Here is a 111,234-nt window from a genome sequence, read left to right as displayed (position 1 = left end):
TCAGCCATCTCCTGCACGGCAATGTCGACAAGAAGCTGTTCTTCCGCCTGCTGCTGCCCGGGATGGCCGGCGGCATACTCGGTGCCTACGTCCTGTCGTCGATCGACGCATCGCTGGTGAAGCCGTGGGTGCTACTCTATCTTTCTGCGATCGGCATCTACCTGCTGGTGCGGGGGATTCTCTATCCGCCCAAGATCAAGGAGGCCGGGTGGGTCGCGCCGCTCGGGCTCGTCGGTGGCTTCCTTGATGCCGCAGGCGGTGGCGGGTGGGGGCCTGTCGTCACGTCCAACCTGCTGATCCAGGGTGCCGATCCGCGCAAGGTGATCGGCACGGTGAATACCGTCGAGTTCTTCCTGACGCTGACGGTATCTGCGGCGTTCATCTGGCACCTCGGCGTGGCCGATGTTGCCGGTGCAACACTCGGGTTCCTGATCGGGGGGCTTGCAGCGGCGCCGTTCGGCGCTTGGGCGGCCAAGCACATTCCGGCCAAGACGATGCTGATCATGGTCGGCACCGTCCTCACCCTGACCAGCCTCTACGGCGCGTACAAGGCATTTTCCTGAGGCGTTGCGGGCTTGCGCATCTTGATGTGCGGGCCCGCCCTTGCCTGAAGATTACTCCGCATTAACCATGACATGCAATAAGGGGGGGCGGGTCGAGCGCGACTCCGCCACGGCTGGAGGGCAGGTCTTCATGGCGAACTTGGGCGCAAGCGGCATTACCATTGACGAAATAAGAGAGTTCGCCAGTTTCACTGCTGCCGAGCAGCGCTATATCCGCCGCAGTCTCGACGTCGCCCGCGGCCGTAACGAAACCGTTCGCCGCTGGGGCCGCAGTACTGATGAAACCGCGTCGATCCAGGAACAGGCGGATCTCTATCGCGAATTGCCGCTGCTGCGCCAGTTGCTCCCTCATGTTGACGGGATCGACGCGCTCGAGCCGTTCATGGGCCCGCTGGTACGGTTGACGGCTTTTGACCTGGCGCAGAACAGGATCACCGGCTTCTCAGCCTATCGCTTCCTGTACGAGCGACTGCTTGGCGCCGCGGCCCGCCCCTGGCTTCCCGGGGCCTTCTGCGGAGCGGCAGCCTTGCCGGTCATCCGTCCCGACCGCCGTCGCGCGCTGCTGCAATCGATCAGCGAGGCTGCCGCAACGGCGCACGGCTGGTCGCTGCGCGAACCGGTGTTTTATCCTGAGTTCGTCGAAGCCGAAGCCGCCTAGAGCGGTTTCTAGGGCACCAGCACGGTATCGCGCGCAACGGCGTCTGTCTGGGGATAATCCAGCGTGTAATGCAGGCCCCGGCTTTCGTGCCTCGCCCTAGCCGAGCGGACGATAAGTTCGGCGCTCTGCAACAGGTTGCGCAACTCGATAAGGTCTGTGGTCACGCGGAAGTGCCCGTAATAGTCGTTGACCTCACCGCTGAGCATCTGGATGCGATGGGCCGCGCGTTCAAGCCGCTTGTTGGTGCGCACGATGCCGACATAGTTCCACATGAACCGGCGGATTTCGGTCCAGTTCTGCTTGATAACGACTTCCTCGTCAGAATCGGTCACACGGCTTTCGTCCCACGCGCGCACTTCGGGAGGTGCGTCGAAGCTGTCGCGCCGGCGCAGGATATCGCGCGCGGCGGCATCGCCGAACACGAAGCATTCCAGCAGGGAGTTCGACGCCAGGCGATTGGCCCCATGCAAGCCGCTTTCGGTGCACTCGCCCGCAGCGTAGAGGCCGGGCAGATCCGTCCGCCCGTCAAGATCGATGAGAATGCCGCCGCAGGTGTAATGCTGGGCCGGCACGACCGGAATGGGGCTGGTTGTCATGTCGATGCCCAGCCCCATTAGCTTTTCGTAGATGTTAGGGAAGTGTTCGCGGACGAAATCAGCTGGCATGTGGCTGATATCGAGATGGACGTAATCCAGGCCGAACTTCTTGATCTCGGCGTCGATCGCGCGGGCCACGACATCGCGGGGTGCAAGTTCGAGCCGTTCGGCGTCATAGAACTCCATGAAGCGCTTGCCCGTCCGCGGGTTCACAAGGCGACCACCCTCGCCACGCACCGCTTCGGTGATGAGGAAGTTCTTGACCTCGAGGTTGTAGAGACAGGTGGGATGGAACTGCATCATTTCCATGTTGGAAACACGCGCCCCGGCCCGCCACGCCATGGCGATGCCATCGCCGGTCGCACCGCGTGGGGCTGTGCTGAACTGGTAGACGCGCCCTGCGCCACCGGTTGCCAGGATCGTTGCACTGGCCGTATGCGCCTCGACCTTCCCGCTGGCCTCATCGAGCGCATAGACGCCCCAGACCCTGCCGGAGCCCGAGTAACGGGCCGCTTCGTGCCGCCCGGTTATCAGGTCGATGCACGTCCGCCCGGGCAAGAGCGTGATATTCGAATGCGCCCGCGCAGCATCGAGCAATGCCTTCTGCACGGCGGCACCGGTCGCGTCGTCGACATGGACGATGCGGCGGTGCGAATGGCCGCCCTCGCGTGTCAAGTGCAAGGCGCCTTGTGCTGCGTTGAAAGGCACGCCGAGTTCAACAAGGCGCCGGATCGCTGCTGGTGCATTCTCGACGACGAACTCGACCGTCTCGCGACGATTGAGACCGGCTCCAGCGATCATCGTGTCGCGAATGTGGTCCTCGAACGTGTCGCCTTCATCGAGAACCGCTGCGATGCCGCCCTGCGCCCAGTTCGTGGACCCGCCGTCCAGCGATCCCTTCGCCAACACCAGCACGCGGCAAGTCTCGGCAAGAACCAGGGCGGCCGTCAAGCCCGCGGCACCTGAACCGACCACCAGCACGTCGTGAATGGTCTGGGCTGGCGCGCCGTCGTCTGCTGCTGCATTGCCGCTCAAGCGGTTAACTCCCAATCTTGCCTCGGCCTTGCCGTAACGGCTCATGCCAGGATGCGAAAGAGCGCCTGACGCTGGTTCCGGACAAGTGTAACCGGCTTTTAATGCCGTTAACCATGTTGGTCACTTGCTTCGCAGGTGCAGCATGATAGGTATTCTCACGTAAAGCCCTCGCGCAGATTGACCGCACATGCTTGAGACCAAGTTCCTTTGCATGCTCAATCGCCATCGCCCCAAGCGCTCAGCCGTGGAATGGGACGGCCGGACGTTCGTCGGCACTTGCCGGAACTGCAATGCGCCGATTCGCAGGCTGGAACGCGGAGGTTGGCGCGCCGCCAAGGATGTCGAATCGACCTAGTCGGCCCGGACAGCGCATCACGCTGTTTCTTTTGGCATGCTGGTCAAGCTGACGAACACGTCTTCCAGATCCGCTTCTCGAGTCGAAACGTCTACGATCGCGTAACCCTGCCCCTGCACAAGGGACATGACTTCGCCGGCAGTCGTGCGATCCTTGTCGTAATTGATCTCTAACTGACGCTCGCCAGACAGGTGACTCTTGAGAAACGCTGGATGCTGCGGCGCAGCATCGAGATCACGATCCAGCGTGAGCACGACAATCTTTTCCCGCGCCATGTCGACAAGTTCGCGCGTCGGCTTGTTGGCGATCAGCTTGCCATGATTAATGATCGCGATGCGATCGCAAAGCTCTTCGGCCTCCTCGAGGTAGTGAGTCGTCAGCACTACGGTCACACCGTCGCGATTGAGTTCGCCGACCAGTTCCCACAGCTGGCGACGCAGTTCGACGTCGACGCCAGCCGTTGGCTCATCGAGCACCAGCACGGGCGGCGCGTGGACCATCGCCTTGGCGATAAGCAGGCGCCGCTTCATACCGCCGGACAGCGATCGCGCATAAGCGTCCGCCTTGTCGGCCAAGTGGACCGCGCGGAGAAGTTCCATGGTGCGCCGCATCGTCTTGGGCACGCCGTAGAGTCCGGCCTGGTTGTCGAGCACTTCGGCCGGCGTGAAGAAGGGATCGAATACGATTTCCTGAGGCACGATCCCGATCGAGGCCTTGGCATTGCGCACATCGTGATCGATGTCATGCCCCCAGATCTCGACGCTGCCCGATGTCTTCATTACCAACCCGGCCAATGTATTGATCAAGGTTGACTTGCCGGCGCCGTTCGGCCCGAGGAGTCCGAAAATCTGGCCTTGCGGCACGTCGAAGCTGACCCCGTCCAGCGCCAGCTTGCCGGGCGCCTTGCCCGTCGGCGCATAGCGTTTCACCAGATCGCGAATGCGGATTGCGGGGGGAGTTTCATTGGTGCTTGCCATGGCCGCTGCCTGCACCAGCGCCAGCGAAAACGCAATTGTCTGAAGCCCGCCGATTTGCTAGCCGCAGCCCATGATTCAGGCACCCGAAACCGTTTACACCGACCATCATCGCGTAAAGTGCGACGGCGCGTCCGACATTCGCGGCGGCGTTGCCCTTGGCCATCCGCGCGTCTGGCTCGAGATCGACGAGAAGGGCTATGTCGAGTGCGGCTATTGCGACAAGCGCTTCGTCCTCAAGGGCGGCCCAGCGGATAACGCCCAAGCCGCTTAAGCAGCTTCGCTCTATGGCCTTTGTGTCTTGAGCGCCTATATCGGTCAGCATGACCGATCTCGACACCCGCTCGCTGCTCTATCGCTCTGGCCTTCTGTCGCCTGAAGAGGCGCAAAACCTCACCGCGAATGCGCTGAAATCCTGCGACGACGGCGAACTCTATCTCCAGTTCATCGCCAGTGAGAGCTTCGGTTTCGATGACGGTCGCCTGAAGACGGCAGACTATTCGCGCGATGCCGGCTTCGGCTTGCGCGGCGTCTCCGGCGAGATGACCGGTTTCGCCCACGCCAACGAAATTTCGGCGGCTGCCATTGCCCGTGCCGGCGAGACGCTGAAGCTGCTCGATCCGGCGAAGGGCCAACCTGCCCCGCCGCCCCGCAAAAACAACCGCCACCTCTACACCGAAGCCTCGCCGCTCGATGCCGTTCCGTTCGAGGCCAAGGTCAAGCTGCTGGAAACCATCGATGCGGCGGCCCGAGCTCGCGATCCTCGCGTGGCGCAGGTTTCGGCGTCGCTTTCGGGTTCGTGGTCGGTGGTGGAGATCGTCCGCGCCGATGGATTCGTCGCCCATGACGTCCGCCCGCTGGTCCGCCTGAACGTCTCGATCGTCGCGGAACAGAACGGCCGCCGTGAAACGGGTTCGTTCGGCATCGGCGGCCGTCGCCTTTACGACGACCTGTTCTCGGCCGAAACGTGGAATCGCGCGATCGACGAAGCGCTGAACCAGGCGCTGGTCAATCTCGAATCGGTGGCCGCGCCGGCGGGTGAAATGACCGTGCTGCTCGGCCCCGGCTGGCCCGGCGTGCTGCTGCACGAAGCGGTCGGCCATGGTCTCGAAGGTGATTTCAACCGCAAGGGCACCAGCGCCTTCTCTGGTCGGATCGGCGAACGCGTCGCTGCGCGAGGCGTTACCGTGATCGACGATGGCACCCTGCTCGGCGTCAATGGCCAGGGCCGTCGCGGCTCACTTTCGATTGACGACGAAGGCACGCCGACTCAGGAGAACATCCTGATCGAGGACGGCATCCTCAAGGGCTACATCCAGGACCGGCTCAACGCCCGCCTGATGGGCGTGGCCCCTACCGGCAACGGTCGCCGCGAAAGCTTCGCCCATGCCCCGATGCCGCGCATGACCAATACCTTCATGCGCGGCGGCAATGATGATCCGGCCGAACTGCTTTCCCGCGTGAAAAATGGCATCTTCGCCAAGTCCTTTGGCGGCGGACAGGTCGACATCACGAGCGGCAAGTTCGTGTTCTCGTGCACCGAGGCCTACCGTATCGAGAACGGCAAGCTCGGCGCACCGATCAAGGGTGCGACGTTGATCGGCGACGGGCCGACCTGCCTCACCAAGGTCATCGGCATCGGCAACGATCTTGCGCTCGATGAAGGTGTCGGCGTTTGCGGCAAGGGCGGACAGAGCGTTCCGGCAGGCGTTGGGCAGCCAACCTTGCTGGTCGAAGGCCTCACCGTCGGCGGCACGGCCTGATCGAAGGATTGCTGGCACTGCGGCGTTATGTGGTCAGCGCGGGTTAAGCCGTTTCACGCTAACGGTCGGGGACCGAATCGAGAGGGAAGTGCCAGATGATCAATACCGCCAGCAAATTCGCTGCGGCACTGGCCGCCGGATCGCTGCTTCTTGCCGGAGCCGCTGCCGATGCCAAGCCGCGTCTAACCCCGGAACAGGAACTCGCCAAGGCGCTCGAAGGGCGCGTGGCGGGCAAGCCGCAAGACTGCCTGTATCTGCCGCGCGTCGTCAATACGCGGATCTATGACAAGACGGCCATCGTCTACGATACTGGCAGCACCATCTGGGTGAACCGTCCCGATTCTGGCGCAAGCTCGCTGTCCGACAACGACATCATGGTTACGACACCGTTCGGAGCACAGTTGTGCAGTGTCGATATCGTGCGGATGGTCGATCGCAACGTCGGCTTCTGGCGCGGATCGGTCGGTCTCGGCAAGTTCGTGCCCTACACGAAGGTGAAGGCTGAAAAGACCGGCTGACCGGGTTGGAATTGGCAGCGCCATGGCGCTAAAGGCGGAGCATGACGCTCCGCCTTGCCAAGACCGCAGATGCGCCCGCCCTTGCCGATCTCGGCCGCCGCGCCTTCATTGCCAAGTTCGGCGACCTTTACAGCCCCGAAAACCTCTCACGCTTCCTTGAGGAATCACATTCGGAAGCGACGGTTTTGTCGCAGCTGGCAGAGCTAGAGATGAAGATTGCGGTGATCGAGGAAAAGGGCGTTCTGACCAGCTTCTGCAAGATCGTCCGCAAGAGTTCGCTTCCGCAGAAGACACCAGCAAGCTCACCGATGGAACTCAAGCAGCTCTACACCGACCCTGACCTGATCGGGCGTGGCCACGGTGCGCGGCTGATGGACTGGGCCCTGGCCGAAGCGCGGGCCTGGGGCGCGGACGAGATGCAGCTTTCGGTCTATGCTCACAATCCCGATGCCCAGCGCTTCTACCGGCGCTATGGCCTCGACAAGGTGGCCGACATCGAATTCTGGGTGGGTGACCACTGCGATCCCGAATTCATGTTTGCCGGGCCGGTTTAGACGCCTTCCGGACCGGCTCCTTAGTCCCTATAGAGGGCCCATGTCCTCGATCCGTCCCTGGCGCGATATCGCGCGTCGCAAGAGCCGCCAGATCATGGTCGGCAGTGTTCCCGTTGGCGGGGACGCTCCGATCACCGTGCAAACAATGACCAACACCCTGACGTCGGATGCCGTAGCCACGATCAACCAGATCCGCCGCTGCGAGGATGCCGGTGCCGACATCATCCGCGTCTCGTGCCCGGACGTCGAAAGCACCACGGCGCTGCGCCAGATCACCAAAGCCGCCCGCGTCCCGATCGTTGCGGATATCCACTTTCACTACAAGCGCGCGCTTGAAGCTGCCGATGCTGGCGCTGCCTGCCTGCGCATCAATCCCGGAAACATCGGCAGCAACGACCGCGTGGCGGAAGTGGTCCGGGCCGCCAAAGCCAATGGCTGCGCGATCCGTATCGGCGTCAACGCCGGCAGCCTCGAGAAGGACCTGCTGGAAAAGTACGGCGAGCCCTGCCCCGAGGCCCTCGTCGAAAGCGCGCTCGATCATATCAAGCTGCTGCAGGACCACGATTTTCACGAATACAAAGTGGCGGTGAAGGCCTCTGACGTATTCCTCGCGGTCGCTGCCTACATGGGACTTGCCGAAGCGGTCGATTGCCCGCTGCACCTTGGCATTACCGAGGCTGGCGGGTTGATCGGCGGCACGGTCAAGTCCTCGATCGGCATCGGCAACCTGCTCTGGGCGGGCATTGGCGATACCTTGCGCGTATCGCTTTCGGCGGAACCGGAAGAGGAAGTCCGCGTCGGCTTCGAGATCCTCAAGAGCCTCGGCCTGCGCACGCGCGGTGTCCGCGTGGTCTCGTGCCCATCCTGTGCGCGTCAGGGCTTTGACGTGATCCGCACGGTAGAGGCGCTGGAGAGCCGCCTTTCCCACATCAAGACGCCGATCTCGCTGTCAGTGCTCGGCTGCGTCGTGAACGGCCCCGGCGAAGCGCGCGAGACCGATATCGGCCTCACCGGCGGCGGCAACGGCAAGCACATGGTCTACCTCTCGGGCGTGACCGACCACACTATCCAGTCCGAAGAGATGCTGGACCACATTGTATCGCTGGTAGAGAAGAAAGCCGCCGAGATCGAAGCGGCGACGACCGACGCGGGGAACGTCACCGAAGCGGCTGAATGACCCGTCAGCGCCCTGCGGCGGGTTTGTAGATGTCTATGTAGTCGGTGAGTTCATCACACCATTCGAAGGTGCGCAAGCGCCAATATGGGCGATTCTGCGTCACGGCAAAGCGCCAGTCTTCACGGGTCGCCTCGCATCTGCGGCCCGCGTCGGGCGTGTCTGTAATGCGGATCGTGCCTGAAAAGACGAAGTAATCTGCGCCGATCTCCGTCACACGGCCATCGAGCCACAGGCGGCCGGGGCCATTCGACGAAGCCTGACTTGCCGTGAGCCTTATCACCCCGGCATCGTCCCGCGCATTGGCAGTGCCGCGCGTATTCCAGTTGATCCATTGCAAGGTCACGCCGGAATTACGCAGCAACTGATCCGCCGCAACCCGATCAAGGATCCGCGTAACGGCTGCCGAAGGCGTCGGAACTGGCGGCGTTGAAGCTTGCGATGCGGGAGCGGGTAGCGAAGCCGTCGGCCTCCCACCGTCGGGCGAACAGCCGGCAAGCGCCAGAAGCACTGGTACCGAGGCAAGCGCGGCGCGGATCATGGTGTTCATGCCTTTCGCAATTCTGCGGGGCTGGCAAGGTTCCTGGCGAATCGCTAGTCGTCGTTCATGACCATCTCCATCCGCGCGGCGACCCATGCCGATACACCCCTGATCGCCGAACTCATCCGCGCTCTCGCCGAGTATGAAAAGCTGGCGCACGAAGTCCGCTTCGACGAGGCGGTGCTGGCAGCCAAGCTCTTCGGCCCGCGCCCTTATGCCGAAGTCGTCATCGGAGAGCTGGATGGCGAGCCGCAAGGGTTTGCCTTGTTCTTCCACAATTTCTCGACGTTCGAAGGCAAGCCGGGGATCTACCTCGAAGACCTGTTCGTGCAACCTGAGGCCCGCGGCTCCGGCCTCGGCAAGGCGCTGCTCTCGCATCTGGCCGCCTTGGCGGTCGAGCGGGACTGTGCGCGTCTGGAATGGTCGGTGCTCGATTGGAACGAGCCGGCGATCGGTTTCTACAAGTCGCTCGGCGCCAGGTTCATGGACGAATGGACGGTCATGCGCGTGGACGGCGAAGCCCTGAGCCAGCTGGGAAGCCAGTTCGCGGCACAGCCTGGCTCAGATGCTGGAAATCCGGTCGCAAATGCATAGAATGCTCGCCGTTCACGCTTGATAAGGCGAAAGCGTGTTACGGGACCGGACATGACAGACAAAGTCGACAGGCGAACGGTACTGGCAGGCGCTGCGGCAAGCGCCGTCGCTGCCGTGTTCCCGCCGCGCGTGGCGGCAGCAACCTACTATCCCAACCAGCAGCACCGCGAAGTCCTGCGCATTGCCGCCGAGCAGGTGGAGAAGCACCGCGCGTCGCTGTGGCGGACCGATATCGTCGGCATTGCGGACTTTGCGATGCCCTCGTCCTTGCCCCGCTTCCACTTTGCCAATCTGGAACGCGGCGAAGTCAGGTCTTTCCTCGTCGCGCACGGCCGCGGTTCCGACCCTGAGCACGATGGCTTCCTGAAGACCTTTTCCAACGAAGTCGGCAGCCTTGCCACCTCGCGTGGCGCCTACGTCACCTGGGAGTGGTACAAGGGCAAGTACGGAACCTCGATTCGCCTGGGCGGCCTGGAACCGGACAACTCCAACGTGCTTGACCGCGCAATCGTGCTGCATTCCGCGTGGTACGCCAATCCCGCAATGCTCGAGAAGTGGGGCAAGCTGGGCCGCTCTGACGGCTGCTTCGCCATGAGCGAGGCGGACTTCAACGAAGCCTTGTGGCACCTTTCCGGCGGGCGCCTGCTCTACGCCGACAGGTTGGGCCTGGGCTGAATACCGGATCGGGGACGAGGGACGCGCCGCCCCTTCGTCCTGCTCGTCAAGTGCCAGCCAAAACACCGGTCGCAATGGTAGGGATGCAGGACAAGCTCGCTTGCCTGCGCAGCAACAGCCGCTTCATCCGCGCCACCGAACCGCCGCTTGCGCTGGCAGATGCTGAACCTTGTCCTCGGCACCGTCGAATTACAGCGGATTGTCGAGCTTGATCACTTCCTCGTTGCTCTTGCGCTGCGTGGTATGCTGCTGGCGCGGCTGGGCAAAACTCGCCAGCACCGGCGCGTCTCGGTTATAGATGTCGGGGAATGACCGCAGCATGCCGTTCACGTCGCGCGCGACGGTGAAATAGGTCAGATAGACCGGGAAGGTCTTGGTCATAGGCACCTTGGTGTAGACCTTCGAAGTATGGGCGGCGACCGCATCGTCCGGCGTCATGCTCGCGCCGAGGATCGCCATCGTCATGGCCAGCTCCGTCGCCCGTTCGACGCGCACGCAGCCGTGGCTCAGCGCGCGCGCTGTCAGATTGAACAGGTTCCGGTTCGGCGTATCATGCAGGAAGATCGCATGCTCGTTGGGCATATCGAGCTTCATGCGGCCCAGCGAATTGTTGTCTCCGGGCTGCTGGACGACATAGATCGTGCCATCAGCCGCCTTGGTCACCTTGTAGCCTTCGCGCTCGGCCTGCCTGGGATTGTTCACCAGACGTGCTCCCAGCCCTTCGCCGACGACGATCGACTGCGGCACGGTCCAAGTCGGGTTGAAGATGACGCCTTCGACCGTCTCGGCAAGCTGGGGCGTCGCAGTCTTGCCGGGCTTGCCGACGATGACCTTATAGGTGCTGATGATCTTGTTCTTGACCGTCAGGCGCAGCATCTGCTCGGGCACATTGGTCAGCAGGTACTGCGAACCGAGATCGCGGGCGAGCCAGCGCCAGCGGTCCATGTTCGCCCGAATCAGCGCCGCCTGCTTCTGGGTCTGCGCCTTGGGCAAAGCCGCCTTCAGCGCAGCGTAATCCGGCACCGTCGGCAGGAGGGCCATCAGCGCGCCCTTGACATCATGCTTGTCGAGCGCTTCGGCGAGGATCAACGAGGTTGGATTGACGTCCTGGTCGGGATCAACCGCGAACCACTGCACGCGCGCCGTCATCGGCGTGCGGCCATCGCGCAAATCCTCGGCCAGCCATGTGAAGAGCTTCGTCGCCGTTTCATCGAGCTCCGGACCTTCGCCCTTCACGATTGCCGCAGACAACGCTTCCGGCTGGTAGTCTTTGGGGAACAGCCCTTCTGCTCCGATCCCCTTTATTGCTGCCAGTAGGGCCTGAGCATCCGCTTGTGTCCAATGCGGCGCAGCGACGGGCGCCGACGGGGCCGCGGTTACGACCGGAGCTGCGACGGTTGGCGCGACCACTGGCGGCTTGGCTTGCTTGGTCACGTCGATCGGACCGGATGCTGGCGCCGTCTGGGCAACAAGCGGCTGTGCCGCGAACGTCAGCGCCACAAGGGCCACGCCAAACTTGCCCGAGGTCCCGATACCGAATTTCGCAAGCTTCACGTTCCGCACTTCCCTGTTCAATTGCGCCGTCGCGGGCGGCCGCACCACCGCCAATGTCCTGCCCCAAGGCCACTGGACTATCAAGCGGGGGACTATCAAGTATCGCGCCTGTCTGGAGCCTGAATCGCGCCCGGCGGCCAGATGATCGTTTCAAATCGCAACCAGTTTGCCTATGGCCTGAGCGATGAACGCTCATCGCCCGCTACTGCTCCCTGTCCTTGCCACGATGCTCGGGCTTGCGTTGTTCTCGGTGATGGACGGGGTGATGAAGGCCGCTTCACTGGCAATCGGCGCCTATGCTGCGATGTGCTGGCGAGGCCTTGCCGGATCGTTGCTGACGTTTCCGCTGTGGCTCTGGCGCGGGCAGGGCTGGCCTGCCTGGACCGTGCTCAAGGTACACCTCCTGCGCGGGTCGGTTGCCTCTGTCATGGCAACGCTGTTCTTCTATGGCATCGTGCGGCTTCCACTGGCAGAGGGCATTGCGCTGTCCTTCATCGCGCCGCTGATCGCGCTCTATCTCGCTGCAATCATGCTGGGAGAGAAGGTAAGGCCCGCAGCCATAGGCGGCTCGCTTCTGGCGCTTGCAGGGGTGGTCGTCATTGCTGGCGGCAAGTTCGATGGCCCCTCGGACGCCGAAGCCATGAAGGGGCTTGTCGCAACACTGGTGTCCGCGGTGCTCTACGCATGGAATCTGGTCCTGCAGCGTCAACAGGCGCTTCTCGCCAAGCCCGAGGAAGTGGCCTTCTTCCAGGCTCTCGTCCAGTTCGGCTTTCTGGGTATGGGAGCATGGTGGTTCGCGCCATTTCCCACTGGTGAGGTCTGGTGGCTGATCGTCGGGTCGGCGATCCTGTCTGCCGCATCGATCATGCTTTTGAGCTGGGCTTATGGCCGAGCAGAAGCGCAGTTTCTGGTGCCCCTGGAATATACGGCGTTCATCTGGGCTGCGATTGTCGGATGGATCGCCTTCTCGGAACAGGTGACAGTGCCTATGCTCGCCGGGGTCACTCTGATTGTCGCAGGGTGCCTCTATGCCACCAGAAAGCCCCCGGCCGAGGCGATCGCGCACACCTGAAGCGGGCGCAATGCTGGCCGTTCTTGCAATTGCAAATCAATAAGTGTTCCTCCAGGATAAATCGCGCTGCACATGCGAGATTTGCGCCCCTCTCGCCCTTGACGTGCCCGCGCTTTGCGCGCATCGCCCTCTCGCTTTCAGGCCGTAACTCGCCGCGCCGCCACGGGCCTTTGGTCCAAGAGCGATTCCCCGCGTGGCACCGTACAGCAACGGCCGCGACAGGAGGGAAGACGCACAGCCATGACCCAGGTCGGACAGGATACGCTCGGCACCCGCAGCACGATGAACGTGGGCGGCAAGGACTATGCCTATTACTCGCTCAAGAAGGCTTCGGAGAAGTTCGGCGACGTTTCGCGCCTGCCCTTCTCGATGAAGGTCCTTCTCGAAAACCTTCTCCGCTTCGAGGATGGCGGCTTTACCGTCTCCACCGACGACGTGAAGGCAATCGTCGACTGGCAGAAGAGCCCCACCGAATCGAACAGCGAGATCCAGTACCGCCCGGCGCGCGTGCTGCTGCAGGATTTCACCGGCGTGCCCTGCGTGGTCGACCTTGCCGCGATGCGCGATGCCATCGCCACGCTCGGCGGTGACACCAGCAAGATCAACCCGCTGGTGCCGGTCAACCTCGTCATCGACCACTCGGTCATGGTGGACGAATTCGGCCACCCCAAGGCCTTCGAAGAGAACATGGAAATCGAATACCAGCGCAACATGGAGCGCTACGATTTCCTCAAGTGGGGTTCGAAGAGCCTCAACAACTTCTACGCCGTGCCTCCCGGCACCGGGATCTGCCACCAGGTCAACCTCGAGAACATCGCCCAGACCGTGTGGACCTCGACCGACCAGAACGGCGTCACGGTTGCCTACCCTGATACCTGCGTCGGCACCGACAGCCACACCACCATGGTCAACGGCCTCGGCGTGCTCGGCTGGGGCGTGGGCGGTATCGAGGCAGAAGCCGCGATGCTCGGCCAGCCGGTCTCGATGCTCATCCCCGAAGTCGTGGGCTTCAAGTTCACCGGCGAGCTCAAGGAAGGCGTCACCGCGACCGACCTCGTACTGACCTGCACCAACATGCTGCGCAAGCATGGCGTGGTCGGCCGCTTCGTCGAATACTACGGCCCCGGCCTTGCCGCCCTGTCGCTGGCTGATCGCGCGACGCTCGCGAACATGGCTCCGGAATACGGCGCCACCTGCGGCTTCTTCGGCATTGACGACAAGACGCTCGACTACATGCGCCTGACCGGCCGCGAGGAAGCGCAGATCGCGCTCGTCGAAGCCTATGCCAAGGAGCAGGGCTTCTGGATCGATCCTGCCGTCGAGCCAATCTTCTCCTCGACCCTCGAACTCGACCTCGGCACCGTCGTGCCCTCGCTCGCCGGCCCCAAGCGTCCGCAGGACCGCGTGTCGCTTCCCGAAGTCGACGACGTGTTCAATGCCGACATGGCCAACACCTACAAAAAGACCCCGGCCCGCGTCCCCGTCGAAGGCAAGGACTTCGACATCGGCGACGGTGACGTGACCATCGCCGCGATCACTTCGTGCACCAACACCTCGAATCCGGGCGTGCTGGTGGCTGCCGGTCTCGTCGCCAAGAAGGCCAACGAACTCGGCCTCAAGCCCAAGCCCTGGGTCAAGACCTCGCTGGCACCCGGCTCGCAGGTGGTCACTGACTACCTCAACAAGGCTGGCCTGCAGGAACACCTCGACGCGGTTGGCTTCAACCTCGTCGGCTATGGCTGCACCACCTGCATAGGCAACTCGGGCCCGCTCGCCGAGCCGATCAGCAAGGCGATCAACGACAACGGCCTGGTTGCCGCTGCCGTGATCTCTGGCAACCGCAACTTCGAAGGCCGCGTGAGCCCCGACGTGCGCGCCAACTTCCTCGCCTCGCCGCCGCTGGTCGTTGCCTATGCGCTCAAGGGCACCGTGGTCGAAGACTTCACCACCACCCCGATCGGCAAGAGCAAGGACGGCGTTGATGTCTATCTCAAGGACATCTGGCCCTCGAACAGCGAAGTCGCCACGACCATGGCCGGCTGCATGGACCGCGCCATGTTCCAGGCCCGCTATGCCGACGTCTACAAGGGCGATGCGCACTGGCAGGCGATCAACGTCACCGGCTCGGAAACCTACTCGTGGCGCGCCGGGTCGACCTATGTCGCCAATCCGCCGTACTTCGAAGGCATGTCGATGACGCCGGCTCCGGTCAGCGACATCATCGAGGCCAAGCCGCTGCTGATCCTTGGCGATTCGATCACCACCGACCACATCTCGCCGGCCGGTTCGATCAAGGCTGACAGCCCCGCCGGCCAGTGGCTGATGGAGCATCAGGTCTCGAAGGCGGACTTCAACTCCTACGGCGCGCGCCGTGGCCACCACGAAGTCATGATGCGCGGCACTTTCGCCAACATCCGCATCAAGAACGAAATGGTCCCCGGCGTCGAAGGCGGCTTCTCGCGCTATGGCGACGAGGTCGGCTCGGTCTACGACGTGGCCATGAAGCACAAGGCCGCCGGAACGCCGACCGTGGTCATCGCGGGCAAGGAATACGGCACTGGCTCCAGCCGTGACTGGGCGGCCAAGGGCACCAACCTGCTCGGCGTTCGCGCCGTGATCGTCGAAAGCTTCGAGCGCATCCACCGCTCGAACCTCGTCGGCATGGGCGTGCTGCCGCTGCAGTTCAAGGAAGGCCAGAACCGCCACTCGCTGGCGCTCTCGGGCGACGACACCTTCACCATCAAGGGCGTTGCCAACCTGCAGCCGCGCCAGGACGTGGAAGTCGAAGTGACGCGCAAGGACGGCACCAAGCTGACCTTCACGGCGCTGTGCCGCATCGATACCGCCAACGAAGTCGAGTACTTCATGAACGGTGGCATCCTGCACTACGTGCTGCGCAAGCTCGCCTCGTAAGCAGCGGCTTCAGGCCAGACAGAAAGGGCGCGGGGACTTCGGTCCTCGCGCCCTTTTCTTTGCCTTCAGGAGGCGTTCAGGCAGGCACGCCGCAGCCTTTGCACTCGGGGTCCCGCGCAATGCGCATCGTGCGCAGCGAGGGCTTCAGGCCGTCCATGACGTGCAATTGCCCCCACTGGGGATCGCCGAGCGCCGATACGCCCTCGAGCAGCACCCGCATCGCCGCCATCGCGCCAAACGCACCGACCATGCCGACCATCGCGCCCAGCACGCCAAGATCGGCGCAGCTATCGCAATCCTCGGCATCGAAGGCATCGCCAACGAAACAGCGGTAGCAGGCATGGTCCTCTCGATGACCGGCAAAGTTCGCCACCTGCCCCTGGAACCGCCCGAGCGCAGCACTGGTCAGCGGCACACCCGCCTTGACGCAGGCGTCCGAAACGGCAAGCCGCGTGGCGAAGTTGTCGCAGCCGTCGAGCACCACATCCGCCCCGGTGATCAGGCTTTCAGCGTTGTCGCGATTGATGCGCAGGACATGCACCGAAACCTCCAGCGCTGGATCGAAGGCCTTGACCCACGCCGCTGCCGCCTCGGCCTTGGCCTTGCCGATGTCGGCTTCGGTATAGATGGTCTGCCGCTGCAGGTTGCTCGCCTCGACCACGTCGTCATCCACCAGCGTCAAGCGGCCAACTCCTGCTCCCGCGAGGTACTGCAGCGCAGGCGAGCCAATGCCGCCCATGCCGATCAGCACGGCATGGCTCTGCGCCAGTTTCGCCTGCCCCATCGCACCCACTTCGGGCAGGACGATATGGCGGGCGAAGCGGTCTAAGCGGTCTGGCGTCATGCGACGCAATTAGGGAAGAAGAAGGGGAAATGCGAGGGTCATCACCCTCGCATTTCCCTTTCTCTTAGTCCTCCAGCTGCCGCAGCAGCGTGCGCACGTCGCCGTCCATGTCGGCGTCGCGGGTGCGCAGTTCCTCGATCAGGCGCACGGCGTGGATCACGGTCGAGTGATCGCGTCCGCCGAACTTGCGGCCGATCTCCGGGTAGGAGCGGGGCGTCAGCACCTTGGCGAGATACATCGCAACCTGGCGCGGACGCACCACGGCACGGGCACGACGCTTCGAGGCCATTTCCGTGCGGTCGACGCGGTAGAACTGGCAGACCGTGCGCTGGATCTCGTCGATGGTGATGCGACGGCGGTTGGCCGAGAGGATGTCGGTCAGCTGCTCTTCGGCGAGCTGCAGCGAAACCGGCTGCCCGGTGAGCTGTGCATAGGCGATCAGCTTGTTGAGGCCACCAACAAGCTCGCGCACGTTGCGGTTGATGGTGCGAGCGAGGAACTCTATCACGTCCGCCGGCACTTGCGTGTTGCCGAACCGGCCCAGGCGATGCTCGAGAATCTTGCGGCGCAGTTCGATGTCGGCCGGCTGGATGTCCGCCACCAGACCCATGGACAGGCGCGAGAGCAGGCGCTGCTCGACGCCGTCCAGCGCTTGGGGCGCACGGTCAGCGGCGACGACGAGGCGCTTGCCTGCGCTCATCAGCGCATCGATCGTGTGGAGGAATTCCTCCTGCGTGCTAGCCTTACCGATGATGAACTGGATGTCGTCCACCAGCAGCATGTCGAAGCCGCGCAGACGGGCCTTGAACTCGATCATCTCGTTCGAGCGCATGGCCTGGACGAATTCGATCATGAACCGCTCTGCCGAGCAGTAGAAGATGCGCGCGCCCGGCTTGTTGGCGGCAAAGGCGTGGCCGATGGCGTGGAGCAGGTGGGTCTTGCCCTGTCCGGTCGAGCCCTTGAGGTAGAGCGGCGAGAACTGCGGGGTCTCGACCGCGGCCATGCGCTGCGCCGCGTTGACCGCCAGCACGTTGGCGGAGCCGGAGACGAACTCGGCGAAAGTCAGCGAAGGGTCGAGACCGGACAGCGCCGAATCGAGCATCGCCGGAGCAGCGTGAACCGGAGCGCGCGGCGCGATCGGCGCTTCGCCACCGACACGCAGCTCCGGCATCGAGCGGCGGCGCGGGTGGACGGTGATGCGCACCTGGCGCACTTCAGAGCGTGCGATCTTCCAGGCAAGGCTGAGGCGATCGGCGAACCGATCGGCCACCCAGTTCGCGGAGAATTCGGTCGGCAGGAACAGGTCGAGCGTGCCGGTTTCCTTGCAGAACGAACCGAGCTGGATTGGCTTGATCCACTGCGCGTGGAGTTGCGGCCCAAGGTCCTTCTTCAGACCCTGGCTGATGTCGGCCCAGTCTGCTGCCAGATCCAGCGCTTCCTGGTCCTCGATCATTGTGCTGTCACGTCCCTTCTTGCCCGTCATGCTACGCTCGCCTTCGCCCTTGGCAGTGGTCGCCATGGCGCTGACCGCGCTTCCCCCTGCGAAATCGTCTACTTTCACGCTTCGCTGCCTCGACTGAATTGGCCCGCGCGCTTCCCCGGCACGCAGACACAAAATGCCCCTGCTCTGCCGCACAAGGCGCAGCAGACCCTGTTCGATGAAATTTCAAGTGACACCAAGTGGCAGTGATTCCCGCCCCCGGTCCGCATTGTCTATTGGGGTTCGCCCCCTTCGCGCAAGCGGGCAGGGAGCAAAAAAACTGAAATAAATGCCCTTGACTCGCCCTAACCCGCAGAGATGCATCAAATAGCTGAAAACTAAGGCTTTTTACTTATGCAGTCATGCACGGTCATGCGAATCGCGTAGATTCCGTGACTTGTTGCGACTGCACAATGTAACAATGCGGAAGACTGCGGATCAGTAGGCACACAAATGAAAATGGCCGGCGAAATCATCGCCGACCATGTTCTTTATTTGTGCCGTTCTGGAAAAATGTCCGCCGCTTCGAGCAGCGAATCATCCTGCCAAAGTCAGAGCGCGGCGACGCGCTTCGACAGGCGCGACATCTTGCGCGCGACGGTGTTCTTGTGGAGCACGCCACGGGCAACGCCACGCGCCAGCTCGGGCTGGGCTTCCTTCAGCGCCGCAGCAGCAGCCGTCTTGTCGCCGCCAGCCAGTGCAGTCTCGACCTTCTTCACGAAGGTGCGGATGCGCGAAAGGCGGTTGCCGTTGATTTCGGCGCGACGTTCATTGCGACGGATACGCTTGCGGGCTTGCGGCGTGTTGGCCATGGTCTTCCTGTTTCTCGTGCCTTGGCGGGCGCCAGGAGCGACCGCGTGAATCTCATCCAGTGGCGGGATGTCCCGCCGGAAAGCGCGCCCCATAACTGTGGACACCCGAATCGTCAACAGATTCGGCGCATCTCCACCCTCAGGCCGTCACGCGGCTTCGGGATCGGCCAGGCCTGCCACAGCGGCTCGGCACCGGCGGCCATCCGCACCTCGAATCGCGTGAGGATGTGATTGGCCAGAAGCTTGACCTGCATATAGGCAAAATGCAGCCCCAGGCACATGTGCGCGCCGCCGCCGAACGGCACCCAGGCATACTTGTGCCGCGCCGCCACCTTGTCCGCGGTAAAGCGCATGGGATCGAAGATCTCGGGCGATTCCCAGTGAGCCGGATCGGCATGAACCGCTGCCGGACTGATCCCGATCGGGGTCCCGGCCGGAATGTCATAGCCGCCGAAGCGGAAGTCCCGCAGCGCCCGGCGCGGCATGTTCGGCACCGGCGGCATGAAGCGCAGCGCTTCCTTGAAGGCCATCTCGGTCAGTTCCATCCGCCCAAGGTCCTCGTAGGCCAAGGGCAGGCCATCCCCTCCCGTCACCGCGCGCGCCTCGGCCCGCAGGCGGTCCTGCCACCCGGGGTTCCTGGCCAGCTGCCAGAACAGCACCGTTGCTGAAGAGGTGATCGTGTCGTGCGCCGCCATCATCAGGAAGATCATGTGATCGACCACCACGTCCTCCGGCAGCAACGAGCCGTCGTCTCGGGTCGCGAGCGCGAACTGGCTGAACATGTCCTGCCCCGGATTGGCCCGACGCTCGCGCACCAGCCGCCCGAAGTAGTCGACCATCAGCCGTCGCCCGGCCACGCCCTTGCCCATCTTGGTGAAGGGCAGCGGCTTGCGCACCACGCCGACCGAGGCCTGCACCATGTCGACGAAGGCCTTGTTCAGCCGGTCTGCCTCAGGCCCCAGCGGCAGGCCGAGGAAGCTCGATGCCGCCGTGTCCAGCGTGAGCGCCTTGATCGCGTCGTAGAAGCGCATCGAGCCATTCCCAGTGCTCTTGGCCCACTGCTCCATCGCCGAGGCAATCCCGGTATTCAGTACCCCGCAATAGGCCCGCATCGGCTCGGGCTTGAACGCGATCGACAAGGCCCGCCGGTCAACCCGGTGTGCCTCGAAATCCATCAGCATCAGCCCGCGCGGGAACAGCAGGTTCAGCACCGGCCCCCAGCCCTGCTCGTTCGAGAACAGCTTGTCGCGATCGAACAGCACCAGTTCGTTGGCATCGGCCCCGATCAGGTTGACCCCGCGCCGACCGAAGCTGCGCGTGCGGAAAACCGGGCCGTAAGCTTCGACCATGCGCTTCTGGAAGCCCAGCGGATCGGCCAGTTGCTTCAGCGTGGTGCCGAGCACGGGCCAGCCGTCGTCGCCAGGAATATGGTCAAGCTTGTGATCGCCGCCCAGCCGTACCCAGTGCGGATTGGCGCGTTCTGTATGCAGGTTAGCAGCAGCCTCGGGTGCGATGCTGGCCATGGTGTCTCCCGGCGTTCTGGTTTAACCGGTCAATTAACACGCCTGTCAGCAGCGGCCAAGAGCCTTATTCGATCCAGCCCGCCAGCTCGCGCCGTGCCATCGTCTCCAGCAGGTCCATGCCGGCCTGCCCGGCGTTGAGGCACTCGAGCGCGGCGAAGTGCGTACCGCCCGCCGCCTCGAAGTCTTCCTTGCCGCGAATCGCCAGCTCTTCCAGCGTCTCCAGACAATCCGCCGAAAAGCCCGGCGCGGCGATGACCACGCGCTTCGTTCCCTTCTCGGCCTCAACCGCCAGCACGGCATCGGTTGCAGGCTCGAGCCACTTGGCCCGCCCGAAGCGTGATTGGAACGTCGTGACCAGCCGCAAGCCAGGATGGCTCTGCGCGAACCGCTCCGACAGCAGGCGCGAAGTCTTCTGGCAGTGGCAGTGGTAGGGGTCGCCAAGGTAGAGCGTACGCTCGGGCATGCCGTGATAGCTCAGCAGCAACAGTTCCGGCGCAAAGTCCAGCGCGGCCATCTGCCGCGTCATGTCGGCATGAAGCGCACCTATATAGGTCGGATCATCGTGATAGGGCGGTAGCGTGCGCAGCGCGGGCAGACGGCGACGCAGCTTGATCCAGTCGGCCAGGGCGTCCAGCGCCGATGCGGTCGTCGCGCCCGAATAGTGCGGATAGAGCGGGGCCACCAGAATGCGCTCGCACCCCGCTGCCACCAGCGCGTCGAGCTCCTTGGCCATCGACGGCGACTGATAGCGCATCGCATGGCGCACGATCGCCGCATCGCCCAGCCGTTCCTGCAGCGCACCGGCCTGCGCCTTGGTGATCGCAGCCAGCGGCGAGCCGTCCTCGCTCCACACCTGCGAATAGGCATGTGCCGACTTCTTCGGCCGCGTGTTGAGGATGATGCCGCGCAGGATCGGCTGCCAGATCAGCCTGGGGATCTCCACCACGCGCGGATCGGACAGGAACTCCTTGAGGTAGCGCTTGACCGAATCGACATCGGGCGCGTCGGGCGTGCCGAGGTTGACGACAAGCACGCCGACCTTGCCGGTAAGCACATTGGGGTGATCGGCAGGACGTTCCATTGCAATCCTTGGGAAGAGGCTCAAAGGCCTTCGGAAATCAGGGGCAGGCGGCGGAAGCGCACGCCCGTGGCGGAGAACAGGGCATTGGCAATGGCAGGAGCCACCGCGACCATGCCCAGCTCGCCGGGGTCGAACGGGTCTTCGTTGCTGTCGGCAAAGGCAATATCAACCTTGGGGCAATCGGCAAGCAGGGGTAGCCCCAATTGCGAGAGTCTGCCCGCCTGCGGCCGCCCCCTGGCAAAGCCGCTCGCCCCGCCGACCGCGTGGGCCAAGCCGAACATCAACCCGCCTTCAATCTGTTGCCGGGCAAGGCTCACGTTGACGATGCGCCCGATGTCGACATACGCACTCAAGCGGTCCACCCGCACGACGCCGGCTTCGCTGCGCGCGGTGGCGACGACCGCGATCAGTCCCTTGCGCACGGCCCCACCGCCCGTGGCCAGTTCCATCTGGTGGCAGGCAATCCCCTGCCCCGAGGCCTCGATGCCTCCGCCCCATTGCGCCAGGCGTCCGGCACCTTGCAGGCAGGCCACCAGCCGCGGCTCACCCTCGAGCATGCCGACGCGGAACGACAGCGGTTCCTTGCCCGCCGCATGCGCCAGCTCGTCAACGAAGCTTTCGGTGAAGAACGCGGTATAGCCGTGCGCCTGCCCGCGGAAGCGCGCCGTTGGCTGGCGCAGCGCCAGCGGCACCTGCTCCACCGCCTTTTCCGGAATGCGATAGAGTGGCATCGCGCCTTCGCACGCCATCGGATCAACCCGATCCTGCAGCTCGAGCGCTTGGCTCACCCCCCAGCCATCAAGCAGACGCGCGCCGGATTCAACTGCTGTTGCCGGCACCGCAAGCCGCGCCCGCCAGCCGAGCACCTGCGTCTTGTCCGGACTCAACGCCCCGTCGAGCTGCGCCGAAACCGGCGTGCGCGGGATGCCCGCCAACGATTCCTGCCAGCGCGAGTACGTCAGTTGCACCGGCTTGCCGATGACCGTGCAGATCGCCGCCACTTCTGCGGCAATGCGCACGTCGAGCCGTGCATCGAAACTGCCGCCGGCGTGCATCGGATGGACGATCACGTCCCGGCGCGAGAGACCTGCCGCCCGGGCCGCCGCACGTCTTGCCCGTTCCGGGGCCTGCGTCGCGATCCACAGCTCAAGCAACCCATGCCGTATCCGCGCCGTGGCGCTGGCGGTCTCCAGCGGCGCATGGAACGCCGGTTCGACATCGTAGCGCGCGGTCAGTGAAGGCTTGGCCAGCAACGCGTCCGGATCACCATCTGCAAGGAGCCGCTGCGGCTCCCCCTCGGTCAGCGCCTTGTCGAGCGCGACCAGCACCTTTTCGGCATCGGCTATCGGGCCGTCAGCCTTGAAGCGCGGCTCCATCGCCCGCACTGCCTTGTCGGCACTGAACCAGTCGGTTGCGACCGCTGCCAGCCAGCGCTTGGCATGGACCACGCCGACAAGGCCCCGAACTGCCGCCGCCGCCTGCTTGTCATAGCTCGACAGCACGCTCGCCCCTTGCGGTCCATGCGCGATCGCCGCGTAAACCATCCCGGGCAGGCGAACGTCCCCCGCGAAGGTGAAGCTGCCATCGACCTTGGCAGGCAGGTCGAGCCGCGGATGGCTGGGCGGCGATCCTTCAGGAAACTGCCCGGGCTTCTCGCGCGGGGGTTCGGCGCGCAGCACGGGCACGTCCGGGGGGTTGTAGTCCACTGCTGCATCAAGCAGTTCGGCAAACGACAGGCGCTTGTTCTGATGCGAAACGAAGCTGCCTTTCGTCTCGCACTCCTCCCAGCCGACGCCCCACTTGTCTGCCGCCGCCTGTGCCATCATCGCCCGCAGCGCCGCACCAGCCTCTCGCAAGGGCGTTTCGAAAGCCGCCAGCGCCGTGCCGTCGGCCGTGATCATCAACGGCCCGCGCTCGGCATGGAGCCGCGCCAGCATCCCGTCTGCGTCCTGTCCCAGCGAGGCAAAGGCAGGCATCCACAACGGTGCCCACTTTGCCGAAAGGACCGGATCGGCATAGGCGGGGCTGATCGGCGCGGCTTCCACCGCCACCTTGCGCCAGTCGGCTCCGGCCTCGTCCGCCACGATCTGCGCGACCAGCGTGGTGATGCCCTGCCCCATCTCGCAGAACGGCACGGCGACGGTGAGCACGCAGTCCTTTCCACCCTTGACCTTGCCAACCTTCAGGAAGGCGTCGACGACATGCTCGCCCTTGCCCGCCTGTAGCGGCACGGGATGGCGGCGCGGGATCAGCGGGAAGGCGATGAGCAGGGCGCCGCCCACTCCCGCTCCCACCAGCATCCCTCGCCGCGTCAGGCGCATGAAGTTCAGCGCTTCCCGTCGAGCCAGGCGAGGACCGAGCGCGCGATCGACAGGAATGCCTCGGCCTGCGGGCTGTCACCTGCGGCAGGGGGATTGCCTGCATCGCTCTCGCGCCGGATCGCCATGTCGAGCGGGACACGGCCGAGGAATGGCAGGCCCATGGTCTTTGCTGCCGCTTCTGCCCCGCCGACGCCGAACGGATCGCTCTCTTCGCCGCAATGGGGGCAAATGTAGCCGGCCATGTTCTCGACCATGCCGATGATCGGGACCTTGCCCTGCTCGAACAGGCCGATCGCGCGGGTCGCATCCATCAGCGCCAGGTCCTGCGGGGTAGAGACGATCACCGCACCGGCCGGCTTATGCTTCGAAAGCATGGTCAGTTGCACGTCACCAGTGCCCGGCGGCAGGTCGACGACGATGATCTCCACCTCGCCCCAGTGCGCGTCGATCAGCTGGCCCAGCGCATTGCCCGCCATCGGCCCGCGCCACGCGATTGCTTGCCCCGGCTGCACCAGATGTCCCATCGACAGCATCGGCACGCCATAGGGCGAGGGGATCGGATGGATCTTGTTGTCCTCGGCCTCCGGCTTGCGTCCCTCGGTCAGCAGCAGGCGCGGCTGCGATGGGCCATAGATATCGGCATCGACCAGACCGACCTTGCGCCCGAGCCGGTGCAAGGCGACCGCCAGATTGGCCGACAGCGTCGACTTGCCCACGCCCCCCTTGCCCGATCCCACCGCGATGATCACGCGCGACTTGCGCTCTGCCGTCATGCCAAGGCGCAAATCGCCAACGCCCGCTTTGCGCGCCGCGTCGCGCACCGCCATTTCCAGCTTGTCGCGATCGAGCCGCTCCAGCCCGCCGACTTCAAGCATGACAGTTGCAGTATCGTCCGCCACTTTCACCGTCTGCAGGCGGTCCCCTGCCACTTCCCCGAGCGCATTGCGCAGTGCCTGTTCGTCGATGCTCACGCCATTTCCCGTGTTCCGCTCCATCCCGGAGCTGTTCGTTCGGCCCTAGCAGATGAATTTTCGGGAATGGACACTGTTTTTCACGAGCAGGGTTCCTATAACCTAAGTCATGACAGACTTGGGCGGAATGATCGCGCGCTTTGGCCGGGAGACGGGCCTTTTCATGACAGGCAAGAAAAGCCCCTGGGGTTCGGGCGGCGGCAACGACGCGCCCACATCGAGCGCCGGGTCCTCCGGTGACGCTCCTGACACCACACCACCGCCGGCGGCGCCGGGTGCCGAAGGCCCGCGCAATCCCTGGCTCCCGCCGCAATCCGGCGATGGTCCGAAGGACAGCGGACGGCGTGGCCCGAACATCGAAGACATCTTCCGCAACCGCAAGGGTGGCGGCAACGGTGGCGGCGGCCGTGGCCCCAACATCCCGCGCCTGCCGCAGCGCCCCGATGGCAAGTCGTGGGCTCCGGTCGTGGTCGGCCTCATCGTGCTGGCATTCCTCGGCACCTCGATGGTCCACCTGATCGCCCCGCAGGAAAAGGGCGTGGTCACCACTTTCGGTTCCTATTCGCGCACGCTGGATTCCGGGACTGCGGTCACGCTTCCCTGGCCGATCCAGTCGGTCAAGGTCGAGGACGTGACCTCGATCCGCCGCGAATCGATCCCCGAGGGCGATGGCGAGAAGCTGATGCTCACCGCCGACCAGAACCTGGTTGACCTCACCTATCTCGTCCGCTGGAACATCAAGGACCTGAAGCTCTACATGTTCCAGCTGGCCGACCCTGACCAGACCGTGCGCGAAGTGGCCGAGGCCGCGATGCGCCAGTCCATCGCCGAGGTTAACCTCAACGACGTGATGGGCTCGGGCCGCGCGCAGATCGAACTCAACGTGCGCGAGCGCATGCAGCGCGTGCTCGATGCCTATCGCTCGGGGGTCGTCATCCAGGGCGTCGACATCAAGAAGACCGATCCGCCGGCCAAGGTCGTCGATGCCTTCAAAGAAGTGCTCGCCGCCCAGCAGGACGCGCAGAGCGAGATCAACCGGGCGCAAGCCTGGGCGCAACAGCTCACCGCCCGCGCTGGCGGTGAAGCGACCGCGTTCGACAAGGTCTACGAGCAGTACAAACTCGCCCCCGAAGTCACCCGTCGCCGCATGTACTACGAAACAATGGAGCGTGTGCTGAGCCAGACCGACAAGGTGATCGTCGAGACGCCCAATACCCAGGCCTACCTGCCTCTGCCCGAAATGAAGCGCAGCCAGAAGCCGCAGGAAGGGGGTCAGTAAGATGAGCGCGATCCAGACCTTTTGGGCCGAACGCAAGGCCGTCGTCATCGCCGCAGGCGTTGCCCTGCTGGCGGCCGCCAGCTGCCTTACCGTGGTCGATGAGAAAACGCAGGCGGTGATCATCCGCCTCGGCCAGCCCAACCGCGTGGTCAACAGGTTCGAACCCAAGACCGATTTCGGCCAGACCGGCGCGGGTATCGTCCTGCGGATTCCGTTCATGGAAAAGGTGGTCAATGTCGACAAGCGGATCCTTGATCTCGACATGGAGCGCCAGCAGGTGCTCTCGGCCGACCAGCGCCGCCTCGAAGTGGACGCGTTTGCCCGCTTCCGCATCATCGATCCGGTGCGCATGGTACAAACCGCCGGGACGACCGAACGCGTCGCCGAACAGCTCCAGCCGATCCTCAACTCCGCCTTGCGTCAGGAACTGGGCAAGCGCACGTTCGGCTCGCTGCTCACTGCCGACCGTGGCCGCGCGATGGAGCAGATCCGCGAGGGGCTCGACCGCGAGGCGCGCGAGTATGGCGCACAGGTGATCGACGTGCGCATCAAGCGGGCTGACCTTCCAGAAGGCACCCCGCTCGAATCCGCGTTCACCCGGATGGCCACCGCGCGCCAGCAGGAAGCCGCCACGATCCGCGCGCAAGGCCAGAAGCAGGCGCAGATCATACGCGCCACCGCCGAGGCAACCGCTGCCAAGACCTATGCCGATGCCTTCAACAAGGACCCGGCATTCTACGATTTCTACCGTGCAATGCAGAGCTACGACGCAACTTTCGCGCAGAAGGGATCAAGCACCTCCATCGTGCTTTCGCCCGACAACGAGTACCTGAAGCAGTTCAAGGGCAAGTGATCCCGGAATCCTGAACGATACGGAACATCGCCATTCAAAGTCCGTTCATCGCAAGGCGGGTGAATCGACTTTGGCACAAGTCAGCCGCGCCGCCCCCGGCGCATGATAGATAAAGAGGACCAGGCCACGTGCGATACGCTTATGGTGTGACTTCGGCGCTGCTACTCGCAGGCAGCGCACTGACCCTGGTGACAGGCTTCCCCGCAGGCGCGCAAGTCGCGCAGAACGACCAGTCGGAAATGCGCAGCGTCGTTCCCCGCGCTGGCGCGCCGTCGAGCTTTGCCGACCTCACGCAGCAACTCCAGCCGGCGGTGGTGAACATCTCCACTCGCCAGCGCGTGAAGGTGCAGAACAACAACCCGTTTGCCGGAACGCCCTTTGGCGACCTGTTCGGTGGCGGTCAGGGTGGCCCGCAGACGCGAGAAGCCCAGTCGCTGGGCTCGGGCTTCATCATCTCCGCCGATGGCTACGTGGTGACCAACAACCACGTCATCACCGCAGATGGGCAGGGCGAGGTCGAATCGATCACCGTGACCACGCCCGACGGTACTGAATACCCCGCCAAGCTGATCGGCAAGGATGCCGCATCGGACCTCGCCGTGCTCAAGATCAGCCGGCCGACGCCCTTTCCCTTCGTCAAGTTCGGCGATTCGCGAAAGGCGCGCGTGGGTGACTGGGTGATCGCCATCGGCAACCCCTTCGGCCTCGGCGGCACCGTCACGCAGGGCATTATCTCGGCGGTCTATCGCAACACCGGTTCGGGCTCGGCCTATGACCGCTATCTGCAGACCGATGCCTCGATCAACCGGGGCAACTCGGGTGGCCCGATGTTCGACATGGCCGGCAACGTCATCGGCATCAACAACGCCATCTTCTCGCCCACCGGCGGATCGGTCGGCATCGGCTTTGCCATTCCGGCAGAGATCGCCGCGCCCATCGTCGACAAGCTGCGCGCAGGCCAGGCAATCGATCGAGGCTATCTCGGCGTGCGTATCCAGCCACTGTCGGAAGACCTTGCCGCCTCGCTCGGTCTGCCGAAGAACCGTGGCGAGTTCATTCAGGCGGTAGAGCCAGGCCAAGCTGCTGCCAAGGCTGGCATGCAGGCCGGTGACGTGGTGGTGAAGGTCGATGGGAAGGACGTTACGCCTGACCAGACCCTGTCGTTCATTGTCGCCAACACTACCCCCGGCAAGCGTATCCCGATCGAACTGCTCCGCAATGGGCAGCGCCTGACCATCCAGACCGTGGTCGGCAAGCGCCCGACCGAGGAAGAACTCGCCCAGCAGAGCTTCGACCCCGACGCGCAGGAAGATGGCGGCTTCGGCGGCAAGCAGCAGCAGAGCGGAAGCGTCCTGCAGTCCTCGCTTGGCGTAGCGGCAATTCCGCTCACGCCGCAGATCGCCCGCCAGTTGGGCGCGGGAGAGGACGCAAAGGGCGTGGTCATCACAGCCGTCGATGCGTCATCCGATGCCGGAGCCAAGGGCCTGCAGCGCGGCGACATCGTGCTTTCGGCAAACTACGTCAACGTCGCCTCGATTGCGGATCTCGAACGTATCGTCCGCCAGGCCAAGACCGAAGGCCGCGAAGCCGTGCTCCTTCGCATCCAGCGCCGTGGCGCGCCGGCGCAATACGTGCCCGTGCGCGTGCGCTGATCGCAGTCAGAGGCAAGAATCGGAAGAGCCGCTCCAGCGATGGGGCGGCTCTTTTGTTAGGCCGGAGTTCAGGCGCTGCCGGTCTGCGCCACGAGGTGCGAAGGATCGATGCCCTCGCGCTTCCACGCCTGCTGCCAGCGCCGCCCGGTCGGCGTCTCGAACAGGATCTCCGGGCGCCCTTGCGCCGCGTACCAGCCATGGCGCCGCATCTCGCCTTCCAGCTGCCCTGCACCCCATCCGGCGTAGCCCAAGGCCACAAGATAGCGGCTCGGCCCGCGCCCTTCGGCAATCGCACGCAGCACATCCATCGAAGCCGAGAGGTCGCACAGCGAATTGACCGTGACGCTGCCCTCGCCGCCCCAGTCGTTCGAATGCAGCACGAAGCCGCGCGCCGTCTCTACCGGGCCGCCGTTGAGAATGGGCACATCGGGCGCGACGCCGGGATCGATGCCAACGTCTTCCAGCAGCCCGTGCAAGGTGATCCCGTCGCGCACGTGGCCGATGCCGATGCCCAGCGCCCCGTGCTCGTCATGCACGCACATCGCCACCACGGCATGATCGAATCGCGCATCGCCCATGCCCGGCATGGCCAGAAGCAGACGTCCGGAAAGATATTCGGCTTCACTCATCCCTGATGACATAGGGACGCGACCTGGCGATTGCGAGTGCGGTCATCGCCTCAGGCAATCACGCCGCCGCCTTGACCTTGCGATCCTCGGCCGCTTCGAGCAGTCGCTTCTCGACGGTCTTCATCCGGCTCTCGCTGTCGATCTTCTCGCCCAGCACGTCGGTAACGTAGAACGTGTCGACCGCGCGTTCGCCATAGGTGGCGATGTGTGCCGAATGGACCACCAGCCGCGCCTCGAAAAGCGCGCGGGCAAGCTGGTTGAGCAGCGCCGGGCGATCCCGCGCGCCCACCTCGATCACGGTGAAGCGGTTCGAGGCCTTGTTATCGAAGATCACGATCGGGCGCACGTCAAACGCATCCGCACGTGGCCGCGCCAGCGGACGTGCGGCCAGTTGTGGCACCAGCTTCACCCGGTTGGCCAGCGCATCGGCAATCGCATTCTTCAGCCGCGCGATCTGGCTGGCTTCGTTGAGTGGACGCCCGAGCGGGTCCTGCACGAGGAAATTGTCGACCGCAGTGCCGTTCCGGGCGGTGTGGATGCGCGCATCGATGATGTTGCCACCGGCAAGGTGGATGCCCCCGGCGATGCGGTAGAACAGGCCGGGGTGGTCCGCCGCCAGCACCGTGACGAGCGTGGCCCCGCGTGCCGGATACCAGTGCGCCTCCACCGAAAGCGGCTCACCCAGCGCGGTGTCCATCTGCTGGAGGTTGAGCGCGATGATGTCTTCCGGCTCGGCAATCCAGTATGCATCGCCAAGCTGCTTGCCGACCGTCCCGATCAGCGCATCGCGCTCGCGCAGGATCGTGGCGACGGCCTTCTTCTTGGCGGCGATGCGTTCGGCACGGCCATGGGTCTTGTGGCCCAGCCGCAGCATTTCCTCTGCCGATACGAACAGGTCGCCCAGCAACTGCCGCTTCCACGAATTCCACACGCCCGGCCCCACTGCGCGAATGTCGACCACGGTCAGGATCAGCAGCAGGCGCAGGCGTTCCTGGCTCTGCACCGTGTTCACGAAATCGGCGATGGTCTTGTAATCGGCCAGATCGCGCTTGAACGCCGTTGCGCTCATCAAGAGGTGCCAGCGCACCAGCCAGGCCACCGCTTCGGTCTCGGCAGCCGACAGGCCGAGACGTGGGCACAGCTTCATCGCCACTTCCGCGCCAAGCACCGAATGGTCACCCTGACGGCCCTTGGCGATGTCGTGCAGCAGCGTTGCGACATAGAGCACGCGGCGCGAGGCGACCTTGCTGACCACTTCGCTGGCCAGCGGGTGATCGTCCTTGACCTCACCCTTCTCGATGCGCGCCAGCAGGCCGATCGCGCGGATGGTATGCTCGTCGACCGTGTAGTGATGATACATGTCGAACTGCATCTGCGCGACGACCCGGCCGAAGTCGGGCACGAAACGGCCGAACACGCCCGCCTCGTTCATCCAGCGCAGCACTGTTTCGGGATCGTTGCGGCTGGTCAGCGTCTCCATGAACAGCGCATTGGCGCGCGGATCCTTGCGCAGCGCGGCGTCGATCAGGCCCGAATCCCGCCGGGCGATGCGCATGGTTTCCGGATGGATCTCGACCTGTTCCGATGCAGCACAGGAAAACAGCTCCAGCAGCCTGACCGGATCTTCCTGGAAGGTCGTGTCGGATGGCGCGGCCAGCTTGCCCGCCTCGATCACGAACGGCCCCACCTTCTTGCGACGGCGGCTGCGCAAGGCGGCGAGGAAGCCGCGCTTTTCCTTGGCGAACTGCCCGTCAAGCTGTGCCAGGAACACCCCGGTCAACGAGCCGACCTGTTTCGCCTGCAGGAAGAAGTACTGCATGAACCGCTCGACCGCGCTCTTGCCGGGGCGATCGGCGAAATTCATGCGGGTGGCGACTTCGCGCTGCAGGTCGAAGGTCAGCCGGTCTTCCGCACGCCTGGTGATGGTGTGCAGATGGCATCGCACCGCCCAGAAGAAGTTCTCGGCACGGCGGAAGGCGCGATATTCCTCTGCCGTGAGCAGGCCGACGTCGACCAGCTCCGAGGCGTCGCGCACCTTGTGGATGTACTTGCCGATCCAGTAGAGCGTGTGCAGGTCGCGCAGACCGCCCTTGCCCTCCTTCACGTTGGGTTCGACGACATAGCGGCTGTCGCCCAGCCGCTTGTGCCGGTCGTTCCGCTCCTGCAGTTTCTCGGCGACGAACTGCTTTTCGGTGCCATTGACGACTTCCGCCCAGAAACGGGCCGACGCGCTGTCGAAAAGGTCACGATCACCCCAGACATAGCGCCCTTCGAGCAGCGCGGTGCGGATGGTCAGGTCACTCTTGGCCATGCGCACGACCTCGTCGAGCGAGCGGCTGGAATGGCCGACCTTGAGGCCTAGGTCCCACAGGAAATAGAGCAGCGCCTCTATCACCTGCTCGCACCACGATGTCGGCTTGATCGGCGTGACGAACGCGATGTCGACGTCCGAATGCGGCGCCATTTCTCCGCGCCCGTAGCCGCCAACCGCGATCACCGCGATACGCTCGCCCATCGAGCGATTGCTCGCGCGATAGATGCGCCCGACGACATGGTCGTAGATGATGCGGACCAGCTGATCGACAAGGAAGGCCTGCGCCTGCGCGCTTTCCGTGCCCGAGGAAGGCTTGGCTTCCAGCCTGCGGGCGATCTCGGCGCGGCCGTCTTCCAGCGCGGTACGCAGCAGCTCCACCACGGCCTGCCGCGATTTCTCGCCCTTCTCGGCGAACGCCGCCGCGATGGCATCGGCAAGCTGCCGACGGTCAATGATGGCGCGCTGGTTGGCAATCCGGGGAAGCATCATAAGCAAAGCTCTATCGCGCAATTCCCCGATGCGTAAGCCGATAAACGGGGCATTCCCGGCTCAAGCTATCAAAGAAGTATGGCCAACTGGCCCAGCCAGCGTGCTGAAGGTCGGGCGTATTGTTCCAAGGCAGGGATTGTCCACTTCGGAAAAAGGTCCACACTTCTGGCCAAGGCAAGAGGGGATTGGAGCAATGGGCGAGACCAAGCGATCACTTCTGGCGAGAAGCGCAACCTTTCTCGCCTTCTTGAGGCAGCAGCGCCGCAATTCCGCCGCCCGCAGATCGACCCTGGGCGGTCCCGACCCTTCGGCCACCATCCTGCTCGATGGCTCTGAACAACGATGGACGCCAAGTGGCTACAGCTTTGTCATGGGCGAACATTTCCAGGTGATCGCCACCGGCCATCAATGGCTCTCCAAGCCGCTGGGGCTTGTGGTCGAACCGCGCTCGACGGTTTACATGCGCATCGGCGACGGCCCCGTGCGCAAGCTGATATCCCACGACGCGGTCTACGCCGCATGGAGCACCGGCGAACTGTCGTTCCTGACAAAGGGACTGTCCGAGTTCGCTGACACGAGTGGCGGGCTTTTGCCCGGGAAGCGGCCGCGCCAGGCCCCCGGCGTCGGACTGCGGGTCATCCCATCGAACGAGAAGGCGACGGCTACGGGCCAGCCCGCAGGGTGGGAGTACCTATGGCGCATCGGCGATGGGCGCATCTACATGGGCGATCCGGATGACATCACGGTCTCGACCGAGGGTGACGTGGGTATTCTTCAGAGAGAAGTCGGCATCGCCCTGACGGGCCAAACGGAACTGAGCTGGGAATGGCTTGTGGAGCAACTTCCTTCGTCCCTGCCGGAAGACCTCGCATTCACCCACGATTACCTGAGCATAGCCGTGGAGTTCGATAATGGGCGGGATCTCACGTATATGTGGAGCGCGGGCCTGCCTGAAGGGCACGTCTTCCGATGCCCGCTCGGCTGGTGGTGTGAACGAGAAACGCACTGGACCTTGCGCAGCGGGTCGCAAGGCTTGGGTCATTGGCATCGGGAACGACGGCGCGTCGCTGAAGACTATGCGGCGGCGTTGGGCGGGGCAATGCCGAAGCGGATCGTGCGTGTCTGGCTGATAGCCAACAGTGTGTTCCAGCGGAGCGCAGGGAGGGCGCGCTTCCGGCAGATAAGGCTCCGCTAGATGCGCCTGCCGATAACTACGACGTCCTGCAGCTCGTAACCCAAGGTGTCATAGAAGCCGCGCGCGGCGCTGTTATCGCCGCGCACCATGAGTTGGATCTTCGGGCTATCAAGCGCCTTTAGCCAGTCCTCTGCGGCGCCTATCAGCGCGCGGCCGATGCCTTGCCCGCGGCGGTCTGGCGCGGTGGCGAGGTAATAGACCCAGCCGCGATGACCGTCGAAGCCGACCATCACGCTGCCGCCTAATTCTGCCCCGGTTTCGGCCAGCAGTATCGTCGATGTCGGCGTCGCCATGGCAAGGTCAAAGTCGGCGCCGGGGTCGTTCCACGGCCGTGTAAGCCCCGCAACCTCCCACAGCGCGACCGTGGCTTCACGGTCCGCCGCAGTGGCTGCGCGGACGCTCACTCCCACTCGATCGTGCCCGGCGGCTTGCTGGTGTAGTCATAGACGACGCGGTTGATGCCCTTGACCTCGTTGACGATGCGGGTCGCCACGCGCGACAGGAAGCCGGCGTCGAACGGGTAAATGTCGGCGGTCATGCCATCGGTGCTGGTCACGGCGCGCAGGGCGCAGACGCTGTCGTAGGTGCGGAAATCGCCCATGACACCCACGGTCTTGACCGGGAGCAGCACGGCGAAGGCCTGCCAGATCGCATCGTAGAGCCCGGCGTTGCGGATTTCCTCGAGATAGATCGCGTCGGCCTTGCGCAGGATGTCGCAGCGTTCGCGCGTGACCTCGCCGGGAATGCGGATGGCGAGGCCCGGGCCCGGGAAGGGGTGCCGGCCGACGAAGATCTCGGGCAGGCCCAGTTCGCGTCCCAGCGCGCGCACTTCGTCCTTGAACAGTTCGCGAAGCGGCTCGACCAGCTTCATGTTCATGCGTTCTGGCAGGCCGCCGACATTGTGGTGGCTCTTGATCGTCACCGAAGGGCCGCCGGTGAAAGAGACCGATTCGATCACGTCGGGGTAAAGCGTGCCTTGCGCCAGGAAGTCGGCGCCGCCGACCTGCTTGGCCTCGGCCTCGAACACGTCGATGAAGGTCTTGCCGATGAACTTGCGCTTGGCTTCCGGATCGGTCACGCCGGCAAGGCCGCCAAGGAACAGCGCCGATACGTCCTTGTGGACCAGCGGGATGTTGTAGTGGTTGCGGAAGAGCGACACGACCTGCTCGGCCTCGCCCATGCGCATCAGGCCATGGTCAACAAAGACGCAGGTCAGCTGGTCGCCGATGGCTTCGTGGATCAGGACTGCGGCTACCGCCGAATCGACACCGCCGGAAAGGCCGCAGATCACGCGGCTGCTTCCCACCTGCTCGCGGATTTCGGCGATCTTGGTCTTGCGGAACTCCGCCATGGTCCAATCGCCGGTGCAGCCGCAGACGTGGCGCACGAAGTTGGCGATCAGCTTGCCCCCGTCGGGCGTGTGGACCACTTCGGGGTGGAACTGGGTACCGTAGTACTTCTTCTCGTCGTTGGCGATGACCGCGAAGGGCGCGCCATCGGATACTGCGACGATGCGGAAGCCCGGAGCGAACTGGGTCACCTTGTCGCCGTGGCTCATCCACACCTGGTGACGTTCGCCTTCCTTCCACAGCCCGTCGAACAGGACGCAAGGTTCGGTCACCGTCAGGAACGCACGGCCGAACTCGCCCGAATCGCCCGGCTCGACCTTGCCGCCAAGCTGATGGCTCATCACCTGCTGGCCGTAGCAGATGCCGAGGATCGGCAGGCCGCTGTCGAACAGCACTTGCGGAGCGCGAGGGGATCCATCGGCGGGTACGCTGGCCGGCGATCCCGAGAGGATGATGCCCTTGGGCTTCATCCGGTGGAACGCGGCCTCGGCCTGCGTGAACGGTGCGATTTCGGAATAGACCCCCGCTTCGCGCACGCGGCGGGCGATAAGCTGCGTTACCTGGCTGCCGAAGTCGACGATCAGGATCGATTCTGAAGGCTGGATGCTCATGGCTGGCCGATAGTGGCAGCGGGCTTTTCTGTCCAGATGGCGGGCGAAATGTGGCAGTTGCGTTACATGCAACTGCAAGTGCCCTGTTCGCACTTGCAGCATACGTCATTCGGCGTATTTGGGCCGCAGTTCCGATGCTTCCAGCCCACCCTGCCGGATGAACACGAACTGGGAGGATGTCCTGCAAGGTGATCTCAACAGGAGGAACACCATGCGCGCCATCACGGCTTTTGCATTCCCGATCATCCTCGCTGCTGGCCTCAGCAGCCTGATGTGGACTGCCACGCTCGCCTGAGCAGGCAGGGAAATGCGATAAACGACAAAAGCGGCTGCCCCGGCGGGGCAGCCGTTTTGTTTATCCAGCGCACCTTCTGCCAGCGCCCTTTCTGACAGACTTCCGGCCTCCGTCGCACCGCGCTAGGCTCGCGCCATGACAGTCACCCGCTTTGCCCCCAGTCCCAACGGACCGCTCCATCTCGGGCATGCGTTTTCCGCAATCGTCGCTCATGACCGAGCCATTCGCGATCAAGGCGAGTTCCTTTTGCGCATCGAGGACATCGACGGCGCCCGCTCGCGCCCCGAACTTGCCGCAGAGTTCCGCGAAGACCTCGACTGGTTGCGGCTGAGTTACCGGGAAGTTGCCCCTCAGTCCTCGAGAGTTGGAGATTATCGCACCGCCGCCAACGAGCTGCGCGCGATGGGCATTCTGTACCCGTGCACCTGCACTCGCGCCGAGGTTGCCGCCGCCGCCGTGGCGCATGGGCCTGACGGTCCGCTCTACCCCGGCACCTGCCTGCGCCGCGGGCCTACGCCCGGCCCGCAAGTCGCATGGCGGCTGGACATGGAGCAGGCTACGCTGCTCGCGGGCGAACTCGAGTGGACTGACGAGCGCCACGGCGTTCAGATCGCCACGCCTGAAATCTTCGGCGATGTGATCCTGTGGCGCAAGGATGCGCCGGCCAGCTACCACCTTGCCGTAACGCTTGACGATGCAACCGACGGCGTGACGCACGTGACGCGAGGCATGGACCTTTTCCGTGCGACCCACATCCACCGCCTGCTCCAGCATCTGCTCGGCCTGCCGGTGCCGGTGTGGCATCATCATCCCTTGCTGGTGGAGGCCGATGGGCGCAAGCTGGCGAAGCGCCGCGACGCCCCGGCCCTGGCGGACCGGCGGCGGGCGGGCGAGGACGGGCGCGCCGTCGCAGCCGAGGTCCGCGCTACCCTATTTGACACTGGTATTTCGCTGTCCGACGCCATAGATCAGTGTCCATGAACTACGTCCTGATCCCGCTGATCATCATCTTCGTCGCGCTGACGGTCGTCTCGCTCGTGCGCGGGATCATCGCCTTCCTGAACAGCACCAAGGAAGATCTCAACCGCGATCCCGCCTCGGGCGCGACGGCAAACCAGTTGCTGCAGAACAAGATGATGTTCAATCGCATCAAGTTTCAGGGACTCGCCGTGGTTACGGTCGCCATCCTGCTCGCCTTCTCGCGCTGAGGCGCGCACACCACAGCAATGGTCAAGCTCAACAAGATCTACACGCGCACCGGTGATGACGGCACCACCGGCCTTGTCGACGGTTCCCGCCGCGCCAAGCACGATGTCCGCATGCAGGCCATCGGCGAGGTGGACGAGGCCAACAGCCTGATCGGCCTTGCCGCAGTCGTCGCGTCGGAAACCACGGCGCGGAACCTGCAGCGCATCCAGAACGACCTGTTCGATCTGGGCGCGGATCTTGCCACGCCCGGCGATGACTTCACCCCTTCCGAGATGGTCCTGCGCGTGGTAGAGAGCCAGGTCGCGTGGCTGGAGACGGCGATCGATACGCTGAACGAAGGCTTGCCGCCGCTGACCAGCTTCCTCCTGCCCGGTGGATCGGAAGCCGCCGCGCGAATTCACGTCGCCCGCGCTACCGTGCGCCGGGCAGAGCGTAGCGCGGTCGCACTGGCCGATGCAGAGCCGGTGAACCCGCAGGCGCTCGCCTATCTCAACCGGCTTTCGGACTATCTGTTCGTGCTGGCCCGGGCGACGAATGCGGGCAGCGACCCGCTGTGGGTTCCTGGCGCCTCGCGCCAACCCTGAACGCGCCTCGCGCTAGCATCAGGTGGACTAACGTCCCGCCGCTCGCTAACCGCCATTCCCGCATTTCATTCAGAGCGGGACATCCTCATGATCAAGACGGTTGCAGTGATCGGTGCGGGCCAGATGGGTTCGGGCATCGCCCAGGTATCGGCGCAGGCGGGGCTCAAGGTCCTGCTCGGCGACGTGTCGATCGAACTGGCTGACAAGGCCAGGGACAAGATCGCCAAGGACCTCTCCAAGCTGGTCGAGAAGGGCAAGGTCGATGCCGCCCTCGCTGCAACGACCGTCGCCAACCTGCACACCTTCTCTGATCACGCCGCCCTCGCTGAAGCCGACCTGGTGATCGAAGCGGCGACCGAGCGCGAGGACATCAAGCACAAGATCTTCGAATCCGCCGGAAAGCACCTTGCTGCCCATGCAATCATGGCGTCGAACACCTCGTCGATCCCGATCACGCGCATGGCAGTATCCTCGCCGGATCCGGAGCGCTTCATCGGAATCCACTTCTTCAATCCCGTACCGCTGATGAAGCTGGTGGAGGTCATCCCTGGCCTTGCCACTTCGGTTTCCACAATCGAGGCGGTGCGTGATTACGTGGCGAACATCGGCAAGGAAATCGTGCTCTCGCAGGACGAGCCGGGCTTCATCGTCAACCGCATATTCGTGCCGTTCATCAACGAGGCGGCCTTCGTGCTGGGCAGCGGCACGGGTTCGATCGTCGACATCGACAAGGGCGTCAAGCTTGGCCTCAACCATCCGATGGGCCCGCTGGAGCTGGCGGACTTCATTGGCCTCGACACGCTGCTCGAGATCATGAAGATCTACCTCGCCTCGACCGGCGACCCGAAGTACCGCCCGGCGCCATTGCTGCAGAAGTACGTCGAGGCAGGCTGGCTCGGCCGCAAAAGCAGGCGCGGCTTCTACGACTATTCCGGCGAAGTGCCGGTCCCCACGCGCTAGAGCGTTTTCGAACCAGATGGTATCATCTGGTGACTCGGAAAACGCGGCAAAACAAGAATCCAGAGCGATCCGTACGATGCAATCGGAACGGATCGCTCTGAGGAACAGGCAGGCGATCAGGGCGTAGTCTTCGGCAAAGGAGATACGCCCATGATCGACGACAAGACGCCAGCGCCCGAAGCGGTGAATACCGAGCAGGAAGACGGCGATGCCCAGGCGCAGACCGTTGCCGACGAGGCTCTTTCACGGGCGACCAGCGTGCTGGGCGAGCAGGATCTGGGCGAGAAGGTAACCGGCCAGGGGCTTGGTGGTGACGACGCCGACGTACCCGACCTCGTTGACCACATGAAGCAGATGGTCAGCTCCGGCCGGATCGACATGAGCGCCTATCGCGGCGAGCGCAACGACGACGATGAGGCAGGGATCTACGGCGAGGGCGTGTCCGAAGACGACGAGACTCCGCGCGGAGCCTGAAGCCGAAATCAGGGCGCGGGTTCACCCCGCCCTGCCGCGACCTCGTCGGCGGGCAAGTCCTGATCTGGATGTCCAGGCTCGACACCGTCAGGAAGCTGGCGAAGTTCGACCATCTTTCCGTCCAGTTCGACCTCGCCGATCAGTCGCCCTTTCCCCTCTGCCATCTCGCCTTCATCAGCCCACTTTTCAAAAGCGGACTGTCTTTGAAGCGCTGCGGCATTCTCGGCAGTGGCGATGTCTGCCTGTGCGGGAGCGCTTGCCTTGCTGCTGAGACCGCTGGCGATCAGCGCACCCACGACCAGCACGCTTCCGCCCAGCAGAAGTACGGCATAGCGATAAGTCGATCTGGCATCGGACATCGGCTACCTCTGGCATGTGGCTACGCATTATTGCGGGCTCAACCGTTAAGATTCGCACAACTTTCGCATGCCCTTCCCATCGGCCCCCTGCCCATCGGAATCGTCCCGACCAATGACCACGATCGTCCTGCTTGTCCTGTCCAACCTGTTCATGACGATTGCCTGGTACTGGCACATCCAGGGCGGTCCCGCAGCTGTCGCCCAGCGACCGGTGCTTCTGGTCATCCTGATCAGCTGGGGCATTGCCTTGCTGGAATATTGCCTGGCCGTGCCGGCCAATCGCATCGGCGCATTGAGCGGATGGAGCGCCGGTCAGCTCAAGATCACGCAGGAGGCGATCGCGCTGATCGTGTTCGGGGTGTTCATGGTCGTGTTTCTGAAGGAGCCGCTGCACTGGCGGCACTTCGCCGCGTTCGCCTGCATCATGGCCGCCGTGGCGTTCCTGTTTGGCGGCAAATAGCGGGCGCTATTTCGCGTCCTTCGCCCAGGGATCGACGTGTGCGGGCCTTGCGCTCCCGGAAGAGTCGCGGTCCTCGGCAGCAGGCACCAGCGACCAGGTGAGAAGCAGGATCGAGCCTGCCCACCACAGCGCTTTCCAGCGGCTTGCAAATATCGTGGTGAGCCGTGGTCCGAACATGGAACGACTATGGCACGAGCCGGTTATCCAGTGGTTACCACTGAGAGAAATACCTGAGCTGGAAGCCCTGAGTCCCTCCCCTTAGCCTCATCACTGAGCGAAGGCATACGGAGGCGCGGGACGGAGCCGGACCTTCCAGAACCCGTCCATGCACAAGATCACAGTCCTCCTCGCCACGGCTCTCGGCCTCACGTCGCTTGCCGCATTGTCGCTCGCCGATAACGCCCTTGCCAGCGCGGCCCCGCCGGACACGGCGCAAGCCCGGTTCGAATTGTGCGCCCCGGGCCCGCGCGTGACCTGCGTCGTGGATGGCGACACCTTCTGGCTCAACGGCCTCAAGATCCGCATCGCGGACATCAACACGCCCGAAACTTCCCAGCCTGCATGCGTGGCGGAAGCCAGGCTCGGCATGCGGGCGACACACCGGCTGGTCGAATTACTCAATGCCGGACCGTTCGAACTGGAGGTGCAGGGGCGCGGCACTGACCGCTATGGCCGCGCGCTGCGGGTCGTCACGCGAAACGGGCGCAGCCTCGGCGCAATTCTCGAGGCCGAAGGCCTCGCCGAACTTTGGAAGGGCCGGCGCAGCAGTTGGTGCGAGGCCTGATCCAAGCTACGGCTCCGGCAAACAGCCCGATAATCGGTCACGCCTGACCCGGAGTTTCAGGCCGCACGCAGGCCCGTCAGCGCCTTTGCACCGCGATCCTGGGCGGAAAGTCCGTCGAACACCGCGTCGACGATGCGCGCCAGCTTGTCCTCGTTCAGGCGTTCCATGAACATGGTCATGGTATTCAGTGCGCAGTAGGGGGCACACATCTGGTTGACGAGGCTGATCGTCTCGTCGACTTCGAGCCCGGCAAAATGCCCGTCGCTCATCCCCTCGCCGATGATTTCGCCGAGGTAGTGATCGGCAAGGTCGATGTAGCTGCGGATCTGTTCGAAGTTCTCGTTGCCGACCTCGATATAGGTCTGCAGCTTGGCCGGGTCGGCTTCCCACTTCTTCTTCATCACCAGAAAGCGTCGGGCGAAGAATTCGTACATCTTGCGGCGCGGCGGCAGGTCGCTCGCCAGAACGTCTTCCATGATGTCGACCATCGGCTTGAACCAGTGATCGGCAATTGCCTCCATCAGCTCTTCACGGCTTTCGAAATAGCGCGAGAGGTTGGCCTGGCTGATCCCGGCGCGTGCGGCAAGTTCCGAGAGGTTGAGCCCGGCCCCGCCACGCTCCTCGACCATCGCTTGCGCCAGTTCGACAAGCCGGGCGCGCATGGCGTCTTGCTCTGCTGCGGATGGAGCCATGGTTCCCTGTGCGTCCTCAGTCTTGGGCCTCTTGCGCATTGTAGGGAGGCATGGCGCCCGAGACAATGGTTGCGCATACGAAGGCTGATCGGCCTGCCCCGCATAAACGGCCTTCAAAGCGCAACACCGATGGGCTAGGCCGTCCTCAACCGGTTGCACCCGTTACGATAAGGTCGCTTTCCCGATGCATCAGCGCGTTCGTCTTGTCCTGCCCTTTGCCCTGTCCGGACTTCTCGGCGCCTGTGCAGCGCCGATGGCCAGTGGCGGAGCCTCGGGGCCGGTCGAGGTCGGCATCGTCGGGATAAACGACTTTCACGGCAGCCTCGAACCACCGCGCCAGGCGGTGAATGTCAGCGATGGGAAGGGTGGCATCACGCCAGTCCCCGCAGGCGGCGCGGCGTGGCTGGCATCGGCAATCGATTCGATCCGGGCGAAGCATCCGCAGTCAATGACGGTTTCGGCCGGAGACATGATTTCGGCCTCGCAGCTGGCCTCCTCGCTCTATCTGGACGAGCCCACGATCGGCGTGATGAACCGCATCGGCGTGGACTTCAACGCGGTCGGCAATCACGAATTCGACCGTGGCCAGCAGGAACTGCAGCGCATGCAGAATGGAGGTTGCGAGAAGTTCACCGCAAAGGTGCCCTGCGCGCTCGAGAAGTTCACCGGGGCGACGTTCAAGTACCTTGCCGCCAGCACGAAGCGCGCAGATGGCTCGACGCTGTTTCCCGCGACCGGGCTCAAGACCTTCGGTTCGGGCAACCAGGCGGTGACCGTGGGCGTGATCGGGTTGACGCTGAAGGGCACGCCCAATCTGGTGAACCCGACCGGCATCCAGGGCCTGACCTTCGCGGACGAGGCCGACACGATCAACGCCGCCGTACCGCAACTGAAGGCGCAAGGGGCGGACGCCATCGTCGTGCTGATCCACGAAGGCGGGCGGACCAAGGGCGATCCGAACCCGCAAGGTTGCAATGATTTCGCCGGAGACATCCGCCCGATCCTCGACCGGCTGGATAGCCGCGTGGACGTGATCGTCTCGGGCCATACGCACTGGGCCTACGTCTGTGATTACGCGCAGCTCAATCCGGCCAAGCCGTTCCTGCTGACCAGCGCGGGCGTCTATGGCGAACTCGTCACCGACATCACGCTGCAGATCGATCCGGTGGCGGGGCGCGTGGTTTCGAAGCGGGCCGAAAACGTGATCGTGCAGTCGGTGCCCTACACCTCGACGCGGGGGCCGCTCGGCAACACGCCGCTGTTCCCGCAGTTCCAGCCGCGTGCCGATATCGCCGCCTATGTGGCGAAGTACGTCGAGGCGTCGAAGGCATACACCCAGCGCCTGATCGGCAAGATTGACCGCGCAGCGCCCAAGAACGAAGGCGCGGAAGGTGGCGCGGGCGGCCCCTTGGGCAACCTCATCGCCGATGCGCAACTTGGTGCGACGCGGGACAAGGGCGCGCAGATCGCCTTCATGAACCCCTTCGGCATCCGCGCCCCGCTGGTCCCGGCGGCGGACGGCACGCTGACCTTCGGCGACATCTACCTGTGTCAGCCCTTCGGCAACAACGTGGTGACCGAGAGCATGACCGGCGCGCAGATCAAGGCCGTGCTGGAAGAGGGGCTGGACGATAACGGGCCGAAGCAGACCCTCGCCCCCTCAGCAGGCTTCGTATTCCGCTACGACCCGGCGCGGCCTTCAGGGAACCGCATCGTGACGATCACGCTCGACGGCAAGCCGCTGGACATGGCGAAGACCTACCGCGTGACGGTGAATGGCTTCCTCGGGCTGGGCGGCGATGGCTTCTCCGGCTTCGTGGGCAAGCCCGACACGGTGACCGGCCCGACCGACATCGACGCGCTGGAAAGCTGGATCAAGGCCGTTCCGGTGCGCGCGGTGCCACAGGAGGTGCGGGCTGGGATGGTGAAGGAGGTAGAGAAGGTTGTTAAAAATAATAGGAATCAGAGCTGATCATAACGTCGGTTATCGATCGTAATGGATCCATATTTCAGGGCGTATGACGATATTCTCTAGCTCTGGATCTCCAAGGTCTCGCATTTTTACAAGCTCGGAAACTTTTGCCGTTTCTCGAAGAATGCATTCATAATCACTTTGCGAAAGTTTTTTCGTCGGGATTCTTATCTCATATCCATGCGAGAGGTTTTCGACCTCAAATCTCCCCAAGCAGGCCCCGACCGAGGCTATGACCTCTGTTTGCCTTTCCTTGCTCATGTCATCGGATCTTACGACTAACCATTCCGATTGCTTCCTGCTGAGTAGGGGTTGTTTTTCTCGATGCGGCGGTAGGTTAGAAAAATCGTCGCTGTCGGTGTTCCGTGGTTTATCGGGAGCCATAATGGGCTGGCGTTGGACTAGCGTTTCGAACGTGACCTGCGTTACAGCAGATAGCGTAACCCCAATGAGTACCCAAAAGAGCCTGTGAGTTCTCAGCTTCTCAAACATTTTGAACGCCAAAAAATGTCCCCCAGTTAATAAAACTGTTCGCAGGTTGAGAAATTCAGATTTCCGTTATCCCTCCCGCTTCGGCCACCAAGGCACAAACCCCGAAGTCCGCTCGACGTATTCCCTATACCCCGGTCGCCGTTCTTCCATGCCCTTTTCGAGCAGCGGCTTGCCCGACCACTTAGTCAGGGTGAAGGTCAGGAACACCGGGCCGATCAAGCTCGCCAGCGCGACCCACGGGCCGGCATCGGCGGCGGCGAGCCAGATGCCCCACCAGACGCAGGCGTCGCCGAAGTAGTTGGGGTGGCGGGTGTAGCGCCACAGGCCGGTCTGGAGCACGCGGCCCTTGTTGGCGGGATCGGCGCGGAAGGCGCGCAGTTGCGCATCGCCCACCGCCTCGAACACGATGCCGACCAGCCACAGTACGGCCCCGGCCAAGGCGAGCGCGCCCAGCGGTGCAGGCCTCGCGCTGGCGAGCACGCCGAGTTGTGCGGGCAGGCAGGTGATGAACAGCAGCAGCGCCTGCGGGGCGAAGACGAACTTCAGCGCAGCCGAGGCGAAATTGCCTTGCGCCTTGGCCTTGCCCAGCATCCTGGCATAGCGCGGGTCTTCCCCATGGCCGCGCCAGCGGGTGTAGAGGTGCCACGCCAATCGCGCCGCCCAGATCACCGCCATCGCCGCAATCAGGCTCGCCCGCACGCCGGGGCCACCGCTAACGTGCAGCCACGAGGCCATCGCCAGAACGCCCATGCCCCCGCCCCACACCGCGTCGATAAAGCTGACGTCGCCGATGCGCACCGCCACGCGCCACAGCAAGCCCATGCCGACCACGAGGATCACCACGTTCATCAACAGGGCGTGGAGCAGCGCATCAGGCATCGGTAACCTCCGGCGGTTCGGTCAGCCCACGGCCGGGATGCTTCGGTGTGACCTTGCGGTAGACGTCGAAGATCTTGCGCATGTCGGCCTCGTAATCGCCAGATGGCCAGATGGCCGGGCCAAGTCCGCCGGTCTTGGTGCCATAGTCCATCATGCCCACGACCATCGGCACCTTCGCCTTCAGGGCGATGTGATAGAAGCCACTGCGCCACTGGCCGACTGCGCTGCGCGTGCCTTCGGGCGCGATGGTCAGCATGAAGCGGTCGCGGCGCGCAAACTCGGCGACCATGGCGTCGACGACGTTCTTGCGGGCCGAACGATCAATCGAAACCCCGCCCATGTCGCGCATGAAGCCGCCCAAGGGCCAGCGGAACAGGCTGTCCTTGGCCATGAAATGGGGCTTGAGGCCCAAGTCCTCGGTCAGCCCAATGAAGTAGAGGAAGTCCCAGTTGGAGGTATGCGGTGCGGCAATGATTACGCAGCGCCCATCCTCGGGCGGCGCGCCTACGGCCTTCCACCCCTGGCTACGGTAAAACCACACCAACAGCTTTCGCACCACGCGCGACAGCAGGCTGGGCCTGCGGTCCTCGATTGCCCCGTCCATCGTCTTCTCCCCGCCGGGAGACTAGCGCGGGAGCGGTGCCCTGTCTAACGCTCCCCTGCATCAGGCCAGGCAGCCATCCGGGGCGTCGACCGGCGCAGGAACAGGCTCGGCAGTTTCACCAGCATCAGCGATTTGTGGATCCAGTAGTCGGCCCAGCGCTCCTGCCATTTCGCCTTCTCACGCCCCTGCGAGTCGAGCCATGCCGCATAAGGCATCCAGTGGTCGGGCTCGTCCTTCTCGACGACCTCGAATATGCGCTTCAACGCCTTGTCCGAACGCACATGGCGATTTTCCAGCAGAATTTCGACCTGCCGCATGCCCCGCTGTTCGGTCAGCATGATGACCCGGCACAGCTTCTCGAATGCCTCGGGGCTGGCAATCACGCCCTGCGTGTCGAGCTCGTCGATCGTGCAGCCGAACACTTTCTGAATGAAGCGATCGATGTGCCCGCAAGTGGAATCGACGGCGAGCGGCATCCGCCCCTGCAATTCGAACCAGCGCCTGAACATCACGTAATGCTTGCGCTCGTCGGCGCGGTGTTTCTCGATGGCGGCGATGAAGGCCGGGTTATCCGGACAAGGGACCCTTACCGCTTCAAGTACCCGGTCGAGCGAAGTGTAGCCCCGATGCTCGTTGTAGATGTAGATCGACGCGAGGACGTCGAGGAAACGAGCGCGGAAGCGTTGCGCCGGTTTGGGGCGCAAGAAACCGGGAGATTCAATCACGCGAGATTCGATGACCTTGGGCATCGTGACATGCTGGCGCTCTGCAAAGTGACTGTAATATGAATGAATTTGATCTTGAATGATATTTCGAACTAGTCAATCACTGTCGCGCTGAACAGGAGTGGCCATATTGCATCGATTTACTGTGTTGTTTGTCGCTATTGTGGCTTTTGCGACGAGCAGTTCCCCGGCGTTGGCGGAGCGACCTGTCGCGGATTTCGCCCATCTGCCAATGATCGAAGCGCCGAGCATCTCGCCAAACGGCAAGCTTGTCGTCGCGATGGCCTCGATCGCCGGCAAGCAGGAGCTGGTTATCATCAAGGCCGATGGCGGCGGGCTGCAGGCGCGACTGCCCGTGAAGGACGTGGATGTGCGCTACGTGCGCTGGGTCAATGACGAATGGCTGATCGCTACGGTCGGGGTGGAGATCCCGGCGACGGGCGGCATGGGCCTCGGCACCCGGCTGATCGCCTTTCGCACGGACGGATCGGACGCGCACTTCCTGATCGACCGCCGCGATGGTGGCGCGGGCTTCAGCATGGCCGACGTGCTCTGGGTTGCGCGCGACGGTTCGCCGCGCATCCTGCTCGCCTCGCAGACCTCGTTCTACCTTTCCGACGAGGGTTTCTGGCCCAACGTATCGATGGTCGACGTCGCCACCAACACGTTCAGCAAGCTGGTCTGGCCGCGCGAGGGCGTGCAGGACTGGTATGCGGACCGTGACGGCAACGTGCGTCTCGGTATCGGGATCGAGAAGGACGGCCTGCGCTATCGCGCGCTCTATCGTGCGAGCAACAAGGATAACTTCGACGAATTCGCCAATGTCCGGCGGACCGAGGAGCTGATCGTCCCTGACGTCATCCTCGCCGACGGTTCCGCGATCGCCTTCAGCACGCGCAGCGGGACCAACGCCGCCTACAAGCTCGATCTCAAGACGATGCAGGTCGGCGAAAAGCTGTTCGATGCCGGTGCCTATGACATGTCGAACCTCTACCTCGACAAGGAGCAGACCCGCGTGCTCGGCTATGGCTTCACCGACACGCGCTATCGGACCGTGTGGATCGACGAGGGACGAAAGAAGATCCAGGCGCAGCTGGAGGCAAACTTCCCCGGCAAGCTGGTGCGGATCGTCAGTCTCAGTCGGGACGAGAAGGTGCTGCTTTTCAAGGTTGAAAGTCCCTCTGCACCGGGCGCCTACTATGTCTTCGAAGCCGGCCAGCCACTCACCCGGCTTGCGCTCGAAAACCCTACGCTCGGGACGCGAGCGCTCGCACCGGTCAAGACGGTGGCTTACAAGGCCCGCGACGGAATGGACCTGACGGCGGTACTAACTCTGCCCGCAGGCGTTGACGCGAAGAACCTGCCGGTCATCGTCATGCCCCACGGTGGTCCCGCTGCGCGCGATGACGAGAGCTGGGATTGGTGGGCGCAGTTCCTCGCCGACCGGGGCTATGCCGTCATCCAGCCCAACTTCCGCGGCTCCTCCGGCTTTGGCACCGCCTTTCAGCAGGCGGGGGCTGGCCAGTGGGGCTACAGGATGCAGGACGATGTCGACGATGCCCTTGCCTATCTCGGCAAGGAAGGGATCGGCGACGTCAAGCGCGCCTGCGTTGTTGGCGGTTCCTACGGCGGCTACGTTGCCATGCGCGCGGCCGAGCGCAATCCGGACCTCTACCGCTGCGCGATCAGCTATGCCGGGGTGGCGGATCTGCCCGAGATGATCAAGTACGACCGCAACTTCGTCGGCGGCCTTGGCACCACCGAATACTGGCGCAGCCGTGCCGAGGACCTGTCCGATGTCTCGCCGATCAACCACGCCTCGCGCACTAGCATTCCCATCCTGGTGATCCACGGCAAGAAGGATCGCCGCGTCCCGTTCGCCCAGTCGAAGACCTACGTGGACCGACTGAAGAAGGCGGGCAAGGCACATGAGTTCTTCATCCAGCCCGAGGGCGACCATTTTTTCAGCCGCGAGGAAGACCGGCTGACCTTCCTGACGCAGATGGAGGCGTTCCTCGACAAGCATAATCCGGCGAACTGATTGTCGGGAAGATCGCAGGCGTTCTTGCTTTGCGGTTGCGTCGGGGGGGCCTAAGGGGGCTGCAACCGCGCAATTGCAGGGCATTCATTTCATGGCCATCTTCACCAAGAACCCGAAGTTCGACTGGATCCTTCACTGTGGGTGGAAGGGGCTGTGCCCGAAGTGCGGCAAGGGGCCGATGTTCGCAGGCTGGCTGAAGCTGCAGAAGACCTGCCCGGAATGCGGGCTCGATTACCAGTTCGCCAACGCGGACGACGGTCCGGCCTTCTTCGCACTGTGCATCACCGCTTTCCCGCTCACCTTCTTTGCGGTCTGGCTTGAAGTTGCCCATGCGCCGCCATGGTGGGTGCACGTGCTTACCTCCGTGCCGATCCTGGCAATCGGATGTCTTGCCACGCTCCGCCCGTTCAAGGGCTGGCTGGTGGCCTCGCAGTACGTGAACAAGGCGATCGAGGCAGGCACGGAGAACCTGTGGAACAAGCTCAACGCACGAGAGCGTGAGTCCGAATAGCACGGTACCTTGCCGGGCAGGCCGTGGGTTCTGCAATCTGGCGAGTTTGCCAAGCCTTTGTCACACTCCCGTAGCATTGCACTGCTTGGCATCTGACGGACCAAGTAACCGGAAGCATTTGTGAATCGCAGCCTTGCGGTTATTCCTGCTGCTTCGGAAGGGGAACGCTGGCGTGGGATTCGGGCAAAGGAGGCTGGTGATCGCCGGGTTGCGGCCCGCCTTGCCGTCCCTGCATGACATACTGTGGTGGACCCTTGCCAGCCTCATCGCCGGGCTTGCCGCAGCGCTTTTCTGGGCGATTGTCACGCCCGTCTCGCCACTCGGCGATTGGACCCCGCACAGCGTTCGCATGATGTCGCCCACTGCGCGGGCAGCGCTTTTCGCTTCGGTCGATCCTTTCAACCGCACGCCCGCCGCTGCGGCGCAGGCAGAACAGTCGGGCGCGGTAACCTCGCTCGCGCTGACCCTGTTCGCCACGCGCGCTACGCCCGGTGGCGGCGGCACGGCGATCATTGCCGGGGGCGACGGCCTGCAGCAGGTCTATCGCGTCGGCGCCGAAGTGCAGCCTGGCGTGACGCTGGCGGCGGTCGCTTTCGATCACGTCGAATTGTCGCGAAATGGCGCCAGGGAACTGCTTTATCTCGACCAGTCCGGCCCTGCACCCAGCGCACAGGGCGTGGTCGCGGCGAACCCCGTAGCGGCGCCTCCCCCTGCCGCGCCCGGAGGCGGGGTCAGCGTCGCCGCCTTGCGCAGCGGGGTCAACTTCGGTCCGCGCGCCGAGGGCGGCAAGGTCGTGGGCGTGGAAGTCCTCTCGTCGGGTGACGGAGCGGCCTTCCGTGCCGCGGGCTTCCAGCCCGGCGATGTCATCACGGCGGTCGATGGCAAGCCGATCACCAGCGCGGCGGATGCTGCCGCGCTGTCCGGCGCCATTCGCGCCGGCTCTTCAGTCGCGGTCACCGTGCGTCGCGGCGATCGCCAGCTTCCTCTTGCTATCACATTGGCCCCATGACCTTGCGCAAGCTCCTTAGCCCCCGAATGCTCCTCGGAGCCGCCGCGCTCGCCCTTGCCGTGCCGCAGGCCGCGCTGGCGCAATACACGCTCAACGTGCGCGAAGCCGACATTCGCGCCTTCGTGGCCGATGCCGCCGAAGTGACGGGCCGCACCTTCATCGTCGACAGCCGCGTGCAGGCCAAGATCAGCGTCGTTTCCGACCGGCCTCTCAGCCGCTCGGAATACTTCGAGGTCTTCCTCTCCACCTTGCGCGCCAACGGGCTGGTCGCTGTGCCGACCGGCAACGGCGCGTTCCGCATTCAGCCTGCCGAAGGGGCAGCCGCCAATCCCTCGCGCATCGGCAGCCGGGGGGCCGCGCTCAGCCAGATGGTCACAGAGGTCATCCGGCTACGCGCCATCGACGCTGCGCAAGCGGTCGAAACCCTGCGCCCGCTGATCAGCAAGGAAGGCGCGATCACCGCGAACAAGGCGGGCAATTCGTTGGTCGTCGTCGATTACGCCGACAACATGCGCCGCATCCGCGCGCTGCTCGCCGATATCGACCGCGACAACGCCGCCACGCAGACCGTGATTCTCGATCATGCCGGCGCTCGTGAAATCGCCACGGCGTTGAGCCAGCTGGTCCCGGCAGGGGGCGAAGGCGCGCGTGCGCTGGCCACGGTCGTCGCGGTGGACAGCTCCAATGCCGTGCTGATGCGCGGTGAACCGGCAACGCTGGCAAAGCTTGCGGCCATGGCCCGCCAGCTCGACGCCAGGGCCGCGACCGGGGGCGAGATCAAGGTCGTTTGGCTCGACTACGCCGATTCCGCCGCGCTCGTGCCGGTTCTCGAACGCCTGCTCGGCGGCCAGGGCGGGGGCGAAGTGGCTTCGGCCAGCGCCGCGCCCGTATCCTTGGGCGGCGTCGGCGGCAGCCAGACCTCGAGCGCGGGCACGCAAGGCTCGACCGGACAGGCCGCTGCAACCGGCGGCAGCCAGACCAGTCCGATCGGCGCAACCTCGGGCGGGCTCGGCAATGGTCCGATCAAGCTTGCCAACGGGCGCGGCACGGCCACGATCACCCGCTATCCCGGTGCCAACGCGATTATCATCGCCGCGCCTGCCGATGATCAGCGCCGCATCGGCGAGGTGATCCGGCAGCTTGACGTGCCGCAGGAGCAGGTGCTGGTCGAAGCGATCATCGTCGAGATTTCGAACAACGTGGCGAAGGAACTCGGCGTCCAGCTGCTGTTCGGCGGCAAGGACAAGCCCTTCGCCGTGACCAATTTCTCCAACTCCTCGCCCAACATCATCGACATCGCTGGCGGGCTTCTGGCCGACAATCTCAACCAGACGACCACGGTGATCAATGGCGACACCGTCACGACGACAACCAACAGCACGGCCGGCGACCTGCTGCGCGAGAACGCCGCTACAAAGGCGCTTTCCGCAAGCGGTGCCTACACCGGCTTCCTTACAGAGCTGTCCAAGGACACCTATCTCGGTGCGCTGATAAACGCTGTGCAGACCGACAAGAACTCGAACATCCTGTCCACCCCGCACATCACCACCAACAACAACGTACCCGCATCGATCCTCTTCGGGCAGGACGTGCCGATCACCACCGGCGAAGCGCTTTCGAACGGCAATTTCAACGATACCTTCCGCACCGTGCAGCGGCAGAACGTCGGCATCGAGCTGGACGTGACCCCGCAGATCAATGCCGGAAACATGGTAAGGCTCGATCTGCGCCAGGAAGTCAGCTCGATCGCAGGCACGGTCTCGAGCAAGTCGGACGAGCTCATCATCAACAAGCGCGAGATCAAGACCACCGTGACCGTGGGCGACCGCGAGATCGTCGCACTGGGCGGTTTGCTTGACGACAACGAGCAGCGCACGCTGCAGAAGGTGCCGCTGCTCGGCGACATTCCAGTGGTGGGCGAACTGTTCAAGTCGCGCGGGCGCAGCCGGGTCAAGACCAACCTGATGGTCTTCATTCGCCCGACCATCCTGCGCAATGCGGCCGACCGGGCGGCGCTTGCCGCGCGGCGCTATGGCGTGGTCCGCCAGGCGCAGATCGATTTCAACGCCAAGCAGGAGCCGACAATCGACGAATTGATCGTCGACTACATGGGCGCAACGCTGCCGGCTGCGCCGTCCGCGCAAGTCGCGGCTGTCGCTCCGGGCGACACGCTGATCCGCCCGCGCGCCACGCCGGTTCCGCTTGAACAGACCGAACTTCCGCCGAGCAGCGCGCAGAACTGAACGATGGACAGCGTCAGGCCCATCGACGACACCGAGGAACCGCTGGTCGAGGCGGTGACCGTCGTTGCGCCAGCCGAGGCTTCGCCTCCGACGCTGCCTTATGCCTTTGCCCGCGATCGGGGGGCTCTGGTTGACGCGGTTGAAGCAGGGCGCGTCATCGTGGCGCTGCGCGAAGGCGGCGATCCGCTCAGCCTGCTGGAAATCCGCAGCACCTTCGGCTTGCCGCTCGAACTGCATCGGGTCTCCCCTGCCGAATTCGAGAAGCTGCTCGCCGATGCCTATGCGATGGATGGCGCCGCCGCCGCCGTGGCCGGTGACATGGGCATTACGGGTGACGGGCTCGATCCGCTCGCGCTGGGCCTGCCCACTGCCGAGGACCTGCTTGACAGTGCCGACGATGCTCCGGCGATCCGCCTCATCAACGGTTTGATCGCCGAAAGCCTGCGCCAGGGCGTGTCCGACATCCACATCGAGCCTTACGAGACCGCGCTGGTCGTGCGCATGCGCGTCGACGGCGTGTTGACCGAGAAACTGCGCATGCCGCCGCATGTCGCGCCGGTTCTGGTCAGTCGCATCAAGGTCATGGCGCGGCTCGACATTGCCGAGCGCCGCGTGCCGCAGGACGGCCGCATCTCGCTCAGCCTTGGCGGCAAGCTGGTCGACGTGCGCGTCTCCACCCTGCCCAACCGCGCGGGCGAGCGCGTCGTCATGCGCCTGCTCGACAAGGAGAACGCGGGGATCGACCTCGCGGGGCTGGGTCTCGACGCAAAAGCCGGGGACACACTGCGCCGGGCCATTGCAGAACCTAACGGCATCGTCCTTGTCACCGGACCGACCGGCTCGGGCAAGACGACCACGCTCTACGCCGCGCTGCGCGGGCTGAACGATGGCCAGCGCAACATCCTGACTGTGGAAGACCCTGTGGAATACGCTGTGGATGGCGTGGGGCAAACGCAGGTCAACGCAAAGGTTGGCCTCACCTTCGCTGCGGGCTTGCGCGCCATTCTGCGTCAGGACCCGGATGTGGTCATGGTCGGCGAAATCCGCGACCGCGAAACCGCCGACATCGCCGTGCAGGCCTCGCTCACCGGCCACCTCGTGCTGTCGACTGTCCACACCAACGATGCCGCAGGCGCGATCACGCGCATGCGAGACATGGGCGTGGAGCCGTTCCTTCTCGCCTCAACCTTGCGCGCAGTCATCGCCCAGCGCCTTGTCCGCCGCCTCTGCCCGCATTGCCGCGAGGAGCGCGTGCTCGATCAGGGCATGGCCGAAGTGCTGGGCATGAAGGCGGGGCGGACGGTGTTCTCCGCCAAGGGGTGCGGCGAATGCAGCCAGACCGGCTATCAGGGCCGCGTCGGCGTGTTCGAAGCGCTGCGGGTGGACGACACCATCCGCCAGATGATCCACGACAATGCGGATGAAGCAGCCATCGCCCGCCATGCCTTCGCGGATTCTCCCACTCTGGCCAAGGCCGTCCGGCGCATGGTCAAGGACGGCACCACCTCGCCCGAAGAGGCAGCCCGCATCATGCGGCGGGACGGCTGATGGCGCGCTTTGCCTATCACGCGATCGACCCCCAGGGGACGGAACGCCGCGGCGCGATCGAAGCGGCCAGCGAAGCGGCAGCGCGTGACAAGCTGGTCGCGCGGGAATGGTTCGTGGTCAGCGTGCAGGCCGATGCCGCCACGTCGGCCCGTCACGCCGCAACCACCACCTCCGGCCTTGCGCTGTTCGCCATCAAGCTTTCAGCCAAGCAGCTTGCCCTGTTCACCCGCCAGCTCTCCTCGCTGATGGTCGTCAGCCCGCTCGAGGAGACGCTGCGGACAATCGCGCGGCAGACCGAAAAGCCCAAGGCACAGGCCATCCTGTCGAACGTTCACGCCGGGATCGTCGAAGGCCTGCCGCTGGCCGAAGCCATGCGCCGCGAGGAGCCGAGCTTCCCGCCGATCTATCGCGCGATGATTGCCGCCGGCGAAAACTCCGGCAGTCTTCCCGCCATCGCCGACCGGCTGGCCGACATGCTGGAACGGCAGGCACAGGTGCGCGGCAAGATCATCGCCGCGCTTGCCTATCCCATCGTGCTGTCGTTCGTCGCCATAGCGGTAGTGACCGGCCTGATGATCTCGGTCGTGCCGCGCGTGGTCGAACAGTTCGACAATGCCAGCCGCCAGTTGCCAATGCTGACCCGCGTGGTCATCGGCATCTCGCAGTTTCTCAGCACGTGGTGGTGGGCGCTGCTTGCGCTGATCGCGCTGGCGGTGGTCGGCTTCGTCCGCGCCTTGCGCAATCCCGCCTTCAAACTGCGCTTCGATGCCGCGCTCTTGCGCCTGCCCTTCGTCGGCAAGCTGATCCGCGATGTCCACGCCGCCAGCCTCGCGCGCACGCTGGCCACGATGATCGAGGCTCGCCTGCCGCTGGTCGATGGCCTGCGTCTGTCCACCCGCACGGTGTCGAACGCGGTCCAGGCGCAATCGCTCGCCCAGATCAGCGAGAAGGTCCGCGCCGGCGGCTCGCTCTCCACCGCCCTGCGCGAAGCGGGCACCTTTCCGCCGCTGCTTGTCTACCTTGCTGCCAGCGGCGAAGCGGCGGGCCAGCTCGGCACCATGCTCGAACGCGCCGCAGACTATCTCGAACGCGAGTTCGAAGCTTTCACCGCCGCCGCCATGGCCTTGCTCGAACCCGCGATCATCGTGGTGATGGGCACAGCCGTCGCGCTGATCATCCTCGCCATCCTGCTGCCGATCCTGCAGCTCCAGAACCTCACCGGACTGTGATGACCATGACCGAAGCTACGCCTGCCCAGACGCCTGAGACCGAGGAAGAGCGCCGTCGCAACGGCTTCAGCCTTGTCGAACTGATGGTTGTCATCTTCATCATCGGCCTGCTTGCCACCGTGGTGCTGATCAACGTCCTGCCCAGCCAGGACAAGGCGATGGTGGTCAAGGCGCGCAGCGATATCGCCACGCTCGAGCAGGGTATGGAGATGTACCGCCTCGACATGGCCAGCTATCCCGGCCTCGCCGAAGGACTGGGCGCCCTGAAGTCCCCCCCCGCAAATCTGGCCCAGCCGCAGAACTATCGCTCCGGCGGCTACGTGAAGGACATCCCGAACGATCCCTGGGGCCGCCCCTACCAGTACCAGAGCCCGGGTCGTGACGGCAGGCCGTTCGAGATCTTCTCCCTGGGCGCCGATGGTCAGCCCGGCGGCAGCGATCTGAACGCCGACATCTACGCCGGACAGAACTGACGCTCGCCCATGGCCTCCACCGGCTCCCCTCCTGCTGACGGTCTGATCCTGATCCTGCCGCCCACGCCGGGTGATCCCTGGCGCTGGCGCCGCGTGGACGAGGCTGGCGTCGGGCCGGAGGAATACTCGGCCGACCTGCCGATCCACGGTGCCGTCACCGTGCTTGTTCCCAGTTCCCTTGCCCCCGTCGTGGACAAGCCCCTGCCCGCAATGCCGGTGGCGCAGGCGCTTGCGGCTGAACGTCTCGCGCTCGCGCAAGGCGGCCTTGCCACGGAGCGCCACGTCGCAGTCGCCGCAGCGGAAGGCCGCCTGCTCTCCAGCCGCCTTTCCGCTTCCGACATGGATCATTGGCTGGCCACGCTGGCGCAGGCCGGAATCGATCCGCAAGCCATCGTCCCCGCAGCCCTCGTTCTTCCCCGGCAGGACGGGGCCCTGGTGCTTGGTGCCATGGGCGATCAGCTGCTCGCCCGCACCCCGGCGGCCGCCTTTGCTGCCGAAGCAGCGCTGGTTGAAGCGCTTGGCGAAGGCCTTGATCAGACCGCGCTCGACGACGACGCTTTGACAGAACGGCTTGCGCAAATTCATGCCGTACCGCCGCTGAACCTGCGGCAAGGCGCCTATGCCCCGCGCCGCGTCTCGGTGTTCCGCACCGCCAATTGGCTTGGCCTAGTCCGCATGGCTGCAGTGGCGGCCTTGCTCGCCCTGTTGCTGATGATGGTATGGATCGTGAAATGGAACCTCGACAGCAGCGCCGAGGAAGCCCGGGCCCTGAGCCTCGCGCAGAAGCGCTTTCCCGCTGCAACCGATCTCGACACGGCGGAGCGCATGCTCGCCGCAGAACTCGCCAAGCGCGGCGAAGGGGCTGCGAGCTTTGCCGCCCCGGCTGCCGCCGTTCTCGACGCGATGCGTCCGGTGCCCGGCGTGAAGCTGCGCGATCTGGGCTACGCCGCTGACGGAACCTTGCGCTTCACCGCCGCCGCGCCCCGCGCAGAGGACGTCAACGCCGTGCTGATCGCGCTGCAGAACAATGGCTGGAAAGTCACCGTTCCGCCTGCCCTTGCCCCCGACCCCACTGGCGCAACCGTCGCCGCCATCACCGTAAGGGCACCATGATGCAGCGCGTGTCCCTCTGGTACATCGGCCTGACCCAGCGCGAGCGCGTTCTGGTCGGCGTGGCCGGCGCGCTCGCCGCGGTGATCCTGCTGATCTACGGGATCGTGCTTCCTGTCGGCAACGCGCTGGACGAGGCCGCCACCCGCCATCGCGAGGCGACCGAGCGGGCGGGCCGCATCACCGCTGGCATCGAGGCGCTCAAGCGTGCCCCCGCCGCCCGCGCCCCGGTGCTGGCAGGGCCGGTCGAACAGATCGCCGGGGCAAGTGCGCAGGAAGCCGGTTTCGTGGTGCAGTCGAACGAACGGCGCGGGTCCGACATGGCCGTTCTGGTCATCCCGACCGCGCGTCCTTCGGCCGTGCTTGCCTGGCTCGATGCACTGGGTGGTCAGGGGCTGGCGGTGGAACAGGTCACCCTGACGCCCGCCCCCGACGGCACGGTCTCGGTCAACGTCACGGTGCGAAAGGCGGCATCGTGATCGGGCGGTGGATCTTCATCCGCGGCGCTGCGATGGGCCGCCGCGGCTGGCTGGCGCTGGACGCGTTGTTCGTGGCTGCCCTGCTCGTTCTGCTCCCGCTGCGGCTTGTGCTGGGCATGGCGCTGCCTGATTCGCTCTCCGCTCGTAGCGTCGAGGGCAGCGTCTGGAGCGGGCGGATTGCCGATCTGAATGCAGGTCCACTGCCCCTCGGCACCGTCGATGCCGGGCTGGAGCCGCTGCCATTGCTGATTGGCCGCGCTCAGTTCGCGCTCTCGAGAGAAGGCTTTTCCGCGCGGATTGCACCGTCGCGCCTTACCGGCGCAAACGGCTCGGTACTCCTGCCCGATGGCCTTGGCGGCCTGCCCGTAACCTCGCTTGGCTTCGGCGATTTCTCGGTCGTCATGGCCAATGGCCAGTGCCGCGAGGCGCAAGGCACCCTCAGCCTGACTCTGGCTTCGCTTGGCCCGCTTCTGCCCGATGCGGTGGTTGTCTCGGGCCAGGCACGTTGTGAAAAGGGTGCGCTGGTCGTGCCGATGCGCGGTCTGCAGGGCATGGAACGCCTGACGCTCAAGCTCGGCGGCGACGGACGCTGGCAGGCAGACCTTGCGCTGGCAGGTCTGCCCCAGGAAACTGCCGATGCGCTGAAGTCCTCGGGGTTCGACACCCGTCCCGACGGTGTCGGCATCGTGACGGGCGGAACCTTCTGACGATCAGGCCCCAAGGCTCTCAGGCAAGCGTCTGCGTCAGGAACCAGACCCGCTGTTCGGCCTGATCGGTCCAGTCGTCGGCCATGCCCTCGGTGGCATTGTCGCCCGCCTCGCTGGCCGCTTCCTTGACCGCGCGGATCGCCTTGACCAGCGCCACGTTATCGTCGCGCAAGGCCTTGACCATTTCCATCGCGTCAACCTTGCTGCGGTCGTCGTCCTTGATCGAAGCCTTGCCGGCAATGGCACCGATGCCGGTCAGCGTGTCGCCACCGTTCTTGCGCACGCGCTCGGCAATCACGTCGGTCAGCGCGAACAGCTCGGCAGCCTGTTCATCAAACAGCAGGTGCAGTTCGCGGAACTGCGGGCCAGCCACGTGCCAGTGGTAGTTCTTGGTCTTCAGGTAGAGCGTGAAGTAATCGGCCAGCAGACCGTTCATGCTGTCGATCAGGGCCTTCTTCGCATTGTCGCCGGGCATGACATTCCCCTTTCGTGTCCGGGTGGATTGAGCCCCTTATACGCCAGATCCACTGAAAGGTTTCATGCAATGATACGGCAATATTGATCGAATTCGTCAATCATGCTTGGCTCTTCACGCTCCCTTTCAGCAGAAACAGTCCGGCCAGCGCGGAGATTATCGATCCGCCCAGAATACCCAGCTTCGCCTCTTCGACCAGCAGCGGGCTTTGCGGGAAAGCGAGGCTGGCGATGAAAAGGCTCATCGTGAAGCCGATCCCGCACAGTAGGGAGAGGCCCCAAAGCTGGCGAATCGTGGCCCCGGCGGGTCGCTTGGCGATACCCAGCTTTTCCGCTGCCACGATGCTGCCAAGGATACCCACCTGCTTGCCGATCAGCAGGCCCGCGGCAATTGCAATCGGCAGCGCCAGCGGCCCTCCATCGATCGAGCCAAGCGCAACTCCGGCATTGGCCAGGCCGAACAGAGGCACGATCAGGAAGCCGTTGGGCGCAACCAGCGCATGTTCAAGCCGCAGCAGCGGGCTGTCATGCTCCTTGTTGAGCGCCAGTGGCACGGTCAACGCGGCGAGAACGCCGGCAATGGTTGCATGGACGCCCGAATGGAGCACAGCAAACCACAGCGCGACGGCCCCGAGGATATAGGGGATCAGCGAGCTGACCCCGGCGCGGTTCACGACCACCAGCGCCAGGAAGATGGCGGCGGCAATGCCCAGCCACATCAGGTCCAGCCCGGTCGTGTAGAAGAACGCGATGACCAGAACCGCGCCAAGATCATCGACGATCGCCACGGTCAGCAGGAACAGCCGCAGCGACGATGGCAGTCCTTTTCCAGCCAGCGCCAGTACGCCGATGGCAAAGGCGATGTCGGTGGCGGAAGGAATCGCCCAGCCGCGATGCAGCGCCGGATCGCCACCGGCTATGCCCAGGTAGATCAGCGCGGGCACCACCATGCCGGCGACGGCTGCAATCACCGGCAGACGGCGGCGACTGGCAATCGAAAGCTCGCCGTCAAGGATCTCGCGCTTGATCTCCAGCCCGACGACAAAGAAGAACACCGCCATCAGCGCATCGTTGATCCACAGGTGCAACGTGTCGAGCTTGGGCACGGGCGTCCATGGCAACGTGTGGTGGAACAGCTCGTGCCAAGGATCAGCCAAGGGCGAATTGGCCAGGACAAGGGCAATCGCAGCACAGGTCATCAGAACTATGCCTGGCGCTGCCTCGCTGTGCGTCAGCTTGTGCAAAGCCCGCTTGCGCCCTGAATTTCCTGCCATTCTCGAATCATCCCGTGTTCACGAAACTCAGGCCTTGGGCCTAGCATTCCCTTGTGCCGACGGTGGTCTGGCACGTCAAACAGGGGCAAGCTCTTGTCACCATGGCCGACCTATCCCGCGCTGCAATGGCTCGCGGTTGTCGAGCACGAATTGCTGCTGTTTGCCGCAATCTGGTTTGCGCTCTTCGCGATCGACGAAATGGCCGTGGACCTCGCGTGGCTGCGCCTGCGCCTGACCGGCAAGCTGCGCACCCCGCGCCTCTCGCACCCCTGCAATGCCGAACTCAATGGCCTTGCCGTGGTTCTGGTTCCCGCATGGCTGGAATCGCGCGTGATCGGGCCGATGGTGCGCCATACCCTGCAAAGCTGGCCGCAGCGCAACTTTCGCCTCTACGTCGGCTGCTATCGCAATGACCTGGCCACCATTTCCGTGCTTGTCGCGCTGGCGCCCGATCCTCGCCTGCGGGTCATCATCCATGATCGTGATGGCCCGACGACGAAGGCCGACTGCCTCAATCGCATCTATCGTGCGATCTGCGAGGATGAACGGCGCAGCGCCCAGCGCGTGCGCGCGCTGATACTCCACGATGCCGAGGACATGGTCCACCCCGCCGCGCTCACGCTGATGGACCGCGCGCTCGATCAGGCGGATTTCGTGCAACTCCCTGTCCGCCCGGAACCACAACGCGCAAGTCCCTGGATCGCGGGCCACTACTGCGACGAATTTGCCGAGGCTCACGCGCGCGACATGGTGGTCCGACACCACATCGGCGCTGCCCTGCCATCGGCAGGGGCGGGATGCGCCTTTTCGCGCCGCGCGATTGACCGCATCCTCATCGCCCGCTCCAGCACCGAGCCTTTTGCCGCCGAATGCCTGACCGAGGATTACGAATGCGGTCTCCTCGTCCATCAGACCGGCGGGCGGTCTGCATTCCTGCGCGTGCGCGACAGCTCTGGCGCGCTCGTCGCCACGCGGGAGTTCTTCCCGGCAGACCTCGTCGCATCGGTCCGGCAGAAGACGCGCTGGGTCCACGGTATCGCCTTTCAGGGCTGGGACCGACTGGGCTGGAAGTGCGCGCCCGGCGATATCTGGATGCGTCTGCGCGATCGCCGCGGGCCGCTGGTAGCGCTCGTCCTGGCCGCAGCATATCTCCTGATCATGCTGTGGCCAGTGGTCGTGCTCGCAAAAGCTGCGGGCCTGGCTGTCCCGGTCGACGATGGCCCGCTGCTCAGCGGCCTGCTTGCCTTCAACCTCGCCAGCCTGATCTGGCGGCTGATGATGCGCGCGCTCTTCACAGGGCGCGAGTACGGCCCCGCCGAAGCCGTGCGCGCAGTGTTCCGGTTTCCCGTGGGCAACATCATCGCCGTCCTCGCCGCGCGTCGCGCCATAACTGCCTACGTGCGGGTGCTGGCAGGCGGCGTTCTGCGCTGGGAACACACGGTCCATCACGTCCACGTCAGCCAGGCTGCCAAGCTTGACGCGGATCCGCAGCAGCGGCCTTTGCCGGTTGCGGCATGATGGCAGGTCCCGCGGCGACGCGGCGGGGCCAGCCCCTGCTCGCGCTCGCCCTCGTGCTTGTCGGCTGGATCGCCGGTCGCGCCCTGACCTTGCGACATGACGCCCTGACTGAACCGCCCACTATCACCGCCAGCGCACCGCCATTGCCGCGCCAGCCCTTGCATGCCCGTCAGGTGCTCCCCACCCCGCGCGCCCGCCCTCAGCCACCCATGACAAGCATCACCCCGCAGCCAGCTTCCGTCCGGCCGGCTGCTGCGTCGCCACAAGGACCATCGCTCCCGTCCCCCGCGCCTGTCCCGTTGTTCCTGCCTCAACACCCCCTGCTCGTACCATTGCCGCCCCGCACCGCCGTCGTCGCCCCAGCCCGAAGCCAACCCGCCGATCCGCAGGAATTCTACGAGCCTCTCGTGCCCAAGGACGATCCGCGCTGGAGCGGCGAGAACTGGCTGCTGATGCGCGCCGGCAGCGGTTCGGCGGCGCAGGCCCCCGGTGCGGCGTCGTATGGTGCCAGCCAGGCAGGTGCCATCGTCCGCTACCGCTTCGGCAAGGGCGAGCCGCAGGATTCCTATGGCTATCTGCGCACCTCGCTCGCCATCAACGCCCCCGGCAAGGACAAGGAGGTCGCGCTGGGCCTCGGCATCCGCCCGGTCCGCCGCCTGCCTGTCCGCGCCCTCGTCGAAGCGCGCCTTCAGGATACCACCCGCTCGTCGATGCAGGTGCGCCCCGTCGCCACACTGATCACCGAACTGCCCTGGCAGCGCCTGCCGCACGGCTTCCGGCTCGAGGCTTATGGGCAGGCCGGTTACGCCGGTGGCAAGGGCGCCACCGCCTTCTTCGATGCGCAGGCGCTGCTCGATCATCCGGTCCGGCGCGTCGTTTCGCGCAATGGCGATCTGCGCGCCGGGGTCGGCATGTGGTCAGGCGGGCAGGAAGGAGCCGTGCGGCTTGATGTGGGCCCGCGCGTGGCCTTCCGGCTCGAAGGCGGGCAGCTTGTCGGACCGACCCGCGTCGCGCTCGACTGGCGCTTCCGCATCGCCGGAAACGCCCGGCCCGGCAGCGGCCCGACCATGACGGTCACCTCCGCCTTCTGAGCCACAGTTTTTTGGCCGCAAACCGGCTCGGCGGGGTTGCTGGCACGCACCGCCCGGCCTAGCGTTGACACGGCAATGGACGTCTATCTTCCCATCGCGAACCTGTCGGTCAACGGGCTGGTCATCGTCGGCCTCGGCGCGCTGACCGGGCTGCTTTCGGGCATGTTCGGCGTCGGCGGCGGGTTTCTGACCACGCCGTTGCTGATCTTCTATGGCGTGCCCCCCACCGTCGCCGCCGCATCGGCTGCCAGCCAGGTGACCGGCGCCAGCGTTTCCGGCGCGTTCGCCCAGGCCCGGCGGGGCGGGATCGATTATCACATCGGCGCAGTGCTGGTGGCGGGCGGGGTGATCGGCACCGGGCTTGGCTCGCTGCTGTTCCGCCTGCTGCAGTCGCTCGGCCAGATCGATACGGTGATCAACATCCTCTACGTGCTGATGCTTGGCGGCATCGGCGGGTTGATGGCGCACGAAAGCATCACCGCCCTGCGCGCGCAGAAGACTGGCCAGCCGCTGCCTGCTCGCAAGCGCCGCCACCATCCGCTTGTCGCCAGCCTGCCGCTGCGGTGGCGCTTCTACCGCTCGGGCCTTTATATCTCGCCGCTGGCGCCGCTGTTGCTCGGCATTGCCACCGGCATTCTCACCATGCTCATGGGCATTGGCGGCGGCTTCATCCTCGTGCCGGCGATGCTTTACATCCTCGGCATGGGCGTGAACGTAGTGGTCGGAACGTCGCTGTTCCAGATCCTGTTCGTCACCATGGTCACCACGATGATGCATGCGCTCACCACGCGTGCGGTCGACATCGTGCTGGCCGGGCTGCTGCTGGTCGGTTCGGTCACCGGCGCGCAGATCGGCACCCACTTTGCCCAGAAGGTGAAGCCCGAACAGCTCCGCCTGATCCTTGCGGTGATCGTCCTTGCGGTAGCACTGCGCATGGCGCTCGGGCTCGGCTATCGCCCGGACGAGATCTACACGGTGGTTCCGCTGTGAGAGGCCGCGTGCAGATGCGCCGCGCCACTCTTGCCGCCTGCCTGCTCCTCCTGGGTGCGCGCGATCCGATTCTCGTGCCCGAAATCTCGCAGCACGAAATCCAGGTCCGCCAGGGCTTTACCGGGGCCGACCTGCTCCTGTTCGGCGCGATTCTCAGCCCCGAAGGCAGCCGCGCTGCGCAGGATTACGATATCGTCGTCGTCCTCGAAGGCCCGGTCCAGTCGATCGTCCTGCGCGAAAAGCAGAAGATCGCGGGCATGTGGATCAATGCCGATTCGCTCGAATTCCGCTCGGCGCCCAGCTACTTCGCCATCGCCTCCTCCCGCCCGATCGCGAAGATCGTGGATGACAAGACAGCGGCGATCTACGAACTCGGCCTCAAGTGGCTCCAGCTTTCGCCGATCGGCGTTATCGAACCGCGTGAGCAGCAGCGCTTTTCCGAAGGGCTGGTCGATCTGATGCGTCGGCAGGGCCTCTACCGCGAGGATCAGGGCAGCGTGAAGATCAGCGGTCAGGTGCTCTATCAGGCCCGGATCAGTCTGCCATCAAGCGTGCAGACCGGCACTTATACCGCCGAAACCTTCGCCATCCGCGGGGGCAAGGTCGTGGCTTCGGCGATCACCCGGATCGAGGTGAAGAAGGAAGGGTTCGAGCGCTTCGTCGCTGTCGCCGCCGATCGCAATGGATGGCTCTACGGCCTGTTTGCGGTCATTGTCTCGGTCGCCATGGGCTGGATCGCAGGCCGGCTCTTTGCCCGAAGTTAGGGTCCTGACCCTAAGGCCGCAACTGCCTTTCGTTGGTTTAGCCGATCTTAACCCGAAACGGATAGTCCCAGACCCACAGCCGACAATGGCCAAAGGGTTTTGCGCAATGTCCGAAATGGGGATGCAGGGATTCATGGCGCCTGCCGCCAACCTGGAAGAGGCCGGATCGGCATCGGCCATTCTGGCGGCACCCCAGAATGCCCTTGGGTCGGAGAACGCGCGCCACCCTATCGGCTTCGTGCGCGATGTTGCCGGCTCAAGCTCGGCCATCGCGCTTGATCTCGCCCGCCTCGAGCAGTGCTCGGCCGACCTCGATCCCTCGGTGTCGATGTCGGGCAAGGTCGGCAGCCAGATCAAGATTCGCGTCGGCAATTCCTGGCTCCTCGCCAGCGTGCGCACGCAGCGGCAGGATACCACCGTCGATGGCGGCGTGGTCGCCCAGATCGATTTCCTTGGCGAGGGCGAGGAAGAGCGCCTGACCGGCAAGATCTATGGCTTCCGCCGCGGCGTTACCCGTTATCCTGTCCCCGGCGCACTGGTCTATCCTGCCACGAGCAACGACCTGCGCCAGATCTATGCCAGCGATGGCCGGACCAACATCTCGATCGGCACCGTCTTCCCTACGCGCGATATCCGCGCCGGGCTCTATGTCGATGCCCTGCTTGGCAAGCACTTCGCGCTGCTCGGTTCGACCGGCACCGGCAAGTCGACCGCTGCCGCGCTGATCCTCCACCGCATCTGCGAGATGGCGCCTTCAGGCCACATCGTGATGATCGATCCGCACGGGGAATATTCCAGCGCGTTTCGCGTCACCGGGCAACTGCTCGACGTGTCGAACCTGCAGATGCCCTACTGGCTGATGAACTTCGAGGAACACTGCGAAATCCTCATCACCTCGTCGGGCACGGATCGCCAGATTGACGAGGACATCCTGGCCAAGTGCCTGCTGGCGGCGCGCATGAAGAACCGCCTTGCCGAACAGATCGGCAAGATCACGGTCGATTCGCCGATCCCCTATCTGCTGTCGGACCTGATGATCATCCTGCAGAACGAGATGGGCCGCCTCGACAAGGGCACCAACTCGATTCCCTACATGCGTCTCAAGACCAAGATCGAGGAAATCCGCAGCGACCCGCGCTACCAGTTCATGTTCTCAGGGATGCTGGTGGGCGACACGATGGCCGAGTTCATCTCGAAGATCTTCCGCATGCCGGCCAACGGCAAGCCGATCTCGATCATCGATGTTTCGGGCGTTCCATCGGAAATCACTTCCACCGTCGTCGCCGTGCTCAGCCGCCTCGTGTTCGACTATGCCATCTGGGCACGCGACGAAGAGACGCGGCCCGTGCTGCTGGTCTGCGAAGAAGCCCACCGCTACGTGCCGAGCGAGAAGAACTCGGACGGCTCTTCGGTCGGCCGCATCCTCTCGCGCATTGCCAAGGAAGGCCGCAAGTACGGCGTCTCGCTGGGCCTGATTACCCAGCGTCCGTCAGACCTTGCCGAAGGCGTGCTTTCGCAGTGCGGCACGATCATCGCCATGCGCCTCAACAACGAGCGCGACCAGGCCTTCGTCAAGGCGGCCATGCCCGAAGGCGCGCGCGGCTTCGTCGATACGATTCCTGCGCTGCGCAACCGCGAATGCATCATTTCGGGCGAAGGCGTCTCGATCCCGATGCGCGTCTCGTTCGACGAGCTCGAGGCGATCAAGCGCCCCGCCTCGAATGACCCTTCGTTCTACGAGCTGTGGAGCAAGAGCGGCGGCGAAGACCGCGCGGTCGAACGCACGGTCCAGCGCTGGCGCGCCCAGAGCCGCTGACGCGACCCTGGGGTCAGGACCCTAAAGACTCGGCGCCATGCGTCCGGCGGGGTCCGCGTCGGCATGGGTTTCCTCCTCGCACTCCTCGTCCGGCACAGCGCGTGCGCGATCGCGCCATTGTGGCTGGCGATAGGCATGGACCGAGAGCGCCACGGCAACTGCGGAACTGACCGGGAATGCCAGCCACAGGGCATCCGCGCCAAGGCTCGGGTAGAAGGCGTAATAGAAGCCCAGGCGCACGGGATACATGGCGATCGACAGGATGATCAGCGGCGTCCAGACCACCCCGCCTGCGCGCATCGTGCCAAACAGCACCATCGTGATTCCGAACAGGACATAGCTCCAGCTGGCCAGGAACTGGATATGACGCGCCTCATCCACCGCAGGGCTTGCAGCGCCCAGGAACAGCTCCAGCGCCGGCCGGTCGAACAGCAGGATCAATGCACATAGTGCTCCGGTCACCGTAAGGTTCAGCATGACCCCCGCACGCGAGATGCGGTGGAGCCGCTCATCCAGGCCCGCGCCGATCGCCTGCGCGGCCATGGCGCTGACCGCAGCGGAAATCGCCATCGCCGGCATCTGAAGATAGGTCCACAACTGCAGCGCCGCGCCATACGCGGCGCTGACCAGCAGGCCCTCGCGATTGACCAGACCGATCACGATGATGCCCGCCGCCGAGATAACCAGCATCTGCGCGCCCATCGGCAGGCCCTTGGTCAGGATGTAGCCGAGTTCGTCCCGGCGCGGCCACAGCCATTTGAGCTCCGGCCCCCGCAGCCGCAACGGCAGGTCCTTGACGTAGACATAGGCGACGATGCCCGCCATCGACACGAACGAGGCAATCGCCGTCGCCAGAGCCGCTCCGGCGATGCCCATGGCCGGGATCGGCCCGAAACCGCCGATCAGCAAAGGATTGAGCGCGACGTCGAGCACCGAAGACATGACCATGAACTTCAACGGCGTCGCCGCATCGCCCCCGCCCCGCAGGCCCATGCCCAGCATGACCGTGATCATCGAGGCCGGCATGGCGATGAAGATCACCCGCAGGTAGGTCAGCGCATAGGCATAGGTCTCGCCCGGCGCGGCCATTGCCGTCAGCAGTTCGGGCGCAAAGAGCCAGCCCAGCGTGCCGACAACCAGCGACAGCAGCACGCAAAAGCCCACCGCCGAGCCGAACGTCCGCCGCGCCGCCAGCACGTCGCGCGCGCCGAAAGCCTGCCCGATCTTGACGGTGGCCGCCATGCCGAAGCCGAACGCAGCGGCAAAGACGAGGAACATCACCACGTTGGCATTGGCAGTCGCCGCCAGCGCACCCTCGCCCAGCATCCGCCCCACCCAGATCGAATTGATCGAACCGTTGAGCGATTGCAGGATGTTGGATGCCAGCGTCGGCGCCGAGAACAGCACCAGCGTCTTGAGGATCGGCCCGCTCGTCAGGTCCCGACCGCGCCCCGGGGGTCCAGCCAAACGCTCAGTCCTTCTTCAGTGCGGCCAGCGCGGCGAAGGGGCCGGTGGCAACGTCGCCGCCGAGATTGTGCTCGGCGCGCGCCTTGTCGGCATCGGGTCCCTCGGCAAAGGGATCGATCGCCAGTGCCAGGCTCTGCGCCACGGCCTCGCCCAGATCGAAGCTGGTGCCTTCGTATTCGATCTCGTCGCAATCGTCGGCGGTAATCTCGATCTCCTCGTCGGGATCATGGGCCGCGCCGGGTGGGACGAAGCGCAGCGAGATGGGTTCGCTGATCGTCACCGGGAAGTCCTCGCCCGAGATCGCGCAGGCCTGCACGATGGAGGCGGCGAGATGGCCCCTCGCCTCCACGGAGTTCCCCTCCTGCCTCAGAGAGATGGTCGCCTGCATGGCTTTCACCTCCGAGAGTTGGAAACGCGCCGCAAGACGCTTGCGCTCTGCCTCGGTCGGCTCCAGCACCACCGGCTCGTCGCCAATCTGACGCAGATCGACGATGCGCGAGAACTCTGAATTCATGGTCATTTTCCGATCTCCGCATCGAGAACGCGGAATGCGGGGACGAGGTCCAGCCCGGCGGCGAAAGCGCGCACGCGCCGCGTCAGCAGCAGCGGATCGGTGCCATCGTGCAAGGTCACGTTGCGGCTGATCGCTTCGGCCATCAGCGCCTCGTCCCGCGCCGCCAGCGCCTCGCGATAGGCACCAAGGCGCCCGCCCAGCACGCTCATCAGCTGGCCTACGCGCTTGCCCACGATCACGTCGCCCACGCCGCTTTCGCGCAGCTGTCCGTCCATGTCCTCGACGAACAGTTCGGTAAGCCGCACCGAAGGCTCGACGAGTTCCGCGTCACGCTCCATGCGGATCAACACGACCGACAGGATCAGCGTGATCATGTCGAATCGCCCGCCCACCGTGTCGGCGACGCCACAATCGCGGTACCATTCCTTCTCGCGCGCGATCTCGACAGTGCGGTGCCACAAGGGCCGCGCGACCGCGCGATCATCCTGCTTGCGTCCGAACAGCTTGGTAAGAAGCGACATCACGGCATTCCTTGGCATTCCGCCCGTTCAGGGGCGATTAAATCTCGGCCGTCCAGCAGGCTGCTTGCGGGCGGCATTGCGGTAATCCAGATTGGACCCTAAGGGTCGCCCAATTGATCTCGGCGATATAGGCTGTGCATTCCCGATGCAAACGGGCATGACGGCGATAAGTGAAGAGCGGAGTTTGCGAATGCGGAACATGCGGCTGATGGTGCAGGGTGCGGCGGTGCTCGCCCTCGGCGTGGCCGCGTCCGGCTGTGCCAGCATCAAGGACCATCGCGGCTACATCATCGACGAGGCACTGGTCGCCTCGGTCCAGCCCGGCGTCGACAACAAGCTCTCGGTCGAACGCACACTGGGTCGCCCGACCTTCACCAGCCAGTTCGGTCGGCAGACGTGGTATTACGTTGCGCAGAACACCAGGCAGCGCCCGTTCAACCGTCCGCAGACGTCGGACCAGAGCGTCATCGTCGTCGATTTCGACGCCCGCGGCAATGTCAGCTCGATGGGCCGGCAGGGGATGGAGAAGGTCGTCCGCCTTTCGCCCGAAAGCGACAAGACGCCGACCCTCGGGCGCGACCGCAGCTTCTTCCAGGATCTGTTCGGCAACATCGGCGCGGTCGGCGCGATTCCGGGCGGCGCCGGTGGTGGCGCACCGACCGGCACCGGTCCCAACGGCAGCTGAGGTTCGGGCGCTTGAATTCGCCGCCGCGCTCCTCATATCGCGGCGATGGACGACAGCAGGGCGAGCCACGGCCTTATCCAGTGGCACGGCACCACCATCATCGGGGTGAAGAAGAACGGCCGCACCGTCATCGCAGGGGACGGCCAGGTTTCCATGGGCAACACGGTCATGAAGCCGAATGCCCGCAAGGTGCGCCGCATCGGAGATGGCAAGGTGATTGCCGGATTTGCAGGCGCGACGGCTGATGCCTTCACCCTGTTCGAACGGTTGGAGCGCAAGCTGGAGCAGCATCGCGGCCAGCTGATGCGCGCCGCGGTCGAACTCGCCAAGGACTGGCGCACCGACAAGTACCTGCGCAATCTCGAAGCACTGATGATCGTGGCCGATGCGGAGACCATGCTGATCCTTACCGGGAATGGCGATGTGCTTGAACCGGAAGGCGGAATCGCCGCAATCGGTTCGGGCGGCAACTATGCGCTCGCCGCTGCCCGCGCCCTGACCGACTACGAAGACGACGCCGAAAAGATCGCGCGCCGCGCCATGCAGGTCGCCGCCGAAGTCTGCGTCTTCACCAACGACCGCGTGACGGTCGAGGAAATCTGATGAACGACTCCCTTACCCCCAAGGCCATTGTCCGCGCGCTGGACGAACACATCGTCGGCCAGACCGATGCCAAGAAGGCCGTTGCAGTCGCGCTGCGCAACCGCTGGCGTCGCCAGCGCCTGTCCGCCGACCTGCGCGACGAAGTCAGCCCAAAGAACATCCTGATGATCGGGCCCACGGGCTGCGGCAAGACCGAGATCAGCCGCCGGCTGGCCAAGCTTGCCGATGCGCCGTTCGTGAAGGTGGAAGCCACCAAGTTCACCGAGGTCGGCTATGTCGGCCGCGACGTTGAACAGATTGCCCGCGATCTCGTGGAAGAGGCGATCCGCCTCGAGAAGGAGCGCCGCCGCGATGCGGTGCGAGACGCTGCCAGCAAGGCCGCGATGGACCGCCTGCTCAAGGCGCTGGTCGGCGATGGTGCCAGCGAAGCAACGCGCGAAAGCTTCAAGGCAAGGCTGGCCGATGGCTCGATGAACGACGTCGAGGTCGAGATCGAGGTCGAGGATACACCGTCCGCTCCCATGGAGATTCCCGGCATGCCCGGCGGCATCGGCATGATCAACCTGTCGGACATGATGGGCAAGGCGTTCGGCAAGCAGGCGCTCAAGCGCCGCAAGATGCGCGTCGCCGACGCCTGGGACAAGCTGGTCGACGAAGAGGCCGAAAAGCGCATGGACCAGGACGACGTGGCGCGCGAGGCGATCCGCAATGCCGAGACCAACGGCATCGTCTTCCTTGACGAAATCGACAAGATTGCCGTGTCCGATGTGCGTGGCGGATCGGTCAGCCGCGAAGGCGTGCAGCGCGATCTGCTGCCGCTGATCGAGGGCACGACGGTTGCCACCAAGTACGGCCCGATGAAGACGGACCACGTCCTGTTCATCGCCTCGGGCGCGTTCCACGTGGCCAAGCCCTCCGACATGTTGCCGGAACTTCAGGGCCGCTTGCCGATCCGCGTCGAACTCAAGGCGCTCAGCGAAGACGACTTCGTGCGCATTCTTTCGGAAACGCGCGCAAACCTCGTCGAACAGTACCGTGCGCTGATCGCAACCGAAAACGTCACGCTCGACTTCACGCCGGAATCCATCCGCGCCATTGCCCGCACTGCGGCACAGGTGAACGAAAGCGTCGAGAACATCGGCGCCCGCCGCCTGCAGACGGTGATGGAAAAGCTGCTCGAGGAAGTGAGCTTCGATGCCGAGGACCGCACCGGCGAGACGGTGACGGTGGACGAGGCCTATGTCGCCGAGAAGCTGGCGAACCTTGCCGGCAATGCAGACCTGTCGAAGTACATTCTGTGACCGTCCGGCTCGTCCCGGCAACGCCGACGCACTTCGCGCGTCTGCTTGAGGGGCAGCCGCCAGAGCAGGCGATAGTCATGCCGCATACGCCGGTGGCGGAACCCGAAGTACTGGCAATGCTGGCAGGGTTGGCCGAGGCTGTTGGCGAGATTTTCTCGCCCCCGGCGTGGCTTGTCGTGTCAGATGACGAACTCGTTGGCCTGATGTCGGTCACGTCGGTGCTCGAGGAGCGCCGGCTGCAGATCGGTTATGGCGTGGCACCAGGATCGCAGGGGCGGGGTCACGCATCGGCAGCGCTGAAGGCGCTGGTCGACTGGGCCAGATCGGACCCGCGCGTTGATGCGCTTTATGCCGAAACGCGCACCGACAATATCGCCTCGCAGCGGGTGCTTGAGCGCAACGGCTTCGTTCAGATGGCCGAACGGCTTGACGCGGAGGACGGCGCGCTGTTCTGCTGGCATATCGACTGCCGAGGAACATGATGTACCAGACCCCCGATGACCGCCCCGTCTACCGCCTGCTGACAGGCAAGGACGACCGCGCCTTCTGCGAGCGGGTATCCGAGGCGCTGGCGCAAGGCTGGCGGCTCTATGGCTCACCCGCGATGACCTATGACGGCGGGATGGATTGCATCAAGGTGGCACAGGCGGTCGTGTGGCACGAGGCAGACGTCGTCAAATAGCCGTCCCCCCATACAGCAACGGCCGGAGTACCCTCCGGCCGTCACCAAAGCGCTTGCGGGCGCCGATCAATAGGTTGCCGGCGGATCGCTCGCCGGAAAGCTCTCGTCCGAGGCCTGGTCGACCTTGTCCCAGCGCTTGGGGTCCGATCGCATGCCCTCGGTGCCGGCACTGCGCACCTTGGCAAAGTTGCCGCCCGACTCCTCGCCTTGCGCGAAAGCGGCCGGTGCCTGTTCCTCGCGATTCTTCTGCGCCACGCGCCAGATCGCATATCCCGCCGCTCCTGCGACGGCCCATTGCAGCAGGCTCATTACACGTCTCCTGATTGGCGGAAGGCCCGCAGCCTTCCCTCTCGATCAGGCAAACGCCCGAACCGCAGAAAGGTTCAGGCTCGAGAATTCCTGCTGGGCATGCTCATGGCTGAGGAACAGGGCGCGGAGTATTGCTCGGACGGGGCCTCGCGCCTGCCGCTGCAGGGTCGTTGCCGTCGCGCCGACCAGTGGCGCGGTTGAGGAAATCGTCGTTCGCGGCCTGCGGAACCTCCGGCGGTATGCCCTCGGGTGGTGCATTGGGATCAATTGCACCGTCATCACCACGCCGGCGCGACGGATCGACCAGGTTGCCCTGCTCGTCGACGTAAAAGTAATCGTCAGGGTTGCCCTGCATCGCCTCATCATCGGGTTCGAGCTGCCATTCCGGCAGCTTGAGTTCAGTGTCGAACTGTTCGACCGGGCGCTTGCGCGTGGCGACCTTCATGTAGGCCGCGAAGGCGCGCGCCGGTGCGGCGCCGCCCTGCAGGCCGGGCACGGCCTTGGCATCGTCGCGCCCCATCCACACGCCGGTGGTGATACCGCTCGAAAAGCCCAGGAACCAGCCGTCCTTGTTCGACGATGTCGTGCCGGTCTTGCCGGCAACCGGCCTGCCGATCTGCGCAGCGCGGCCTGTGCCGATATTGACCGCGGTCTGCATGAGGTCGGTCATCGCGGCAGCGACATAGGGCGGGACGAGCTGCTGCGCGGTCTCCGTGCGGTGCGTGTAGAGCACTTCGCCGTCGGTCGTCGTCACCTTGCGGATGCCGTAGGGCGTAATCGACATGCCCTTTGCCTGAACCGAGGCGAAAGCGCGCACCATGTCGATCACGCGCGCTTCGGACGAACCCAGGACCATCGAGGGCAGCGTGTTGATCGGCGTGGTGATGCCAAAGCGGCGCGCCATGTTGGCAACGGTGCCGAAGCCCACTTCATTGCCCAGCTGTGCCGCCACGGTGTTCTTGGAATAGGCAAAGGCTGTGCGCAGGTCGATCTCGCCCGCATAGCGATTGCCGTCGTTGCGCGGGGTCCAGCCATCGATCGTCACCGGCTCGTCGACCACGCGGTCATCCGGCGTGTATCCCGCCTCGAGCGCCGAGAGATAGACAAACAGCTTCCACGCCGAACCGGGCTGGCGGACGGCGTTGACTGCGCGGTTGTAATTCGAGGTTACATAGTCCGTGCCGCCGACCATGGCGAGAACCGCACCGTCGCGATCAAGGGAAACAAGTGCGCCCTGCGCGCCCTTCGGCGCAAATCCGGCCACTGCGCTGGTCGCGGCCTTCTGCGCGATCGGATCGAGCGTGGTCCACACTTCGATCGGCTTGTCGTTCTCCGGCAGGATCAGGTCGAGCTGCGGCAGCGCCCAGTCGGTGAAATAGCGTGCAGAGTTCTGGCCTGCGCTGTCCGAGACCATCTTCACGGCCTTCAGGTCCACGCTCTGCGCTTCCTGCGCGGTCAGCACGCCCGCGCTCTGCATCGTCTGCAGAACCACGCCAGCGCGGCCCACGGCCGCCTCGGCATCGGCCGTTGGCGAATATCGTGACGGCGCCTTGACCAACCCGGCGATGATCGCCGCCTCAGGCAGCGTGATTTCCTCGCCCGAATGGCCGAAGAACTTGCGTGCGGCGCTGTCGATGCCATAGGCACCGCCGCCGAAGTAGACCTTGTTGAGGTACAGCTCGAGGATCTGGTCTTTCGAGAACTTCTGTTCGAGCGCCAGCGCCAGCACCCATTCGCGCGCCTTGCGGCCGAAGGTCTTGGTGTTGTTGAGGAAGATGTTGCGGGCAAGCTGCTGCGTGATCGTCGAGCCGCCCTGCTTCCATGTGCCGCTTTCCACGCGCACCATCAGCGAACGGACGATGCCGATGGGGTCCACGCCCCAGTGGCTACGATAACGCCGGTCCTCGACCGAGATCATCGCATCCTTCATGTCCTGCGGGATGCGCTCGTAAGGGATCCACTTGCCGTAGCTTGGCCCCAGGGTCACGATCTCGGAGCCGTCGGCGGCACGCACCACGATCATCTGGCCGGTCTGGCTCGATTTCAATTCGCCATAGCCGGGCAGCGAGCGCACCGTGACGGCAACGGCCACCACCAGCCCGATCGTGCCCAGCAGCGCAAAGCCGGCACCCCAGGCAAGCAACCGCCGAACCCATCGGCCCAGCATCGATCTGCTCTTGGGTTGCGGCTCCGACCTGCCGCCCTCGGGGCGGCGGGGAATGTCCCGTCTGGCCATCAGTCTTGTACCGCTTCCCTCATTCTCGGCCTCGTTCCGACATCGGCGCAGGCCGTCCACGCAAATCTGCGGCCCTTTGCATAGGGCAGTTGTAACGCAGGGTTAACCGCAAAATCGGCGAACGGCCAATGCTGCCGGTTCAGAGCGCTTTCCGACTCAGTCTTTCGGCGTGAAATCCAGCGAAGCGCTGTTCATGCAATAGCGCAGGCCGGTGGGATTCGGACCATCGGGGAAGACATGGCCAAGGTGCCCGTCGCAGCGCGCGCAGCGCACTTCGGTGCGGACCATCCCGTGCGAGCGATCGACGATTTCCTCGACCGCCTCGGCCTCGACCGGGGCGTAGAAGCTCGGCCAGCCGGAACCGCTGTCGTACTTGGTGTCAGAAGTGAACAGCGGCGCTCCGCAACCGGCGCAGTGGTACTCGCCGGGTGCCTTGTTCTTCTCGTAAGCCCCGGTGAACGCACGCTCGGTGCCCCCCTGACGCAGGATCTGGTACTGCTCGGGCGACAGACGCTCGCGCCACTCGGCGTCGGTCAGGTTCATCTTGTCGGACATTGCGGGGATCTCCTTTGCCGCCAATATGGGAAGCCCGCCCCGCCCGCTCAATAGTGCGATTTTTCCTGCGGTTTGGCGAACTCGTAGCAGCGCGCGATGTCGTACTTGTCGACCCCGCCCTTTCCGTCCGCCGCCTCAGCCGCCATCGCCTCGCGCGCCTGCGCCAGTGTGCGGTCGGCATCGTCGCCACTGCCACCGGCAGCGATGATCGCCTCGCGTTCGCGCGATGAAAGCACCGATTCCAGTGTCTTGAGATCCTGCGCCGAAGTGCTCATCCCTTCGCGGGCATGGACCTCGTTGTAGGCAAGCCCGAGGATCGCGGCGCATTGCTTGAGGGTCGGCGCGATCAGCGGCGGGACGGTGGCGTCAAGCCTTGCGAGGCAAGGCCCGGCAAGCGCCGACAGGGCCTTGTCGGGATCGGGCGCGGTCTGGAGCGCCTGAACCTGCTCGGCGATCAGGTCGCGCACCTGCTCGCGGGTCAGCGCACCCTCCTTCATCGCGCGCTCGCCCGAATCGGCAAAGAAGGTCTTGCCGCGCACCGCCAGCGGCGGCCAGCCTTCCAGCGCATCGCCCCCCGATTGTTCAAGCGCAACAATGGCAAAGGCCGCCGAACAGCGCAGATCCTCGCGGCTTTGAGCTGTAAGTTGCGGCGCTGCCTGGGCTTGGGCCATGGCCTGGGCCTGCACCGGCACAAATCCAACTGTCAGGGGCAGAAGGGCAACTCTGGCGAGCAGAGCGCTAACTCTCGAAGGCATTCGCATGGCACGAGCATAGCGAAAAAAGGGGCCGCGAACAGACTTGCTGTTCACGGCCCATGTGACCTTCACGGTCAGGGATTGCGCACTCGGCAGGGTAACGAGAGGGAGTGCGCGCTGGAGACTGGTGCTGGACTTATCCGGCCGCTGCCTCGTTGCAGCGGGCGAGGTCCTCGGCGGCGAGATCGCCCTGCGGGGTGGCGAAGCGCGCGACGGGGCCGACCTTCTGGGCAAGGCGGGCGCAGACGATGACCGGGCGAGATGTATCGCGCGGGGCCGAGCATTCGGCGCCTTCGCACTTCCACAGGACACCCTTCTGAATGACCTTCTGCGCACCGTCCATCGGACGGGTCAGCGTGGCCGAATAGAACGAGCCGCCGGTGTTGGCGCGGGCTGTGTTGGCGGTTACCGCGAAGCTGAGCGTGGTGCCGACCAGCGCGAGGACGGCCGGAAGGAGCTGGCGCAGAGCGCTGCTGGAATTTGCTGAGATCATCGTTCTTCCCCTGAAACAACCTTGTTAGGGCCACGGAAATTGCAGGGTTCTGGAGAGGATGCTATTTCCGTTGCGAATCGCTACCTATCAGGATAGGTTTCAGGTTGCAACTAGAAACTTAAATAGGCGGCGATCATGGGCTATGCAGAGGACGACATGGAAAAGCTTCGCGAACCTCTCGGCGAAATCGCCCAATGCGGCCTGCCCCTTGCGCTCGAAGCCATGGGCGAGCGATGGTCCTTCATGATCCTTCGCGCCGCTTTCAACGGCGTGCGCCATTTCGAGGATTTCCTCGAAGCGCTGGGCATCGCCCGCAACATCCTTTCCAACCGGCTGTCAAGATTGGTCGAGGCCGGCATTCTCAAGCGCGAGCACTGCGCCGATGACCGGCGCCGCATCGAATATCGCCTGACGCCGAAGGGTCTCGACCTGCTCCCCGCCATGCTGGCGTTGCGCCAGTGGGGCGAGAAGTGGGAATTGGGCACGCCTGCCAATCCAGTGCTTTGCGATTGCCGCGACGGACGGCCGATCGCTCCGATCGGCATTCTTTCGCACGACGGCCGCGAACTGACGCCGAATGACCTGACCTGGCGTGATCGGGGCGAGATCGAAGCCGAACCAAAGCCTGCCGAGCTTCGCGAAATTGGCTGACTGACCTTTGGGCCGACTGGCCATCAAACTGACGGGCCATCAGGAAAAAGGGACCGCCGGACTAGCGACGGTCCCTTGAGTTTGACCCGGTGGGGGACTGGATCCGCCGGGTTTGCAAGCTGCCGGGATCAGCGGACAGCAAGATCGGTCTTGGATTTCTGAGCAGCGGCCAGCGCGGTCGCCTTCACTTCGGCCTTGGCGCGGCGGGCATCGGCCATCGAGCGGGCAAAACAATCGCGCGCCGATTCCCATTCGCTGGTCGGCAGGTCCGCCTTGTTCAGGCCACAGATGTCCTTGGCGGCTTGGCGAAGGCGGGCGTTGAGCTGGGCCTCGCCCTGCTTGGTGGTGAGATCCAGATCGGAATAGACGACCGAGCGCGTGCCGGCAGAGGCAGGCTGGCTGGCGGCAAGAGCGAGGCCGAGGAGGCCGGCGGAGAACAGGGTCTTGGCAAACATGGCAACTTCCTTCGACACGGGAGCCGGCGGGGGGGACCGGCCTTGGGGGGCGTTTCAGCGGCTGATCCGGTTGGCCGGGTGCACCGCATGCATTCTCGCTACGCCCGGTGGTCGATGAAATCTTGCGCGTCTCGACCAGCTTTCCGTTACGAACGACAAGTGTTTAGCCCGTCCGACGAAACGCAATGTCCACTCCACGAACTGCAGGTGTGACAATCCCTGCGCGATTCCCTAAAGGTCGCATCCAGTCCATGGCGATTCTGATCACTTTCCTTCTGGGCATCGGCAACTTCGCGCTGCACCGCGCCGTGATGGACAGCGGGCACCCGCTGCTTGCCCGCCTGCCGTGGATGGTCCACGCCTTTGGCGGGCGCTTCACCCTGCTGCTGGAGTTCCTGCTGTTGCTCGGCGCGCTGCTGTTTGCCTCGGAAGGCGTGGTCAGCGGACCGATCGCCTACGTTATCTATTCGATGCTCAACAGCTTCTCGGCCTGGCTGATCCTGACAGATCGCGTTTAGAGCAGCCGCTGCGGAACCGCCGCGCGTGCTGCCGGTTCTGCCGGTGATGACGCTCTCTCCTCTCTGGCTCGTGACGAACGCCGCAAGCGGCAGCAACAGCGACGCGGCGGTCGATGATCTCGTCGCCTCGCTCTCGGCCGCCGGGTGCGCGCCGGCGCGGGTCATCCGCTTTCCCGATGAGGAGCTGCCCACGCGCGCGCAGCTTGAAGCAGAGGGGATCGCGACGCTTGCCGTCTTCACCGGCGACGGCACGATCAATACCGCGGCCTCAGCACTCGAAGGCTGGGGCGGTGCGCTGCTCGTCCTTCCCGGCGGCACGCAGAACCTCCTGTCGAAGTCTCTCCATGGCGACGTTCCGGCAGAGGAAGTGACCGGCAAGCTCGGCTCGGCGCGACGCGTGCGGCGGCAGGCGCTGCGCACCTCCCAAGGCGTCGCACTCATCGAACTGCTGGCCGGCCCCGGCGCGATGTGGGCCGACGTGCGCGAAAGCGTGCGCGATCTTGATCTGCCGACCATCGCCGAGACTTTCACCACGGCCCTGCGCGAAACCCGCGAAGGGCCGGGCGTTCGCCTATCCGCACCCGCGACAGCAGCGCAGCCCGAAGGATATCGCGCCGTGCGCATGGCACCGCTGGACGGTGACAGCATGGAAGTGGACGGATACGACTTTTCCGACTGGGGCGAGTTTGCCGCGCAAGGCTTTGCCATGCTGGTGAAGCGCGATTTCCGGCAGGGCCCCCACGACGAACTGGGTCAATGTTCGTCCGCAACACTCGAAAGCGACGGCCCGATCGCCATGATGATCGACGGCGAGCGGCGCGAAGGCGGCATGCGCGAGGAAGTCACCTGCGAGGAATTCGCGCTCGACTTCCTTTGCACTATCGCACCCGGTGCTTGACCGCAGCGGGCCCAGCGACGATCAAGCCTGCCCGATGACCCGCCTCTTCCACATCAGCGATATCCATTTCGGCCTTGAAGACCGGCGCGCCCTCGATTGGGTCGCGCAATGCATCGCGCGCGAAAAGCCCGATGCCGTCGCCATCACCGGCGATCTGACGATGCGCGCACGGCACCGCGAATTCACCGCCGCCTGCCACTGGATCCAGGCGCTGGACGTGCCGGTGACGGTCGAGGTGGGCAACCACGACCTGCCCTATTTCAACCTGATCGAACGCTTTATCGATCCCTACCGTCGATTCCGTTCGATCGAAGGCGTGCTGGAGCGGGAACTGCCGATTCCCGGCGCGAAGATCGTGCCCCTCAAGACAACCGCGCGCGCGCAGTTCCGCCTGAACTGGTCGAAAGGCACTGTGGGCAAGGCGGCGCTGGCGCAGACGTTGGCGGCGATCGACGCGCTCCCGCCCGGCACACGCGCCATCGTTGCCTGCCATCACCCCCTGGTCGAAGCCGGCACCCGCGGCAAGGCGCTGACTCGCGGCGGCAACCATGCGCTGGCCGAACTGGCCCGGCGCAACGTCCTCGCCGTGCTGTCAGGCCACGTCCACGATGCGTTCGACCTGATCCACCCCACGGCCAACGGGCCGGTGCGGATGATCGGCGCGGGCACGCTCAGCCAGCGCGTCCGCTCCACCCCGCCCAGCTTCAACGAACTGACGCTCGATGGCGACAATATCACCGTCCGCGTCCGCAACCTCGAACACGTGCCGACGCGCGACATGCTGATCGACGACGTGCCGGAGAACGCGCTCCCGCCCCGGACCGAGGGCGAACCGGTGGCCCCGGTGGCGGCCGTGCCAGCGGTCGATCCGCCGGTTCATTGAGCGACGGCGACGATCTCCAGAGCAGGCGCACCGCCAACGATTTCGATCAGGCGGTCGATATTGGGGTGAGCGCCCGGACGCGCCCGTGCATCGGGCGTGTGCTCGGCGAAGATCGCAAGGCCGTGCTCGGCAGCCGCGGCATCGAGCCTGCCGAAGCAGAGCTGAAGGTAGTTGTAGACCTTGAGCGAGCCTTGCTTGCCTGCTTCACTCGGGATCGTCGCCACGACCGTGCCCGAAGCGTCGAGCAGATCGAGCTGCGCGATGCCGTCGATGGAGGGCAGCAGGGCGAGGTTGTCCTTGAACGATGCGGTCGGTGCAACCGGCGTCATTGCGATACTCATTTAGGGCCCACTCCCATGTTGTCGATCAGACGCGCCGCGCCGATGCGGGCGGCGACGAGAAGGCGGGCGCTTTGCCCGGTGAAGGTTTCGATAGCCTCAAGCGTGGCGGCATCGCGCAAGTCGGCATAGTCGACCGAAGCGAATCCGGCGGCGATGATGTCGGCGTTGAGCGAGCCAAGCGCCTGCGGCACCGACGCGCCGCTCTCGATTGCCGAAATCGCGCGGCGCATCGCCGCCGAGAGACCGGCCGCCTGTTCGCGCTCCCGCTCCGTCAGGTACTGGTTGCGGCTGCTGAGGGCGAGGCCGCTTGCCTCGCGCACGGTCTCGACCCCGATGATGTTCGAAACGTGCGGCTGGGTGAGATCAAGGTCACGCGCCATGCGGCGGATGATCGCCAGTTGCTGCCAGTCCTTCTCCCCGAACAGGGCAAAGTCCGGGCGAACCTGGTTGAACAGCTTGCACACCACTGTGGCGACACCATCGAAATGGCCGGGGCGTGCGGCGCCGCAGGCGACCTCGCTGACGCCCGAGACCGAGATGTTAGTGGCATAGCCATGCGGATACATCTGATCGACCGTAGGCGCCCACAGCACGGCGGCGCCTTCGGCTTCGAGCAGCGCGGCATCGGCGGCGAGCCGGCGCGGGTAGGCATCGAGGTCCTCGTTCGGGCCGAACTGGCGCGGATTGACGAATATCGAGGCGACCACGTGGCTGGCCCGTGCGCGCGCTTCGCGCACAAGCGTCAGGTGACCTTCGTGCAGCGCGCCCATGGTGGGGACGAAGGCCACGGTTTTTCCCCCGATTTTGAGCGCGTCGACCGCATTGCGCAGGTCTTCCAGCCGGTTGATCGTTTGCACCTTGGCAGCCACTCCACTAAGTCAGATGCCACGGGCGATACGGGCGGCGGACGCCTCTCGCAACCCCGTGCAGCGTATCAACCACGTGAGTTACCAGCCTTGTCCAGCGCCTCGTCCCTTGGCCCGCATCGCATCGTCTTCGCCAATGAAAAGGGCGGCACCGGCAAGTCGACGACGGCGGTCCACGTCGCTGTTGCCCTCGCCTACCAGGGCGCTCGCGTGGCGACGATCGACCTCGATGCCCGCCAGCGCACGATGCACCGCTACTTCGAGAACCGTGCCGAGACGATGCGCCGGCGCGAGATCACGCTGCCGACCGCGACGTTCGAGGTCTATGGCGGGGACAGCATCGAGGAGCTCGACGCGCTGACCGAGCGGCTTTCGCAAAACCATGACTTCATCATCTTCGACACGCCCGGACGTGACGACGTGCTGGCCCGCCACGTTGCGACGCGGGCGGATTCGCTGGTCACCCCGCTCAACGACAGCTTCGTCGACTTCGACCTGATCGGCCAGGTCGATGCCGAAACCTTCAAGGTGCGCCGCCTGTCGTTCTATGCCGAGCTGATCTGGGAAGCGCGCAAGAAGCGGGCGATGGCAACGATCAAGGACGCGCGCCGCGAGATGGACTGGGTCGTGGTGCGCAACCGCACCGGCTATACCGAAGCGCGCAACCAGCGCCGTATCGACCAGGCGCTGACCGAACTGTCCAAGCGCGTCGGCTTCCGCGTGGCGAGCGGCCTTTCGGAGCGCGTGATCTATCGCGAACTGTTCCCGAGCGGGCTGACCCTGCTCGACAAGGGACACCTGGGCGAACTGGGCACGAGCCACCTCGTCGCACGGCAGGAATTGCGCACGCTGGTCTCGGGCCTCAACCTGCCGATGCCGGGCAAGACCGCACCCGAACCGAAGCTGGAAAGCGCCGCCTGATGATCAAGCTGCTCACGCTTGCGATCCTGGCCAGCCTTGCGTGCAAGCTGCTGGCAGGGCGCTGGCCGTGGGAGCTTTTGCAAGGAGACCCACGCGCCGCCAACGAGGCGCGGGCGCGCAACCTCCTCGGCATCGGGCCGCAGGCGGGATATGACGAAGTGATCGAGGCGCATCGCCGCCTGCTCCAGAAGGTCCATCCCGATCGCGGCGGCAGCAACGAAGCCGTGCATGAGGCCAATGCCGCGCGCGACCTGCTGCTGGCGCGGCTGGCCGACCGGCGCGAGGCCTGATCGGGTCGCCGAGGCAGCAACTGGATGACCGCGCACCGCTTCCACCCTTCGATCCTGCGCGAATACGATATTCGCGGCGTCTTCGGCGAAACGCTGAGTGCGGACGATGCCCGCGCGGTGGGGCGCAGTTTTGGCTCGGTGGTACGATCACGTGGCGGCGCCCGCGTAGCGGTCGGCTGCGACGGGCGCATCAGCACGCCGGTGCTGGAACATGCGCTGGTCGAAGGACTGACCGCCAGCGGGGTTGACGTTGTTCGGATCGGACTGGGGCCGAGCCCGATGCTCTACTTCGCGGCAACACCGGGTTCGGGCGGATTAGCCCCAGAGGTGCAGGGCGGCGTTCAGGTAACCGGCAGCCACAATCCCGCCAATCACAATGGCTTCAAGATGGTACTTGAAGGTGCGGCGTTCTTCGGGAGCGACATAGTCGATCTCGGGCGGATCGCCGAGGAAGGCGCGTGGACTTCCGGCAACGGGCGCGTCGAGGACGCCGACGTTTCCGCCGCCTACGTCGATTGCCTGATCGGCGTGCTGGATGGCATCGGCCTGGATGTGCTGCAAGGACTCGCCATCGGCTGGGACGCGGGCAACGGCGCTGCCGGCCCCCTGATCAAGGCGTTGACCGCCCGGCTGCCCGGTCGGCATGTCCTTCTTCACACGAGCGTGGACGGCCATTTTCCCAACCATCATCCTGATCCGACTGTGGAAGCCAATCTCACCGATCTTCGCCACGCTGTCGCGGCGGGAAGCCTCGACTTCGGACTGGCATTCGACGGGGATGGAGACAGGATCGGGGCTGTCGACGGCCGGGGCCGCGTGCTCTGGGCCGACCAGCTCCTGGCGATCTACGCCGAGGAAGTCCTGCGCGAGCGCCCGAAATCCACGATTATCGCCGATGTGAAAGCCAGCTCAACGCTGTTTGCACGCATTGCAGAGCTGGGCGGAACGCCCCTGATGTGGAAAACCGGGCATTCGCCGATCAAGTCCAAAATGAAGGAGACACTTGCCCCGCTGGCCGGGGAAATGAGCGGCCACATGTTCTTTGCCGACCGTTACTTCGGATATGACGATGCGCTCTATGCCGCCGTCAGGCTGATCGCGGCAACCGTCAGGCTGGGCAAGTCGGTCACGCAGATGCGCGATGCCATGCCCGAAATGGTCACGACGCCCGAGTTGCGCTTCGCCGTACCCCGCGAACGGAAGGCCACAGCGGTGGCCGAGGTATTGCAGAATCTCCGCACGGATGGCGCCGAGGTGAACGACACCGACGGCGTACGCGTCGACACGGCCGACGGCTGGTGGTTGCTGCGATCGTCCAACACCGAGGATGTGCTGGTGGTTCGCGCGGAGTCCGCCGACCAAGGCGGGCTCGACCGGCTCATGGCCGAAGTCGACACCCGCCTTGCTGCCGTGGGGATCAGGCGTCCGGCGTGACCGAACGGTCGCCGTTGCCCCAGCCCAGCGTGCCGCCCTGGCCTTCGAGACCACTGCCGGCCTTCACGCGCAGGTTGTTTTGCACGTGCTTCACCCCGCCGATGTCCTCGACGACGTCTTCCGCGCGGCGCTTTTCGGCGCGGCTGCCAACCGTGCCGGCCAGCGTCACTTCACCTTCGGTGACCATCACCGTGATCTGGCGCGCATCAATGTGATGGTCGTCGGTCAGGCGATCGTTGGCGTCCTCGCGGATGCGTTCGTCCGAGCGCGTGTAGTCGCCCGGGCCCTTTCCGCGATGGCTCTCGCGCTGGCCCCCTCGTCGGCTATTGTCCCGGTCGTCATCAGCGCCGAACCAGCCGCGCACCTCGTCGACAGCACGGTCGAAAAAGCCGCGGGGATCATGGTCGCCGTAACCGCCGCGACCGCTGTAGCCGTAGGATGACGGGTAACCTCCGGCCGAGCCGGTGCCATAGGCCCCGTATCCGGCTGGCCCGCCCCAGGCACGACGGCCTTCGCCATAGTCTTCTGCCGTGAAATAATCGGCGGTGTTTGCGGCGTTGCCGCTGGCCGTATCGCGCCAGCGCGAGCGGCCCTGCGGGGCGCGGGCCTGCCCCGTGTAGTGCCGGTCGCCCACTTCCCAATCGTGGGTACGCCGATCGCCGCGCATGTCCTGGTCCATCCATCCGGTTGGCGGATCGCCCAGCGGCGTTGAAGCCCCGGTCGAGCCGGAGCGACCCCACTGGTCACGGTCGCGGTCGCTGCGGTCATACCGATCCCGGTTGAATTCCGGGGCGAACTCGCCGGAATAATCGCGGCTCTGGCGTCGCTCTTCGTCCTGCCAGCGGTCGCGCGAGTTCCAATCCATGCGTTGGCCCATGGCTTTTTCTCCTTTCAAGGCGTTGTCATGGAAAGAAAACGGACAGGGGCGCGCCCTGCCCCCTCGCCCCGGCGCATCCACGGTCCATCCCGTCGTGCCTGCTGCCCGGCGCGCTTTGCGCTTGCCAACCGCGCGGGCCCTGTCGCATCACGCCGGTTGATATCTGCAGGAAGACGAATGCTCATCGGGATCGATCTGGGGACCACCAACAGTGCGGTGGCCATGTGGCAGGCAAACGAGAACGGCGGAGAGGCAAAGCTCGTGCCGAATGCCCTCGGGGCGCTGCTCACCCCTTCTGCCGTTTCGGTCCTGCCCGATGGCACGACGCTGGTCGGAGCCGCCGCGCTGGAGAGGATGGGCCTCAAGGATGGGGCCACCGCAACCAGTTTCAAGCGATTCATGGGCACCGACCGCAAGGTGAAGCTGGGCAAGAAGGAGTTCTCTGCCGAGGACCTGTCCGCGCTCGTGCTCATGGCCCTGCGCGACGATGTGGCCGCCTGCACCGGCACCCGCCCCACCGAAGCCGTCATCACCGTGCCCGCCTATTTCAACGACCGCCAGCGCAAGGCGACCCGCCGCGCCGGTGAACTGGCGGGCCTAACCGTACGCCGCCTGATCAACGAACCAACCGCCGCCGCGCTCGCCTTCGGCCTGCAGGACAAGGCCGAGCGCGAGCCGTTTCTGGTGTTCGACCTGGGCGGAGGCACTTTCGACGTCTCGATCGTCGAGATGTTCGAGGGCATCGTCGAGGTCCGCGCCTCGGCAGGGGACAACCGGCTGGGCGGTGATGATTTCAATGCCGCTCTGGCGATGGCCGTGCGTGGGCGGCTCGATCCCGACGGCCTGCTCGCCAAGCTGGAAGAACCGCGCGCACAGGCCCTGCTGCTGCAGGCCGCCGAACGTGCCAAGCGCGCGCTGAGCGAGGGGCAGGAAGCCGAATTTGCAGTGACGGTCGAGGACCAGCGGCTTTCCACCACGATCACCACGAGCGAATTCGAGGCCCAGGCCGAAGGGCTGATCCGCCGGTTGCGCGATCCGGTGGTGCGCGCCCTGCGCGACAGCCAGATCGACGCCGCGTCCTTGAGCGAAGTCGTGCTTGTCGGCGGGGCCACGCGCATGCCGGTGGTGCGCAAGGCGATCACGCGCCTGTTCGGACGCTTCCCAAATTCCTCGGTCCATCCCGACCATGCGGTGGCGCTCGGCGCGGCCATCCAGGGCGGGCTGATCGCGCGCGACGGCGGGCTCGAGGAAATCCGCATCACCGACGTCTGCCCGTTTACGCTGGGCATCGAGACAGCTGAGCATTCGGCGCGCGGCACGATCCAGCAGGGCCTGTTCTCGCCGATCATCGAACGCAACACCCCGGTCCCGGTCAGCCGTTCTGGCATCTACAGCACGATGGGCGACAACCAGAAGCAGATCGAGGTGAAGATCTACCAGGGCGAGGCGCGCGAGGTTTCGGGCAACGTCCACCTCGGGCAGATCAAGGTGCCGGTCCCGGCGAAGCCTGCGGGCGAAGTCTCGATCGATGTGCGCTTCTCCTACGACAGTTCGGGCCTGCTCGAGGTGGACGTGGAAGTGCCGCTGACCGGCGCCAGGCACAACCTCCTCATCATCGACGAGGAAGACCGCAAGGCCGCGAAGGATCTCGATGCCCGGCGCCAGACGCTGGCCGCGCTGAAGCACCACCCGCGCGAGGAGGCGGGCAACCAGGCGCTGCTGGCCCGCGCCGAGCGGTGCTACGAGGAATTCCTGGGCGATGTCCGCGCCGTCATCGGTGATCGCACCCGCATGTTCGTGGCCGCGCTCGACAGCCAGGAACCGCGGCGCATTGCCGATGCCTCGGCGATGCTGACAGAGCTTCTCGACATGCTCGAAGCCAACCCGCCGCTGTGACGCCAGAGGGATGACACCCACTCAAGCCTGGAAGGTCCTCGGGATCGCGAAGACGCCGGACGTGGCGGCGATCCGGCGAGCCTATGCCGAGCGCCTGAAAGCCATGGACGTCGACAAGGACGTCGATGGCTATGCCCGGCTGCGCGAGGCGCGTGACAGCGCCCTGCGCTGGGCGAAGATGCAGGCAGCACCGCCTGCCGATGAGGAGTTCGATCCTTTCGCGGGCGTGACGCCGCTCGGGGATGCCGGAGAGGCCGCTCCCGAGGCCGAACAATCAAGCTGGCTCTATGCCGCCCCTGCAGTGAAGGGCGAGGTTGATCCCAGCCTGACGCGCAAGCTCGGCGAGGCGGCACCGAAGCTTGACGTGACGCCGGGTTTCGTGGCCGCGCAGGCCCCGGCTGAGCAGGCCATCGCGGTCAAGCGCGATCCGTTCGAACGCCCGGTCCTGCTGGGTCTGGAGCCGACCTCGGACGCGGTCATGCCGGCATGGGCGCACGAGCAGGCGCTCTATCGGCTGCTTCTGCCCGACATGGTGGACGACGAGGAGACCCTGCCGCCGCTCGAAGGCTGGGAGGAGGCCATGGCGCTCGGCCACCTCAAGGCCGTGCTGCGCAATGCCGAAACCGTCAGCGTCACCGCCTTTGACGAGATCGACAACTGGCTGGCCGGTATCCTTGCCCGCAGCTGGCCACGCTCGGCCCCGCTGCTGGAGCCTGCCGCCAAGGTCTTCGGCTGGGAAAGCGAGCGCGGGCAAGTTTCGGAAAGGCCGGCCATAGCCTTCCTCAACGCCCGCCTGCGCGGCCTGCGCTTCCGCGAAAAGGTGCAGGACCCGAAGCACCCGCTGCACAAGGCGTGGAACGAACTGACCACGCCCGCGCAACAGGGCAGCCGCAAGGGCTGGTTCGTCAAGCGCGCCGACGTGGAGCAACTGCTCGAAGGCGTGCGCAAGAACTTTCCGGAAGTGGAGCACTACTTCGATCCGTGGCGCGTGGCGCTGTGGGAAAAGAACACCAGCGCAAACGTCGGGCAGGGCTGGTTCAGCAGCGGTCGACTGATCCTGTTGGCGGTCATCTTCGGCGTACAGATCCTGCGGGTCGTGTTCAGCAGCAACGACAGCTCGACCGAACCCCCGCCGGTGCCGGAGATTTCGATCAGCCAGAGTGCGCAAGAGAAGGAAATCGTCGGCCGCGCGGTTACCGCCGTGTTCGGGCCGGAGATCACCTTCGATGGCCTGCAGTCGCTCCAGCCCGATCTCGCCGCACTGTTCAGCGCCAACCGCACCATCGCGCGCACAGATGGCAGCAGTGATGAGGCCTACACCGCGAAAGTGCAGGATCTGGTGCGCGAACGCATGTATGCGACTGCGCTTGTCGAAAAAGGGGGTCTGCTGGCCGATGTGCAGCGCATTCGTGCCGACCTGCTGCGCGCCGCGCGAAAGACCGGGCCTGATGCCTGCATGGCTTTCCTCCGCACGCGCCGCATGGCATCCGGGGTCAAGGTTCCTCCTGCCGTGCTGGAACGCGAACGCACCCTTGCGGTGAAGATGCTCGACGCCCGCCAGCTCGGCCCGCCGCAGCGGATCAAGCCGGGGACGGCAAGCGTGCCGGGTGAACTGATCGGCAAGGTCATCACCGAAACCGGCATACCCGACAAGCGCGTGCGGCAGGCGATGGGTGGCAAGGGTTCGGACGCCGACCAGTGCGCGGTGACCATCGGCCTGATCGACGCCGCGCTTGGCTGGAAGGTGGCGACAGAACGAGAGGCGATCCTTTCGGTTCTGTAAGGCCGTGCCTATCTTGGGGGCGATGACGCTCGCTCCCTCGATCACTGACTGGTTCGAAAGCCGCAGCTGGCGCGTGCGGCGTCACCAGAGCGAGATGCTGGAAGCAGCCCGTGCGGGCGATCATGCCCTGCTGGTGGCCGATACCGGCGCGGGCAAGACGCTGGCGGGGTTCCTGCCGACGTTGCAGGATTTCGCAGGCGATGAGCTGCCGGGCGACGGACTGCACACGCTCTACGTCTCGCCGCTGAAGGCGCTGGCGCATGACGTGCAGCGCAACCTTCTCACGCCCATCGATGAAATCGGCCTGCCTATCCGGGTGGAGACGCGCAGCGGCGATACGCCTTCGGACCGCAAGGCCCGCCAGCGCGCCAAGCCGCCGCATGTGCTGCTGACCACACCTGAATCGCTGTCCTTGCTGCTGAGCTATCCGGAAGCGGCAACGATCTTCGCGGGTCTGAAGCGGGTGATAATCGACGAGGTCCACGCCTTTGCCACCGGCAAGCGCGGCGATCTTCTGGCGCTCTCGCTGGCGCGGCTGCAGGCAATTGCCCCCGACATGCGGCGCGCGGCACTTTCGGCGACGGTGGCCGATCCGCAGGACTTCTGCGCATGGCTCGCTCCCGATGGCGATGCCGCCTCGGTGCGGCTGGTCGAGGGCGAAGCGGGCGCAAGGCCGGAACTTTCGATCATGAACCCCGAGGACGAGCGGGTGCCCTGGGGCGGGCATGCCGCCGCCTGGGCCGTGCCGCAGCTCTATGACGAGATAAAGCGCAACCAGACCACCCTTATCTTCACCAACACGCGATTCCTCGCCGAATACATTTTCCAGCTGCTGTGGGACATCAACGACGACAAGCTGCCGATCGGCATCCACCACGGCTCCTTGTCGAAGGAAGCGCGGCGCAAGGTCGAAGGGGCGATGGCCCGCGGCGAGTTGCGCGCACTGGTCTGCACCGCCAGCCTCGACCTCGGTGTCGATTGGGGCGATGTCGACTTGGTCGTGCAGATGGGCGCACCCAAGGGCTCGTCGCGCCTGCTGCAGCGCATCGGCCGCGCCAACCACCGCATCGATTGCCCCAGCCGGGCACTGCTTGCGCCCGGCAACCGCTTCGAATTTCTCGAAGCTTTCGCGGCGCAGGAAGCGGTCCACGAGGGGCGGCGCGATGGCGAGGACTTCCGCCCCGGCGGTCTCGACGTGCTGGCGCAGCACGTCATGGCCTGCGCCTGCGCCGGACCGTTTGACGAGAAGGCGCTCCATGCCGAGGTCCGCTCCGCCCATCCCTACCGCTGGGTCGATGAAGCGCAGTGGCAGCGCGTGCTCGAATTCGTGGCAACCGGCGGCTATGCCTTGCGCGCTTATGACCGCTTCAAGCGCATCGTGCGCGACAAGCATGGTACCTGGCGACTGACCCACCCCGAACATGCCGCGCGCCATCGCCTCAATGCCGGAATCATCGTCGATTCCGAAATGCTCGACGTGCGCTTTCGCAACGGCCGTTCGCTCGGCAAGGTCGAAGAGAGCTTCGGCGCGACGCTTTCCCCCGGCGATACGATCCGCTTTGCCGGGATGGACCTTGAGGTCGAAGGCGTGCGTGATCTTGAACTGATCGTGCGGGCGGCAAAGAAGCCGGGTCAGATCCCCAGCTACATGGGCGCGCGCCTGCCGCTGACCACGCACCTGTCCGATCGCGTGCGGGGGCTGATGGTCGATCGTGCAGGCTGGTCGCGCTTCCCTGATGACGTGCGCGAATGGCTGGAAATGCAGGACTGGCGCAGCCGGCTGCCGGGGCCGGGCATGCTGCTGGCCGAAAGCTTCCCCCACCAGAACAAGCACTACACCGTCTACTACACGTTCGAGGGCTGGAACGCGAACCAGTCGCTCGGCATGCTGATCACGCGCCGGATGAACGAGCTGGGCCTCGCCCCGCTGGGCTTTGTGGCCAATGATTATTCGCTGGCCGTTTGGGGTGCGAGGCCGGTCCTTGATCCCGCGCCGCTGCTCTCATCCGACATCCTCGCGCACGAGTTCGTGGAGTGGGTGCAGGAATCGCACCTGCTGCGCCGCGCCTTCCGCGAGGTGGCGGTGATCTCGGGACTGGTCGAACGGCAGCATCCGGGCAAGCGCAAGTCGGGCAAGCAGGTCACCTTCTCGACAGACCTGATCTACGACGTGCTGCGCAAGTACGAGCCTGACCACCTGCTGATCCAGGCCGCATGGGCCGATGCGCGCGCGCGGATGACCGACGTCGGCCGGCTGGGCGACTTGCTCGATCGCGCAGCAGGCCAGCTGGTCCACGTCGAGCTGGACCGCGTAAGCCCCCTTGCCGTGCCGGTGCTGGTGATGATCGGCCGCGAGACGACGCCTGCAGGCGCGGCCGACGATGAACTGCTGGTCGAGGCCGAAAGCCTTGCCGCTGCGGCGATGCGGGCTGATTGAGGCGTAAAAAAGCGGGACCCCGGATCAAGTCCGGGGTGGCGGTTGTTTCAGCGCATCATTTCCTTCGTCACCCCGGGCTTGACCCGGGGTCCCGCTTCTTCGTCAATTCGTCTCGCGCGCCAGCCGGTCGGCCAGCTCGGCGATTTCCGAAGGATCGAGCAGCCACGTCCGCGTCGCCCGGCCCTCGCGGTGGATCGGCTTGGTCAGCAGCACGCGGGCATTGTCACGCGCGTGGGGCTTGTAGAGTCCGTAGTGCAGCGCACAGTCACGGATCGTGCCGATGATCGGGGCGCGGCCCTCAAGGTCGATCATCGTGGCGGGCTGGTCCCACGGGATTTCGTCGGTGAAGGCCACGATCAAACGTCCAGATTCGCCACGTTGAGCGCGTTTTCCTGGATGAAGTCGCGGCGCGGCTCCACCACGTCGCCCATCAGACGGGTGAAGATCTCGTCGGTCACGTCGGCGTCCTCGACCTTGACCTGCAACAGCGAGCGGTTGTCTGGATCGAGCGTGGTTTCCCAGAGCTGCTCGGCGTTCATCTCGCCAAGGCCCTTGTAGCGCTGGATCGACAGACCCTTGCGGCCACCGGCAAAGACTGCATCGAGCAGTTCGGAAGGCCGCGTGATTGCATCCTTGACCTTGGCTGCCGGCGCAGCGGGTGCTTCATCATCCCCTTCGGCCAGGACCGGCGCAGGCTCTGCCTCGGCAGCCGTCGCGCGCACCAGACGGGCCATCCCGGCATAGACCTCGGCGTTCTCGGCGGCGAGCTTGGCCAGCTTGCGCGCCTCGGCGCTGACGAGAAAGCCCGCTTCGATCATGTGATGATCGGTCACCCCGCGCCACAGGCGCTGCACGTGATAACCACCCTCTTCCGATACCACGACGCTCCAGCGCGCTTCGGTATCGCCGCGGTTGAGCCAGTCTGCCGCCTTGGCGAGAGCAGCATCGCGCTGCTCGGCGCCCATCTCCGGCTCGAGCGCGCCCGAAAGCGCCAGCGCCTCGATAATCGAGGGGTTATAGCGGCGCGGCACGAAGCCCATCAGGTTGCGCATGCGCAGGGCATGGTCGACCAGCGCCTCGAGATCGGGGCCGCTGCGCGCACCACCGGCGGTTTCAAGAATACGGCCCGAAAGCCCCGCCTCGACCAGATAGCGGTCCATCGCGGCGTTATCCTTGAGGTAAACCTCGCTGCGGCCCTTGGCGACTTTGTAGAGCGGCGGCTGGGCGATGAAGAGGTGCCCGGCCTTGATGATCTCGGGCATCTGGCGATGGAAGAACGTCAGCAGCAGCGTGCGGATATGCGCGCCGTCGACGTCGGCGTCGGTCATGATCACGATCTTGTGATAGCGCAGCTTGTCGATGTTGAATTCGTCGCGCAGGCCGGTGCCCATCGCCTGGATCAGCGTGCCGACTTCCTTCGAGCCGATGATGCGATCGAAGCGGGCTCGCTCCACGTTGAGGATCTTGCCCTTCAAGGGCAGAATCGCCTGCGTCTTGCGATCGCGCCCCTGCTTGGCCGAACCACCTGCCGAGTCACCCTCGACCAGGAACAGTTCGCACTTGGCCGGATCGCGCTCCTGGCAGTCCGCCAACTTGCCCGGCAGCGAGGCGATGTCCATCGCGCCCTTGCGTCGGGTCAACTCACGGGCGCGCTTGGCCGCTTCGCGTGCGGCGGCGGCGTCGATCACCTTCTGCACGATGGCCTTGGCGTGGCCGGGATTTTCCTCCAGCCATTCGACCATCTTGTCGGCCATCAGGCTTTCGAGCGGCTGACGCACTTCCGACGAAACCAGCTTGTCCTTGGTCTGCGAGGAGAACTTCGGATCGGGCAGCTTGACCGAGACGATGGCGGTGAGGCCTTCGCGCATGTCGTCGCCGGTAAGGCTGACCTTCTCCTTCTTGAGCAGGCCCGACCGCTCGGCATAGCCGTTCAGCGTGCGGGTCAGCGCCGCGCGGAACGCCGCCAGGTGCGTGCCGCCATCGCGCTGCGGGATGTTGTTGGTAAAGCACAGAACGTTTTCGTAGTAGCTGTCGTTCCATTCGAGCGCGACGTCGATGCCGATGCCATCGCGGTTGGCGGAGATCGCCACAGGCTCGGGCATCAGGGGCTGCTTGTTGCGGTCGAGATACTTCACGAAGGCCGCGATGCCGCCTTCGTAATAGAGATCGTGCTCCTTCACTTCCTCGTGCCGCTTGTCGCGCAGCATGATGCGCACGCCCGAATTGAGGAAGGCGAGCTCACGGTAGCGGTGTTCGAGCTTGTCGAAATCGAACTCAAGCACGTTCTTGAACGTCTCGTGGCTCGCCTGGAAGGTCACGCGCGTGCCCTTCTTGCCTTCCGGCGCCGGCCCGCGCACTTCCAGCGGCGCAACGGCATCGCCGTGCGCGAACTTCATCCAGTGCTCCTTGCCGTCACGCCAGATCGTCAGCTCCAGCCATTCCGACAGCGCATTGACCACCGACACGCCGACGCCATGGAGGCCGCCCGAAACCTTGTAGGCGTTGTCGTCCGAGGTATTCTCGAACTTGCCGCCCGCGTGGAGCTGGGTCATGATGACCTCGGCCGCAGAGACGCCCTCTTCGGCGTGAATGTCGGTCGGGATGCCGCGCCCGTTGTCTTCCACCGAGACCGAGCCATCGGGGTTCAATTCGATCAGCACCAGATCGCAGTGACCGGCCAAAGCCTCGTCGATCGCGTTGTCGGAAACCTCGAAAACCATGTGGTGCAGGCCCGAACCATCGTCGGTATCGCCGATGTACATGCCGGGGCGTTTGCGCACCGCATCGAGGCCTTTCAGGACCTTGATGGAATCGGCGCCATAGGCGTTGGTGTTGGGTGTGTTTTCGTTGGTGCTCGACATAGTCTGCACATAGGCACAAAAGGGCAAAAACCCAAGCGAATCCGGCCTGTTTTACACAAGGGAAAGCCCCGATCGGCGCGCGGCGAAGGCAGGCTGTGGAAATGCACCCATTCAGCCCCTTGACGCCGGACTCGCAGGCGTGTTCCATGAGCGCATGTGTAACACTGCGGTCACCAGGCAAAGCCATGACTGCCCCTGCGGAGGCGCTCCCGCCTCTGTGTGCAGGGAAGAAGTCGGGACGTGCTCCATAAGGCGCTGATCGATCGGGCGGCTTCGGCCAGGCCCAACAGCGGTGACAGCACCGCCTTCAACGATGTTCTGCACAATGACCGGCATCTGGCGAACTGCCCCGCGCTGGTCCTCAATGCCGATTACACCCCGCTGAGCTATTACCCCTTGAGCCTGTGGCCGTGGCAGACCGCGATCAAGGCGGTGTTCCTCGAACGCGTCGACATTATCGAGACCTACGACCGCGAGGTCCACAGCGCCAGCTTCGGCATGAGGCTGCCCTCGGTCATCGCGCTGCGGCAATACGTGCGGCCGAGCGAATATCCCGCCTTCACCCGCTTCAACCTGTTCCTGCGCGACCGCTTCCAGTGCCAGTATTGCGGCAGCCCCGACCTCTTGACCTTCGACCATATCGTGCCGCGTCGCCTCGGCGGGCGCACCTCGTGGGAGAACGTGGCAGCGGCATGCTCACCCTGCAATCTCAGGAAGGGCGGACGCACCCCAGAACAGGCGCACATGCGGCTGATGAACCGCGCGATCCGGCCGACGACGTGGCAACTGCAGGAGCGCGGCCGCGCCTTCCCGCCCAATTACCTGCACGAAACCTGGCGCGACTGGCTCTACTGGGACGTCGAGCTGGAGAGCTGACCCCGATACTAGGCCCGCCGCTCCAGCAGGGCGGCACCCTTCAGGAACAGCGCCAGCGTGATCAGAGAAATCGCCGCCGCCAGCAGGATCGGCATTCCCGGCAACTGATATATCGCGTTCGGACCGCTGAACTTCTCCAACGTCTGCGTGTACATCGGCGGTCCGATGATCGCTGCGATTGAGCCGATCGACTGCACCGCCCCCTGCAACTCGCCCTGGCTGCGCGCATCCACCGCGCGGCTGTTGAACGCCGAGATGGGCGACTGCACGAAGCCCTGCAAGGCGCCCACTCCAATCGCCACGTAGACCTGCCAAGGCTCCTGCGCCAAAGTGTAAAGCACCGCCGAAACGCACAGGCCTGCCACACCGAGCACAACCGCGCGTTTCTCACCCAGCACCGGCAGGAACTGGCGCAGGCCCACCCCCTGCACCAGCGCGCTGCTGAACCCCACCAGCGCCAGCGCCACGCCGACCTGGCCCACGCTGAAGCCATAGGCGGCAATCGCGAAGTAGGACCACGCCGCCGGATAGACGATATGCGCCAGTTGCCACGTGCCGAGCGCCGCCACGAACCACAGCACTGTCGGGCTCTGCCCCTTCAGCGCGCGCAGCGAGGCCATGGCGTTTGCCTGCCGCCAGTCGAACGGGCGGCGGTTTTCAGGGGCCAACGATTCCTTGAGGAAGAAGAACCCGAACACAGCATTGGCCAGCGCCAGCCCGGCGGCGGTGTAGAACGGCAGGCGCGGGTCGATCGACCCGAGCAACCCGCCCATCGCCGGGCCGACGACGAAGCCGATGCCGAACGCAAGCCCCATCAGCCCGAAGTTCGCCGCGCGCTTTTCGGGTGGGGTAACGTCGGCAATATAGGCATAGGCCGGGGAGAAACTGGCGCCCGTGAGGCCCGCAATCAGCCGCCCGGCAATCAGCCACCCGAAATTGGGCGCCATCGCCTGCAGCAGGTAATCCAGCCCGAGCATGAGCACCGCCGCGAGCAGGATCGGGCGGCGGCCATAGCGGTCCGAAAGGTTGCCCAGCACCGGCGCGAACACGAACTGCATCGCCGCATAGCCCGCCCCCAGCCAGCCGGCGTAACCTGCCGCCGTGCCGATATCGACATGCGTCAGGTCCATGATCAGGCCCGGCAGCACCGGCGTCACCACGCCGAAGCCGAGCATGTCGATAAGGACAATCGCAAAGACGACGCCGAAAGAGGCGCGATGCCCTGATGCTGCCCCTGCCGCCATGCGATCAGCGCCGCGAGAGCGCTTCCTCGCTTTCGGCCATGAGCTGGGCGATGATCTCGGCCACCGGCTCTTCCTTCGTCACCATGCCGACCGACTGGCCAGCCATGACCGAACCGCGCTCGACGTCGCCGTCGATCACCGCACGGCGCAGCGCGCCTGCCCAGAAGTGCTCGATCTCGAGCTGGGCGGCGGCCATGTCGAGCTTGCCCTCGTCGAGCAGCTTGGCCACTTCCACCTGCTTCGCGGTAAACTCCTCGGTGCCCTTGTTCTTGAGCGCGCGGACCGGAATCACCGGCAGGCGCGGATCGACCTGCACCGAAGCGACCGCATCGCGCGCATTGCCACGGAAGAACGCCGCCTTGAATGCCGGGTGCGCAATCGATTCCGTGGCGCAGGCAAAGCGGGTGCCAAGCTGCACGCCCGAAGCACCCATCTCGAGGTAGCTGGCGATCATCTCGCCCCGCCCGATGCCCCCTGCCACGAACACCACGTGGTCTTCAGCCAATGCGGGCAGGAATTCCTGCGCAAGCACCGAGGTCGAGACCGGCCCGATATGGCCGCCCGCTTCCGAACCTTCGATCACCAGCGCGTCCGCACCGGAACGCAGCAGCTTCTTCGCCAGCGCCAGCGTCGGCGCAAAGACGATGACCTTGGCGCCAAAGGCCTTGATCGCCTCGACGCTGCCCTTGGGCGGAATGCCGCCTGCCAGCACGACATGGCCGACCTTGTGCTTCGCACAGACCGCGATCAGGTCGAACAGCGCCGGGTGCATCGTGATCAGGTTCACGCCAAAGGGCTTGTCCGTCAGCGCCCTGGTTGCGGCAATTTCGGTATCGAGGAGTTCGGGCGTCATCGCCCCGCAGGCAATCACGCCGAAGCCCCCGGCGTTGCTGATTGCCGAAACAAGGTTGCGCTCCGACACCCAGCTCATCGCCCCGCACAGGATGGCGTGCTCCGTGCCGAGGAACTCGGCGCCGCGGCGCATGAGGGCTGATGTCTTGGGTGTTGCAGGCATGCTTCGAGAATCCCGTCCGAAAGTCCGGCGCGCGCTTTAGGGCGGGTTTGGGGCGGCAACAAGGCCGGACTTGGCCGCATCATCGCCAGAAGCGATAACTCTGCGCAAGTTAACCTGTTTTACCGATCATGCCATGTCCGGTAGAAGGCTTGCATCAAGTGGGTTCCCCCTCACCCACCGAGCCCCGAGAGCCGGTCGTCTCAATCTCCTAGACTGGCCCGGGTCGCACCCCGCCCTTTGGCTCCGGATCGGGCCGGAGGGCGGGGTTTCATTTTGCCTGGCCGCAGATTTCGCCTAAGCGCGAGGCATGACGGAAATCCTCTCGGGCCAGACGCTTGTTCGTGCCGACATCGCTGCGCTTGCCGGCAAGGCCCCGCAACACCTCGAATCCTGCGACCTCGACGAGGCGAATCTCTCCAAACTCGACCTCTCGGGCTGGACGTTCGAAAGCTGCTCGATGCGCCACGCCGATCTTTCCGGCGCAAGGCTCGCCCGCACGGTCTGGCGGTCGACCAAGGCGCCGTTTGCCAACCTGACCGGCGCGGATCTTGAAGAAGCGCAGATCCGAGGCTGCGATCTCAACAACGCATCGCTGCGCCGCGCCAACATCGGCTCGGCCAAGGTCGTCTCCACGCGCATGACCGGCGCGGACCTGCACATGGCCAAGGGCATGGGCTTCACCTTCGAGGAAGTGCTGCTGGTTGGCGCGCGCCTGCCCGGCCTCTCTTTCCGCAAGGAGAAGCTGGTGCGGCTCGACATGGCGCAGGCGGACCTTGCCAAGTGCGACTTCCGCGGCGCCGTGCTTGAAGGGTGCAGCTTGCGCGAAGCCAATCTCGATGGCGCGCAGTTTGCCGGCGCAGACCTTCGCGGCGCGGACCTCGGCGGGCTGCAACTCGAAGACGCCCGGGTCTTCCGTGGTGCCGTGATTTCGCGCGAGCAGGCCGAACAACTGCTGTCAGGCTGGGGCCTGCTGATCAGGTAACTGTTGCCTGCCGGGCGCCTGGCTGCCAGTCGAGAGCCAGGCGACAGCGTCTCCGGGCCGAGTGGGGAAACGGGAAATGCGTCAGGCTTTCGGAAGGTTTGCAGCGGGCAGGATCGCTGCCGTCATGGCAGGCGGCCTTGTCCTGTGGGCAATCTGGCGCCTTTTCGCGGGCCTTTCCGTCAGCAGCTTCTGGCAGGACGAGATCTTCTCGATGCGTCTGGCAGAGCAGCCGACGTTTACGGCCATGCTCGCGCGCGCGGTGCAGGACACGCACCCGCCGACCTTCTACTCCCTGCTGTGGGGATGGGTCCGCATGGCGGGCTTTGACGAGCCGTCTGCGCGGCTCCTGTCGGTGGCATTCTCGCTCGGCTTGATCGCCGCCGTGCTGGTCTTGCCCCGGCCCGGCACAAGGCTGCGCCCTCGCCTGTTGGTTGCCGCCCTGGTGGCATCTTCGCCCTTCTGGGGTGAACACGCCGCGGAGATCCGATCCTATGCGATGGTAAGCTTCGTGCTCGCCGTTGCGGCGCTGGCATCGTCGCGCGTGGCTGCGGCAACTTCGGCTGCAGGTCCGGCAAGTGTCTGGGGTGGCATGTTCGTCGCTGCGGCAACGCTTGCCAGCGCGACCCACCTCTTCGCGCTCTACGCATCGTGCTGGATGTGCGTGGCGCTGGTGCTGGCGCGTCCGGAGGCGTGGCGGCTCGCGCTCGCCGGCCTGGCCGGGACGGCGCTGGCGGGGATGGCCTATGCCGCCCAGATCCTCCTGTTCCACGACTTCGGCGTCTCGGCCAAGATCTTCGCGCCGAGCGTGAGGTTCCTGGCCGCAAGCGTGCAAAACGGCCTGCGCACCGGCGGAACCCCGGCCATGCTTGCTCTGGCCGCGACATGCCTGCTTGGCGGCGCAATTGTCCTGATCGGCAAGCGCAAGACGCCGCGCCAGGAAAAGGCGCCGCTGCTGCACGACCTCGCCCTGCTCTGCGGCCCGGTCATCGTTACGCTGGCCGGGCTGATTGTCACTCTCGTGGTGCCCAGCATGAATTATCGCGGTCCTCAGGTGGGACTGGTTCTCGGCTGGTGCGGGCTGATCGGCCTGCTGGACAGCCTTTCGCGCAGATGGCCAACGCTGACAACGATCGCCGGCCTCGCCGCGCTCCTTGTCACCGCGCTCGAGCTGGCAACCTGGCAACGCCCCACACCCTTGCCGTCAAAGCAGGATTTCCGGTCCCTCGCCCGCCATCTCGCCAGCTTTTCTGCCTGCAGGAACACAGTCGTGCCCGTCTTGCGCAACGTCGAGGAAGTCCCGGACTTCTCGCCTGCCAAGGAAATCGGCCTGCGCCAGCATATGCAGGACCGGTTCGGCTACTATGAGCGCGCAACCTGGCACGATTACCGCCCCTTCGTCATCATGCACGGAGCCTACGTGCACGCATGGGCGCCGCGTGATCTGCTCGCTGCCCGGATCGCCGGGACCGATCCTTGCCCCGTCCTTGCCGTGGTCGCCGATATCCGCAGCTATCGGCCCGAGGCCATCGAAAAGACCATGCGCGTGGCAATCAGCGCGAACGGGGGCGACCCCAGCCGCCTGACAGTGCGCTGGTTTCCCCACCATGGCGGAGGAAGACCGGGCCGGATCGTGCGCCAGCTCGCGGTCTTCTCGCTGTCGTCCCCCTAAGGGTCAGAAGGATTATTCGCCGTCCATCTCGTAGGCGGTGTGCAGCACGCGCACGGCGAGTTCGGTCTCGTCCTCGTCGATCAGCACCGAGACCTTGATCTCGCTGGTGGTGATCGCCTGGATGTTGATGCCACGATCGGCCAGCGCGCGGAACATCGTTGCGGCAACGCCTGCGTGGCTGCGCATGCCGACACCGACGACGCTGATCTTGGCGACCTTGCTGTTGGCCAGCATGCGGTAATAGCCGATCGTGTCCTTGCGCTCTTCCAGCAGCGCCTGGGCACGGGCGAGGTCAGCCAGCGGGACCGTGAAGGTCACGTCGGTCTCGCCCTTGTCCTTGGCGATGTTCTGGATGATCATGTCGACGTTGATGTTGGCGGCGGCCAGCGGGCCGAAGATCGCGGCAACCGCGCCCGGACGGTCGGAAATGCGCGTCAGGGTGATCTTGGCTTCGTTCTTGTCGGCAGCGATGCCGGTGATCAGCTGGCGTTCCATATCCAATCCTTCAAGCTCTTCGTCAGAGACAATCATCGTTCCCGGAATCGTATCGGCAGCGGGCGCATCGTCATCGATGAACGAGGACAGCACCTGCACGCGCACGCCTTCCTTCATGGCAAGGCTGACCGAACGGGTCTGCAGCACCTTCGAGCCGACCGAGGCCAGTTCGAGCATTTCCTCGTAGGTGACGTTCTTCAGCTTGCGCGCCTTGGCGACGATGCGCGGGTCGGTGGTATAGACCCCGTCGACGTCGGTGTAGATGTCGCAGCGATCGGCCTTGACCGCCGCCGCCACGGCCACGGCCGAGGTATCCGAACCGCCACGGCCCAGCGTGGTCACGCGGCCCTTGTCAGACACGCCCTGGAAGCCGGGGATCACGGCAATCTCGCCCGATGCCATCGAGGCCAGCACCGCTTCCGAATCGATGCCTTCGATACGCGCCTTGGAATGGGCATCGTCGGTGTGGATCGGCAGCTGCCAGCCGAGCCATGAACGCGCCTTGCAGCCCAGCGCCTGCAGGTGCATCGCCAGAAGACCAGACGTCACCTGCTCGCCGCTGGCAACGACCACGTCGTATTCGGCCGGATCGTAAAGCGGGTTTGCCTCGCGGCAGAAGTTGACGAGGCGGTCGGTTTCTCCCGCCATGGCCGAGACGACCACCGCAACCTCGTGCCCCGCGGCCTGCTGGCGCTGCACGATGCGCGCCACGCGGCGGATGCGCTCGGTTCCGGCCATCGACGTGCCGCCGAATTTCATCACGATGCGGGCCAAGGGCTTGCTCCTGAAGTCTTGCGCGTAAGAATCTTGCCCGCAAGGTCGGTGGACCTTGCAGCGCGGGCGCTTTAGGGACGGCTTATGAGCAATGCAACCTCTGCGAATACCATTCGCCCAGCGACCATCAGAGAATCTGAAGCCGCCCACTTCGGCAAGCTGGCGGCGGACTGGTGGAACCCCAAGGGCTCCTCGGCCATGCTGCACAAGCTCAACCCGGTGCGCCTCTCCTTCATTCGCGACGCCATCGACGCGCATTTCGGCAACGATTCGCGCGCAGCAAGGCCACTGGCTGCCAAAAGGGCGCTCGACGTCGGTTGCGGCGCCGGCCTGCTGTGCGAACCGCTGGCCCGGCTCGGCGCGGAAGTGACCGGGGTGGACGCAGCCGAAGAGAACATCGCCGCCGCCCGGCTCCATGCCGAAGGTTCAGGGCTCGGCATCGACTACCGTTGCGGCGATGTCGGCCAGCTCGGCCTTGCAGGCTACGACCTCGTCACCTCGATGGAAGTGATCGAACACGTGGCCGACAAGGCCGCCTTCATTGCTGCACTGGAGGCTGCGCTCGCCCCCGGCGGGCTGATGATCCTCTCCACCCCCAACCGCACCACGCGCTCGCGCCTGCTGCTGGTTGAAGGCGCAGAGGCCATCGGCATGGTGCCCCGGGGTACGCACCACTGGGACGATTTCATCACGCCGGTCGAACTGCACGACCTGCTCGAGGACGCGGGCCTCAAGATGGGCAATCCCATGGGCATCGCATGGAGCGTGTCGAAGGGCCTGCACCTGTCCGACGACCTCGCGCTCAACTACATCGCCACCGTGACCCGGAAGGATTGAGCCATGGCCGAACGCTTCGAACGCCACAAGCAGGCCTGGACCGCCGACGAAATCAGCAAGCTGCACACGCTCGCCAAGAAAGGCATGGCCCTCAAGGCCATCGCCAAGGCCCTCACCCGCAGCGAGGAATCGGTCAAGCAGCGGGCCAAGAACGACGGCCTTTCCATCGCCAAGCTGCGCTGAGGCCTCTGCCCTGCCCCCGCTCATCCGGAGCTTGTCGAAGGCTGCCTGGCGCACGATGCTTCGACAGGCTCAGCATGAGCGGCGGTGATGAATTTGCTAAAAAATCCGCTCGTCCTGAGCTTGTCGAAGGACACTGGCTTGGCACGAAGGCGCTACGAGGTTCACTCCGCCGCAGAAGGCAGGAACTTCTCGACCAGTTCGCGCGCCAGCCGGGCCGGGCGGAGCGTCTCGGCATCGAGGCAGCACCAGCTTGATTTCACTTCGGCCAGCACTTCCTCGCCGCGCTTGATGATCGTTTCGTAGAACGCGCGTGCACCCTGCACTTTCTCGAGGATCACGTGGGCAATCACGGGGTCATTGAGGAAGGTCGGGCGGCGGTAGGTGATCTCGTGCTTCAGCGCGACCCACAGGTGCGCGGCGACCGCCTCGGCCGGGGCCAGCGCACGCCAGTGGTCGATCACCGCATCCTGCACCCACGTGAGGTATGAGGCGTTGTTGACGTGGCCCATGAAGTCGATGTCATCGGGCTTTACGGCGATTGGGACGAGATGGGGGATCACGTTGCTCACACTGATGTAGGTAACATGATTCGCGGCACTTTGACAGGCGCGAGATCACCCTTTTCGCTGCAGCAACACTTTAACTTGAGAGAAGTTCCTCAACCCATGCCGGGACGATCTCCGTAGCGGCGCCAAGACGGGTTTCGTGGAACCACGCCGACCCCTGACTACGCTCGAGATTGAGCTCCAGCGTCTGCACGCCAAGGTCCCGCGCGGTGCGGACCAGCCCCGCCGCCGGATAGACTGCACCAGACGTGCCGATCGATACGAACAGATCCGCTTCCGAAACCGCCCGATAGATCTCGTCCATCCGGTAAGGCACTTCCCCGAACCACACCACGTCCGGACGCAGCGCCTGCATGCCGCAAGTCGGGCACTCTGGCCGATGGAGCAACGGCCCGGTCCAGCGGTGCCGCCGGTCGCAAGAGGTGCACCACGCCTTGAGGTGCTCGCCATGCATGTGCAGCACGTTCAGCGCACCGCCCCGCTCGTGCAGATCGTCGACGTTCTGCGTGACGATCAGCACTTCGCCACCCGCCCGCTTCGCCCATTCCCGGTCGAGCCGGGCCAGCGCGTAATGGGCGGCGTTGGGCTCCTTGGTCTGGATCGCCTCGCGCCGCATGTCATAGAACCGCAGCACCAGGTTCGGGTCACGCGCGAAGGCCTCGGGCGTCGCCACGTCCTCGACCCGGTGCTGCTCCCATAGCCCCCCGCCTCCGCGAAAGGTATCGATACCGGACTCTGCAGAAATTCCGGCTCCGGTAAGAATGACGATATTGCGTGGGGTGCTCATCACGACCATGAAGCACGCGACGTGAAGGATAGGCAATGACCAGAATCGGAATCATCGGCAGCGCTGGACGAATGGGCAATGCGCTGCAGGCAGCAGTTGCAGCAGCCGGGCACGAATTTGCCGGCGGGATAGACAAGGGCGGCGACCCGCTCGCCCTCGCCCAGTCCAGTGACGTGCTGGTCGATTTCTCCGCTCCGGGCGCGCTCGAATTCAATCTCGATGCCGCGATCCACACCGGCGTGCCCATCGTCATCGGTACCACCGGGCTCGAGGAGCGCCACCACTGGCTGATCGATTCGGCAGCGGTAAGCATCCCCGTGCTGCAGACCGGGAACACCTCGCTGGGCGTGACCTTGCTCAGCCACCTGGTGCGCGAAGCTGCCTCCCGCCTCGGCGAGGACTGGGACATCGAGATCGTCGAGACCCACCACCGCATGAAGGTCGACGCGCCCTCGGGCACCGCGCTGCTGCTCGGCGAAGCGGCAGCCAAGGGGCGCGGCGTGCATCTGGCCGATGAAGCCGTGCGTGGCCGCGATGGCATCACCGGCGCGCGCAAGGCCGGCACGATCGGCTTTGCCGCCTTGCGCGGCGGCTCTGTCGCAGGCGACCACTCGGTCCACTTCCTTGCCGATAACGAACGCCTGACCTTCTCCCACCTCGCCGAAAATCGCGGCATCTTCGCCAAGGGCGCGATCCGCGCGGCGGAGTGGATCATCGGCAAGGCACCGGGCCGCTACACCATGCCGGAAGTGCTCGGGCTCTAAAATGAAGTCGGCGGACATCTTCGAATTCTTCCGCCGCCTCGCCGAGGCCAACCCCTCGCCCGAGACCGAGCTGGAATACGGCAACGTCTACCAGCTTCTGGTGGCCGTCACGCTCTCGGCACAGGCGACCGACGTCGGCGTGAACAAGGCGACGCGCAAGCTGTTCGCCATCGTCAAGACGCCGCAGGACATGCTCGACCTCGGCGAGGAGGGCCTGAAACAGCACATCAAGACCATCGGCCTGTTCAATTCCAAGGCGAAGAACGTCATGGCCATGGCCGAAATCCTCGTGCGCGAACACGGCGGCGAGGTTCCGGCAGACCGCGATCTCCTCACCCAGCTCCCCGGTGTGGGGCGCAAGACCGCCAATGTCGTGATGAACTGCGCGTTCGGCGCGGAAACCTTTGCGGTCGATACGCATATCTTCCGTGTCGGCAATCGCACCGGCCTTGCGAAGGGAAAGACGCCACTCGCCGTTGAGAAAGGGCTGGAGAAGAAGGTTCCCCAGCCGTTTCGCGTCGGCGCGCACCACTGGCTGATCCTGCACGGACGCTATGTGTGCAAGGCGCGGACGCCCGAATGCTGGCACTGCGGGCTGGTTGATCTTTGCAGCTTCAAGGGCAAGGTTCTTGAAAAAGGAGCCAGGCCCCCGGCAGCGAAGAAAGCCAAGGCTCCGCCAAAACGAAAGGAGAGCAAGGCATGAAGCGCGTGACTCCATTTCTGATCGCAGGCCTTACGCTGGCGGTGGCGGGCTGCACCGCTGATGCCAAGCAGGGCAATGACGGCCATCGCGCCGACATTCCCAAGGCCAAGGTCGTCGGCAAGCCGGTGAATTGCCTGCCTCTCCAGACCATCCGCGAAAGCCAGGTCCGCGATGACTGGACCATCGACTTTCGCACCAGCGGCGGCCAGTGGTATCGCAACACCCTGCCCAACCGTTGCTTCAGCCTCGGGTTCGAGCGCGCCTTCTCCTACTCGACCTCGCTCACCCAGCTCTGCAATGTCGATATCATCACGGTGCTGGTGAACAACGGCGGCCCCGGCCCGATCAACCGGGGCGCCTGCGGCCTGGGCGAATTCACTCCGGTCGAACTGGAGAAATAGGGCCTACTTCTCGTAGTTGACCGGGTCGAGGTTAAGCCCTGCCCGACCATCGGCCACGGTATGGGCAGGTGCGTGCGGTGGCTCGGCATCGGGGGCCAGCGGGGGCTGCAACATGCCTTCCCACTTGGTGATGACCGAGGTCGCCACTGCATTGCCGACGACGTTGGTGGCGGTGCGCCCCATGTCCAGGAAGGTATCGACGCCGAGCAGCAGGGCGATGCCCTCGAGCGGCAGCCCGAATTGCGTCAGCGTGGCGGCAATCACCACGAGGCTTGCGCGCGGCACCCCGGCAATGCCCTTCGAGGTCACCATCAGCGTCAGCAGCATGGCGATCTGCTGCCCGATGGAAAGCTCGATGCCATAGGCCTGCGCGATGAACATCGTCGCAAAGCTGGTGTACATCATCGAACCGTCGAGGTTGAAGCTGTAGCCCAGCGGCAGCACGAACCCTGAAATGCGGCGCGGCACGCCGAAGCGGTCGAGTTGTTCGAACAGCTTGGGCAGCGCTGATTCGGAACTCGCGGTCGAAAACGCCAGCAGCAGCGGCTCGCGAATGTAACGCGCCAGAAGGAAGATGCGGCCCTTGAGGAAGATCCCGCCCAGCGTCAGCAGGATGATCCACAGCAGCAGCAGCCCGAAGTAGAACTCCGAGACGAACACGCCATAGGTCACGACGATGCCGAGCCCCTTGGTCGCGATCACCGAAGCCAGCGCCCCGAACACGGCAAGCGGCGCCATGCGCATGACATAGTCGGTGATCTGCAGCATGAGATGCGCCAGCGCCTCGCAGCCGCGCACGATCGGCGCCCCAGTCTCGCCGATGGCCGACAGCGCCACGCCCGCGAACAGCGAGAACACGAGGATCTGCAGCACGTTGTTCTTGGCCATCGCGTCGAGGGCACTGGTCGGGAAAATCTCGAGCACGAAGTGGCGCAAGGTGAAGTCCGCCGTCGCCAGATCGCCCACTGGCCCGGCGGCCGTGAATTCCAGCCCCACCCCTGGCTTGAAAAGGTTCACCAGCAAGAGGCCGAGACCGATCGAGATCAGGCTGGCGGTGATGAACCATGCCAGCGCCCGCCCGCCGATCCGGCCCAGCGCCGCGCTGTCGCCCATCCCGGCGATGCCCGTCACCAGCGTCGCCAGAATCAGGGGCGCGATGATCATCTTGATCAGGTGCAGGAAGATGTCAGGCAGCAGCTTCAGCGTATCGGCGATCTGCGCCAGCGTTTCGTCGCCCTTGGGATAGCTGGTGTTGAGCACGTAACCGACGAGGATGCCGAGCACCATGCCGATCACGATGTAGAGGGTAAGGCGCTTGGCCAAGAAACGTGCTCCCGCAATTTTGTTGCAGAGGAGACTAACGACCTTTCACCAGCGGCTCAACCGCCGCCGATCTTTTAACAGCAGCCGCTTTTAGCCGACTTGCCCCCGGTGCAGCAGCTTCTGGTCCGCCAGCACCAGCGCCATCATCGCCTCAACCACCGGAACCCCGCGAATGCCCACGCATGGGTCATGACGGCCCTTGGTGAACAGCTCGGTCGCCTCACCCTCTCGCGTGATCGTCGGCATCGGCGTGAGGATCGAGGACGTCGGCTTGAACGCCACGCGCACCGTCACCGGCTGCCCGGTCGAAATGCCGCCGGCAATGCCGCCCGCGTGGTTCGCCAGGAATTCAGGCGCCCCGGAACCCGGCCGCATCGGATCGGCGTTGCCTTCGCCGGTATTGCGCGCCGCCGCGAAGCCGTCGCCGATCTCCACGCCCTTGACCGCATTGATGCCCATCATCGCGTGGGCGAGTTCGGCATCGAGCTTGGCATAGAGCGGTGCGCCCCAGCCGGCCGGAACCCCCGTCGCCGCGCATTCCACCACCGCACCCAGCGACGAGCCCGATTTGCGCGCCTCGTCGACCAGCTTTTCCCAGCGCGCCGCCGCCCACGAATCCGGGCAGAAGAAAGGGTTGCGGCCGATCTCGTCGGCATCGAAGTGATCCATGTCGATGCGGTCGCCACCGATTTCGCTCACCCAGGCAAGGATCTGGACTTCGGGGATGACCAGACGCGCCACGGCGCCAGCGGCCACGCGCGAAGCCGTCTCGCGCGCCGACGAGCGCCCGCCGCCGCGATAGTCGCGGAAACCGTACTTGGCATCATAGGCATAGTCGGCATGACCGGGGCGATAGGCCTTGGCCACGTCGCCATAGTCCTTCGAACGCTGGTCCACGTTCTCGATCATCAGGCTGATCGGCGTTCCCGTCGTGCGTCTGACACCATCTGGGCCCTCGAACACGCCCGAGAGGATGCGCACCTGGTCCGGCTCCTGCCGCTGCGTGGTAAAGCGCGACTGGCCGGGGCGGCGCGCGTCGAGGAACGGCTGGATCTGCGCCTCGCTGATGGCAAGGCCGGGAGGGCAGCCGTCGACCACCGCGCCAATCGCGGGCCCGTGGCTTTCGCCCCAGGTGGTGAAACGGAAGAGGTGACCGAAGCTGTTCAGGCTCATGGGATGGCGCTTTGTCGCAGATGCGCGGAAAAGTCCACCTTTCGGCGCGCGGGCCATCGCGCTATCGCTTGCCCCATGTTCCTCGTCGTCTTCCGCAACCGCAAGCGCGCCGATATCGATGCCGCCGCCTACTCTGCCGATGCCCAGGCGATGGAAGAGCTCGCCGTGCAGCAACCCGGTTACCTCGCCTTCAAGAGCTATACTGCCGACGACGGCGAGGTCATTGCCCTGTCTGAATGGGAGGATGAGGCATCGGCACTGGCATGGCGCCGCGTTGCCAGCCACGCCGAAATGCAGGCAAGAGGCCGGACCGAATACTACGAGAGCTATACCCTTTTCGCGGGCACGCCGACGCGCGTGCACCGCTTCAACAGGCAGGACTCATGAGCATCACCGTCTACGGCATCCCCAACTGCGACACGGTCAAGAAGGCGCGGGTCTGGCTCGACAAGCAGGGCATCGCCTACACCTTCCATGACTACAAGAAGCAGGGTGCCGACCCCGCCCGGATCGCCCAATGGATCTCCGCCGCCGGACTCGACAAGGTGGTGAACAAGGCCGGCACGACATACCGCAAGCTCGACGAGGCCCAGAAAGCCACCCTTGCCGGAGACGACGCCCCCGCCGTGCTCGCCGAAAACACCTCGGTCATCAAGCGCCCAATCGTCGAGCATCCGGGCGGCTTGCTGGTCGGTTTCAACGAGGCGGAGTGGACCTCGGCATTAGCCTGATTTCGTGTCCGTGAACGGGCTGCCCCCCCGGAGTTTCCAGTCTCTACCGTCGTCCCGGACTTGATCCGGGGCTAGGCTTTTCTTCAGTCTCACCGCTCACAATAAGGAAGCGGGATCCCGGGTTAAGCCCGGGATGACGATGAAGGGTGGTGCTGGAACAACTTGACAAAAAGAACCATATAGGTTATACGCTCCGCCCACAGGTCAGGAGAGGGCACAAGGCCAACCCGCTCCTCTCCCTTCGGAAGCTGACGCTGCGTGCGGACGCTTTCGGCGCGATCGGTGCGGCAGGTGCGCTGCGGGTTCAACGAGGGGCGTTAAGCCCAGACCCACCGGGCGATCCCTGCCGTTACCCAAGGACAGACAGGACAACCCAGGGCTGATAGCACGGCGCCGAACCCTGAGCGACGCTGCGGATGCGGAACCCGCCATGATTGTGCGACAGTGTCAGCACAAACGACAGGTTCTTTTCACGCAGCCGCTTGCCAGAAGCCAAGGCAGTACGCGAGCCGCTGCCAAAGCTTCGTCCTTTCACATATGTCCGCCCTCAGGCTGAGCCGACCAGGGGCCCGGAACCGCCCCCCGGCCACTCGCAACCGGTCCCGCGCCCCATCCTTTGCGTGCCAAACGGCACCGCACCGGTCGCGCGATCTGCAAGCTTCCCACCGGCGTCACCGGTCCGCATTCGCCAGCGGATGATGCTCTTTGTTGGAGAGAAGAAGGGTTTCTCGCAGAGGCGCGGAGCGAGCAGAGATCGCGGAAAAGAGTACGGCTTGCGCCCGGGCTGTCATGCATAAAGACGGGAAGACGCAAAGGGATTGCGCGCGCCGCAGGCCTTCAGTGCCGATCGCACGAAATGCCAGCATTGTGAGGCGGCTTTGCCACATGGCGCGCCATCTTCGCGTCTTTGCGTCGTTGGGTCAGATACCTCTTTCTTCTCTGCGATCTCTGCTCCCTCTGTGCCTTTGCGAGATACAAGCGCGTAACCTTCTCCGCGCCTCCGCTCGAAACACCCTTCCCAAGCAGGCGTGGGTGCAGAAGCTTTGCCACAACAAAAAAGGGAGCGGTTCGCACCGCTCCCTCTTGTCTTCAGCCCTCGGGCTAAGTCCTTAGTTCGGACCCTTTTCGAAAGTGGCGAAGTTCTCGTTGCCGACGAAGCCGAACTTCGTGACCTTGGCGTCCGTGATGATCTTCATCAGCCGGTTCGCGATCTCGTAGCTGGCGAATTCCTCGGGCTGGAACTGCAGTTCCGGCTCGGGGTTGATCCCCTTCGTCGAGGCGATGATCGAGACCAGCTGGCCTTCGCTTACCGAAGCACCATTCCAGAGGATCTGGTTGGTCGCGGTCAGCACCAGCTTGTTCTTGATCGGATCGATCGTGACGTTGTTGGGGATGTTCGTCGGCTGCGGGAGGTCGATGTTCACCGCATGCGTGGCCACCGGGATGGTGATGATGAACATGATGAGGAGAACGAGCATGACGTCGATCAACGGCGTCGTGTTCATTTCCATCATCGGCGAGCCATCATCCTTGCCGCCGCTCATTGCCATGGTTGGTACTCCTGTTCGCTCTCTGGACCTGTCGAGGGTCCGGGCTTAGCCCGGATCGACCGGCGTCGAGATGAAGCCGACTTTGGGATAGCCAGCGGACTGGACGTTGTAGATGGCCCCTGCGATGCACTTCCACGGCACGTTCACGTCGCCACGGATATGCACTTCGGGGATCTTCTCGGGGTCCATGTTGGCGGCGCCGCCTTCACGCTTCACGATCGCATCGAGGCGATTGAAAGCCTGCTGGTACAGCTCCTGGTTGTCCACCGGGGTGATGTTGTTGAAATAGACGCGGCACTGGCCGGTGCGCGAAGAACCCTCGTAACCGGGTTCCTTCGGGCTACGGCCTGCGGCGTCCGTCGAGACGACCGACAGCATCAGGTTCTCGACCTTGTCCTGCGATTCCTCGCTGACAAGCACGGGGACTTTGAGCTTCTCGATCGACTGGATCGCGACGGGCACCGCGATGAGGAAGATGATCAGCAGCACCAGCATCACGTCCACGAGCGGCGTGGTGTTGATGTCCGACATCGGGCGTTCTTCTCCGCCAGCGCCGCCTACAGACATTGCCATGGGTTACATCCTATCCGTTTTGAGCCGCGAGAGGGGCCGGAGCGATCCGGAGAAAGACTCCGGCCTGGGACCCGCGTTCCGGAAAGGGGCCGGGGACATGCCGCCGGCCCGGTTCTTTGCTTACTTCTTGACCGGAGCGGCCGGGGTGGCCGGAGCAGCCGGAAGAGCAGGCTTCACAGCGCCCTTCGAGTTGATGTTCGCCAGGATGTCGGTCGAGAAGCCCGAGAGCAGCTCTGCGATCTTCTTGTTGCGAGCCTGCAACCAGTTGTAGGCAAGCACGGCCGGAACGGCGACGAGCAGACCCAGCGCGGTCATGATCAGAGCTTCACCGACCGGACCTGCGACCTTGTCGATCGAGGCCGAACCGGCGAGGCCGATGTTGATCAGCGCGTTGTAGATGCCGACCACGGTACCGAACAGACCGATGAACGGAGCGGTAGCACCGACGGTGGCGAGGAACGGAAGGCCGCCGGCGAGGCGAGCGTTCACGAACGCTTCCGAGCGGGCGAGCGAACCGTGCAGCCAGTCATGGGCTTCCATGGCGTCGGTCATCTTGCCGTGCTGGTCTTCGGCGGCGATGCCGTCGTCGACGATCTGGCGCCATGCCGAGTTCTTTTCGAGCTTCGCAGCGCCTTCACGCAGCGAGGGAGCGCGCCAGAACGTGCCGATGTTCTTGTACTGGCCGATGATCTTGTTCTGCTCCATGAGCTTGGTGAACAGGATGTAGAACGAACCGAACGACATGATCGCGAGGATCACGAGGGTGGCGATGCCGATCCAGTTCGGCTGACCGTTCGGGAACAGGGCTTCCTTGATGCCGAAGGACTTCTGCGGCGCTGCGGCGCCAGCGGCGGCAGCAAGAGCGTAGATGAACATTGCGAGTCTTCCTCTTCAATTCAAATCAAAGTGCGTGAGTGCCGGTCGGACCAGGCTCTCGTGTCAGTTCCGCGGTGCGGATCAATCCTTCGGGATGACCCAGCGGATCGAGTTCGAATACGAGCCCGTGGTCGGCTGGCCTTCACCGTCGGTCGCGGGCGTGAAACGCGCGCGGCGGCGGACGTTGGCGCAGGTCGCCTCGTCAAGATCCGGGCTGCCTGAAGATCTGGTGATCTGGCAGTCCGTCACCTTGCCGTCGGTACCGACCGTGACACGGAAACCCGTGGTGCCTTCACGCTCTTCGCGAAGCGCACGCGAGGGGTAGTCGTTCGACGTCGCCCAGTTGCCGGGATTGCCCTTTGGCGCAGCGCCCTTGGGCTGGAAGCGCGGCGGGGGCGGAGCGGCAGGCGGTGCAGGAAGAGCAACCGGCGCCGGCGGAGCCGGGATCGGAGGAGCTTCATTGACCGTCTGAACCTGCGGCGCCGGCGCGTTAAAGCTGATCGGCGGCGGAGGCGCGACGATCGGCGGCGGCGGCGTGTTCTCCTTCGGAGGCGGCGGCGGCGGCGGCTCCTCCGGCGGCTTCTCTTCCTCGATGTTGACCGCCGAGGTCACCTCTTTGACCTTCTTGAACGCCTCTTGAGCCAGGCCCGTAACGAGCGCGTAGCCAACGGCGACATGAAGAATCGCAACGACGATGAGCGCGGTGATCTTGTTACCGCTCATCTGTTGGTCAGCGTATGCCATTCAGCTCCAATACTCCTGATCGCCCACCCGGGCCCGGAGCACGCGCATGACGGCCCTGACCAAGGTGGTGCCCGCGCACAGGATCACCGTCCTGCCCGAAGGCCAATCCAGCAAATTTCAATCCACCCTGCCGGCAACCCGGTCCGCCGACATCAAACCAGGGGGTTTGGCGGCGGCAAGCGTCGGGCTGCTTGTTTTGGATTGCCCGAACCGGCGCATCTTTAACGGCGAAGCCAAAGGCGCGCAAATGCTTTATCCGTTAACTCGTGATTCATGGTTGCACTGCCTGAAATCAGCCAGAAACGAAGCGCGGATTCCGCCGGAGACCCTGTTATGCCTAGGTTTGTATCGAATGCTGCGCTCCCTGCCGCTGCCTTCGCAATGCTCTTTTCAGGATTCGCAGCCACCTCGGCCAGCGCTCAGCAATCAGCGATTCGGCGTGATGACGGCGCTGTCACCGCCGGGGCGGCGCCTTCTCTTACCTACGCCGACCTTGCCTCGCTGGCCGACGCTGCCGAGACCGTGCTGCGCGTGCAGGTGCGCAAGGCATCGCGGCTCAAGCCCGAACAGGCTCCCGGCGTAGCCCTGGGAATGGCCCGCGTGCTGATCGAAGCCCGCACCCAGACCGTGCTGACTGGCCCCGCCATGGGCGAGACCGTGCGCTATCTGGCCGATGTTCCGCTCGATGCCCGGGGGAAAGTGCCGAAGCTTTCGAAGGCGGTCATGCTGCTGTTTGCACGGACCGTGCCCGGTCGCGCCGGAGAGATCAGCCTTGTCGATGCCGGCGCACAGTTGCCGTGGTCGGGCGAAACCGAGATGCGGACGCGTGCGATCCTCACCGAAATGCTTTCGCCCGACGCGCCGCCGCGGATCAAGGGCGTGCGCGAGGTCCTTCATGTCCCCGGCAATCTTGTCGGCGAAGGCGAAACGCAGGTGTTCCTGCAAACCCAGAACAATGCGCCGGTATCGCTCTCTGTCGTCCGCCGGCCGGGCATGGAGCGGACCTGGGGCGTCAGCCTGTCCGAGAT

At 64.8% G+C, this 111,234-nt stretch carries 114 protein-coding genes (1 of these 114 only partly in view); 66 read left to right on the top strand and 48 right to left on the bottom strand.

Annotated features, from left to right (window positions below; all coding sequences use genetic code 11):
* Together NJ75_RS08800 and NJ75_RS08795 are read left to right on the top strand one after the other, a co-directional pair.
* On the top strand, nt 1–563 hold the 3' portion of the coding sequence (locus NJ75_RS08800; protein ID WP_039333531.1) for a sulfite exporter TauE/SafE family protein. The gene continues 205 nt to the left of window position 1, outside the view; 563 of the gene's 768 nt are visible here — the last part of the coding sequence; its start codon lies off the left edge, out of view; the stop codon is at nt 561–563.
* Nucleotides 564–693: 130 nt separating this feature from the next.
* Nucleotides 694–1,221 carry a hypothetical protein gene (locus tag NJ75_RS08795; RefSeq protein WP_039333529.1) on the top strand — a complete coding sequence of 176 codons (528 nt, stop codon included), beginning with the start codon at nt 694–696 and terminating at the stop codon, nt 1,219–1,221.
* 8 nt (nt 1,222–1,229) lie between these two features.
* Here NJ75_RS08795 and nadB read toward each other — a convergent pair whose 3' ends face one another.
* Nucleotides 1,230–2,897 carry an L-aspartate oxidase gene (nadB, locus tag NJ75_RS08790; protein WP_236727098.1) on the bottom strand — a complete coding sequence of 556 codons (1,668 nt, stop codon included), beginning with the start codon at nt 2,895–2,897 and terminating at the stop codon, nt 1,230–1,232.
* A 166-nt stretch (nt 2,898–3,063) separates the two neighbouring features.
* On the opposite strand from nadB, the gene NJ75_RS24315 reads away from it, so the two are divergent.
* Entirely contained in the window at nt 3,064–3,207 is a 144-nt protein-coding gene (locus NJ75_RS24315) for a hypothetical protein (protein WP_156135746.1), read from the top strand.
* A gap of 17 nt (nt 3,208–3,224) precedes the next feature.
* Here NJ75_RS24315 and NJ75_RS08785 read toward each other — a convergent pair whose 3' ends face one another.
* Nucleotides 3,225–4,184 (bottom strand): ABC transporter ATP-binding protein, encoded by a 960-nt coding sequence (locus tag NJ75_RS08785; protein WP_039333528.1) that lies wholly within the window; start codon nt 4,182–4,184, stop codon nt 3,225–3,227.
* A gap of 70 nt (nt 4,185–4,254) precedes the next feature.
* On the opposite strand from NJ75_RS08785, the gene NJ75_RS08780 reads away from it, so the two are divergent.
* From NJ75_RS08780 to ispG, 5 genes are all read left to right on the top strand, one after another.
* Nucleotides 4,255–4,455 (top strand): zinc-finger domain-containing protein, encoded by a 201-nt coding sequence (locus NJ75_RS08780; RefSeq protein WP_039333527.1) that lies wholly within the window; start codon nt 4,255–4,257, stop codon nt 4,453–4,455.
* A gap of 49 nt (nt 4,456–4,504) precedes the next feature.
* Nucleotides 4,505–5,944 carry a metalloprotease TldD gene (tldD, locus tag NJ75_RS08775; protein WP_039333526.1) on the top strand — a complete coding sequence of 480 codons (1,440 nt, stop codon included), beginning with the start codon at nt 4,505–4,507 and terminating at the stop codon, nt 5,942–5,944.
* A gap of 95 nt (nt 5,945–6,039) precedes the next feature.
* Nucleotides 6,040–6,462, top strand: coding sequence for a hypothetical protein (locus tag NJ75_RS08770; RefSeq protein ID WP_039333524.1), 423 nt, complete (start codon nt 6,040–6,042; stop codon nt 6,460–6,462).
* A gap of 41 nt (nt 6,463–6,503) precedes the next feature.
* Nucleotides 6,504–7,016 (top strand): GNAT family N-acetyltransferase, encoded by a 513-nt coding sequence (locus NJ75_RS08765; protein WP_039333522.1) that lies wholly within the window; start codon nt 6,504–6,506, stop codon nt 7,014–7,016.
* 40 nt (nt 7,017–7,056) lie between these two features.
* Entirely contained in the window at nt 7,057–8,193 is a 1,137-nt protein-coding gene (ispG, locus tag NJ75_RS08760; protein ID WP_039333520.1) for a flavodoxin-dependent (E)-4-hydroxy-3-methylbut-2-enyl-diphosphate synthase, read from the top strand.
* Between the two features lie 4 nt (nt 8,194–8,197).
* On the opposite strand, the gene NJ75_RS08755 is transcribed toward ispG, so the two are convergent.
* The gene (locus tag NJ75_RS08755) at nt 8,198–8,740 is read right to left on the bottom strand and encodes a hypothetical protein (RefSeq protein ID WP_156135745.1); all 543 of its coding nucleotides are present in this window, start codon (nt 8,738–8,740) and stop codon (nt 8,198–8,200) included.
* A gap of 57 nt (nt 8,741–8,797) precedes the next feature.
* On the opposite strand from NJ75_RS08755, the gene NJ75_RS08750 reads away from it, so the two are divergent.
* Both NJ75_RS08750 and NJ75_RS08745 read left to right on the top strand, forming a co-directional pair.
* Nucleotides 8,798–9,325 carry a GNAT family N-acetyltransferase gene (locus NJ75_RS08750; protein WP_039333519.1) on the top strand — a complete coding sequence of 176 codons (528 nt, stop codon included), beginning with the start codon at nt 8,798–8,800 and terminating at the stop codon, nt 9,323–9,325.
* 51 nt (nt 9,326–9,376) lie between these two features.
* Entirely contained in the window at nt 9,377–10,000 is a 624-nt protein-coding gene (locus NJ75_RS08745) for a murein L,D-transpeptidase catalytic domain-containing protein (RefSeq protein WP_039333517.1), read from the top strand.
* 189 nt (nt 10,001–10,189) lie between these two features.
* Here the strand turns inward: NJ75_RS08745 and NJ75_RS08740 are convergent, their stop codons facing one another.
* The gene (locus NJ75_RS08740; protein ID WP_407668277.1) at nt 10,190–11,500 is read right to left on the bottom strand and encodes a L,D-transpeptidase family protein; all 1,311 of its coding nucleotides are present in this window, start codon (nt 11,498–11,500) and stop codon (nt 10,190–10,192) included.
* Nucleotides 11,501–11,738: 238 nt separating this feature from the next.
* On the opposite strand from NJ75_RS08740, the gene NJ75_RS08735 reads away from it, so the two are divergent.
* Together NJ75_RS08735 and acnA are read left to right on the top strand one after the other, a co-directional pair.
* Nucleotides 11,739–12,626 carry a DMT family transporter gene (locus NJ75_RS08735; protein WP_039333514.1) on the top strand — a complete coding sequence of 296 codons (888 nt, stop codon included), beginning with the start codon at nt 11,739–11,741 and terminating at the stop codon, nt 12,624–12,626.
* Between the two features lie 240 nt (nt 12,627–12,866).
* Nucleotides 12,867–15,539, top strand: coding sequence for an aconitate hydratase AcnA (gene acnA / locus NJ75_RS08730; protein WP_039333512.1), 2,673 nt, complete (start codon nt 12,867–12,869; stop codon nt 15,537–15,539).
* A gap of 76 nt (nt 15,540–15,615) precedes the next feature.
* On the opposite strand, the gene NJ75_RS08725 is transcribed toward acnA, so the two are convergent.
* The 7 genes from NJ75_RS08725 to NJ75_RS08695 form a co-directional block, all read right to left on the bottom strand.
* Nucleotides 15,616–16,383, bottom strand: coding sequence for a HesA/MoeB/ThiF family protein (locus tag NJ75_RS08725; RefSeq protein ID WP_039333510.1), 768 nt, complete (start codon nt 16,381–16,383; stop codon nt 15,616–15,618).
* Nucleotides 16,384–16,447: 64 nt separating this feature from the next.
* Entirely contained in the window at nt 16,448–17,866 is a 1,419-nt protein-coding gene (dnaA, locus tag NJ75_RS08720; RefSeq protein WP_369821032.1) for a chromosomal replication initiator protein DnaA, read from the bottom strand.
* A 548-nt stretch (nt 17,867–18,414) separates the two neighbouring features.
* Nucleotides 18,415–18,675, bottom strand: coding sequence for a 30S ribosomal protein S20 (gene rpsT / locus NJ75_RS08715; RefSeq protein WP_039333732.1), 261 nt, complete (start codon nt 18,673–18,675; stop codon nt 18,415–18,417).
* A 113-nt stretch (nt 18,676–18,788) separates the two neighbouring features.
* The gene (locus NJ75_RS08710) at nt 18,789–20,198 is read right to left on the bottom strand and encodes a cytochrome P450 (RefSeq protein WP_039333507.1); all 1,410 of its coding nucleotides are present in this window, start codon (nt 20,196–20,198) and stop codon (nt 18,789–18,791) included.
* Between the two features lie 64 nt (nt 20,199–20,262).
* Nucleotides 20,263–21,279: a ferrochelatase gene (gene hemH, locus NJ75_RS08705; protein ID WP_156135744.1), complete on the bottom strand. Its 1,017-nt coding sequence runs from the start codon at nt 21,277–21,279 to the stop codon at nt 20,263–20,265.
* Between the two features lie 20 nt (nt 21,280–21,299).
* Entirely contained in the window at nt 21,300–23,600 is a 2,301-nt protein-coding gene (locus NJ75_RS08700; protein WP_039333502.1) for a xanthine dehydrogenase family protein molybdopterin-binding subunit, read from the bottom strand.
* 5 nt (nt 23,601–23,605) lie between these two features.
* Nucleotides 23,606–24,373 (bottom strand): Mrp/NBP35 family ATP-binding protein, encoded by a 768-nt coding sequence (locus NJ75_RS08695; RefSeq protein WP_236727106.1) that lies wholly within the window; start codon nt 24,371–24,373, stop codon nt 23,606–23,608.
* A 361-nt stretch (nt 24,374–24,734) separates the two neighbouring features.
* Here NJ75_RS08695 and hflK point away from each other — a divergent pair, with 361 nt between their 5' ends.
* The 3 genes from hflK to NJ75_RS08680 all read left to right on the top strand — a co-directional run bounded on the left by hflK (nt 24,735) and on the right by NJ75_RS08680 (nt 28,355).
* On the top strand, nt 24,735–25,850 hold the full coding sequence (gene hflK / locus NJ75_RS08690) for a protease modulator HflK (protein ID WP_039333728.1): 1,116 nt from the start codon (nt 24,735–24,737) through the stop codon (nt 25,848–25,850).
* A gap of 1 nt (nt 25,851) precedes the next feature.
* Entirely contained in the window at nt 25,852–26,703 is an 852-nt protein-coding gene (hflC, locus tag NJ75_RS08685) for a protease modulator HflC (RefSeq protein ID WP_039333500.1), read from the top strand.
* Nucleotides 26,704–26,831: 128 nt separating this feature from the next.
* A complete protein-coding gene (locus NJ75_RS08680) occupies nt 26,832–28,355 on the top strand; it encodes a Do family serine endopeptidase (RefSeq protein WP_174544599.1) in 1,524 nt (507 codons plus the stop codon).
* A 68-nt stretch (nt 28,356–28,423) separates the two neighbouring features.
* On the opposite strand, the gene NJ75_RS08675 is transcribed toward NJ75_RS08680, so the two are convergent.
* Both NJ75_RS08675 and NJ75_RS08670 read right to left on the bottom strand, forming a co-directional pair.
* Entirely contained in the window at nt 28,424–28,984 is a 561-nt protein-coding gene (locus tag NJ75_RS08675; protein WP_039333498.1) for a YqgE/AlgH family protein, read from the bottom strand.
* Nucleotides 28,985–29,042: 58 nt separating this feature from the next.
* On the bottom strand, nt 29,043–31,787 hold the full coding sequence (locus NJ75_RS08670) for a [protein-PII] uridylyltransferase (protein WP_039333496.1): 2,745 nt from the start codon (nt 31,785–31,787) through the stop codon (nt 29,043–29,045).
* 193 nt (nt 31,788–31,980) lie between these two features.
* Between NJ75_RS08670 and NJ75_RS23280 the strand changes: the two genes are divergently transcribed.
* Nucleotides 31,981–32,982, top strand: a complete 1,002-nt coding sequence (locus NJ75_RS23280; RefSeq protein WP_052242233.1) for a DUF3047 domain-containing protein — start codon at nt 31,981–31,983, stop codon at nt 32,980–32,982.
* Here NJ75_RS23280 and NJ75_RS08660 read toward each other — a convergent pair.
* On the bottom strand, nt 32,979–33,386 hold the full coding sequence (locus NJ75_RS08660) for a GNAT family acetyltransferase (protein WP_407668275.1): 408 nt from the start codon (nt 33,384–33,386) through the stop codon (nt 32,979–32,981). The two genes, NJ75_RS23280 and NJ75_RS08660, sit on opposite strands and share 4 nt — an antisense overlap.
* Nucleotides 33,383–34,942 carry a glutamine-hydrolyzing GMP synthase gene (gene guaA / locus NJ75_RS08655; RefSeq protein ID WP_039333492.1) on the bottom strand — a complete coding sequence of 520 codons (1,560 nt, stop codon included), beginning with the start codon at nt 34,940–34,942 and terminating at the stop codon, nt 33,383–33,385. The genes NJ75_RS08660 and guaA overlap by 4 nt, the downstream gene beginning before the upstream one ends.
* Before the next feature lie 157 nt (nt 34,943–35,099).
* Here guaA and NJ75_RS24310 point away from each other — a divergent pair, with 157 nt between their 5' ends.
* The 6 genes from NJ75_RS24310 to NJ75_RS08630 all read left to right on the top strand — a co-directional run bounded on the left by NJ75_RS24310 (nt 35,100) and on the right by NJ75_RS08630 (nt 38,464).
* Nucleotides 35,100–35,237, top strand: coding sequence for a hypothetical protein (locus tag NJ75_RS24310; protein WP_156135743.1), 138 nt, complete (start codon nt 35,100–35,102; stop codon nt 35,235–35,237).
* Between the two features lie 135 nt (nt 35,238–35,372).
* Nucleotides 35,373–36,218: a tRNA glutamyl-Q(34) synthetase GluQRS gene (gene gluQRS, locus NJ75_RS08650; protein ID WP_039333490.1), complete on the top strand. Its 846-nt coding sequence runs from the start codon at nt 35,373–35,375 to the stop codon at nt 36,216–36,218.
* Nucleotides 36,215–36,445 carry an HIG1 domain-containing protein gene (locus NJ75_RS08645; RefSeq protein WP_039333487.1) on the top strand — a complete coding sequence of 77 codons (231 nt, stop codon included), beginning with the start codon at nt 36,215–36,217 and terminating at the stop codon, nt 36,443–36,445. Before gluQRS ends, NJ75_RS08645 begins: the two co-directional genes overlap by 4 nt.
* 18 nt (nt 36,446–36,463) lie before the next feature.
* Nucleotides 36,464–37,030 carry a cob(I)yrinic acid a,c-diamide adenosyltransferase gene (locus tag NJ75_RS08640; RefSeq protein ID WP_039333486.1) on the top strand — a complete coding sequence of 189 codons (567 nt, stop codon included), beginning with the start codon at nt 36,464–36,466 and terminating at the stop codon, nt 37,028–37,030.
* 87 nt (nt 37,031–37,117) lie between these two features.
* Entirely contained in the window at nt 37,118–37,990 is an 873-nt protein-coding gene (locus tag NJ75_RS08635) for a 3-hydroxyacyl-CoA dehydrogenase NAD-binding domain-containing protein (protein ID WP_082013327.1), read from the top strand.
* A 150-nt stretch (nt 37,991–38,140) separates the two neighbouring features.
* Nucleotides 38,141–38,464 carry a hypothetical protein gene (locus tag NJ75_RS08630; RefSeq protein WP_039333484.1) on the top strand — a complete coding sequence of 108 codons (324 nt, stop codon included), beginning with the start codon at nt 38,141–38,143 and terminating at the stop codon, nt 38,462–38,464.
* 8 nt (nt 38,465–38,472) lie between these two features.
* Here NJ75_RS08630 and NJ75_RS08625 read toward each other — a convergent pair whose 3' ends face one another.
* Nucleotides 38,473–38,823, bottom strand: coding sequence for a hypothetical protein (locus NJ75_RS08625; RefSeq protein ID WP_039333482.1), 351 nt, complete (start codon nt 38,821–38,823; stop codon nt 38,473–38,475).
* A 112-nt stretch (nt 38,824–38,935) separates the two neighbouring features.
* On the opposite strand from NJ75_RS08625, the gene NJ75_RS08620 reads away from it, so the two are divergent.
* On the top strand, nt 38,936–39,283 hold the full coding sequence (locus NJ75_RS08620) for a DMT family protein (RefSeq protein ID WP_039333480.1): 348 nt from the start codon (nt 38,936–38,938) through the stop codon (nt 39,281–39,283).
* Nucleotides 39,284–39,289: 6 nt separating this feature from the next.
* On the opposite strand, the gene NJ75_RS24895 is transcribed toward NJ75_RS08620, so the two are convergent.
* Entirely contained in the window at nt 39,290–39,460 is a 171-nt protein-coding gene (locus NJ75_RS24895) for a hypothetical protein (RefSeq protein WP_156135742.1), read from the bottom strand.
* Nucleotides 39,461–39,608: 148 nt separating this feature from the next.
* Here NJ75_RS24895 and NJ75_RS08615 point away from each other — a divergent pair, with 148 nt between their 5' ends.
* Entirely contained in the window at nt 39,609–40,067 is a 459-nt protein-coding gene (locus tag NJ75_RS08615; protein ID WP_062780469.1) for a thermonuclease family protein, read from the top strand.
* Between the two features lie 56 nt (nt 40,068–40,123).
* On the opposite strand, the gene NJ75_RS08610 is transcribed toward NJ75_RS08615, so the two are convergent.
* Complete coding sequence (locus NJ75_RS08610; protein ID WP_039333723.1) at nt 40,124–40,759, bottom strand: TetR/AcrR family transcriptional regulator; 636 nt, start codon at nt 40,757–40,759, stop codon at nt 40,124–40,126.
* A 184-nt stretch (nt 40,760–40,943) separates the two neighbouring features.
* Here NJ75_RS08610 and NJ75_RS08605 point away from each other — a divergent pair, with 184 nt between their 5' ends.
* Nucleotides 40,944–42,731 carry a bifunctional metallophosphatase/5'-nucleotidase gene (locus NJ75_RS08605; RefSeq protein WP_052242231.1) on the top strand — a complete coding sequence of 596 codons (1,788 nt, stop codon included), beginning with the start codon at nt 40,944–40,946 and terminating at the stop codon, nt 42,729–42,731.
* A 558-nt stretch (nt 42,732–43,289) separates the two neighbouring features.
* Here NJ75_RS08605 and NJ75_RS08595 read toward each other — a convergent pair.
* The 3 genes from NJ75_RS08595 to NJ75_RS08585 are packed head-to-tail and all read right to left on the bottom strand — an operon-like array spanning nt 43,290 to nt 45,410.
* Nucleotides 43,290–44,102, bottom strand: coding sequence for a DUF1295 domain-containing protein (locus NJ75_RS08595; protein WP_039333476.1), 813 nt, complete (start codon nt 44,100–44,102; stop codon nt 43,290–43,292).
* Complete coding sequence (locus tag NJ75_RS08590; protein WP_039333475.1) at nt 44,095–44,706, bottom strand: lysophospholipid acyltransferase family protein; 612 nt, start codon at nt 44,704–44,706, stop codon at nt 44,095–44,097. Before NJ75_RS08590 ends, NJ75_RS08595 begins: the two co-directional genes overlap by 8 nt.
* A gap of 44 nt (nt 44,707–44,750) precedes the next feature.
* Nucleotides 44,751–45,410 (bottom strand): hypothetical protein, encoded by a 660-nt coding sequence (locus NJ75_RS08585; RefSeq protein ID WP_039333721.1) that lies wholly within the window; start codon nt 45,408–45,410, stop codon nt 44,751–44,753.
* 253 nt (nt 45,411–45,663) lie between these two features.
* Between NJ75_RS08585 and NJ75_RS08580 the strand changes: the two genes are divergently transcribed.
* From NJ75_RS08580 to gspN, 10 genes are all read left to right on the top strand, one after another.
* A complete protein-coding gene (locus tag NJ75_RS08580) occupies nt 45,664–47,472 on the top strand; it encodes an alpha/beta hydrolase family protein (RefSeq protein WP_052242229.1) in 1,809 nt (602 codons plus the stop codon).
* A gap of 91 nt (nt 47,473–47,563) precedes the next feature.
* On the top strand, nt 47,564–47,983 hold the full coding sequence (locus NJ75_RS08575) for a DUF983 domain-containing protein (protein ID WP_039333473.1): 420 nt from the start codon (nt 47,564–47,566) through the stop codon (nt 47,981–47,983).
* 196 nt (nt 47,984–48,179) lie between these two features.
* Nucleotides 48,180–48,992 carry a type II secretion system protein N gene (locus NJ75_RS08570; RefSeq protein ID WP_052242228.1) on the top strand — a complete coding sequence of 271 codons (813 nt, stop codon included), beginning with the start codon at nt 48,180–48,182 and terminating at the stop codon, nt 48,990–48,992.
* 26 nt (nt 48,993–49,018) lie between these two features.
* The gene (gspD, locus tag NJ75_RS08565) at nt 49,019–51,235 is read left to right on the top strand and encodes a type II secretion system secretin GspD (protein ID WP_231735407.1); all 2,217 of its coding nucleotides are present in this window, start codon (nt 49,019–49,021) and stop codon (nt 51,233–51,235) included.
* A 3-nt stretch (nt 51,236–51,238) separates the two neighbouring features.
* Nucleotides 51,239–52,783 carry a type II secretion system ATPase GspE gene (gene gspE / locus NJ75_RS08560; protein ID WP_082013324.1) on the top strand — a complete coding sequence of 515 codons (1,545 nt, stop codon included), beginning with the start codon at nt 51,239–51,241 and terminating at the stop codon, nt 52,781–52,783.
* Nucleotides 52,783–54,012, top strand: a complete 1,230-nt coding sequence (gene gspF / locus NJ75_RS08555) for a type II secretion system inner membrane protein GspF (protein WP_039333469.1) — start codon at nt 52,783–52,785, stop codon at nt 54,010–54,012. The genes gspE and gspF overlap by 1 nt, the downstream gene beginning before the upstream one ends.
* Nucleotides 54,012–54,485 (top strand): type II secretion system major pseudopilin GspG, encoded by a 474-nt coding sequence (gene gspG, locus NJ75_RS08550; protein ID WP_370584328.1) that lies wholly within the window; start codon nt 54,012–54,014, stop codon nt 54,483–54,485. The genes gspF and gspG overlap by 1 nt, the downstream gene beginning before the upstream one ends.
* A gap of 9 nt (nt 54,486–54,494) precedes the next feature.
* Nucleotides 54,495–55,598 carry a type II secretion system protein GspL gene (gene gspL, locus NJ75_RS23275; protein WP_052242226.1) on the top strand — a complete coding sequence of 368 codons (1,104 nt, stop codon included), beginning with the start codon at nt 54,495–54,497 and terminating at the stop codon, nt 55,596–55,598.
* Nucleotides 55,595–56,074, top strand: coding sequence for a type II secretion system protein GspM (gene gspM / locus NJ75_RS08540; protein ID WP_052242224.1), 480 nt, complete (start codon nt 55,595–55,597; stop codon nt 56,072–56,074). The genes gspL and gspM overlap by 4 nt, the downstream gene beginning before the upstream one ends.
* Nucleotides 56,071–56,781, top strand: coding sequence for a type II secretion system protein N (gene gspN / locus NJ75_RS23270; protein ID WP_052242221.1), 711 nt, complete (start codon nt 56,071–56,073; stop codon nt 56,779–56,781). Before gspM ends, gspN begins: the two co-directional genes overlap by 4 nt.
* A 19-nt stretch (nt 56,782–56,800) precedes the next feature.
* Here gspN and NJ75_RS08530 read toward each other — a convergent pair whose 3' ends face one another.
* Together NJ75_RS08530 and nhaA are read right to left on the bottom strand one after the other, a co-directional pair.
* Nucleotides 56,801–57,256, bottom strand: coding sequence for a Dps family protein (locus NJ75_RS08530; protein ID WP_039333467.1), 456 nt, complete (start codon nt 57,254–57,256; stop codon nt 56,801–56,803).
* A gap of 100 nt (nt 57,257–57,356) precedes the next feature.
* Nucleotides 57,357–58,529 carry a Na+/H+ antiporter NhaA gene (gene nhaA, locus NJ75_RS08525; RefSeq protein WP_052242220.1) on the bottom strand — a complete coding sequence of 391 codons (1,173 nt, stop codon included), beginning with the start codon at nt 58,527–58,529 and terminating at the stop codon, nt 57,357–57,359.
* Nucleotides 58,530–58,622: 93 nt separating this feature from the next.
* On the opposite strand from nhaA, the gene NJ75_RS08520 reads away from it, so the two are divergent.
* The 5 genes from NJ75_RS08520 (at nt 58,623) to NJ75_RS08500 (ending at nt 64,708) form a co-directional block, all read left to right on the top strand.
* A complete protein-coding gene (locus tag NJ75_RS08520) occupies nt 58,623–60,047 on the top strand; it encodes a glycosyl transferase family protein (protein ID WP_039333465.1) in 1,425 nt (474 codons plus the stop codon).
* On the top strand, nt 60,047–61,138 hold the full coding sequence (locus tag NJ75_RS08515) for a hypothetical protein (RefSeq protein ID WP_156135741.1): 1,092 nt from the start codon (nt 60,047–60,049) through the stop codon (nt 61,136–61,138). Before NJ75_RS08520 ends, NJ75_RS08515 begins: the two co-directional genes overlap by 1 nt.
* Before the next feature lie 75 nt (nt 61,139–61,213).
* Complete coding sequence (locus tag NJ75_RS08510) at nt 61,214–62,128, top strand: sulfite exporter TauE/SafE family protein (RefSeq protein WP_039333460.1); 915 nt, start codon at nt 61,214–61,216, stop codon at nt 62,126–62,128.
* A 14-nt stretch (nt 62,129–62,142) separates the two neighbouring features.
* Nucleotides 62,143–62,892, top strand: a complete 750-nt coding sequence (locus NJ75_RS08505; protein ID WP_039333710.1) for a TIGR02186 family protein — start codon at nt 62,143–62,145, stop codon at nt 62,890–62,892.
* Nucleotides 62,893–63,007: 115 nt separating this feature from the next.
* Nucleotides 63,008–64,708: an ATP-binding protein gene (locus tag NJ75_RS08500; protein ID WP_407668276.1), complete on the top strand. Its 1,701-nt coding sequence runs from the start codon at nt 63,008–63,010 to the stop codon at nt 64,706–64,708.
* A gap of 21 nt (nt 64,709–64,729) precedes the next feature.
* On the opposite strand, the gene NJ75_RS08495 is transcribed toward NJ75_RS08500, so the two are convergent.
* Genes NJ75_RS08495 through NJ75_RS08485 form a run of 3 tightly spaced genes read right to left on the bottom strand, consistent with a single transcriptional unit; the run spans nt 64,730 to nt 67,210 of the window.
* Nucleotides 64,730–66,175, bottom strand: a complete 1,446-nt coding sequence (locus NJ75_RS08495) for an MATE family efflux transporter (RefSeq protein WP_052242219.1) — start codon at nt 66,173–66,175, stop codon at nt 64,730–64,732.
* 4 nt (nt 66,176–66,179) lie between these two features.
* Nucleotides 66,180–66,695, bottom strand: a complete 516-nt coding sequence (locus NJ75_RS08490; protein ID WP_322788217.1) for a YceD family protein — start codon at nt 66,693–66,695, stop codon at nt 66,180–66,182.
* A complete protein-coding gene (locus NJ75_RS08485) occupies nt 66,692–67,210 on the bottom strand; it encodes a ubiquinol-cytochrome C chaperone family protein (protein ID WP_039333455.1) in 519 nt (172 codons plus the stop codon). Before NJ75_RS08485 ends, NJ75_RS08490 begins: the two co-directional genes overlap by 4 nt.
* Nucleotides 67,211–67,400: 190 nt before the next feature.
* Here NJ75_RS08485 and NJ75_RS08480 point away from each other — a divergent pair, with 190 nt between their 5' ends.
* Genes NJ75_RS08480 through NJ75_RS08460 form a run of 5 tightly spaced genes read left to right on the top strand, consistent with a single transcriptional unit; the run spans nt 67,401 to nt 70,481 of the window.
* Nucleotides 67,401–67,895: an outer membrane protein assembly factor BamE gene (locus tag NJ75_RS08480; RefSeq protein WP_039333453.1), complete on the top strand. Its 495-nt coding sequence runs from the start codon at nt 67,401–67,403 to the stop codon at nt 67,893–67,895.
* A gap of 45 nt (nt 67,896–67,940) precedes the next feature.
* Nucleotides 67,941–68,498 carry an ATP-dependent protease subunit HslV gene (gene hslV, locus NJ75_RS08475; RefSeq protein ID WP_039333452.1) on the top strand — a complete coding sequence of 186 codons (558 nt, stop codon included), beginning with the start codon at nt 67,941–67,943 and terminating at the stop codon, nt 68,496–68,498.
* On the top strand, nt 68,498–69,799 hold the full coding sequence (hslU, locus tag NJ75_RS08470) for an ATP-dependent protease ATPase subunit HslU (RefSeq protein WP_039333451.1): 1,302 nt from the start codon (nt 68,498–68,500) through the stop codon (nt 69,797–69,799). Before hslV ends, hslU begins: the two co-directional genes overlap by 1 nt.
* Complete coding sequence (locus NJ75_RS08465) at nt 69,796–70,281, top strand: GNAT family N-acetyltransferase (protein WP_039333450.1); 486 nt, start codon at nt 69,796–69,798, stop codon at nt 70,279–70,281. Before hslU ends, NJ75_RS08465 begins: the two co-directional genes overlap by 4 nt.
* Entirely contained in the window at nt 70,281–70,481 is a 201-nt protein-coding gene (locus NJ75_RS08460) for a DUF1737 domain-containing protein (RefSeq protein ID WP_039333448.1), read from the top strand. The genes NJ75_RS08465 and NJ75_RS08460 overlap by 1 nt, the downstream gene beginning before the upstream one ends.
* A 66-nt stretch (nt 70,482–70,547) precedes the next feature.
* Here NJ75_RS08460 and NJ75_RS08455 read toward each other — a convergent pair whose 3' ends face one another.
* From NJ75_RS08455 to NJ75_RS08435, 5 genes are all read right to left on the bottom strand, one after another.
* Complete coding sequence (locus tag NJ75_RS08455; RefSeq protein WP_039333446.1) at nt 70,548–70,790, bottom strand: hypothetical protein; 243 nt, start codon at nt 70,788–70,790, stop codon at nt 70,548–70,550.
* 103 nt (nt 70,791–70,893) lie between these two features.
* Nucleotides 70,894–73,026, bottom strand: a complete 2,133-nt coding sequence (locus tag NJ75_RS08450) for a transglycosylase domain-containing protein (protein WP_039333444.1) — start codon at nt 73,024–73,026, stop codon at nt 70,894–70,896.
* A 156-nt stretch (nt 73,027–73,182) separates the two neighbouring features.
* A complete protein-coding gene (gene msrB, locus NJ75_RS08445) occupies nt 73,183–73,581 on the bottom strand; it encodes a peptide-methionine (R)-S-oxide reductase MsrB (RefSeq protein WP_039333442.1) in 399 nt (132 codons plus the stop codon).
* 47 nt (nt 73,582–73,628) lie between these two features.
* Nucleotides 73,629–74,267 carry a hypothetical protein gene (locus NJ75_RS23265; protein WP_169804125.1) on the bottom strand — a complete coding sequence of 213 codons (639 nt, stop codon included), beginning with the start codon at nt 74,265–74,267 and terminating at the stop codon, nt 73,629–73,631.
* A gap of 205 nt (nt 74,268–74,472) precedes the next feature.
* Nucleotides 74,473–74,829 carry a CC_3452 family protein gene (locus NJ75_RS08435; protein ID WP_052242217.1) on the bottom strand — a complete coding sequence of 119 codons (357 nt, stop codon included), beginning with the start codon at nt 74,827–74,829 and terminating at the stop codon, nt 74,473–74,475.
* 156 nt (nt 74,830–74,985) lie between these two features.
* On the opposite strand from NJ75_RS08435, the gene NJ75_RS08430 reads away from it, so the two are divergent.
* Nucleotides 74,986–75,480 (top strand): winged helix-turn-helix transcriptional regulator, encoded by a 495-nt coding sequence (locus NJ75_RS08430; RefSeq protein WP_174544601.1) that lies wholly within the window; start codon nt 74,986–74,988, stop codon nt 75,478–75,480.
* Between the two features lie 128 nt (nt 75,481–75,608).
* Here NJ75_RS08430 and NJ75_RS23260 read toward each other — a convergent pair whose 3' ends face one another.
* A complete protein-coding gene (locus tag NJ75_RS23260; protein WP_052242216.1) occupies nt 75,609–75,935 on the bottom strand; it encodes a UrcA family protein in 327 nt (108 codons plus the stop codon).
* 251 nt (nt 75,936–76,186) lie between these two features.
* On the opposite strand from NJ75_RS23260, the gene NJ75_RS08420 reads away from it, so the two are divergent.
* The 3 genes from NJ75_RS08420 to NJ75_RS08410 are packed head-to-tail and all read left to right on the top strand — an operon-like array spanning nt 76,187 to nt 78,234.
* A complete protein-coding gene (locus NJ75_RS08420) occupies nt 76,187–76,453 on the top strand; it encodes a hypothetical protein (protein ID WP_039333440.1) in 267 nt (88 codons plus the stop codon).
* Nucleotides 76,454–76,478: 25 nt separating this feature from the next.
* Nucleotides 76,479–77,351 (top strand): diacylglycerol kinase family protein, encoded by an 873-nt coding sequence (locus tag NJ75_RS08415; protein WP_052242214.1) that lies wholly within the window; start codon nt 76,479–76,481, stop codon nt 77,349–77,351.
* Nucleotides 77,352–77,385: 34 nt separating this feature from the next.
* Nucleotides 77,386–78,234, top strand: a complete 849-nt coding sequence (locus NJ75_RS08410) for a metallophosphoesterase family protein (RefSeq protein WP_039333698.1) — start codon at nt 77,386–77,388, stop codon at nt 78,232–78,234.
* On the opposite strand, the gene NJ75_RS08405 is transcribed toward NJ75_RS08410, so the two are convergent.
* Together NJ75_RS08405 and panC are read right to left on the bottom strand one after the other, a co-directional pair.
* Nucleotides 78,228–78,575 (bottom strand): DUF2322 family protein, encoded by a 348-nt coding sequence (locus tag NJ75_RS08405; RefSeq protein WP_236727096.1) that lies wholly within the window; start codon nt 78,573–78,575, stop codon nt 78,228–78,230. The two genes, NJ75_RS08410 and NJ75_RS08405, sit on opposite strands and share 7 nt — an antisense overlap.
* A complete protein-coding gene (gene panC, locus NJ75_RS08400; RefSeq protein ID WP_039333695.1) occupies nt 78,572–79,432 on the bottom strand; it encodes a pantoate--beta-alanine ligase in 861 nt (286 codons plus the stop codon). The genes NJ75_RS08405 and panC overlap by 4 nt, the downstream gene beginning before the upstream one ends.
* Nucleotides 79,433–79,531: 99 nt before the next feature.
* Between panC and NJ75_RS08395 the strand changes: the two genes are divergently transcribed.
* The 3 genes from NJ75_RS08395 to pgmG are packed head-to-tail and all read left to right on the top strand — an operon-like array spanning nt 79,532 to nt 82,086.
* Entirely contained in the window at nt 79,532–80,362 is an 831-nt protein-coding gene (locus NJ75_RS08395; protein WP_039333436.1) for a division plane positioning ATPase MipZ, read from the top strand.
* Complete coding sequence (locus tag NJ75_RS08390; RefSeq protein WP_082013323.1) at nt 80,362–80,652, top strand: J domain-containing protein; 291 nt, start codon at nt 80,362–80,364, stop codon at nt 80,650–80,652. Before NJ75_RS08395 ends, NJ75_RS08390 begins: the two co-directional genes overlap by 1 nt.
* Before the next feature lie 24 nt (nt 80,653–80,676).
* On the top strand, nt 80,677–82,086 hold the full coding sequence (gene pgmG, locus NJ75_RS08385; RefSeq protein ID WP_039333431.1) for a phosphoglucomutase/phosphomannomutase PgmG: 1,410 nt from the start codon (nt 80,677–80,679) through the stop codon (nt 82,084–82,086).
* On the opposite strand, the gene NJ75_RS23255 is transcribed toward pgmG, so the two are convergent.
* Nucleotides 82,070–82,963, bottom strand: a complete 894-nt coding sequence (locus NJ75_RS23255) for a BON domain-containing protein (protein WP_052242212.1) — start codon at nt 82,961–82,963, stop codon at nt 82,070–82,072. The genes pgmG and NJ75_RS23255 overlap by 17 nt on opposite strands.
* 177 nt (nt 82,964–83,140) lie before the next feature.
* Between NJ75_RS23255 and NJ75_RS08375 the strand changes: the two genes are divergently transcribed.
* The 3 genes from NJ75_RS08375 to NJ75_RS08365 are packed head-to-tail and all read left to right on the top strand — an operon-like array spanning nt 83,141 to nt 89,079.
* Nucleotides 83,141–84,859: an Hsp70 family protein gene (locus NJ75_RS08375; RefSeq protein WP_039333429.1), complete on the top strand. Its 1,719-nt coding sequence runs from the start codon at nt 83,141–83,143 to the stop codon at nt 84,857–84,859.
* A gap of 10 nt (nt 84,860–84,869) precedes the next feature.
* Nucleotides 84,870–86,642, top strand: coding sequence for a hypothetical protein (locus NJ75_RS08370; protein ID WP_039333428.1), 1,773 nt, complete (start codon nt 84,870–84,872; stop codon nt 86,640–86,642).
* A 22-nt stretch (nt 86,643–86,664) separates the two neighbouring features.
* Nucleotides 86,665–89,079, top strand: coding sequence for a ligase-associated DNA damage response DEXH box helicase (locus NJ75_RS08365; RefSeq protein WP_039333426.1), 2,415 nt, complete (start codon nt 86,665–86,667; stop codon nt 89,077–89,079).
* Nucleotides 89,080–89,181: 102 nt separating this feature from the next.
* On the opposite strand, the gene NJ75_RS08360 is transcribed toward NJ75_RS08365, so the two are convergent.
* Together NJ75_RS08360 and gyrB are read right to left on the bottom strand one after the other, a co-directional pair.
* Nucleotides 89,182–89,391 carry a hypothetical protein gene (locus NJ75_RS08360; RefSeq protein WP_052242259.1) on the bottom strand — a complete coding sequence of 70 codons (210 nt, stop codon included), beginning with the start codon at nt 89,389–89,391 and terminating at the stop codon, nt 89,182–89,184.
* 44 nt (nt 89,392–89,435) lie between these two features.
* Nucleotides 89,436–91,940 (bottom strand): DNA topoisomerase (ATP-hydrolyzing) subunit B, encoded by a 2,505-nt coding sequence (gyrB, locus tag NJ75_RS08355; RefSeq protein WP_039333424.1) that lies wholly within the window; start codon nt 91,938–91,940, stop codon nt 89,436–89,438.
* Between the two features lie 240 nt (nt 91,941–92,180).
* On the opposite strand from gyrB, the gene NJ75_RS08350 reads away from it, so the two are divergent.
* Nucleotides 92,181–92,816, top strand: coding sequence for an HNH endonuclease (locus tag NJ75_RS08350; RefSeq protein WP_039333422.1), 636 nt, complete (start codon nt 92,181–92,183; stop codon nt 92,814–92,816).
* Nucleotides 92,817–92,824: 8 nt separating this feature from the next.
* On the opposite strand, the gene NJ75_RS08345 is transcribed toward NJ75_RS08350, so the two are convergent.
* Together NJ75_RS08345 and NJ75_RS08340 are read right to left on the bottom strand one after the other, a co-directional pair.
* Nucleotides 92,825–94,060 (bottom strand): tetracycline resistance MFS efflux pump, encoded by a 1,236-nt coding sequence (locus NJ75_RS08345; RefSeq protein WP_039333420.1) that lies wholly within the window; start codon nt 94,058–94,060, stop codon nt 92,825–92,827.
* Nucleotides 94,061–94,064: 4 nt separating this feature from the next.
* Entirely contained in the window at nt 94,065–95,075 is a 1,011-nt protein-coding gene (locus NJ75_RS08340) for an NAD(P)H-dependent flavin oxidoreductase (RefSeq protein ID WP_039333419.1), read from the bottom strand.
* A 307-nt stretch (nt 95,076–95,382) separates the two neighbouring features.
* Between NJ75_RS08340 and NJ75_RS08335 the strand changes: the two genes are divergently transcribed.
* On the top strand, nt 95,383–96,057 hold the full coding sequence (locus NJ75_RS08335) for a pentapeptide repeat-containing protein (protein ID WP_039333417.1): 675 nt from the start codon (nt 95,383–95,385) through the stop codon (nt 96,055–96,057).
* Nucleotides 96,058–96,133: 76 nt separating this feature from the next.
* The gene (locus NJ75_RS08330) at nt 96,134–97,726 is read left to right on the top strand and encodes a hypothetical protein (RefSeq protein ID WP_156135740.1); all 1,593 of its coding nucleotides are present in this window, start codon (nt 96,134–96,136) and stop codon (nt 97,724–97,726) included.
* A gap of 12 nt (nt 97,727–97,738) precedes the next feature.
* On the opposite strand, the gene NJ75_RS08325 is transcribed toward NJ75_RS08330, so the two are convergent.
* Nucleotides 97,739–98,995 carry an aspartate kinase gene (locus NJ75_RS08325; RefSeq protein ID WP_039333413.1) on the bottom strand — a complete coding sequence of 419 codons (1,257 nt, stop codon included), beginning with the start codon at nt 98,993–98,995 and terminating at the stop codon, nt 97,739–97,741.
* Nucleotides 98,996–99,079: 84 nt separating this feature from the next.
* Here NJ75_RS08325 and ubiG point away from each other — a divergent pair, with 84 nt between their 5' ends.
* Together ubiG and NJ75_RS08315 are read left to right on the top strand one after the other, a co-directional pair.
* Nucleotides 99,080–99,832, top strand: a complete 753-nt coding sequence (ubiG, locus tag NJ75_RS08320) for a bifunctional 2-polyprenyl-6-hydroxyphenol methylase/3-demethylubiquinol 3-O-methyltransferase UbiG (RefSeq protein WP_039333411.1) — start codon at nt 99,080–99,082, stop codon at nt 99,830–99,832.
* Between the two features lie 3 nt (nt 99,833–99,835).
* Complete coding sequence (locus NJ75_RS08315; protein ID WP_039333409.1) at nt 99,836–100,015, top strand: hypothetical protein; 180 nt, start codon at nt 99,836–99,838, stop codon at nt 100,013–100,015.
* Between the two features lie 161 nt (nt 100,016–100,176).
* On the opposite strand, the gene NJ75_RS08310 is transcribed toward NJ75_RS08315, so the two are convergent.
* Both NJ75_RS08310 and NJ75_RS08305 read right to left on the bottom strand, forming a co-directional pair.
* Nucleotides 100,177–100,584, bottom strand: coding sequence for an acyl-CoA thioesterase (locus NJ75_RS08310; RefSeq protein WP_039333408.1), 408 nt, complete (start codon nt 100,582–100,584; stop codon nt 100,177–100,179).
* 70 nt (nt 100,585–100,654) lie between these two features.
* The gene (locus NJ75_RS08305) at nt 100,655–101,368 is read right to left on the bottom strand and encodes an NAD-dependent deacylase (RefSeq protein WP_039333689.1); all 714 of its coding nucleotides are present in this window, start codon (nt 101,366–101,368) and stop codon (nt 100,655–100,657) included.
* A gap of 35 nt (nt 101,369–101,403) precedes the next feature.
* On the opposite strand from NJ75_RS08305, the gene dapB reads away from it, so the two are divergent.
* The 3 genes from dapB to NJ75_RS08290 are packed head-to-tail and all read left to right on the top strand — an operon-like array spanning nt 101,404 to nt 103,236.
* Nucleotides 101,404–102,132: a 4-hydroxy-tetrahydrodipicolinate reductase gene (gene dapB / locus NJ75_RS08300; RefSeq protein ID WP_039333406.1), complete on the top strand. Its 729-nt coding sequence runs from the start codon at nt 101,404–101,406 to the stop codon at nt 102,130–102,132.
* Between the two features lies 1 nt (nt 102,133).
* Nucleotides 102,134–102,835, top strand: coding sequence for an endonuclease III (gene nth / locus NJ75_RS08295; protein ID WP_039333404.1), 702 nt, complete (start codon nt 102,134–102,136; stop codon nt 102,833–102,835).
* On the top strand, nt 102,832–103,236 hold the full coding sequence (locus NJ75_RS08290) for a hypothetical protein (RefSeq protein WP_039333402.1): 405 nt from the start codon (nt 102,832–102,834) through the stop codon (nt 103,234–103,236). Before nth ends, NJ75_RS08290 begins: the two co-directional genes overlap by 4 nt.
* Before the next feature lie 3 nt (nt 103,237–103,239).
* On the opposite strand, the gene NJ75_RS08285 is transcribed toward NJ75_RS08290, so the two are convergent.
* Together NJ75_RS08285 and aroC are read right to left on the bottom strand one after the other, a co-directional pair.
* A complete protein-coding gene (locus NJ75_RS08285) occupies nt 103,240–104,559 on the bottom strand; it encodes a dicarboxylate/amino acid:cation symporter (protein ID WP_039333401.1) in 1,320 nt (439 codons plus the stop codon).
* 90 nt (nt 104,560–104,649) lie between these two features.
* Nucleotides 104,650–105,732, bottom strand: coding sequence for a chorismate synthase (gene aroC / locus NJ75_RS08280; RefSeq protein WP_039333400.1), 1,083 nt, complete (start codon nt 105,730–105,732; stop codon nt 104,650–104,652).
* A gap of 75 nt (nt 105,733–105,807) precedes the next feature.
* Between aroC and NJ75_RS08275 the strand changes: the two genes are divergently transcribed.
* Together NJ75_RS08275 and NJ75_RS08270 are read left to right on the top strand one after the other, a co-directional pair.
* Entirely contained in the window at nt 105,808–106,119 is a 312-nt protein-coding gene (locus NJ75_RS08275) for an antibiotic biosynthesis monooxygenase family protein (RefSeq protein ID WP_039333399.1), read from the top strand.
* Nucleotides 106,116–106,463 carry an arsenate reductase gene (locus NJ75_RS08270; RefSeq protein WP_039333398.1) on the top strand — a complete coding sequence of 116 codons (348 nt, stop codon included), beginning with the start codon at nt 106,116–106,118 and terminating at the stop codon, nt 106,461–106,463. Before NJ75_RS08275 ends, NJ75_RS08270 begins: the two co-directional genes overlap by 4 nt.
* Before the next feature lie 1,109 nt (nt 106,464–107,572).
* Here NJ75_RS08270 and NJ75_RS08265 read toward each other — a convergent pair.
* From NJ75_RS08265 to NJ75_RS08250, 4 genes are all read right to left on the bottom strand, one after another.
* Nucleotides 107,573–108,013, bottom strand: coding sequence for an ExbD/TolR family protein (locus NJ75_RS08265; protein ID WP_039333396.1), 441 nt, complete (start codon nt 108,011–108,013; stop codon nt 107,573–107,575).
* Between the two features lie 45 nt (nt 108,014–108,058).
* Nucleotides 108,059–108,586: an ExbD/TolR family protein gene (locus NJ75_RS08260; RefSeq protein WP_082013322.1), complete on the bottom strand. Its 528-nt coding sequence runs from the start codon at nt 108,584–108,586 to the stop codon at nt 108,059–108,061.
* A 120-nt stretch (nt 108,587–108,706) separates the two neighbouring features.
* Nucleotides 108,707–109,462, bottom strand: coding sequence for a MotA/TolQ/ExbB proton channel family protein (locus NJ75_RS08255; protein ID WP_039333391.1), 756 nt, complete (start codon nt 109,460–109,462; stop codon nt 108,707–108,709).
* An 81-nt stretch (nt 109,463–109,543) separates the two neighbouring features.
* Nucleotides 109,544–110,206, bottom strand: coding sequence for an energy transducer TonB (locus NJ75_RS08250; RefSeq protein ID WP_039333390.1), 663 nt, complete (start codon nt 110,204–110,206; stop codon nt 109,544–109,546).
* Between the two features lie 333 nt (nt 110,207–110,539).
* Between NJ75_RS08250 and NJ75_RS08245 the strand changes: the two genes are divergently transcribed.
* On the top strand, nt 110,540–111,234 hold a 695-nt coding region (locus NJ75_RS08245; protein WP_039333687.1), incomplete at its 3' end, for a hypothetical protein.

The organism is Novosphingobium subterraneum (assembly GCF_000807925.1).
Classification (GTDB): domain Bacteria; phylum Pseudomonadota; class Alphaproteobacteria; order Sphingomonadales; family Sphingomonadaceae; genus Novosphingobium; species Novosphingobium subterraneum.
The sequence above is the reverse complement of the archived record's forward strand: the minus strand, read 5'-3'. Positions and strand labels throughout refer to the sequence as shown.

Coding starts and splice junctions, on each gene's coding strand:
- NJ75_RS08450 (WP_039333444.1), bottom strand. CDS start 73,026: ATGGCCAGACGGGACATTCCCCGCCGCCCCGAGGGCGGCAGGTCGGAG.
- NJ75_RS08305 (WP_039333689.1), bottom strand. CDS start 101,368: ATGAGCACCCCACGCAATATCGTCATTCTTACCGGAGCCGGAATTTCT.
- NJ75_RS08480 (WP_039333453.1), top strand. CDS start 67,401: ATGCGGAACATGCGGCTGATGGTGCAGGGTGCGGCGGTGCTCGCCCTC.
- NJ75_RS08460 (WP_039333448.1), top strand. CDS start 70,281: ATGTACCAGACCCCCGATGACCGCCCCGTCTACCGCCTGCTGACAGGC.
- gyrB (WP_039333424.1), bottom strand. CDS start 91,940: ATGTCGAGCACCAACGAAAACACACCCAACACCAACGCCTATGGCGCC.
- hflC (WP_039333500.1), top strand. CDS start 25,852: ATGAGCGCGATCCAGACCTTTTGGGCCGAACGCAAGGCCGTCGTCATC.
- NJ75_RS08735 (WP_039333514.1), top strand. CDS start 11,739: ATGAACGCTCATCGCCCGCTACTGCTCCCTGTCCTTGCCACGATGCTC.
- gspD (WP_231735407.1), top strand. CDS start 49,019: ATGCTCCTCGGAGCCGCCGCGCTCGCCCTTGCCGTGCCGCAGGCCGCG.
- NJ75_RS08250 (WP_039333390.1), bottom strand. CDS start 110,206: ATGGCATACGCTGACCAACAGATGAGCGGTAACAAGATCACCGCGCTC.
- NJ75_RS08795 (WP_039333529.1), top strand. CDS start 694: ATGGCGAACTTGGGCGCAAGCGGCATTACCATTGACGAAATAAGAGAG.
- NJ75_RS08360 (WP_052242259.1), bottom strand. CDS start 89,391: ATGATCGACCTTGAGGGCCGCGCCCCGATCATCGGCACGATCCGTGAC.
- pgmG (WP_039333431.1), top strand. CDS start 80,677: ATGACCGCGCACCGCTTCCACCCTTCGATCCTGCGCGAATACGATATT.
- NJ75_RS08275 (WP_039333399.1), top strand. CDS start 105,808: ATGTTCCTCGTCGTCTTCCGCAACCGCAAGCGCGCCGATATCGATGCC.
- NJ75_RS08430 (WP_174544601.1), top strand. CDS start 74,986: ATGGAAAAGCTTCGCGAACCTCTCGGCGAAATCGCCCAATGCGGCCTG.
- NJ75_RS08605 (WP_052242231.1), top strand. CDS start 40,944: ATGCATCAGCGCGTTCGTCTTGTCCTGCCCTTTGCCCTGTCCGGACTT.
- NJ75_RS08635 (WP_082013327.1), top strand. CDS start 37,118: ATGATCAAGACGGTTGCAGTGATCGGTGCGGGCCAGATGGGTTCGGGC.
- NJ75_RS08620 (WP_039333480.1), top strand. CDS start 38,936: ATGACCACGATCGTCCTGCTTGTCCTGTCCAACCTGTTCATGACGATT.
- NJ75_RS08485 (WP_039333455.1), bottom strand. CDS start 67,210: ATGTCGCTTCTTACCAAGCTGTTCGGACGCAAGCAGGATGATCGCGCG.
- dapB (WP_039333406.1), top strand. CDS start 101,404: ATGACCAGAATCGGAATCATCGGCAGCGCTGGACGAATGGGCAATGCG.
- NJ75_RS23280 (WP_052242233.1), top strand. CDS start 31,981: ATGGGCGAGACCAAGCGATCACTTCTGGCGAGAAGCGCAACCTTTCTC.
- hslU (WP_039333451.1), top strand. CDS start 68,498: ATGAACGACTCCCTTACCCCCAAGGCCATTGTCCGCGCGCTGGACGAA.
- NJ75_RS08255 (WP_039333391.1), bottom strand. CDS start 109,462: ATGTTCATCTACGCTCTTGCTGCCGCCGCTGGCGCCGCAGCGCCGCAG.
- NJ75_RS08780 (WP_039333527.1), top strand. CDS start 4,255: ATGATTCAGGCACCCGAAACCGTTTACACCGACCATCATCGCGTAAAG.
- NJ75_RS08370 (WP_039333428.1), top strand. CDS start 84,870: ATGACACCCACTCAAGCCTGGAAGGTCCTCGGGATCGCGAAGACGCCG.
- NJ75_RS08510 (WP_039333460.1), top strand. CDS start 61,214: ATGGACGTCTATCTTCCCATCGCGAACCTGTCGGTCAACGGGCTGGTC.
- NJ75_RS08515 (WP_156135741.1), top strand. CDS start 60,047: ATGGCAGGTCCCGCGGCGACGCGGCGGGGCCAGCCCCTGCTCGCGCTC.
- NJ75_RS23260 (WP_052242216.1), bottom strand. CDS start 75,935: ATGTTTGCCAAGACCCTGTTCTCCGCCGGCCTCCTCGGCCTCGCTCTT.
- NJ75_RS08675 (WP_039333498.1), bottom strand. CDS start 28,984: ATGAGTGAAGCCGAATATCTTTCCGGACGTCTGCTTCTGGCCATGCCG.
- NJ75_RS08505 (WP_039333710.1), top strand. CDS start 62,143: ATGCGCCGCGCCACTCTTGCCGCCTGCCTGCTCCTCCTGGGTGCGCGC.
- nhaA (WP_052242220.1), bottom strand. CDS start 58,529: ATGGCAGGAAATTCAGGGCGCAAGCGGGCTTTGCACAAGCTGACGCAC.
- NJ75_RS08610 (WP_039333723.1), bottom strand. CDS start 40,759: ATGGCTCCATCCGCAGCAGAGCAAGACGCCATGCGCGCCCGGCTTGTC.
- gspM (WP_052242224.1), top strand. CDS start 55,595: ATGATGCAGCGCGTGTCCCTCTGGTACATCGGCCTGACCCAGCGCGAG.
- NJ75_RS08410 (WP_039333698.1), top strand. CDS start 77,386: ATGACCCGCCTCTTCCACATCAGCGATATCCATTTCGGCCTTGAAGAC.
- NJ75_RS23255 (WP_052242212.1), bottom strand. CDS start 82,963: ATGGGCCAACGCATGGATTGGAACTCGCGCGACCGCTGGCAGGACGAA.
- NJ75_RS08695 (WP_236727106.1), bottom strand. CDS start 24,373: ATGACGGCAGAGCGCAAGTCGCGCGTGATCATCGCGGTGGGATCGGGC.
- gspL (WP_052242226.1), top strand. CDS start 54,495: ATGGCCTCCACCGGCTCCCCTCCTGCTGACGGTCTGATCCTGATCCTG.
- ispG (WP_039333520.1), top strand. CDS start 7,057: ATGTCCTCGATCCGTCCCTGGCGCGATATCGCGCGTCGCAAGAGCCGC.
- NJ75_RS08435 (WP_052242217.1), bottom strand. CDS start 74,829: ATGATCTCAGCAAATTCCAGCAGCGCTCTGCGCCAGCTCCTTCCGGCC.
- NJ75_RS08345 (WP_039333420.1), bottom strand. CDS start 94,060: ATGGCGGCAGGGGCAGCATCAGGGCATCGCGCCTCTTTCGGCGTCGTC.
- NJ75_RS24895 (WP_156135742.1), bottom strand. CDS start 39,460: ATGTTCGGACCACGGCTCACCACGATATTTGCAAGCCGCTGGAAAGCG.
- gluQRS (WP_039333490.1), top strand. CDS start 35,373: ATGACAGTCACCCGCTTTGCCCCCAGTCCCAACGGACCGCTCCATCTC.
- guaA (WP_039333492.1), bottom strand. CDS start 34,942: ATGAGCATCCAGCCTTCAGAATCGATCCTGATCGTCGACTTCGGCAGC.
- hflK (WP_039333728.1), top strand. CDS start 24,735: ATGACAGGCAAGAAAAGCCCCTGGGGTTCGGGCGGCGGCAACGACGCG.
- nadB (WP_236727098.1), bottom strand. CDS start 2,897: ATGAGCCGTTACGGCAAGGCCGAGGCAAGATTGGGAGTTAACCGCTTG.
- aroC (WP_039333400.1), bottom strand. CDS start 105,732: ATGAGCCTGAACAGCTTCGGTCACCTCTTCCGTTTCACCACCTGGGGC.
- NJ75_RS08785 (WP_039333528.1), bottom strand. CDS start 4,184: ATGGCAAGCACCAATGAAACTCCCCCCGCAATCCGCATTCGCGATCTG.
- NJ75_RS08340 (WP_039333419.1), bottom strand. CDS start 95,075: ATGCCTGCAACACCCAAGACATCAGCCCTCATGCGCCGCGGCGCCGAG.
- NJ75_RS08365 (WP_039333426.1), top strand. CDS start 86,665: ATGACGCTCGCTCCCTCGATCACTGACTGGTTCGAAAGCCGCAGCTGG.
- ubiG (WP_039333411.1), top strand. CDS start 99,080: ATGAGCAATGCAACCTCTGCGAATACCATTCGCCCAGCGACCATCAGA.
- NJ75_RS08490 (WP_322788217.1), bottom strand. CDS start 66,695: ATGACCATGAATTCAGAGTTCTCGCGCATCGTCGATCTGCGTCAGATT.
- gspG (WP_370584328.1), top strand. CDS start 54,012: ATGACCATGACCGAAGCTACGCCTGCCCAGACGCCTGAGACCGAGGAA.
- NJ75_RS08390 (WP_082013323.1), top strand. CDS start 80,362: ATGATCAAGCTGCTCACGCTTGCGATCCTGGCCAGCCTTGCGTGCAAG.
- msrB (WP_039333442.1), bottom strand. CDS start 73,581: ATGTCCGACAAGATGAACCTGACCGACGCCGAGTGGCGCGAGCGTCTG.
- NJ75_RS08260 (WP_082013322.1), bottom strand. CDS start 108,586: ATGGCAATGTCTGTAGGCGGCGCTGGCGGAGAAGAACGCCCGATGTCG.
- gspE (WP_082013324.1), top strand. CDS start 51,239: ATGGACAGCGTCAGGCCCATCGACGACACCGAGGAACCGCTGGTCGAG.
- NJ75_RS24315 (WP_156135746.1), top strand. CDS start 3,064: ATGCTCAATCGCCATCGCCCCAAGCGCTCAGCCGTGGAATGGGACGGC.
- NJ75_RS08290 (WP_039333402.1), top strand. CDS start 102,832: ATGAAGCGCGTGACTCCATTTCTGATCGCAGGCCTTACGCTGGCGGTG.
- NJ75_RS08580 (WP_052242229.1), top strand. CDS start 45,664: ATGATCGAAGCGCCGAGCATCTCGCCAAACGGCAAGCTTGTCGTCGCG.
- hemH (WP_156135744.1), bottom strand. CDS start 21,279: ATGGAACGTCCTGCCGATCACCCCAATGTGCTTACCGGCAAGGTCGGC.
- NJ75_RS08700 (WP_039333502.1), bottom strand. CDS start 23,600: ATGCGCCTGACGCGGCGAGGGATGCTGGTGGGAGCGGGAGTGGGCGGC.
- NJ75_RS08590 (WP_039333475.1), bottom strand. CDS start 44,706: ATGGACGGGGCAATCGAGGACCGCAGGCCCAGCCTGCTGTCGCGCGTG.
- NJ75_RS08710 (WP_039333507.1), bottom strand. CDS start 20,198: ATGGCCAGCATCGCACCCGAGGCTGCTGCTAACCTGCATACAGAACGC.
- NJ75_RS24310 (WP_156135743.1), top strand. CDS start 35,100: ATGAACACGAACTGGGAGGATGTCCTGCAAGGTGATCTCAACAGGAGG.
- NJ75_RS08755 (WP_156135745.1), bottom strand. CDS start 8,740: ATGAACACCATGATCCGCGCCGCGCTTGCCTCGGTACCAGTGCTTCTG.
- NJ75_RS08265 (WP_039333396.1), bottom strand. CDS start 108,013: ATGGCAATGAGCGGCGGCAAGGATGATGGCTCGCCGATGATGGAAATG.
- nth (WP_039333404.1), top strand. CDS start 102,134: ATGAAGTCGGCGGACATCTTCGAATTCTTCCGCCGCCTCGCCGAGGCC.
- NJ75_RS08745 (WP_039333517.1), top strand. CDS start 9,377: ATGACAGACAAAGTCGACAGGCGAACGGTACTGGCAGGCGCTGCGGCA.
- NJ75_RS08530 (WP_039333467.1), bottom strand. CDS start 57,256: ATGCCCGGCGACAATGCGAAGAAGGCCCTGATCGACAGCATGAACGGT.
- rpsT (WP_039333732.1), bottom strand. CDS start 18,675: ATGGCCAACACGCCGCAAGCCCGCAAGCGTATCCGTCGCAATGAACGT.
- NJ75_RS08770 (WP_039333524.1), top strand. CDS start 6,040: ATGATCAATACCGCCAGCAAATTCGCTGCGGCACTGGCCGCCGGATCG.
- NJ75_RS08625 (WP_039333482.1), bottom strand. CDS start 38,823: ATGTCCGATGCCAGATCGACTTATCGCTATGCCGTACTTCTGCTGGGC.
- NJ75_RS08405 (WP_236727096.1), bottom strand. CDS start 78,575: ATGAGTATCGCAATGACGCCGGTTGCACCGACCGCATCGTTCAAGGAC.
- NJ75_RS08615 (WP_062780469.1), top strand. CDS start 39,609: ATGCACAAGATCACAGTCCTCCTCGCCACGGCTCTCGGCCTCACGTCG.
- NJ75_RS08270 (WP_039333398.1), top strand. CDS start 106,116: ATGAGCATCACCGTCTACGGCATCCCCAACTGCGACACGGTCAAGAAG.
- NJ75_RS08575 (WP_039333473.1), top strand. CDS start 47,564: ATGGCCATCTTCACCAAGAACCCGAAGTTCGACTGGATCCTTCACTGT.
- NJ75_RS08750 (WP_039333519.1), top strand. CDS start 8,798: ATGACCATCTCCATCCGCGCGGCGACCCATGCCGATACACCCCTGATC.
- acnA (WP_039333512.1), top strand. CDS start 12,867: ATGACCCAGGTCGGACAGGATACGCTCGGCACCCGCAGCACGATGAAC.
- NJ75_RS08595 (WP_039333476.1), bottom strand. CDS start 44,102: ATGCCTGATGCGCTGCTCCACGCCCTGTTGATGAACGTGGTGATCCTC.
- NJ75_RS08375 (WP_039333429.1), top strand. CDS start 83,141: ATGCTCATCGGGATCGATCTGGGGACCACCAACAGTGCGGTGGCCATG.
- hslV (WP_039333452.1), top strand. CDS start 67,941: ATGGACGACAGCAGGGCGAGCCACGGCCTTATCCAGTGGCACGGCACC.
- NJ75_RS08645 (WP_039333487.1), top strand. CDS start 36,215: ATGAACTACGTCCTGATCCCGCTGATCATCATCTTCGTCGCGCTGACG.
- NJ75_RS08335 (WP_039333417.1), top strand. CDS start 95,383: ATGACGGAAATCCTCTCGGGCCAGACGCTTGTTCGTGCCGACATCGCT.
- NJ75_RS08330 (WP_156135740.1), top strand. CDS start 96,134: ATGCGTCAGGCTTTCGGAAGGTTTGCAGCGGGCAGGATCGCTGCCGTC.
- NJ75_RS08725 (WP_039333510.1), bottom strand. CDS start 16,383: ATGACGCCAGACCGCTTAGACCGCTTCGCCCGCCATATCGTCCTGCCC.
- NJ75_RS08630 (WP_039333484.1), top strand. CDS start 38,141: ATGATCGACGACAAGACGCCAGCGCCCGAAGCGGTGAATACCGAGCAG.
- gspF (WP_039333469.1), top strand. CDS start 52,783: ATGGCGCGCTTTGCCTATCACGCGATCGACCCCCAGGGGACGGAACGC.
- NJ75_RS08500 (WP_407668276.1), top strand. CDS start 63,008: ATGGGGATGCAGGGATTCATGGCGCCTGCCGCCAACCTGGAAGAGGCC.
- NJ75_RS08455 (WP_039333446.1), bottom strand. CDS start 70,790: ATGAGCCTGCTGCAATGGGCCGTCGCAGGAGCGGCGGGATATGCGATC.
- tldD (WP_039333526.1), top strand. CDS start 4,505: ATGACCGATCTCGACACCCGCTCGCTGCTCTATCGCTCTGGCCTTCTG.
- NJ75_RS08765 (WP_039333522.1), top strand. CDS start 6,504: ATGACGCTCCGCCTTGCCAAGACCGCAGATGCGCCCGCCCTTGCCGAT.
- NJ75_RS08420 (WP_039333440.1), top strand. CDS start 76,187: ATGGCGATTCTGATCACTTTCCTTCTGGGCATCGGCAACTTCGCGCTG.
- NJ75_RS08670 (WP_039333496.1), bottom strand. CDS start 31,787: ATGATGCTTCCCCGGATTGCCAACCAGCGCGCCATCATTGACCGTCGG.
- NJ75_RS08315 (WP_039333409.1), top strand. CDS start 99,836: ATGGCCGAACGCTTCGAACGCCACAAGCAGGCCTGGACCGCCGACGAA.
- dnaA (WP_369821032.1), bottom strand. CDS start 17,866: ATGACGGGCAAGAAGGGACGTGACAGCACAATGATCGAGGACCAGGAA.
- NJ75_RS08640 (WP_039333486.1), top strand. CDS start 36,464: ATGGTCAAGCTCAACAAGATCTACACGCGCACCGGTGATGACGGCACC.